This window comes from Hymenobacter sp. HD11105 (assembly GCF_054051685.1).
This window is the reverse complement of the sequence record NZ_JBSWBR010000003.1, coordinates 346,030-461,372: the sequence shown is the minus strand read 5'-3', so window position 1 is coordinate 461,372 and position 115,343 is coordinate 346,030. Positions and strand designations below refer to the sequence as shown.

Sequence of the window (115,343 nt, the reverse complement as noted above, 5' to 3'; positions counted from 1 at the left end):
AGCTGTCCCAGCGGGTTACGGTCCAGAAATGGCAGACATCGCCCTCCATGCTGCGCAGCACTTGCACGCCTAAGTTGCCGGGCGTTTTCTTGTAGTCGGCAAGGCCGGACGCTTCCAGATACTGCAGGTACTCATTGGCATGATGGGCGTGGGTAGTACCGTGCCAAATGCGGGTAATTACAGTGCTTATGCTATTCATAATTCAAGTGATTGTAAATAAGCAGTTCGCCTACTTGACAAAGTGTGCTACCTGTTCACAAGTTAAATTTGGAGCAATTTTCCTTGCTCCGGAAACACTAATTTCAGGCTCAATTTATTTGCTTCGGTAAGCTGCTTTTTGATGGCAGCTTCATTGCCAGCCGTGGGCTTGATATGGGTAATAACGACCGGCAACCCGCGCAAAGCCTCCGAGCCCGTGAGCTGACTTAGCGCGGCCATTTCCTGCATGAGCAAAGCCGGGGTAAGGTGCCCAAACAACTGCGCTGGGGGCTGGGCATTGGCGTAGGAAGCCTCGATGAAAATGGCCTTCAGCTGACCGGCTTTCACCAGGGGCTGAATGGCTTGCCATAAGTTGCGCAGCTGGGGAGCTTTTTCGATGGCATCGGCGCCGGTGTCGCCGAGGTAAAGCAAGTAATTTTCCTGACTACGAATCAGAAAGGCGGCGCTTTGGTAGGGCTTACCATGACTCAGCACAAACGTCTGAACGCTGAGGGTAGTGTTTTCTATAGCTTTAACCTCGTTGGGTACTAGGGGTCGGAGCTGGTATTTACCCAGAGCCGGTGGGTTGCCATTATTGCCGAAGTTGGGCCAGGTTCGCCAGTTGAAATAGTCGTTTTGAATGGTTTTCAGACAATCAGCTAAACCGTAGATGCTTTTGGGCGAGTCGTCGGTTGCATTCAGGAGTAAGCCCGCCACGTGGTCGAGGTGAGCGTGGGAGATGAGGTAAGCCTTGATATGGTTACGGATTACTTCGCCTGCCGGCCCCGCGAATACCTTGCGTGCTACTGCTTTTTCCACGCCGCTATACACGGTGCCCGCATCCAGACACACATAGGAAGTAGAGCCCGCAGGTGCCACCAGATATGCGGAAAGGTTGCCCTCATCCAGACCACCCTTCACGCCTAGCGGCACAACGCTAAAGGCGGGAGAGGAAGCGTCACGTTGCGCGAAGACACAAGGCCCCGGTAGGAGCATGAAGAGCAGTAGGCATCGTTGAAATAACTGTGTCGTCTCCATAGTACAAGGTAACTATAGATCCAGCTGCTTAGGCTATTACCGCGAAATTCAAACCTGATTCGAGCGCCTAAGCCATTCTTCTAGCGTCAGCTCAAAACGAGTTTCCCCACTAGCTGTTCGACCAGTTTCGCGCCAGCCCGATTGCCGGTAAAATCCTTCGGCCCGCGTCCCCGGACTTGTGCTTAGCCAAACGGGATGCTGCGTTTGGTTGAAATACCAGTTCAGCATTAGCGTCTGTAGCTGCCGCCCGATGCCTTGCCGCTCGTAGTTGGGGTGCACGAAAAGTGCCCAGATGCTATGGTCTTGCAGGTCGGCAATAGCGAACCCTACAATCTGGCCTTCTACCTCACACACCCAGCCTTTGCCGCGCCGCGTGAGGTAATCGATGTTGTCTTGTTCCGTTACTCGATCAGGGTTGGAAAGCTGATTTTCCTTGACCGCCATGCGCACGGCCATGTACTGCGGAATATCAGCAACTTGAGCTTCACGGTAGAGCATAGCTGTAAGATACTGAGCTGAGTGGATTGATAGGTAGCTAGATGTTCTTCGAAGCCAATCTCGTTTCAAACTGCCAAATTCAAGTTACCTATAAAAGCAGCAAGCATAGAAAAGCCCCCCAACACGAGTATGGGGGGCTTTTTATTTACTATGGAGTAGCCGATGGCTTGATGTATTAAGCAATCAAGAGAACTAGTTACCGCACGACCTTCGGTGTAACGGGCAGGCTCTCGTGGCCCTCAGCATCAACGGAAGCCACGGCGAAAATGAAGTTGTCCTTGCTGTGGGGCAAATCGGCGGTGGTGCCGGTTACGAAGAACTTCTGCTGCCACACGGGGCTGCTCGTTTCGCGCATGAGCACGTAGTAGCCAGCCGGTTTTTCGCCGGCGGCGGGCGCGTCCCATTTGAGCTGGGTGCGGTTGGTAAGGTTGGCGGTGAGCACGCCTACGTTTTGGGGGGCAGCGGGCGCCCAGGCCAGACTAGCCATCGTAGCCAGGTTTACGCCGGTGTTTTTGCGCAGGTATTCGTAGTCCACGAACTCGGGCTTGTCGCCGTACTCAATGCCGTTTTCGGTGCGCAGGTCCTGGTGCTGATGGTTGAAGTTCTCGTTTACTTCCGTGAAGCGCACGGCCGTAAAGCCTTGCTGATTGAAGGGCGTGTGGTCGCCGCCGCGCAGAAAACGGTCGGGGCGGTACTCTATGAGCACGCCGAAGTCATTCACATACTGCTCGCAGGTGGTTTTGATATAGCGGGCCAGCTGACGGCTGGGCGAGTCGTTTTCGCTGCTCAACTGGCGGCGTACTTTGGCCTGCTCTTCAGTTTCGTTGGCCGGCACACCCTCGCTGAAAATGCGCACGTGCTTAGGGTCTTTAATTTCAGGATCGAAGCCAGTGGAGTTGCCCACGATGTCGTTGTTGAGCATCCCAACGATGTTCCAGCCTTCGGCTTTGGCGCGCTTGGCCATGTGCGTCGAGCCGTAGAGGCCCTGCTCTTCGCCTTGTACAGCTACAAAAATGAGGGTACACGGAAACTGCTTTGGAGCCATTATGCGCGCCATTTCCATCACCAAAGCCACGCCCGAGGCGTCGTCGTTGGCGCCGGGCGCATCGGCAGTAGCGTTCATTACGTCGGTCACGCGTGAGTCGAGGTGGCCGCTGACGATGATGATGCGCTTGTCGTTGGGGTCGGTGCCTTGCAGCGTGGCCATCACGTTGGCCATCACTACGGGCTTATCGATGCGCCGGCCGTCGGGCTTCACCGTGAACGTGTCCTGCTCCACTTTCATGCGGCCACCGCTGGCTTTGGCGTATTTTTTAAACTCCGCCTCTACCCAGTTGCGCGCCGCCCCGATACCGCGCTTTTTGCTCTTGGTGTCGCTCAGCGTGTGGCGAGTACCGAAGGAAACCATCTTGCGGATATCCTCCTCCAGCGTTTTGGCCGAAATGGCTTCTACCATCTGCTTTATTGCGGGGTCCGGGGTAGATGGGGGGGCATTCTGGGCGCGCAGACTGGTGAAGCTAGCGACCGCGGCGAGCAGGAGAGCAGAGCGAAGGAACGTCTTGGGGGGCATTTTGGAGAGATTTGGTGAGCGAAGGCGCGATAAAAACGATGTTTTGGTGATGTAAAATACGGGGTAAGGCGGAATTAATCGGTGGAATCAAAAGCGCCAGTCATACGGTGTGCAGCAAAGCACCTCGCATGCTAATGATGCCTCCACTGTCATCTTGCCTTCATCAGGATGACAGTGGAGGCGGAAGAGATGCTTTGACAAACGGAGACCATATTCAGCATGACCGCCTATTCAGCTAGTTTACAAACTCAACGACCACACGCGAGATGCTTCGCTGTGCTCTGCATGACAACTGACTTGGGATTCTAAACTCAGTAATTACCCTTACACCAACGAGACCAGCGCGCTAGCTGCATTACCGCCAAAGCCGGCTGCATTCACCATTACCCGCCGAACCGGGCGGTTCGGGTTGGGGGCTGAGCAGAGGTAAGTAGCAAATGACGGTGTCGGCCAAGTTTGGTAAGTGAGAAGCTGCAATGCAAACTCCAGACTCAGCGCGGCCGATGCACCGAGCGTATGGCCCACCAGCCATTTATTGGAAACGAGTTGGGGAGCATTTTCTATTCCAAAAACCGCCTCTACTGCCCGGCGCTCGGTCGCGTCGCCGGCGGGGGTGCCGGGGCTGTGCAACACCAGCGCATCCACAGCTTCTGGGGGGCAATTTGCTTGCCTCAGGGCTTGATGCATAGCTGTCTGGAAGTGCTGCCCGTTGGATGAAAGGCCCGTTTTGCTCGGAATTGACTCGAAGCCAAAGCCTACACTTTCGAGCTGGAAATAAGGCACTGAAATGCCCATTGCGCGCTCGGCTGTGAGAGCCGCCCGACTGGCGCGTTCCAAGGCAAAAACGGCTGCTCCTTCACCCAGCACAAACGTGGAAGGCGCGCCGCCGCCAGGGCGGCAAGGCCAGGCGTGGGGGGCAAAAGTGGAATAGATGCCTAAGGCGTGCATCTGCGCCAACGTGAAATCAGTGAGGGGAGCCTCCGCGCCGCCGGCCAGAAACCGATCGGCAAGGCCGGCGCGCAGCCACGCTACCGCGTTGCCCAATGCCTGAAAAGCGCTGCTACAAGTGCTGGAATGGCTGAGCGCCGCCCCGCCAATAGCGCCCGCATCGTAAGCAACCCAGCTGGCAACATTGCCCAGCGTCGTAAGGGGCGAGGCAGCCGCAGCTACGACGCCATCGGCCAGAAAATCGGCGTGAAACTGCTCCAGCCGGCCCGTAGCGCCCCGCGAGGAGCCAATACTGACTCCCAAGCTGGCCTGTTGAGCTGCTGCCCAGCCCGCCTGCGCCGTGGCCTGGCGGGCGGCGAGCAACGCTAATAGCACCGTGCGGTCGAGCTGGCGGAAAGGGGCGTGTGCGTGGCGCAAACCACTTATCGCTTCTTCCGCTTCGGCGGGCACACTGCCAACAGGTAGGGTACGCGAGCCAGTTTGTCGGCTTGCGAAGGCGGATTGTGGCAATTGATCCACAAAATTGCCCCCCAGCCCCAGCGTGGATACGCTTCCCCGGCCACGAATCAGAATCAGGTTGTCGTCTGACATTAGTTGAAGTAAGCTCAATCGGGCCGCAAGCTACGCCCGGTAGATTGAATCAGCCTTAGTGGGCAGGTCTTCTAGGCTGCCCGTCATGCAGAGGCGGAGCCGAAGCATCTCGCGTGCTGATGTCTGATTACTAATCCTAGTAAACACGCGAGATGCTTCGCTCTGCTCTGCATGACGCACGGATAGATCAAATCAATAACTACTCCGGTCGAATGCTAAGCTAAAGCAGTCCGCGCTTCTACTAACTCACGCATAGCGCGCACCGCGTCGTAGAGCAGGCTTAGCTCGGCATCGGTGGTGCAGTAGGGTGGCATGATGTAAATAATGTTGCCCAAGGGTCGCAGAATCACGCGGCGCTGTAGGGCTAGCTGGTACAGCTCGTCGCGGAGGCTGCTGAAGTAAGACGTAGTGGCTTGCTCCTCAAATTCTACGACTACTACAGTGCCCAGGACCCGCACCGCGCGCACGCCAGATTGGCCTGTCATCTCCGCCGCAAATGCTTGGTGCGCCGCCGAGATGCGCGCTAAATCCGCAGTGCAAGCCGGCTCGCGCAGCAGTTCCAAGCTAGCCAGCCCCGCCGCGCACGCCACCGGATTGGCCGTGTAAGAGTGACCGTGAAAGAAAGTCTTCATCTTATCGTCACTCAAAAACGCCTCGTACACCGGCCCCGTGCTACTCGTGACGCCTAGCGCCATGGTACCTCCGGTGAGCCCCTTGGATAAGCACACCATGTCGGGTCTTTCCATAAGGTAGTCGCAGGCGAAGAATCGGCCGGTGCGCCCGAAGCCGGTCATTACCTCGTCGGCGATTGCCAGAATACCGTGCCGATGGCAGCACTGAATCAGCTGGTCAAGCACCTCGGGCGTGTACGTAATCATACCTGCCGTACCCAGCAGCAGTGGCTCAAAAATGAAAGCAGCCACATCGCCTTGGGCCGCTACGGCTTCCAGCTGAGCCAGCACTTCGGCCTCGCGGCCCGGCACTGGCACGTCGATAAAAGCTACATCGAAGAGCAAAGGTGCAAAGGGAGCCGTAAATGCCCCCCGGCTGCTCACGGCCATGGCCCCGAAAGTATCGCCGTGGTAGCTGTCGCGGAAGGCCACGATGGTACGCCGCGGCTGACCGTGATTGTGGTGATATTGGAGGGCCATCTTCAAGGCCACCTCCACGGCTGTCGAGCCGTTGTCGGAGTAGAAGATGCGGCGCTGATTGGGGGGCAAAATCTCCAATAAGCCTTCGGCCAACTCCACGGCGGGGGGATGGGTGAAGCCAGCAAACAGCACATGCTCCAGCGTCTGGAGCTGCTGGGCTACGCGGGCCGCAATGCGCGGGTGGGCATGGCCGTGCAGGTTTACCCACCACGAGGAAATTCCATCGAGGTAAGCAGTACCATCTTCTGCGAACAGCCACGCGCCCTCCCCCCGCACAATAGGAATGGGCAGGGGCGCGGTTTGCATTTGGGTATAAGGGTGCCAGAGTACGGCGTGGTCGCGGGCGGCTAAGGTAGACATGGCGCAAAGGTAAGGGAGGGCGCCACTCGTGGAAGAGCTACTTTTCCGCAAACCAAGCGCGGAACTCTGTCGCGTAGCGGCTCACCATGGCCGCATCTATCTCTGGCTCCGGGTTCAATCGTGGCAACACCGGAACGCCGGAGTGCTGCAAAATAAACTCCTCCGTGGCCGGGGTTGATTCCCCATTAAACACCAATCCCCGAATAGGCAACCCACGCGTCTGCAGAGCTTCCAACGTAAGCAATGTGTGATTGATGCTACCCAAATAATTGCGGGACACTACCACTGTAGCCAGCTGCAATTGTGCCAACAAATCGACTAACAAAAAGCCCGGCGCCAACGGCACAAAAAGCCCCCCAGCGCCTTCCACGATCAGATTATTGGAAGTGCGAGGCAATACAAACAGCTCGGGCTGAATGCGGATATTTTCGGCCGCTGCCGCTGCGTGGGGCGAGGCAGGCATCTGTAGGCGGTACGCTTCGGGATGAAACTGGGAAACCGGATTGCTTACCAAGGCCCGCACCGTGGCGGTGTCGGTGGTGGGAGTGAGGCCAGCCTGCACAGGCTTCCAGTAGTCGGCTTGCAGGGCTTCGGTGAGAATGGCGGCTACCAGGGTTTTACCTACGTCGGTGCCAATGCCGGTGACGAAAAGTTGTTCCAAAAGTAGGTTGTTTGAGAAAATTGCTAGCTGACACCATGCACAAGTTAATTATGCGCTTGTGACAGGTTGCACAAAGATGTACAAGCTTACGGAAAATAGTAGCGGAAAATGAAATGTTGCCCGCTTAGCCGTACAGAAAGTCTGTAATATTATTTACAAACAATAATGTTTTGAAACAATAATTATTGATAATAATTAATATAATATTAAATCAATCATGTTTGTGAATTAATTAATTTGCTTTATGCTTATTTGATGAGGTTGCGTGAATAAGACCTGACACAATATATAAGAATACCGGCCGAACTACGAGATATAATACAGCTCCTATTAGCAATATTATTGATCCTGCTATAATTGGAAGCACACCACCAAACTTATAGCACATACCTATAACGAACCCAAGTAAACATTCTGCCCGGTAAATTGGGAGGAACAGTGCAAGTACAAAAGCCCCAATAATCATATAGCCAGGTATATTTGGATTTCCTAAAGTAAAAAATATGGAAAGCACTATGCCAAATAGTAGGGCGGCGGTAAAGGCATAAATAATATTTAATGAAAATGCTGAAGGATGAGAATTGTTGTTTATTCTAGTCTCTATTCGATATAATAAAAACCATGTAAGTAAGGGGATTGAAATGCCTCCCCACCAATTAGAAATCTCGGGCATGTCTGCACGGGCCAATATGTGATGGCTGGGTACGCCTCCATGATAATGCCCCCAAATTAATAGTGACCATATAGCAAGCGTAATTAGCCCTGTAAAATACAGCCTAGCCTTAAAAAGCATTTTCTTATCCATGAAGTGTTATGCTAAGTATGCTTCCTGTTTTATCTGTTTACGGCTAATTTATTGACTTACAGTCAATAAAATCTACCTTGTTAAACACTTCTGCATTATGGCAAAAGACCGTAGCTTCTGGACCGCGGCAGCAATATAAATAGTTGCGGGATGCAATTAAGAACAAGCTAAATTCTTCAACTGCCAAAGTATACTTCACGTCGGATGAACGGCCTTAGCGTTTGGGAGAGTGCTGAGATAAATCCTTAACCAATTCGCCCCAGTGTCGCCGCTAGTTCCTCAATTTCCGCCTCAGTATTATAGCTGTGCACAATAAGCCGCAGCCGCTCAGTACCCGCAGGAACAGTAGGAGCTACGATGGGGCGCACGTCAAAGCCAGCTTGCTGAGCGGCAGACGCTACGGCGCGTACGTGGGCCGGTCCGGGAGAAGCAGTGAAGAATACGGGGTGAATGACGTGACTTGTCTCTGGCACATGCAAGCCAGGCACCGCGTTGAGCGTTGTTTTCAGCAAGTCAGAAAGGGCAAAAAGCCGCTGCCGCTCCTGCTGCATATACGGTAGCATCTGGTATGCTGCGGTCAACGTGGCTATAGCCAGCGGCGGTAGCGCAGTGGTGTAAATAAACGGCCGACTGAAATTCAGCAGATACTCGCGCAGCACCTGCGGCCCGGCAATAACTGCCCCCTGACTGCCCAGGGCTTTGCCAAAGGTGAGAATGCGGGCAAATACCTGCTCTTTCAACCCTAATTCCACTACCAAACCTTCCCCCCGCGGACCGTAAATGCCGTTGGTGTGCGCCTCATCAACAATCAAGTACAAGCCGCGCTGCTGACAAAATGCCGCCAGTTCGCGCAGCGGTGCCTGGTCGCCATCCATGGAGTATAGCGCCTCCACGGCCACAAAAACGGCCCCCGTCGCCCGACTCAGCCGCCGCTCTAGGTCCGCCAAATCATTGTGGCGGAAGCTGTAGGCCGTGGCGAAGCTGCCCCGGATGCCGTCCTTGACGGAGGCGTGGCTGGCTTCGTCGTAAAATATGGTGTCGCCGCGGCGGGGCACGGCGGCAAAAAAGCCCAGGTTGGCGGCGTAGCCAGAGTTGAACAGTAGCGCTGCCTCCGCACGGTGGAAATCGGCTAGGTGCGCTTCCAGTGCTTCGGCGGCGGCAGAGTTGCCGGTGAGCAAGCGGGAGCCGGTGCTGCCGGCGGCTGGGGGGCTTTTTTCGGCTAAAGCCTGCTGCAAAGCACCGCTGCGAGCCAAGCCAAGGTAATCGTTCGAGCTAAAGTCTATCCGACCCGGTTCCGCTAGCGTCAGGTGGCGACGAGTGCCAGCCGCCTCGCGCTGGGCTAGCTGCTGGGTTAGGCGATGTAGTAGGGGGGAAGAAGACATGTTGCTAGCTAGCGTGACGCAAGGAGGCCACAATCCTAAAAGCCAGAAAGCTAGGACAGCTAGCTCCCCTCCTCAGCTGAGGAGGGGCTGGGGGTGGTTGATGACGGCAGAACGATGTTAGAACTAAAAACTAGATCTAGATATCGTGCAACGATTGCCAACCACCCCCAGCCCCTCCTCAGCTGAGGAGGGGAGCTAGCTGTCCTAGCTTTCTAGTTTTTATCTTGGTTTCTATGCCTCAACCGAAGCCTTCGCCAACACCGTAGCGCCCTGCGGCATGTCCTTGAACGACTTGCGTGGCTTCAGGCCCAGCGTGGCAAACATTTGCTTGTCGGCATCGAAATCGGGGTTGGGCGTGGTCAATAGCTTCTCGCCGGAGAAGATAGAGTTAGCACCAGCTAAAAAGCACAGCGCCTGCTCGCTCACCGGCATTTCCTGACGACCAGCCGAGAGGCGCACCATAGTGCGGGGCATCAGGATGCGGGCGGTGGCAATCATACGCAGCATTTCCCACACACTTACGCGGGGCTGTTCGGCCAGGGGAGTGCCAGCCACGGGCACCAGCGCATTCACCGGCACTGACTCGGGGTGGGCGGGCAGGGTGGCCAGGGTGTGCAACATGGCAATGCGGTCTTCATCGGTTTCGCCGAGGCCAATAATGCCCCCCGAGCACACCGAAATACCCGCCTGACGCACGTTTTCGAGCGTATTCAGGCGGTCGTCGTAGGTGCGGGTGGTGATGATTTCGGAGTAGTGCTCGGCGCTGGTGTCCAGGTTATGGTTGTAAGCGTAGAGGCCGGCTTGCTTGAGGCGCTCGGCCTGGTACTCGTTGATCATGCCCAGGGTGCAGCACACTTCCAGGCCCATATCGTTTACTTGGGTTACCATGCCTAGTACGCGGTCGAAGTCGCGGTTGTCGCGCACTTCGCGCCAGGCGGCGCCCATGCAAAAGCGTGTACTGCCTGAGTCTTTAGCACGGCGGGCCGCATCTAGCACCACTTCATCCTTTAGCAGCGCGTGCACTTCCACACCGGTATGGTAGCGGGCTGCTTGGGGGCAATAGGAGCAGTCTTCGGGGCAGCCCCCGGTTTTTACTGAGAGCAGGGTGCATACCTGTACTTCGCCAGTGGCCTGGTGGGCCTGATGTACGGCGGCGGCCTGGGTCACGAGTTCCAGCACGGGCTGGTGGTACAGGGCTTTTACTTCGTCGAGGGTCCAGTCGGTGCGGAGCATCAAGAGGGTGGGTTGAGGGTTGCGGAAAGCAAAAAAGCGGTTTATCAAGGCCACGAAGGCACCTGGGCGCACCGCAAGATAAGGAGGAAAGTGAGTTGCGGTAAGGATTTGCCGGTTGAAGTAGCGTGAGCGAAGGCCTCGCAATCAAATATGCCTCCCAGCCTCAGCCAGATACCGTATTTTGCTCTTTGTGCTGGGCCTGCATCTTCACCTATGCTACACGCCAAACTGGCGCAGGTGGTGATCAAGATGCTTCCACGTAACCTGCCCAAATTCTTCCCGCGACAAGTGCCCAAATACCGGATGCTCTACGCCGGCCGGCCCATATTGAGCTGGGTTGAGCAGAGCAAGCAGCTGCTGGCGGTCGGCCTCAAAGGTGGTAGTAGGCGTCATGCCCGCCTGCGAGTCCAGCTCTTTTAGAGTCTGCATGTTGGGCTTAAACTCCTTTAGGCGCGTGACGAAAAACCACTTAACCAACGGCTTTAGAAAGCCGGGTATCCGCATAGAGGTAACCGCCTTTTCCCCCCGACTTACCCGCAGCTGGTCGGCGCAGTGCACCACCATTTGCCCGGCCGTCATCTTTCCCCATTGCCGCTGGTTGAGGGGCGTTAACGCCTGCAGGCGGGCAACTAGAGCAGCGTGGGCGCTAGGGTCGAGGAAGGTGGCAGACATGGGCTTAGTAATGCTATAATATCTATGAAATATAGTATTTGCGCCATTAATGCACAAGCTCTGCACAGCTTACTAAGCGCTAAAGCGCGCTACCATCGCCTTCTAAGAAGCTGCCCGAATCACGCGGCACGGATTACCCACGGCCACGGAATTAGGCGCAATATTCCGCGTCACGACGCTGCCGGCCCCGATGGTGGTGCCCGCGCCAATCGTCACGCCGGGCAGCACAATGACACCCGCGCCCAGCCATACACTATCGCCGATAGTGATAGGATGAGCAAACTCCCACCCAGCCACGCGCGGACCAGCTTCCACCGGATGCCCCGCCGTGCTCAGCACTACATTCGGCGCCACAAACACATTGTCGCCGATATGCACCGGCGCGCAGTCGAGAATGGTGAGGTTGTAGTTGGCGTAGAAATTTTGCCCCAAGTGAATGTTAAAGCCGTAGTCGCAGCGTAAGGGAGCCTCGATATAAGCGTCCGTTTCGTAGCCCAGCAGCTCGGCCAGCACGGCGCGGTCCAGTTCCAAGGGCTGCTGATTGTAGCGGTGACATAAGGCTTTAGCGCGCTGGCGGGCGGCTACTAGTTCTGGGTCGTTGGCTTGGTATAGCTCGCCAGCCAGCATTTTCTCACGTTCAGTAAGCATATCCTGATTCTCAATTGTAGAGACGCAATATCTTGCGTCTAATCGTTGCGGTCGTTGAGCGATCAGAACCATACGATTCAGTCATTGCAACCTCAGCAACGATTAAACGCAAGATATTGCGTCCCTACAACGCTATCGTGACTAGACACTTGTTACCGGCTGCTGCCCCGGCGGCCAGCGTTGCCTTTGGGCGCGCGGTTCAAGGTCTTCGCGGCGGGCTTGCGTTTGGAGCCGGCGGTAGTAGGGCGTCCGGGCTTTTTGGGGGGCTTTTCTGCACCAAAAGCGCCGGCTGCGCCTGCTGGCTTAGGCTTGCCTGTGGTGGCTTTGCGCACTGGCTTGGCAGTGCCTGGGGCGGTGCGCGTGGATGGCTTTGCACCGGCCCCAGCGGGTTTGCGGCTAGGCTTTTCTTCCCCTTCCTCCATGAAACGAGCCGGGCGGCTGCTCCAGGTGGTAGTGGGTGGCCCTACGCGGCGCTTCGGCAGAGAAGCTTCCTTGGTGCCGGAAGAGGTTTCGGTCATCTTCATAATACCCTCCAACTCCTTCTCCGTCAGCTCGCGCCAGTCGCCTACGCCGAGGCCTTTGAGCGTGATATTCATCACCCGAATGCGCTCGAGTTGCACTACTTCGTAGCCGAAATGCTCGCACATCTTCCTGATCTGGCGGTTCATGCCCTGAATGAGCGTGATGCGGAAGATGTAATTAGTTTCCTTCTTGACCTCACATTTCTGGGTCATGATGCCCATGATGGGTACCCCGCCGCGCATGCCTTCGATGAAGCTGTCGGTAATGGGCTTATCCACCATCACGATGTATTCCTTCTCGTGCTTGTTGCCGGCCCGCAGAATCTTGTTGACGATGTCGCCATTGCTGGTCAGCAGAATCAGGCCCTGGGAATCCTTATCGAGGCGACCGATGGGGAAAATCCGCTCGCTGTGCTTGATGTAGCGGATGATGTTGTCCTTGACGCTGGTTTCGGTGGTGCTGGTGATGCCGGGGGGCTTATTGAAGGCAATATAAATCGCGTCTTCGGGGGCGCGGGGCTCAATCAGGTTGCCGTTCACCACCACGCGGTCTTTCTCGGTCACCTGGTCGCCGATGTTAGCCCGCTTGCCGTTCACAAACACACTGCCCTGCTCGATAAATTTGTCGGCTTCGCGCCGGGAGCAGACGCCGCTTTCGCTGATGTATTTGTTGAGGCGGGTAGACATGGCAAGCAAAGTAAAGGGATGGAAAAGACGCCAGCGCAGAAACGGCCAGCCAGTGCCGCGAACACCGGGCAGGCCACAAAGATACGCTAGAAGCCGGGGAGGCGCTACGTCCAAATTTGCCCCCCAGCAACAAGCAAGTCCGCTTCGCCTGGGTTCGTTGGTTAAAAACGCCCCGTCTCGATGGCAGCAATGGCTACTTGCAGACCATTTTCCTGGCGTATTTTTTCGGCCAATTGTTGGCTGGCTGTGTGCAGGCTCGCATTGTGCAGAAGCTCATGAGCACCGGCCAAAAATTGCTCTTTCGATAGCTTTGCCAGCGGCACCGGTCGCACCCCAATCCCTTTGTGGTGAGCTTGTTGGCCCCAGAAATACTGGTCGCCTACGGGATGAAGCACCGGGCAAATAAACATGGGCTTGCCGGCGCGCAGACACTCAGCGGTGGTACCAATGCCACCGTGATGAATGACGGCCCGCACCCACGCAAACAGCTTATCGTACGGCGCCGCGTCGATGACTTTTATATTGGGATGGCTTTCCAGTCTCTCCACTTCTTTAAGTCCCCAGCCTTTGACAACTACGATTCGGGTACTCGTAGCCAACTCTTGCAAAGCCGCGGGTAAATCAAAACGGCTTTGAAACGGCATACTGCCAAACGTAAGCAGCAGTGGGGGCGGGCCAGCTTGCAGAAACTCCAGAAGCTCGGAGCTTAGCTCCTCTGTTGAGTTATCAAACCAAAACCCCGTAAACAGACTGCCCGCCGGATAATCGCTAGGCTGGGGCAGAAAAGCGGGGCTGATGCCGTACAGAAAAGGCGTGTCGAGGCTAGCGTAGGCTTTGGGGAGCCCGTGCGCCACCCGAAACCGCCCAATCGGCTTCGAGAGCATCTTCAGGCTCCATTGCGTCAGCCGGTAGCTCCAGGTGTTGAGCAACTTGGGAATAGAAAGCCCGCTGAAGGCTGGATTCGGGAATGCGGCCGTCGGCTGTACGGCGGGCACCGGCATGGCCCGTATCATACGCTCCGGAAACTGATCCGCGAACATATCGGCCAACGTTTTGACATGGTATATTACCTTGTCGTTTTGCTTAGCCAGCGCATAAAATTGCCGCAAAGAGTGCTCTACCAGCGGGTACACCCACGTAGCGAGGTTGCGGCGAACAGCCAGCGGGTTGGCCTTCATGATCTTTTTACCTTCCTCCGAATCCAGCAGCGCTTGATAGTCAGCCTCCACGGGCTCGAAGCTGAGACCATAAGAAGCAATGAGGGTCGCGAAATTCTGGGCCGTGCAAAGTGTTACCGCGTGGCCACGCTGCTGGAGAGCTTTTCCGAGTACCGCAAAAGGCTGCACATCGCCGCGGGTTCCGAGGGTCAGTAAGGCTATTTTCATAGTCAGTTTCAGCAAGCACTTCCTTCAAAATGAGTGCGGCCCGCTGTAGCTTAAGCTACGAACGGGCCGCTGGCTACGCATACTTGAAATGAAAGGTGCGGTAAGAGTACGGGGTAGTTACTGGCTCGCTGCACGCAGTTGAGCGACTGCGAGAAAAGCAAAAAAGCCCCCAGGCTTGATGCTAGTTGAGCTATAGGGGCGCGCCGCTGTTGCGGCTGTCGCGGGTGTTCTTTTGTACGGCGATGGCCGCGAATAAGCTTAGCAGAAAGGACATGGCATAGAAGCCTTTTTCGCTCAGGGTGAGGCTGGCATTCCACAGTCCGATGATGAGCAGCGATATGGTAAGCAGGGTAGAAAACCAGCTAAGACCATAGTAGAGATTGGTAACGGGAATGCCCTCCAGCTGGTCGCGCACCGACTTCTGTAGAGAGATAACGGAAAACAGCCCGTACATCAGCACGGTAAAGTAGTACCCTTTCTCATTCAGCATCATATCGGCGTTCCACAGGCCGACGTTGAATGCCACGATGCCCGCCAGCAGCGCAATCCAGGAGGCGGCAATGAAAGCGTTTGAGGGCTTTTGCATGGTTAAATAAGCTTATAGAGCTGATAGCAGAACAATAAAACCAGCCGCTGCAATTCGCTGCAAAATGCGGTTACTCAAACATAGCTATTGTTTTGTATTTCCCCGAAAATATGGCTGACTATCTAATTAAAAAACAGTGAGTTTTGACGGCTGCTGATACCTACAGTCCACTTTCTTCTCGCCCTTCCTTATGCCTTATTATAACCTTTGCAAGCGCCATCCTACTCATAAGTTAACCGCTGCAGAAACTTAGTCAGCTATCATGGAGACAGAAGATGCCTAATGGCTCAAAAAGTAGCCTCTCATGGCACATGATGGCGAGCGGCCACGGAGTAACGTCCAGGACCACCGAGCGCCAACGAAACGCTGCCCATCAGCATGGCAAGCGGGGCAATATTCTGAGAGAAAGGCAGGCCCCAGTGCACCATTACCAAGGCAACCAAAAAGTTGACAATCATCAGGAGCGCCGCTGCCCGGGTAAGCCACCCCAGACCAATAAGCAACCCACAAATGAATTGGGCATACACCGACAGCCGAGCAGCCACCGGTGGCAGGGGAAATTGGTGTTGCGCCAGAAACTTCTCGAACTCCACCATTCGCTCGGCGCTAACCATATTATCAATCACGCCATACACCAGCACTCCGCCCAGAAAAAGCCGTAGCACCAGTACCGCAGCGTCGGGATAGTAAGGGAGTTGCATGGGCAGGGAAGCTAGGGAACAAGCTGTGGAACAGACAAGTTGCTAACGGCTGGGGTTGCTTTGAGCGCGTTTTGTCGAAGCCGTTGCGGTAGCTAGCTTTCTAGAGCAGGTACAGGACTTATAACGCCACTTTTTTCTCGCCTTTGTCCACGCCCTTCATGAATTTAATCAGGCCAGTCATATAGGTTTGCTGGTCGTCGTACAAGCTCATGTGGCTGCCTTCGGGACAGATTAGGGCGGTGCCGTTCTGCACTTGGGTGGCAATGCGGCGCATGTGCTCGGGGTCCATGGTGTCGAATTTGCCCCCTATGGAGAGCACTGGCACGGCGAGCTTGGGTAGGTCTGGGGTGCGGTCCCAGTTGGCTAGCTTGCCGGCGATGCCAAACTCGCTGGGGCCCTGCATGGTCACGTAGAGCGATTGGTTGGTTTTGCCAAGGAAGCGATTTACAGGCTCCGGCCATTGGTCGAGCGGCAGGCGCAGCACATGCTCGGCGTAGAAGTTAGGCATGAGCAGCTCCATGTAGCGCGGATTCTGAAAGTCTTTGCGAGCTTCTATCTGCCGAATTTCGGCTAGCACTTCGGGCTTCATCTGCTTGGCTAACACCTCCTGGGCGTAGCGGCCATACTCGGGACAACTCATCATCATATTGGAGATGATGAGGCCTTTCATATTATCTTGGTATTTGAAGGCATATTCGGCCGCCAAAATGCCCCCCCAGGAATGACCCAGCAGGTAGAAATTGTCCTTGTCCAGATTTAGAGCTTGGCGCACTTGCTCTACTTCCTCCACGTAGCGCGGCAGGCTCCACATGGCGGTGTCGTTGGGGTTGTCGGAGTTGCCGCAGCCGAGCTGGTCGTAGTAGATAAACTCGATACCTTCGGCGGGCAGAAAGCTTTCCATGCACTCGAAGTACTCGTGGGTAGCGCCGGGGCCGCCGTTGAGCAGAAGCAGCTTCATTTTGGGGTTATTACCGACGCGCTTGGTCCAGACGTTGAAGGTGCCCTTGGGCGTGGTAATCGGTACCATCTTTACACCGCCATCCTGCACGCCCGTTTCCTGACTCTGGAAGTAGCTGGTAGCGGTGGCTGAAGCTGCTTCTGTTTCCTTAGCTGGCGTGGAGCAGGCCGCGCTCAAGAAACCGGTTAGAAGCAGGCAGGCGCCAACAAATTTTTGTAAAGTAACCATTGGAGTAGAGACAAAAATCATAGGAAATACGGAAGCAAGGCGGACTATTCTTATTGCTTTTCGCAGTAGTTATTATGCGCCTATCTTGGCTTCAAGATACTCCAAATCATTGCTCAATAATGCGTTTAGACAAGCAACAGCGTCTTTATGACGTTGACCATGTATTTCAGTAAGGTAGTTTGCGTCTAACGTCTCGAATAAACCGAATAGCCGTTTAATTCTTTTTGGGCGATTATAAAAAATGTAGAATCCGTAATCATTAGGTTCTCCTGCCACTGAAATTGAGATACCATTTTTATTTAATTTGTTTTCTATCTCTAGCGATGGAGAATAATGAATATTTTCAGCGGGCGTTTCTGCCATTTCTCTCAAGAATTCGGCCCAAGGTATTTGCTCGAAAAAGGTCGTTATCTCAGTAACAGTGGTCACGTTCAGCTCCATTATTTCAGGGTTTGAAGGCTCGCAAAAAGAAGCTCTAAAATTCATAGCTTACTGAATGAAGTTGAGCGAGAGAGAAGGTGAAAAAAAGCGGGCCGCTCCAACTGGAGCGGCCCGCAAGGCTAAGGTTTTTTGGATAAAGCTTGAGTCTGCGTAATAACTATACCTAAAACTGTAGCTACCCCAGCGTGTGATAGACGGCCTGCACATCATCGTCCTCTTCGAACTTCTCAATCAGGTTCATGACCTCTTCCAGCTCGTCGCCTTCTAGCGTGACGGTGGTGTTCGGTATGCGCTGCAACTGGGCGCCGACCACGTTGAGGTGGCGTTCTTCTAGGGCTTTCTGCATCTGTCCGAAGTCAGTGAAGGCAGTTTCCACTACGATCAGCTCTTTCACGTTGCCGTGCTCGTCTTCCTCCTGATCTTCATAGATGTCTTCGGCACCGAAGTCGATGAGCTCCAGCTCCAACTCGTCGCGATCGAGGCCTTCGGCGGCTAGCTTGAATACGCCTTTGCGGGTGAAGGTAAAATCGGAGGAGCCGGCGGTGCCGAGAGCGCCGTTGCCGCGGTTGAAATACATGCGCACGTTGGCTACGGTACGCACAGGGTTGTCGGTGGCGGTTTCTACTACGATGGCCACGCCGTGGGGCGCGTAGCCTTCATACACCACCTCTTGATAATCTTTCTCTTCCTTGCTGCTGGCGCGCTTGATAGCGGCTTCCACGCGGTCTTTGGGCATGTTTACGCCCTTGGCGTTTTGCATGGCCGCGCGCAGGCGGGAGTTGGTGTCGGGGTTGGGGCCGCTTTCCTTTACGGCCATCACGATTTCGCGGCCGATGCGGGTGAAATCTTTGGACATGCGGTCCCAGCGCTTCATTTTGCGGCCTTTGCGAAATTCAAATGCTCTTCCCATAGTAATAAGTGAGGCTTGGTAAGTAGGCGCGAGAGGGTGGGGCGCCGAAAGGGATGCAAGTTAGGGGAAAGCCCGGCTGGGGGCAAGTAACAAGCCGTCGGAAGCGCGCTAACTACCGCAGCTGTTAAGCACGCCCCGCAAGAACTAGTCAAGCGGATCGAGGAAGCTGCTATAAAAGCCCCCCAACCAAGTCATTGGTCCTTACGGAGAGATTTTAAGCATACCGACCACCCATTTAGCGGCTATAATCGTCACTTATCGGCAGCTAACTCCACTGGGCGAAAGTGGCTGGTAAGCAGATTTTGAAGGACTTAGGTTTGGGATGACGCCTCCGCTTTTTCACAAACTCACCAGCCTTTTGCTCGCATGTTGTTGCCAAAATATTTGCCCCCCAGACTTATCTGTCGCTTCCCGCAGATGCTGTGGTTGGTTTTGTTGGGTTTGCTGGCTTGCCAGCGGGGTGCGGTACCTACTCAGCCTCCAGCGGCTGTGCTCACTGGATATACACTTCAAGGAGAGCTAACCAATGCGCCGGTGGGCAGTAAAGTTTACCTGCACGATGCTCAAAACGCTCGGCTGGATTCAGCTGATGTGGAGGCGACGGGGAAGTTTCAGCTGGGGGGCAAAATTCCGACGCCGGCCGTGTATTCGCTCGTGGTAAAGGCCGCTACAGACCCACTGCCGGTGTTTCTGGACAATCAAATCAAGCTTCAGTTAAAGGCTGACGCGACTGACCTGCTCGGTACAGCTCAGGTAAGCGGCTCGGCTGAGGCGCTGGTGCTCCAGCAGTTGGTGGAAGCGCAGGCCCGTCGCGGTGCCCGCACCAAAGAGTTGATTCGACAGCAAGACTGGACGCCTGCGCTCTGGGAAGCAGCCAACGGCGCACTGACTGTTACCGCGATGCGGCTGGCGCGTCAATATTCGACGTCAGCCGTAGCGCCTTACGCCGTGCTTACTTTGGCCGGCAGCCCCCAGCAAGCGGCCTTTGTGGATTCAATGACCACTTTATTCGCCCAAAGCCAACCGGACTCGCCTTACACGCTAGCGCTGCTGGCTCGCCGTCAAGCACTAGAAGCCACGGCTGTAGGCCAAACGGCGCCTGAGTTAGTGTTGCCCAATCCAGATGGCCAAACTGTGGCGCTATCATCGTTGCGGGGGCGCTACGTGCTGCTTGATTTCTGGGCCTCGTGGTGCAAGCCTTGCCAAGCCGAAAACCCACGCTTAGTGCTGCTGTATCAGCAATATAAAGGCAAAGGATTTGAGGTGTATGGCGTTTCGCTGGACGAGTCGAAGGAGAGGTGGTTAAAGGCCGTAGCGGCCGATAAGCTGCCGTGGGTTCAGGTGTCTGATCTGCAAGGTTTCAAAGGCGCGGCGGTAGCCGCGTATGCTGCCCAAGCTATTCCGCTTACGTTGCTCCTCGACCCACAGGGCCGCATCCTGGCCAAGTCGCTGACGGGGGAGGAGCTACAGGAAAAGCTCGCGACACTGTTGCCCTAATCAGGCTAAACCCTGCGCTGGATTAGTGCAACTAAAAATCGTAAGTTGAGCCTACCTATTTCATTTATTGCTCATGGGTAACCAGCCTTCTCCTGCTTTACCGCTAGCTCGCTTCTCCAGTAGCGGCTGGTTAGCCATGCTGGCTTTTTACGTGGTATTCGCAGTATTTTATGCACTTACCGTTGCTTATGCATCACAAGCGGGCAAGGTCGGGTTTCTGGAATATCTGGAACGTATCCTTTTGCTGGATTACCCGCTGAAGGCTTTTTGGACATTGCCGGTGTGGTGGCTATTCTTTCGCACCTCGCTTGATAGGGCTGAGTGGCCCACCAAGCTGCTGGCTCACATGGTACTTGGGCCGCTGTGGGTTATAGGCTGGTTTGTTAGCTACTATCAAGTGCTACACTTGTTGGGCGAGAATGGTATAGGTGGCTATGGTCGGGTGTGGGATATATACATTCCAGCCTTATTCTACTGCGTGCAATTTGGAGTGCTGCACGTGGTGCGCTTCACCCAGCAACTTCGCCAGCAAAGCCAGCGTGAGCAGCAGCTCCAGACCCAGGCGCACCAAAGCGAACTGTCGGCCCTGAAAGCGCAGATCAATCCGCACTTTTTGTTCAATACGCTCAACTCAATCAGCGCCTCCGTGCCGCCGGAGCTGGAAGCCACTCGCGAGCTGATTGCCCGACTGGCGCACACGTTTCGGTTTGCGCTGGAGGCGTCGCGGCAGGAGCAGCTGCCGCTAGGCGACGAGATAAGCTTTTTGCGGGCGTATCTGGAGCTGGAACAGTCGCGATTTGGGGCGCGGCTGGATGTGGTGTTTGAGGTAGAGGAAAGCCTTCATGCTCAGCTACTACCTCCCATGCTTATTCAGCCGTTGGTGGAAAACGCCGTGCGCCACGGCTTGGGGCCAAGCGTAGCGGGTGGCACAGTGCTCGTGCAGGTGAGTCGCGTAAGTGAAGGTTTGCGTGTGGAAGTGGCCGATACAGGAGTAGGGGCAAAGCTGCTGCCTGAGCAGCTATTGCACAGTGCCGGTGTGGGCCTACGCAACACGCACGCCCGTCTGCTAGCCTTAGGGTCGGGAGGATTAAAAATAACCAAAAATGCCCCCCAGGGCCTACGCGTAAGCTTTGTGCTGCCGCTACCCGCTGCTCATCAAAAACCCAAGCTGCAACAGGAAGCTGCCCCAACTAGCACCACAGCAATTCCTAGTACGCTTCAGGGGGCAATTTGAAATAACGCCAAGCCTTAATTGGTAGGTGTGCAGCTCGCCAACGACTACAACGATTTGCCCGGCGGAAGCTTGGCGCTACAGATTTTTTATGACCACTCTGCTCATCGACGACGAAGCACCGGCCCGCACCATCGTCCGCCAGTACCTCGCCGACTTTCCCCAAATAAGTATAGTCGGGGAGTGCGCCGATGGGCTGAGCGCCGTGGAAGCCATTCGGCAGCACCAGCCCGACTTGCTGTTTCTGGATATTCAAATGCCGGGCCTTACGGGCTTTGAAGTGCTGGCGCAGTTGCAGCGAATCCCGCGCGTTATTTTCTCCACGGCCTACGACCAATATGCGCTCAGCGCCTTCGAAGCCGGAGCCGTGGATTACCTTCTAAAACCCTACGACCGCGCCCGGTTCCGGCAGGCGGTGGAGAGGGTGCTGGCGCACGCTTCCGCGCCCGACGCGGCCTTGCAACGCCTGTTGCAGCGCTTGGAAGAAGCCAAAATGCCCCCCAGCGCTACTGTAGCACCAACGTATCCGGCCCGGCTATTTGTGCCCCAGGGTAATCGCCTCGTAGCAGTGCCCGTGCAGGATATTCGCTGGGTGGAGGCCGCCGGCGACTACGCTACCTTGCACACCCGCGCCGGGCAGCAGTACTTGAGCAACCTTGGCATAAGTCAGCTAGCGCAACGACTTGACCCGGAGAAGTTTGTGCGCATTCATCGGTCGGTGCTGGTGGCCCTTGATGCCGTGCGGGAGCTGGAGCGCGACGGCTCGGGGGGCTTTTATGCTACGCTGGAAGGTGGGCGCACGGTGCGCGTGAGCCGCGGCCATGCTGATGCGCTTCGGCCGTTACTAGGTTAGAAGTACGAAGTTTTTCGTTGCGATATGCAGCCTTCCGCCGGCGAGGTTGGTCAATGGCATAACTTCCTACCCAACCTTGTCATCAGCCATGAAAAATCTCCTCACTGTGCTGCTTGTCACTGCCTCGGCCCTGACAGCTGCCGCCCAAACGGCGCCCACTTTTACCTCTTCCTGCGAGCAAAGCAAAAACAGCAGCTACCGCACCGACAAGCCTCAGCGCGCCTGCGAAACCCGCGACCTGACCTTGCCCGCGCTGGGGGGCAAAACGCTCAACATTGATGGCAACCGGAACGGCGGCATCACAGTGCGCGGCTGGTCGGGCTCCGATGTGCGGGTGCGGGCCATTGTGCAGGCTTGGGACAACTCAGAGGCCGACGCCCAAAAACAGCTGCCCACCATTCGCATCAACACCGACAACAATACCCTGCGCGCCGACGCGCCCGGTGAAACTTGGGCGGTAAGCTACGAGGTGTATGTGCCCCAGCAAACCAGCCTAGCACTCAGCACCAAGAATGGCGGCATCAGCCTGGAAAATGTACGCGGTGCTATCAATTTCACCACCACCAACGGCGGCGTAACGCTGGCCGGCTTAGGCGGCGACGTAAAGGGCCGCACCACCAACGGCGGACTCTCCATCAAGCTCACCGGCGACAAATGGGAGGGCACCGGCCTCGATGTGGCCACCACCAACGGCGGTATCACCTGGGATGTGCCCCAAAACTACTCGGCCCGCCTGACGACCAGCACCAATGTGGGCGGCGTGAAAGCGAATCTGCCTATCACCAAAAATGGCATGCTGGGCCGCGAGATAGCCACTACGCTCGGCCAAGGCGGCGCCCCCGTAAAAGCTGTGACAACAAACGGCGGTATCAGTGTGCGGCAGAAATAGTCGGCTGCATAAACACAAAAGAGGCGGGGCTGCTAAGCCCCGCCTCTTTTGTGTTTTAGAAGTACTTCTCTTTATATGGATAATCTGGGAAAGGCCGTTCCCGGGCCGCTATGGGCGCTGGGCGGTAGCCTTTCAATTTGCCCTTCTGCTTGCCCTTTGACTTACGACTGGTCAGGATTACAGCTGCTAAGGTTGCCAAAGCTATTCCGCCGCCCAACATTGCCGCGCGCGCTGGCAAGGTGTCAGGCAACGCAGGAGGTATAAACTCAACGCCATTTTCATCGGTGCGCGCGGGGCTGTCAACGTAGCGACCCTTATGCGGCACAGGAAAATGTAAGGCCAATTGCCGCAGTTCTTCAGCCAAGTGCGCTCCCTGTAATGCCGGGCCGTGGCCGCAGCCAATAGCTTGGGGCTCTAGGTTGGAAAGCTTCACTACCGAAGCATGTGTGGCTTCCCAATCAAAGTTGAACGGCGTGCCCGCCCGACTGATTTTAGGGGTTCCCAGCAGCACCGACAACACCGAATCGTGCTCGGTAGTAGCAAAAGCGTCGGCTCCGAGCAGGGTTTTATCCTCAGTGCGGAAAAACGCTACCTGACCCGGTGCGTGACCCGGCACGTGGATACATTGCCAACCGGGCATAAAGGGTACCTCATCTCCCTCGGGCAGAGCCTGTACGTTTGTCAGGTTGAAAGTTTGGGGCGGAAAGAAACGGCTGGCAAATGCCAGTGACCCACCACCTTCCACGGTCGGGTCAGCGGGCGGATACACGGCTTTGCCCGTCAGAAAGGGCATTTCCAATCGGTGGGCGTAGATGGGTACTTTCCAGTGGTCGGCTAGCTCCTGGGCCGAGCCTGCGTGGTCCATGTGGCCGTGGGTGAGGAGGATGGCCTGCGGATGGGTACCAGGATAAAACAGCTCATTGGCGGCCGCAATAATGTTTTTGGTCGAGCCAGGTAAGCCAGTGTCTACTAGTACCCACTCGCCGGGGGCACCAGCTTCCACAAAATATACATTGACAAAGCGCTGAATGAGAAGCTGGTTGATACCAGCAGCTACTTGTTTCATCGTATCCGGGTTTAGCGTGAACTATCTATCCCAAAGCGTACGCAGATACCGGCTGCAAGGTCGGATATGAGCTGGATTTTGCTTCAGCTGCCCGTCCTACGCTTGTGGCGCTGCATCGATAAGCTGGGGGGCTTTTTTAAGAAACAACGGACCTATTTAACCTATGCGAGCTGCTCGCTATTGAAGCAGCCAAAAACGTCCTCCGGATTCAAAAACTACGTAAGCACTTCGGTTGAGTAACGTGTACGACCACCCACCTAAGCGTAGTATGAATAATTCAGCGAAGTCGCGGCGTTTCCCCCCATCCGCTGGCCGAGCGGCCCGGCGCCCAGCCAAGAGCGTTCTGTTCCTGTTGCTGGCGGCCGTGTGCCTGCTTGTGGCTGCCTCTTTCTATTGGCTATCGAAAAAGAATAGCGCGAATAGGCGGGAGGAAACGGCATTGTCGACCCAAGACGCTCCACCGCCCATCAATGAAAGCCCCGCTGTTGCAACGAGCAATACCCGCCCCTCCGATGACGACGAGGCCGCCACGCCTGTGCAAGCCAGCGAAACCACCCAAGCCCTGAAGGGCGCTTACCGGGTCTTGCCCGCCCGCGCTTATTTCTACTCGGCACCGCGCCAAAACAGCTCCACTGCCAAGTACGTGTTGCGGGATGATATTATTTACGCGGAAGGGGAGAGCGGCGACTTTATCCAAACCCGGTTTTACAACGCCAGCGGCGACCCCGTAACGGGTTGGCTCCGAAAAACGGATGTGCAGTCCGCCAAGGCTAATACCGCCTCCACTACGCCTGCCCGCCCGACACCCACGCCCAGCCGCCCAGCGCCCGCTCCACGCGTAACCACCACCCCCACAGAAACGAAGGCCGACCCGCCTGCTTCTCCCCAAAATACGCCCCCCAGCACAACCCAAACAGCGGCCACCACTGGTGTCGTGCGCGTCGATACTACGTACTTTTTCGATTCGCCAGACCTTACCCAACGCCGTCGGGCTTTCTGCATTCGGGGCGATAAAGTCAAGATCGGCGAGTCCTCCGAAAACGCAGTATTCGTCACTTTCGTGAATTGGGAGAAGGTGACGACGAAGGGGTGGATCAGAAAGGAAGATTTAACAATCCGTTAGAAGTAGTGCGTTCGAGATTGTTAACCCTTAGCCGTTCATGCCAAGCGTCGCGTCGCGTTTGTTATTCAACTCACATGTTGTCGTAGAGATGGGCTCAACCCACTAGACTGTCATGCAGAGCGGAGCGAAGCATCTCGCGTGTTTAGTAAGAGTAGTAATCCTACGTCAGCACGCGAGATGCTTCGCTCCGCTCTGCATGACGGGCTGGGGGGCGTTTTTATATAACCGTCTAATTGATTGCCCTATAAATCAGTTGCCTCGTCGCTATGTCCTCAACCCCCACACCTCAATTTCCAGCCGACGCTTTTCGCCGGGTTGATGAAACGCCTGATACGCAGTTTTATCAGCAGCCGCGCTTTGTGACCCACATTGATGAAGGCGCCATTGCGGCCGTCACACAATTGTACCGCGAGTACTTTCCGGCCAATAGCAACTTGCTGGATTTGATGAGCAGCTGGGTGAGTCATTTGCCCCCCGAAGTGCCCTATAAGAGCGTAATTGGCTTGGGCATGAATGATCAGGAGCTGCGTGCCAATCCGCGCCTGGCCAGCTATGTAATGCAAGACCTTAACCAAGAGCCGCAGCTTCCCTTCGAGGATAACGCTTTCGACGGGGCCGCCATTTGCGTATCCATCGATTACCTGACCCAGCCCATTGAAGTGCTGCGCGACCTGGCCCGCGTGCTCCGGCCCGAGGCGCCGCTGGTTATTACCTTTTCCAACCGTTGCTTCCCCACCAAAGCCGTAGCTGCCTGGCACGCCCTCGACGACCGTGGCCACCTAGAACTGGTGCGTCAATACCTGCTGGCAGCTGGCAATTGGCACCACATCGAGCTGCTCGACCGGAGTCCGCAGCCGCGCCGCAGCGACCCGATGTTCGCCGTAATAGGCCGGGTAAATAAAAGCTAGGCTGAGCTAAGCGAACTGCGTTGCTGGAATGCGTTTATTTACGCAAAAATGCCCCCCAGCACTCCACATGCAGTCTGCTTCTACTGTTTTCCTCATCCGGCCCGCTCGCTTTTCCTTCAACGCCGAGACGGCGGTTTCCAACCACTTTCAGCAAGCCATAGCCGAGCTAAGCGAAGACGCAGTTCAAGCAAAAGCTTTCGCTGAGTTTGAGGCAGCGGTAGCTACCCTGCGCGGGCACGGCGTGCATGTGCTGGTGTTCGACGATACGTCCGCGCCGCCCAAACCCGACGCCGTATTTCCCAACAACTGGCTCACCCTACATCCCGATGGTCGGGCGGTGCTGTACCCGATGTGCGCGCCCAACCGCCGCCTCGAGCGTCGGCCCGATATTTTGGAGAAACTAGGCCAGCAGTATGCTATTCGGGAAGTCATTGACTTATCTAATTACGAGGCTGAAGGCCGCTTTTTGGAAGGCACCGGTAGCCTCATTTTCGACCATGAGCACCGCGTGGTATACGCCTGTATCTCGCCCCGCACCGATGCAGAATTGGTGCGCCAAGTTGCCGAACTCTTAGGCTACCTGCCCGTCACATTTCACGCCACCGACGGCCGCGGGCACGCCATTTACCACACCAACGTGATGATGTGCGTGGGGGGTAAATTTGCCACGGTATGTCTAGAAAGCATAACTGACACTACCGAGCAGGCAGCCGTAATCGATTCGCTTACGTCCACAGGACACGAACTGGTGGCTATTTCCCGGGCGCAGGTAGAGCGCTTTGCTGGCAATATGCTCACGCTCCAGCCAGCCGCCGGGGGCCGCGAATTATTGGTGATGTCGCAAAGTGCTTACGATAGCCTCACCACTGAGCAGCGCCATACGCTGAGCCGCTACTGCGAGCTGGTGCCATTAGCTATTCCCACCATCGAAACTATTGGCGGCGGCAGTGCCCGGTGCATGCTGGCCGAGGTATTTTTGCCCAACGCTTAACGCGTGAGAAAACCAAATTTTACTCTGTATTAAACCAGCGTATGTACCTAAAATTCGTTGCTGTTTTGAGCGCGCATCTGCTAGTAGTTAGCTGCGCCGACAATCAGCAGAAAGTAGCCCAGATAGCCTCTAAGTCGCAAAATGCACTGGTGGCGGAGCAGAACGGCATTAAAACGCAGACGCTGAATTTGTTTGACAAAGCTCGTAACCGTGCGGTGCCGGTGGCTTTGTATCTGCCGGCCTCGGGGGGCAATTTAGCCAAAGGGCAAGGGCCCAAACTAAAGCTGGCCATCATCAACCACGGCTATGGCGGCACCAACACTGGCTACACGTTCATTGCTCACAATCTGGTGGCCCAAGGCTACTGCGTGGCCAGTATTCAACACGAAATACGCGGCGATGCCCCCATGGCTATGACCAATAATATTATGCAGGACCGCAAGCCGCATTGGGAGCGAGGCGTGCAAAATATGTTGTTTGTGCTCGAAGAACTCAAAAACACCAACCTCAACGTAGATTACAACAGCTTGCTGATAGTAGGCCACTCCAACGGCGGCGACATGGCCATGCTATTTGCCCAACAGCACCCCGATTTGGTGCAGAAAATAATCTCTCTGGACAATCGGCGGATGCCCCTTCCTCGTAGCAAGAAGGTGCAGGTACTTACCCTCCGCTCCAGCGACCAGGTGGCCGACGATGGGGTGTTGCCTACCCCAGCCGAGCAGCAGCAATTTGGTACTCAAATCGTGCAGATGACCAACCTGACCCATAACGATATCTGGGATGGGGCCAGCGATGAGAAAAAGCAGGAAGTGAACGCAGTTATTAATAAATTTCTGACAATGAAGTAGTAAGCTACTTTTTACCAACTTTCAGCTATGCAGCAGGCCTACACGTTACCGTCCGCGCCCATTGCTACCCGTGCCGCTTTAGCGCGCGTGCAGGCCATCGATGTGGTGCGGGGCCTCGTGATGGTGCTCATGGCTCTTGATCATGTGCGGGACTTCTGGAGTCCCACCGCGTTTCGCCCCGAAGATTTGGTTCAGACTTCCGTGGGGCTGTTTTTCACGCGCTGGGTCACGCATTTCTGCGCGCCTACGTTCGTGTTTCTGTCGGGCACCAGCATTTATCTGTATCAGCAAAAACAGACCAGCAAGGCGCAGGTGAGCTGGTTTTTACTCACGCGAGGCCTGTGGCTGGTAGTGGCGGAACTAGTTATCATCAGCTTTTTGCTCCAATGGGGCTACCCCATGCTCCTGCTCCAGGTTATTTGGTCGATGGGTTGGGCTATGGTGCTACTGGCCGGCCTGATCTGGCTACCGCGCTGGGTGCTGGCGGCCCTGGCGTTTGGCATGCTGGCCAGTCACAATCTGTTGCCCACCATTCAGCCCGTTACGGCCGATACGCTCCTGCGGGCGCTCTTGCACAACGGGCCCTTTCTGTTTACTTCCGAATCATTGCCGCCGCTGTTGGTTGCTTACTCCATCGGCCCCTGGGCAGCAGTAATGGCCGCTGGCTACCTGATTGGGCCTTGGTTTAAGCGCCCTCTCCCGGAGCGCAAGCGGTTGCTCAGCCTAGCAGGTGTAGGATTGCTCGTGTTATTTGTAGCGCTGCGGGCCACCAATTGGTACGGCGACCCTATTCCCTGGACCCCCCAGGCGCGAGGCGTCAGCTACACGGTGTTGTCTTTTCTCAACGTCACCAAGTATCCGCCTTCGCTGCTGTTTTTGTGCCTCACGCTGGGCGTTGCCCTGCTTTTGCTCGCCATGGTCGAAACCGCCACCGGCCGTCTTAGCCAGTGGCTACGTACTTACGGGCAGGTGCCGTTTTTCTATTACCTGCTCCACCTGCTCTTTATCAGCGGCGGCGCGGTACTCTGGACAACTTTCGTTCTTGGAAACGGCATGAACCTGTCTTTTACCGCCCCGGCTCAGTGGCCTACCACGTATCATCCCAATTTGTGGCGGGCCTACACGGTGTGGATAGTAGTGGTGCTACTACTATATCTGCCGTGTCGGTGGTATCAGCGCTTTAAGCAGCAGCACTCGTACTGGTGGCTGTCGTATGTGTAGCAGTTGGCATATTGGTCGCCGGATTGGCTAAACGCCACTCATCTTCCAGCATAGCCATTTCTACCAGCGACCAGTAGCCATCTTTGTAGCGCACCACGTCGCGCATAATGCCTTCGACCTTCATGCCCGCTTTCTTGTAGCAGCCAATGGCCGCCTCGTTGAAATCGTATACGCCGAGGCTAATACGGTGCAGGCCGAGCTCCTCAAAACCAACGCGCAAAATGGCCTTAATCATGCCTTGGCAGTATCCCCGGCCCCGGGCAGCCGTGTTGCCTACCAATACTCGCGTGATGCGGGCCGCCTTGTTGGTTTCGCTGAAGCTGCCGAGGGAAATATGCCCTACAGTTTGACCCGTCTCGGTGTCGATGGCCTTATAAATGAAAGCGTCCGGGTCGCTTAAATCATTCGCGCCGTCTATGTACCAAGCAAGACTGTCTTCGGTGAGGGGAAAGGAAAACAGGGAGCCACTCCATTCTTTTAAAAGCTGCTCGCTGTCAATCCACGCTATGAGTTGTTTAAAATCTGCAGGAGTGAAATATTCCAGTTTGATCATTGATAAAATGCCGAATAGGGTGGGGCAGGGATACACAGGCGAGGGCCGCAAATTGCCTGGTGCAGCAAGAGCGCCCAAAAATGGGAATGCAAGGTACAGTTCTGCTTACTTAGCTACATGGCTAGGCCGAAAAAAGGCTGGCGGCAAAGTGGCCAGCAGAGTTTGAGCTAAGCTACCTGTAGTACTAAATTTAAGGTGGGTTTGTTCAACTTTTATCATAAAAAAAGCCCCCCAGACGAGCTCTGGAGGGCTTTTTACTGTCGGCTTACTTAGTGGCTTCCCAGCGGAGCATCCACGTTCAACGCCAGCACGGCGCTGGTATGATTGCGGACCTGCTCAACCAGCGTCGGGTTATCGGCCAGCGACTGGCCGAAGCTGGGAATCATCTCGCGGAAGCGCGCCTGCCACGCGGGCGAAGCGGCCTGCTGAGGAAAGCATTTTTGGATAAGTCCGACCATGATGCTGACGGCTGTGGATGCACCCGGCGAGGCGCCCAGCAGGGCAGCAATAGACCCATCGGCGGCACTCACTACCTCAGTACCAAACTCCAGAATGCCGCCCTGCTTTTCGTCTTTCTTGATCACCTGCACGCGTTGGCCGGCTATTTCCAGCTTCCAATCTTCAGCGCGGGCCGTAGGCAAATACTCGCGCAGCGCCGCCAACCTATCTTGAGGCGACTGCCGTACCTGGTTGATGAGGTAACGGGTGAGCGGCAGGTTTTTGGCCCCCGCAATGAGCATGGGCTTTAGGTTGTTGGGCTTGATGGAGCCCGGCAAATCGAGGAAGGAGCCAAACTTCAAGAATTTGGTGCTGAAGCCGGCATACGGCCCAAAAAGCAGTTCGCGCTGCCCATTTATCACGCGGGTATCTAGGTGGGGCACCGACATGGGCGGCGAGCCTACGCTGGCCTTGCCGTACACCTTGGCTTGGTGGCGCTCAATTACAGCTGGGTTTACGCACTTCAGCCACTGTCCGCTCACGGGGAAGCCGCCAAAGCCTTTGCTTTCTGGAATGCCCGAAGCCAGCAGCAACGGCAAAGAGCCCCCGCCCGCCCCGATGAATACAAACCGGGCGCGCAGCTTTCGCTGCTCGCCAGTAGCGCGGTTGTGGGCTCGAATGCGCCACGTGCCATCATCTTTGCGACGAATCTTATCTACTTCGTGGCCAAAGTGGAAAGTGACGCCCGGCTTCTCCTGCATCAGGTGAAACATACCGCGGGTGAGGGAGCCGAAGTTTACGTCGGTGCCCAGATCCATGCGGGTAGCAGCCACTTTTTGGGCCGGGTCGCGGCCTTCCATTACCAGGGGCATCCACTCGCGCAGCTGGTCGGCGTCCTCAGAGTACTCCATGCCCTGAAACAGTGGCGACTGTATCAGCGCCGCGTGGCGCTTGCGTAGGAAGTCCACGTTTTCATCGCCCCACACAAAGCTCATGTGCGGTATGTGGTTGATAAATCGCTGAATACCATCTACTTGGTATTGCTCGGCTAGAAAAGCCCAGAACTGCTTCGATACCTCGAAGGACTCGGCAATGCCGATAGCTTTGCTGATGTCAATAGAGCCATCGGGCCGTTGGGGCGTGTAGTTGAGTTCACAAAAGGCCGAGTGGCCGGTGCCAGCGTTATTCCAGGCGTCCGAGCTTTCGGCGGCGGCCACATCGAGGCGCTCAATGACGGTAATAGATAAGTTGGGGTCCAGCTCCTTGAGCATAATGCCCAGGGTAGCACTCATAATGCCGGCCCCAATCAGTACGACGTCAGTAGTGATATCGGAGGAAGAGGTGTCTGTGTTCATCGAGGTAGAGTAATAATCCTCACTGCGTACGAGCGAGGGAGAGAAAAGTGGGGGTATTTTCTGGAAAGCAGCCCTACGGTTGACCTTGCCTGTCCGCCACTTTGGGTCTGGGGGGCTTTTAAACCGTTTCGCCGGAAGAAATTCCGGCCGCCGCAAACGCCTTCTCGGGTGAGTCGACGAGGGAGCGAGTCTTGGGCAACGATTCGGGATAGTTCTGCTGAATAAAGGCAATCATCTTTTCTCGTACATCGCACCGCAGATCGAAGGCGCGGCCGGCATCGGCGGCACTCACGAGCATGCGCAGCTCCAGGGTGCGCTCCTTGGAGTCTGTGACCTGAAGCGTACACACGCGCTTATCCCAGAGCGGATGATTCTCCACAATCCGCTTCAACTCCTCGCGCACCGCACCAACCGGAATCGTATAGTCGGTATGCATAAACACGGTGCCGATGAGTTGAGAGGTATTGCGGGTCCAGTTTTGAAAAGGCTTTTCAATGAAGTAGTTAAGCGGCAGTACCAGCCGCCGCTCGTCCCAGATCCGAAGGACCACATACGTGAACGTGATTTCCTCCACCTTGCCCCACTCACCCTCTACTACCAGCACATCATCGAGGCGAATGGGCTGGGTGAAGGCTAACTGAAAGCCAGCCAAGAGGTTGCTAATGGAGCGCTGGGCGGCAAAACCCACAATCACGCTGGCAATACCCGCCGAAGTCAGCAGACCCGTCCCAATTTTGCGCACCGTCGCGAAGCTCATCAGCACCAGCGCGGCCGCTACAAATACAATCAGCGACACAACCAGCTTGCGCACAAACTGGAGCTGGGTAAAGAGCTTGCGCACTCGTAGGTTGTTTTCCTCGGTGAGCTGATAATGCTGCAGAATCAGGTCCTCAACCACGTTTACCGTCTTCACTAGCCCCCAGGCGAAAGTGGTTATCAGGCTGGTTTCCACAATGCGGCGCATCACCTCAAACGGCCGGGCCGTGAGGGGCACCAGCGGCAGCATAAAAGAGAGGGCCAGCACCGGAAAAAAGAAAGCGCTGGGCTGGCTTAGGTGCTTCACCACCGACTGCACAAGCAGGGGGGAGTCGGGGCGCTTAGCATACGTACGCAGTGCGCCAAATATGAGCACCTTCAAGATAAAACCGGCCAGCAAGCCGCCCGCTATCAAGCCCAGCGCGGCCAGAATTTCCTGCCATTCAAAAGAAGTTTTCCAAGTCATGTCGTTCTCAAAGAGAAAGTAACTGGGAGCATGGGCTCGCGTTATCGAAAGTCAAACGTCTGGATTGCTTCCCACGGTCCGCCCCGGTACGCCCAGAGCTGCAAGCCCGTGCCTGTGGCCTCAAAAGGCACAAAATCGGCCTTCAACTGCTCATACAGCGCACGGGCTGCCTGCGGATCTACTTTGTTTTGCACCGTTACGTGGGGGCGCAGCTTCTGCTGATCTTGAGGCGTAAGGGCCGGCTGCCACGTCGTTTGCAACTCCCGGTGCAAGGCTTGCAGAGCCTCGTTTTCGAGCACATAAGCCGAGCCTCGCCCCATAAATCGCACGCCCGTGACCTGCAAAGTAAGCGGCGCCTGCTCCTGACAGCGAGCCGCAAGTTGCTCAACCAGATCGGCGCGGCGGGCACCAGGCAGGTGGTGAAACAGCGTAACGTGGGCAGCCAGAAAATTACGCTCGGGCGGAAAATACTGTTGCCGCAGGCCGTTGAAAAACGCAAACGACTCTGCATCCAAGGCCAGAGTCAGAATCAGGGGAGCATCGGCGTCGGTCATGCGGGCGTGGGCTGGAGGGCATTTGTGGGAGAAAGTAGTTGCGCGCTTTGCACAATTTTGCCCCCCAGAGAAATTAGGTCGGCTTTGGCGCTCTCAAATCCTTCTAAGCTGATAGGGCGGGAGGCATCCTCAATAAGAAAGGTCTCGAAGCCTTCTTGGAGTGCATCTTTAGCGGTGTAGTACACGCAGTAGTCGCCGGCCAAGCCCGCTACATATACCGCCGTAACGCCTCGCCCGCGCAGGTAAGCGGCCAGACCAGTAGCTTTGCGGTGGCCATTGTCATAGAGGCCACTGTAGCTGTCTATTTCGGAGTCGGTGCCTTTGCGAAAGATTGCTTCCACTTGATTAGTATCAAGGTCGGCGTGCAGCTCAGCGCCGGGCGTGCCTTGCACGCAGTGCGCGGGCCAGAGGACTTGGGGCAAGCCGTGCAAGTCAATTTCCTCGAAAGGCTGTCGGCCTTCATGGTTGGTAGCAAAGCTTTTATGTGCAGTCGGGTGCCAGTCTTGAGTGGCTACTACTAGGTTGAAATGGGGCTGCAACTGATTGAGCAGCAGAATAACTTGGTTGCCTTCGGGCACGGCCAGGGCGCCACCGGGCACAAAATCGTTTTGAACGTCAATAAGCAATAAGGCTTTCATGCACTGTTGATTATTTAGGAAGCTAGACTGCTAATCCTAGGATTAGGTCGAGCAAGTAAGATGACCTACAAGGATTTGTCTGTTGGTGAGGTTGGAATTTCCTTTGTTTACGATAAAATTGATCAAACAACAGCCAAGTCATGGAAATGCCCTCAAACTACACCGAGCTGAACCGGCAGCTCTGGAACGCCAAAACGGATTTTCATGTCCGGTCCGAGTTTTATGATGTAGAAGGGTTTCTGGGGGGCAAATCGTCGCTCAATGACTTGGAATTAGGCTTGCTGGGCGATGTAGCGGGCAAATCGATACTGCACCTGCAATGTCATTTTGGGCAGGATTCGCTGTCGCTGAGCCGGTTGGGGGCTCGCGTTACCGGCGTCGACTTGTCTGACCAGGCCATTGCCAAAGCCCGCGAGCTGGCCGCTCAGCTAGGCCTCTCCGCCGAGTTCATCTGCAGCGACGTGTACGACTTGCCCAACCATCTGCACCAACAGTTCGATGTGGTATTTACCAGCTACGGCGTGCTGGGCTGGCTGCCCGATATGGGGCGCTGGGCAGGCGTAGTAAGTCATTTTCTGAAGCCGGGGGGCCAATTGGTGCTCGTCGAGTTTCACCCGGCCGTGTGGATGTTTGATAATGATTTTACTCATGTGCAGTACTCCTATTTCAACCGCCAAACCATCACGGAAGTGGAAACCGGCACTTACGCCGACCGCAGCGCCCCGCTTGAGCAAACCGCCGTATCCTGGAACCATGATTTGGGGGAGGTGCTAGGTAGCTTGTTACAGGAGGGTCTCGAAATTAAGCACTTCGCTGAGTATGACTACTCACCTTATAATTGCTTCAGCAATATGGAGCAGATAGCGGAGCGCAAGTTTCAGCTTAAGAATATGGCTGGCAAACTGCCGCTGATGTATTCTGTAGTAGCTAATAAAAGCTAAGAACTGTGTGTAGTTAGCCTGCCATGTCACTAGCCCGTCATGCAGAGCGGAGCGAAGCATCTCGCGTGCTGAGGTTGGGTTACTAATCTAACTGCGTAAGCGAGATGCTTCGCTCCGCTCTGCATGACCGCCTCTTGGAGTGGTGAGTTATTGCCACAACAACGGCGCACGAACTGCTTTGCTACAGCTCAACTAGATGATCTGCGTAACTTTATTTCGATGATTACATAAATGGTTGATTATCAATGATAAAATGAATGGTTATACTGCTGATATTCAAAGCAAAAAGGACCTAAAATGCCCCCCAAAGCGTTAATCAGGAGCAAGCCAAAAATAGCTCTGATGCTCGAAAACGCCCCCCAGCTTACCTTATTCGATTCCTTACCTATTCTTTCTGAAACGCCTAGTCCGCAGCCTGCTTTGCTTACGCGCCCGGCGCGGGTGTGGCTGCCTAAGCGGGTACTGTTTACCCCCGATGCACTCGAGGAAGAGTTCGGTCAGCAGATGTATGAGCGCATTAGCGCTGCGGGTCTGCCCATCGAAGTGCTGAAGAGCAACCGCCTCACAGGCCTGCGCGGCGCCGACGAACGCGAAACCTACCGCAACGCCAAGAACACGTTGGCCGTGGTGAAGGCGCCGCCGAGTGCCTTCCGCCTCCAGCCCATTCCGCCCTCCGCCGACTGGCAAATGAACCTGGCTGAGGGCTGCCCCGCCCACTGTCAGTATTGTTACCTGGCTGGTAGCCTGCAAGGTCCGCCCGTGGTGCGCGCTTACGCCAATCTGCCCCAGATGCTTCAGAACACGGCCCAGTACGAGCAGGCCGGCAAGCTTACTACCTTTGAAGTGAGCTGCTACACCGACGTGCTCGGCATCGAGCACCTCACCGGTAGCCTCGCCGAGTGTATTCGCTACTTTGGTACTCGCGAGGGTGCCCAGCTCCGCTTCGTAACCAAGTACGATCAGGTAGAGCCGTTGCTTGATCTGCCGCATAATGGACAGGTGCGTGCCCGCCTCAGCTTGAACGCCGAGCCCGTTACGCGCCGCTTGGAAGGCGGCACTGCTTCGTTGGAAGCCCGCCTAAAGGCTATGCGCCAGCTGGCATTGCCGCGCGAGCAGGGTGGGGGCGGCTACCGCGTGGGGGCCGTTATTGCGCCCATCATGCCCATTCCCGACTGGCGCGACCATTACCGCCACCTCTTCGACCGCCTAGCCACCACCCTCGATTTCGAGTGCGACCTGACGGCTGAGTTCATTAGTCACCGCTTTACGCCAGGCTCCAAGGACGTGCTACAGCAGTGGTACCCCAATATGTCGTTGGACCTGGATGAGGGTACCCGCGCTCAGAAGCGCAATAAGTTCGGTGGTGTAAAGTACGTGTACCAGCCAGAGGACATGCGCACGCTTAAGCAGTTTTTCTACGAAGAATGGCAGAAGCGCTTTCCACAGGCACCTGTGCTCTATTGGACCTAAGCTTCAGACACCGATCAACAAAAAAGCCGCCTGGTAAAGGCGGCTTTTTTTGCTTAAGGCTGAACTACAAGCTTCTGCATTTCGGATCGGCCGTTGGTCGAGATTTTTACGTGATAGACGCCTGCGGCCCAGTTTTGCGTGTTTATGCGCACCGTGCGCTGCCCTTCCAAGTGCTGCGTCCAGACCTGCTGGCCTAGGCTGTTGTGCACTTGCAGCGTGCTACCAGGCGCGGCTAATTGTGGTAACTCAACGGCAAAGTGGTCTTGGGCCGGATTGGGATAAACGCTGATAGCTTGCTGTGCGGGCTGAAAATCGACTGACCTGACGGGCGAAAAGGCGATGCTTGCATCAAAGTCCACTATGGCAAGCCGGTAGTAATTTAGGCCTGTCCGCGGCGCTTCATCTACAAAGGAATACGTGCGGCCCTGGGGGGCATTTGTTGCTTTCACGGAGCCAATGGCGGTCCAAGTCTGGCCGTTGTCGATACTGCGCTCCACGCGGAAATTATCGGTGCCTTCTTCCGTGGCCGTTGCCCAGCGCAACACTACGCTAGCTCGTTCGGCGCGGGCCTCAAAACTGGTCAACGTGACAGGCAGCGGCGGCCTTGGAACAAAGCTGGTAGCATCGCCTCGAAATAGGCCAAGACCCGTATTCAGTGTCACTCCTAAGTAGTTACCAGTAAGAGCATCAATCTGATACATCTGGCCAGCATTAGGACCTCCATCGGTGTTTATGGCGTAGAGCGTGTTGTTTTCGCCGGCAAACATGGCCCCCAGCTCGGCGCGCACTGGCAACGGCACGCTAGGTGTGGTCACGCGCACCACTGGAGCATTGCGCACATCACTTATGGTCAGATACTGGCCTTCCACTCCCAAATAGCTTTTCAATGTTGGCGACCCATTCTCCCGGATATATACCCAGTCGCGCGGGCCCCCGACAAGGGTCGGATTGAGGATGTTGTTATTGATGGCCGTCAGGTAGCTGTTGATGATAGCCAAGGCTGCCGGGTCGCTCGTGTCGGCCCGACGCCAGATGGGACTTGTGAGGTTGGGCGAGTTTAGCAGGATTTCACCCACGTAGAAGCGTGGATTGCTTACGCGGGTGCGCAAAACGGGCGGAAAAACAGTAATGTCGAGCTCTATTCGTAAATCGACTACTAAACCCGGCAGGAAATAATTTGAGTTCTCGCCCCCGGTGCCTATAAAATTGAAGGCAGTGGATAGACTGCCAAAAGGTGCCGGCGGCGGCGTAATATCACCTAGCGGAACCGTGAGGCCACTTTCCAGATCAATTCGGTATAAGCTGGGAGCATCGAGCGGAGAAGCCAGAATTGCATTCATGGCAAACAGAGTGCTCGGGGAGGCAGAGTTGTGGCCAAGCCCATCGAAGATGGTGGCGCTGCCGTCGGTGGCCGCTACGGGCCCAATAGGCTGGAGACTTCCGTCGGGTAGTATGCGTTGGAGCTGGCTTGGGTTGCGTTCGGCGGCCAGTCCCCTAGAGCTAATCAGGTAACTATTAGTGGGTATCTGAGCAAATAAGGGCTGCAGCAGCGCCAACAAGCTCAGCGTGAGTAGCATGATTTTCATGGCTGAAAAAAAGTAATTTTCTGGGTAGCATAAGTTGGGATAAGGCAGTAAGAGAAAGCGACGTGGTGCCGCTACGAGGGCTAAATGCCGGGTGGTCCGGGCTGTTCAGCTTAAGATCGAAAGCAGTTATGAATAGAACTCGACTCACTTATAATGTACGAAACTTTTTCTAAGCTGTTCCTTACTTCTACTTTTGATTCGCTGACAAATACTTTCCCTTAGCCAGATTTGCCCCCACGCCCCTTATGCTGCTGCCCCTCTATCAAATCGACGCTTTCACCGACCATATTTTCGCTGGCAACCCCGCCGCCGTGTGTCCGCTTGCCGAGTGGCTGCCCGCCGAGACCATGCAGGCCATTGCCGCCGAGAACAACCTGGCCGAAACCGCCTTTTTTGCCCCCCACGCTGGTCATGAGGGGCACTACGAAATCCGCTGGTTTACGCCCGCCGTGGAAGTAGAGCTGTGTGGGCACGCCACGCTGGCCTCGGCTCACGTGTTGCTACGTCACTTGAATTTTAAGGGCACAGAAATTACGTTTCACTCGAAAAGCGGCCCCCTGCGCGTCAGTTATCAGGATAATGGCCGCCTCATGCTGGACTTTCCCAGCCGCCCGCCTCAACCGCTAGCTACGGCGCCTGATGGCTTGATCGACGGCCTCGGAGCCACGCCCCTAAAGCTGCTGGCCGGCCCCGATTTGGTGGCTTTATTTAACTCCGAAGCGGAAATACGCGCTATTCACCCCAATCAGGCTCACCTAGCTGAAGTACCCTATAGGGCCGTCATCGTAACCGCACCCGGCAGCGGCGACATCGATTTTGTATCGCGTTTTTTTGGCCCCCGCGTGGGGGTTCCCGAAGACCCGGTGACCGGCTCGGCTCACACTACGCTCATTCCATACTGGGCCGAAAAGCTAGGCAAAACTGAGCTGCGCGCCCGCCAAGTGTCGCCCCGCGGCGGCGACTTATGGTGCGAACTGCGCGGCGACCGGGTGCTCATCAGCGGCTACGCCGTGACGTATCTGAAGGGCGAGATAGAGTTCGAGATGTAGCCCTTACAGTGTATAAACCCCGTTTCTGTCATGCTTGATCTAGCGTCCCCTAGATCAAGCACAACTGCCTTTTTTGTTGAATTAAGCCAGTAATTACTTCACCTGCTCGCGGGTGTAACCGCTTTTCTCCACTACCTGCTCTACAAACAGCGCCTTGCCCGGCACCGTCAGCAACGCTTGATACACGGCTTCGCTTGCGCCCGTATAGCGAACTATGCGGCCGTTGCGGTACTCTATTTCCAGCGCGAGCGTGGCGGGATCGTAGCCTATGGCCTTGAGGGAAGTGGAGCGAACGGGCTGGCGCTTCATAGAACTAGCTAACTGATTTACTTGGTTTTAGCGGCCGGTTTCTTGCGGGCGGCCGGCGTGGCCAGCTTGTCGGGGTTGTCAGCCAGGAACTTACCCCAACTTTTTCCTCCTGCCTTCAGGTTATTGCCTTTCTGGTAATGATGGCAGAGCGCCACGGCTAGCGCATCGGTGGCGTCCAGAAACTTGGAGGCTTCGGCAATGGGCGGCAGGGTAAGGGTTTGGCGCAGCATGTGGGCCACCTGCTCCTTAGTGGCTGTGCCTGTACCCGTTACGGATTGCTTTACCTTAGTAGGCGCATACTCTACGTACGGAATCTGGCGGGAAAGGCAGGCGGCAATGGCCATACCCTGGGCCCGACCCAGCTTGAGCATACTCTGCACGTTTACGCCGTAGAAAGGCGCTTCGATGGCCAACTCATCAGGCAAAAACTCATCAATTAGCTCCAACATGCGCTCGAAGATTCTTTTGAGCTTTAAAGCATGATTCGAGCCCATTTTCTGCATGTCAATCACGTCGTAGCGCAGCACCTTTACGCGCTGGCCCTGCACCTCAATCAGGGCATAGCCCATGATATTGGTGCCGGGGTCGACGCCCATGATAATCTTGGGGAGTAAATCGGTGGGGGATACGGGCAGAATCATAGGGAGCTAGGAGGGAGGCGGGAGTGGGGTACCAGCGTGTCGTTGGTTTTCCATCGGTAACTTGCTGCCTTCAACTGAATGCGTGCTATCCGCTTTGCCCAACCGCCTCTTACAAAACTACGCCCAAAAGCTGGAACGCGCTACCCTCCGCCGATTGCTGGTGGTGATGGGCAAGCTGCTCATCACCGCCCTCACCCTCGGACTGCTCTATCATTCGGTGTTCACCACCCCCGATACGGCCGCGGCTTGGCGAGGCCTAATAGCCTCGGCGCTGACGGGTGCGGGACGCGGACCAGTGCTGCTGGCGTTGGCGTTGGTACCCGTCAACTGGGGCCTGGAAGCCTGGAAATGGTGGCGCCTGGCTCGGCATCTGGAGCCCGTGTCATTCCAGCGCAGCTTCCGGGCCGTGCTGGTGGGCCTCACCTTGGGCTTCGTGACGCCCAACCGCGTGGGCGACTACGCCGGCCGCATTATCGAGCTGAAAAGCCGCCGCTTGGATGCGCTGGGGGCCGTTTTTCTGGGACGCTATTGTCAATTGGTGGTTACCATCATGGCTGGCACGCTGGGGCTGCTGTACTTCTTGCTGATCTTTTATGTGAGTGATTATCCGGCCACCGAGTTGGGCTTGGTGGTAGCTACGGTGCTGCTCAACGCGGCTGTATTGCTGCCGCTGTACCGCTCGCGCCTACTGCTGGCGGCGCTTGGATTGGTGCGGCCCTTGCGGCGGCTGCGGCCTTACTTGGCCGTAATGCCCACGTACCGAGCTCGGGCCCTTCACGCGGTGCTGGCTATTTCGGGGTTGCGCTACGTGGTGTTTTGTGTGCAGTTCGGCTTGCTGCTCGTAGCCTACGGGGCCCGGCCGAGCGCGGGGCCGGCGTTGGCAGCCATCAGCGGTACTTTCCTGCTCAAGTCATTGGTGCCTTCACTCAATGCCCTGGCCGATGTGGGCGTACGCGAACTATCGGCTACGCACTTGTTCGGCCTGCTCGGGCAGCCGGCTCTGCCCGTGCTAAGCGCTAGTCTGAGCTTGTGGGTGCTGAATATTGCGCTGCCCAGTGCGGCGGGCCTGCTGTTTGTGCTGCGGTTGAAAGTGTTTCGCAAGAAAAAAGCTCCCCAGCAACCAATCACCTCGGTATGAGCAGCTACTGGGGGGCTTTTTTACTGGTTTTGCCGGCTCTGTACGCGGCCCTCATGGTGCGGCTGCGGCGCAGCTGGCAGCAGCTGCCAATGCCGGAATCTCTCCCGCTAACGCTGAATAGGCGCGGGCTAAGCTTTTCCATTTTAATCGCCGCTCGCAACGAGGCCCTGACGCTGCCTCAGCTCCTGCACGATCTAAGCCAGCAGGACCTGCCGGCTGCTCAGTTTGAGGTGCTCATCGTCGATGATGATTCCACCGACGACACGGCTGCCATAGTATGGGCAGCGGCCCAACGCAATGCATTTGCGCTGCGCCTCATTAAGCTACAAGACCAACCTGGTGCCCCTACTGGCAAAAAAGCCGCCTTGCAAGCCGCCCTGGCCGCCGCCCGCGCCCCGTGGGTAGTATGCACCGATGCCGACTGCCGCGTGGGTCCGGCCTGGCTGAGCAGCTATACCGCCTTGATTCAGGCCGACAACACGGCAAAATTTATTAGTGGCCCGGTGCTGCTAACGGGACAAAATTCTCTGCTCGACAATCTAATGGGGTTGGAATTTGCCGGCCTAGTAGGAGTGGGCGCGGCTAGCATCGGACGGGGCAAGCCTACCATGTGCAATGGGGCCAACCTGGCGTACCGCCGCACGGCGTTTGCCGCTGTGCAAGGCTTTGCCGGCAACGAGCATGTAGCCAGCGGCGACGACGAATTTCTACTTCACAAGCTGCATGCTGCTTTTCCCGGCAGCATTCGGTTTCTAAAAGCCCCAGCGGCAATTGTGCGTACGGCTGGCCCGCCTACGCTTCGGGCGTTGCTGGGTCAGCGGGTGCGGTGGGCCAGCAAGTGGCGACATTACCAGCAAAAAGCCCCCCAGCGATTAGCTGTATTGGTACTGGGTGCCAACGTGAGTTTGTTTGGGGGACTATTGCTGTTACCTGCTTATCCAACGCTTTTACCCTGGACGCTGGCGGCTTGGTCTTTGAAGCTCATAGCCGATGCCTGGTTTCTAACTCCCGTGCTTGCCTTTTTCGGTAAGCGGCGGTGGCTCAATCACATCCTTTTACTTCAATTAGCCTACGCGCCTTATGCCCTGCTGACAGGTGTATTAGGCTTGCGCGGCGAGTATGTGTGGAAGGGGAGAAATATGAAATAAAGTAGGCGAAACAGTTGAGTTTACGGCATTTGTCAGCGACCTTATCAGCTGTTAACAACGGTCCAAATAAGGCCACTAATGTCATGAGAAAAGCGCTATTAGCCGGGGTGTTCCCAGTGGCAATTGCCCTGCTGGTTAGTACCCTGAGTATTTTATTTCTCTCCGCAACCGGACTGCTACACGAGCCCAGAGCCGCTGCCTCAAATGCCCCCAACGGCACTGGAGTGGCGGCTCTCGATTCTTTAGGACAAACGCTGGTTGCTCAAGAAACCGCAACTGATTCTTTATCAGAAGCCGATTTAACTGCCGTAGCCGCCGGTAATAAGTTATTTAAGGCCAATTGTGCCCAGTGCCACGCCTTTAACGAGGTAATAGTAGGCCCTGCCCTAAAAGACGTTCATAAGCGCCGCTCCATCTCTTGGCTAATTCCCTGGATTCGCAACTCCAGCAAAATGGTGGCTAGCGGCGATGAGTACGCTGTGAAAATCTACAATCAGTACCAGAAGCAGCAGATGCCTAGCTTTCAGCTATCGGATGAGGAGATAAAGCAATTGGTTAAATACATGGAAGTAGAAAGTGATAGAGGCATGAGTGGGGTAGTAGCTGTTAAGTAAGTAGCGAGGGCGGGATTAGCACACATCTGTGCGTTAATCCCGCCTGCCAACAGTACCTTTGCTTTCCATTCTTTCGCTCCATTGCCTGCTGCCGTGACCGACCCTGAATTCGACATTCTTGACGAGCTGTACTTCGTTACTTCCTTCCGCGACTTGCTGCAAAAAACCGGTTTGACTACTCCAGTCCTCGAAAAAGGCTTGCGCAGCCTGCTGGAACAGGAGTACGTGAAATCATTCTATCCTGATCCAGACACCGAGCAAGCCTACGAGGTTACTTCCTTCGGCGCTATTTGCCGCGACAGTTTCTATCTGGCTACCAAGGCCGGCCTGCTGGCGCACAATACTCGCTAATGGCAACGGCTGCCCCAGTTTTAGCGCCCGACACGGCGGCTACTCCACCAGCCCGGCCGCCTAGCTACTACGTGCGTCGGCGCTTATGGCGCAACGGCCCGGCTATGTTTGGCCTGGGCTTTATCATCGTGTGCACGCTGATTGCGCTGGCCGGCTATTGGGTGCTGCCCGACAATTCGCCCAATGCCAACAACGGCTTGGTGCAGCTCCAAAAAGAGCCCCCCGGCTTTGCGGCCACCATCTTGCGCCGGCCGTTGTCGGAGGCAGCGCTGTCCACGGAGTCGGATAATATCTTTCGTACTTGGTTGCAGGGCCGCGCGCCGCGCTTTCAGGAAGTGCCCATCGGCGGGTATGAGGTGGTTGGCGATTCAGTCTTGATTCAGCCTTACCGCAACCATTCGGCCCTCGCTGATTTGCCCACCCGCTACTCCCTGGCTGAGCTGGGGGGCAAAAATGCCCCCCAGAGTGACCTGCGCCGCCTCGTGGAAGAAGAGCGCATCATTCGGCGCACGTACTGGCTGGGCACCGACAAGTCAGGACGCGACATGCTGAGTCGGCTGCTCCTGGGCACGCGTATCTCGCTGGGTATCGGGCTGGTGGCCGTGCTGATTTCGCTGACGCTGGGTATGCTCATCGGGGCGGTGGCAGGCTACGTGGGGGGCTGGGTCGATAGCGTGCTGATGGGCGTGATGACGGTAGTGTGGAGCATTCCGGGCATCATGCTGGTCATTGCCATTTCCCTGGCCCTTGATAGCAAAGGCGTGTGGACTTCCTTCGTGGCCGTGGGCCTGACCATGTGGGTGGATGTAGCCCGCGTAGTGCGAGGGCAAATGCTAAGTCTGCGCGAGAAAACCTTCGTGGAAGCCGGCCGCGTGCTGGGCCTTCCCCAAGGCCGCCTTATTGCGCGCCATCTGCTGCCGAACATGACAGGCCCACTCATCGTAATTGCGACCAGCAACTTTGCGGCGGCTATTTTGCTGGAAGCTGGCCTTAGCTTTCTGGGCCTGGGAGTGCAGCCGCCGGCGCCCTCCTGGGGCCTGATGGTAAACGAAGGATTTCAACTCTTAGGCACCCAAGCAGGCTTGTGGCTCACGTTGCTTCCGGGGCTTGCTATCAGCTTATTAGTGCTCAGCTTCAACCTCCTTGGCAATGGCTTGCGCGACGCCTACGATCCCAAAACACCCTTGAGCTAGCCGGTATTCGCTTGGAATAAACCGGAAAGCAGTCATTAATTTCGAGTAACTTGAACGCAACTGCTCGTAGGGTTTACCAACGGTTGCACTTACCCACAACATCATACCATGCCTACCCCGCAGGCCATGTCGCCGGAAAAAAAGCTCTTCTTACGGGAGCGGGAACTGAATGCGCTCTTGGAAATTACCCAAGCCATCAATCATGATCCGACCGAAGACGCGCTGTATAAGATATTTCAGTTTACGCTGCTCGGCCAGCTCAATATTCGCCGGCTAGTACTGTATGTAAAGGAGGAAGGTGATTGGGCCTGTATGGTGTCCTTTGGCTCCGACCTGCCTGATTTTCGGCGTATTCCGCTGCCTGAGGCCATTAGTAATACCTGTACCAACTCGCCCTGTCCGGTACCTGCCTTGGAGCTGAGCCCAGAATGGCAACGCTTGGAGACAGTGATTCCGGTGGTGAATAATGGCGAAGTGCTTGCCTACGTCCTCATCGGCAATGTGCAGGCCGACTATGTGAGTGATGAAGCCACTAAGTTTCTGGAAACGCTGAGCAACATCCTCGTAGGAGCCATTCAGAACCGCCGCTTAGTTCGCCAACGCATTGAGTCGGCGGCCATGCGTAAGGAAATTGAGATTGCTCAGGAAGTGCAAACCATGCTCTTCCCGCGCCAGCTGCCCAACGACGCTGGCGTGTCGGTGTACGCCAGCTACGTGCCCCACACGGCCATCGGGGGCGACTACTACGACGTGGTCAGCATCGATGCGAATCGGTTTTTGTTCTGCGTCGCTGATGTGTCGGGCAAGGGCGTGCCGGCTTCGCTGCTCATGTCGAACTTCCAAGCCGGGCTGCGCACGCTGTTGCGCCAGCAAGCGGACTTGTCTACGGTGGTGTCGGAGCTTAACAACCTGATTTATCGGAATGCCGTCTCGGAGAAGTTTATTACTGCCTTCTTTGGGATTTATGACCGCAGCACCCGCCAGCTCCAGTACGTGAGTGCCGGCCACAATGCCGCTATTTTGCTGCCCGATGCAGGCCCTCATCAGCTCCTATCAGAAGGCACTACCATGCTGGGCATCTTCGATGACCTACCTTTTCTGCATGTACAAACCATAACAGTGCCGCCGCGCTCCTTGCTACTCACCTATACTGATGGTCTTACGGAAGTCTTTAATGCGACCGGGGAAGAATATGGAGAGGAAGGTGTGCTAGCGTTGCTGCGGCGGGCCCGCTATCTGCCGCTCAGAGCGCTACACGAGGAAATACTGCGCGAGATAGAAGCTTTCAACGAGGATGGCAACTCCTTCGCCGACGACGTAACCATCCTGAGTTGCCGGTTCAAGTAAGGTTGTAACGGAAACATACCTAAGCATTCGCTTGAAGCTCAAAAAAGAGAAGGCGTCACTTTGATTAAGAGCATAAAAGCCCCCCGGAACTACTCTGGGGGGCTTTTTTAGTAAGGAATTATTTTCTCTTAAGTCCTACAATGCTAGCATCTGCAAAGCGGAAGGTCAGGACCCTTACCCTTCAATAAGAGGCTAGCTTTCCTCGCTTTGCGCTGCGGGGAGTACCACTGCATTCTCTTCCCGAATCCAGCCTTCTGCCCGCATCAAGAGCGCCAAGCCAATGTAAAAGAATGACCCCACTTTGTCGACTTCCACCAACTCATTGAGTATCAAATGGGTGATGATGATAAAGAGCGACAGACCCGCTGCCAGCACTACGCGTCGGTGCTCGGCCGAGCGGGTACGGTGATAAAGCCGCTCCACCATAACCAAGGCCGTAGCTACCAGAATGGCAAAAATCAGGAAGCCGGGAATACCCTGCTCGGCCAGCATAAGCAGGAAGTAATTGTGAGTAGTTGATTGTTCGGGGTTGCGGCTTACGTAGGTGCGGAAGCTGCTGACGGTGTAGCGCTTGTACTCCGGATAAAACGTATTGGGGCCGCTGCCCGTGATGGGCCGGTCGGCAATCATGCGAGCGGCTGCCACCCAGCGGTACACGCGCTCCATACCCGAAAGGTCTTCCAGGTTATACGTTGCCTCCAAGTGCTTACCAAAGTCTTCACCGTAGAAAACGGTTTTCTCGAAATTGGGAGCGTAGAGCATGTAATTGTTCTGGCTCACAAAATAAAAAACTGTCGCCGTTGTCGCCAGGGCTGCTCCGGCCAGCGCCAGCCGCGTCAGCCGCATCCTGATGATAAAGTAGAAGCCCACGGCCAGAGGCAACGACGCAATGGAGGCGCGGGTGTACGAAAGCATCACCCCCAACAGTAGCACTGCAAAAGCCCCTCGCCACAGCCAGCGCCACACAAAACCCAAAGCGGGCCTACGAGCCGCGTACAGTGCATAAGGAAGCAGCATGGAGATGGAAGCCGCGTAGGCAACATGGTTCTTATAGAAGGGCAGTAGGGCGGGGTTGATGCCGTCGAAGCTGAAGCCGTACCCCGCGTGTCGCGCAAAAGTGTAGAGGCTAGTGAGCGTGGACCCGGCTACGTAGCAGGCTGCCACTTTCCACACATCCGCTGGTTTTCGCACCAAAGCCAGGGTCACGAACACGAAGGGCACGATATACCAGGTCTTAGCAAGCAAGTACTTGATTGACTTAGTGGTATCGACGGAGAATAGGGTGATGACTGCCGCCCAAATCAGGCCCTGGCCAATGATAATAACCAGCGGATGCACCCAGAAGCGACCTTCCACGATACTATTGCCCAGCAACATGCTGACCCCAAAACAAGCCAACAGCACCAGCATCAGCGGTTCGGTGGGCACGTCCATGCTCAGACCACCGGGCAGCGCAATTTCTATGGAAAAAGCCAGCGTGAACAGCAGCAAGTAATATACCCAGCGCCAATCGACTGCCAACACGGCCGCGCCTACAGTCACCAGCGGCAGCGCCATCCAAAGTGGCGCCTTAAGTAACAGCGCCGCCGCCCCAGATAGCAGGATAACTCCTACAAACCCCAGAAACAGCCGCCGGTCGGCCTTGGGAATAGCCGAATTGGTGGTAGGAGTAGAAAAAGAGGAATTGCCCTCCATAGATTAACTCAAAACGAAAAGCAGCAACAGCAAAATGTCTCCTATGAAGCCCACACTACCCAAATAGTGTGGGGCATTACTCGACCTGGGCTCTGCCTAAAGTCAGATTGCCGCGATAAAGCTCCAGCAGCGTGATAAAAATTACTGACAACACGAAGGTGATAACCACCGACGAAACCACGATGAGGGAGCGCACCGGCTTGGCCTTACGAATGGCCGGATAAGCTTTCTGCACTACGTAGATAGACGAGATCTTGCCGCTGATGGCCAGACGAGCATTTTCGTAAGTAGCCCGCGCCAAAATCAGACGTTTTTGCACGTCCTCAAACCGGGCGTAAAGCGTAGTGACTAAATCGGCACCGGCTACATAGCTTTCTAGGTTGATGACATTGCCCCCCGCAGTTTCGGTAAGGCCGCGCACGGCACGGCGCAAGCCTGCCACGCGAACTGCCGAGCCGCCGCCAGCAGCAAGCTCACCTTCGGCCCGGCGCAACTCGGTTTCGGTCTCAGCCAGTTCTTTCGCCAGGTAGCGCGACTCATAGCCCGCCTCCGTCTCCGTGGTCAAGCTGCCAAAAATACCATAGCGTTTACGGGCCTGCTGTAAGCTGTCGCGCACTTGGTTGTATTGCTGATCCAGAAAGGCAGTTTGATCCTGATAGAGCGTAATGATGCGTTCCCGGTTTTCGAGGGTCAGCTGCTGGTTAGTAGAGTCGATAACCTGTACCAGGGCATTGGCAATATTGGCTGCCTGCACCTTGTCTTGATCCTGAAACGTGAGCTCGATGGCGTCGCGGTCGTTGTGCACGATGGTCAGGTTGTTGTTGTATTCGTCGAGCACGGCCTGATCGGCTTTCTCGGTGCCGGGCTCACCCACACCGTAGCGATTATATAAGTCGAACCGTTTAATAATCAGAGCGGCTACGGGCTGCGACTGACCAATGGTAATAATACGGTCTAGGTCTTCGACCCGGCCCCCAAGCTGCAAGCGCCCGCCTTCCTGCACAATGCGGTCGGGGTCAGTAGTTTCGGGGTTGGTAGGGTAAAAAACCGCGGTGGAGCGGTAGATATTAGGTAGCAGCGCCGCCACGATAGCACTTACTATCAAAGCCAGAACTACAGTTGTCAGAACCAGGTTGCGCCACCGGTGAATGATGGGCCATAAGCCTAAAAGCGAATACGGACGAGAAGACATATTGAAGGTTAGAGGAGCGAGCAAACCACTGCTACGGGTGGGGGCAGGGGTCAAAACGGGGGCAAAGCTACTCCAATCGGCTCACAGTTAGCCCCTGGCCACTCACAATTGTCGACTTAACTGTCCGGCTGCTTGCTTTATTGCCCGGTGGCTGGGGCCACTTGCGCGGCAGGCCTTGGGGTAGCAGCCTACCTTTGCGTAGTTTTGCCCCCCACTCAGCTTTACCTCTATCAAAAAGTTCTTCGGAAACATCAGCTTGGCCGTGCTGCTCAACTTCCTGGTGAAGCCAGGTTGGGTGTTTGTCGAAAACCTGGTGCAGAACCAACTGGGTCACGTGGCCTTTGGCACCTTCACGGCACTTTCCTCGCTCACCATTATCCTGGCTACCTTCTCTGATGTGGGGCTCACGCACTACACGGTTAAGCGAGTGGCCGCTGAGCCAGAGTATTTAGCTACCTATTTTCCGACCATTCTGCCCCTGCGCGCTTTGCTCAACTTTCTGGCGTTGGGCGCTTTGCTGGTAACAGGCTGGGTAGTAGGCTACGAAGCTCCGCAACTTGCCTTGCTTACTATTATTGGCTCGGCATTTCTGTTCACCCAGTACGGGCAATTTCTGCGGGGCACGCTGCAAGCTCATCAGCGCTTCAACGCTGATGCTGTGCTCTCGGTGCTAGAAAAGGTGCTGCTGTTGCTCCTGGTGCTGGCTTTGCTGCCCGGTGGTGGCCTGACATTGTCGCTCTACGTCTGGATGCGGTTTGGGGCGGCTGCTTTTGCGGCGGTGCTGCTCTACGGGCTGATGGTGCGCTTGTTCGGGCGCGTCCGCTACCGCTGGAGCTGGAGCCACGCCCGTATGGTGTTGCGCGAAACCTTGCCTTTTGCCTTAATTACTCTGCTTTACGGTGCCAATGAGCGAGTAGATATGGTGATGCTGGAGCGCCTGGCCTCGCCGGCCGAAGCCAGCTACTATGCCGGCGCTTACCGCTGGGTAGATGCCGTGATGATGTACGTGTGGACCATTATGCCTCTGTTTTTTGCTCGTTTCGCTGCCGCCCTACATAGTCGCGCCGAGCAGCGCGAATTGCTGTGGTTTGGGCAGCGCATCGTGACGTTGCCATTGTTATTGGCTTGCGCCTTCGTGTTGTTCAGGGGCGAAGTACTGTTCTGGCAATTCACCCACAGCACCCCGGCTGAATTGAGCCGCATGACGCTCTGCCTCAAGATATTATTCCTGAATGTGCTGGTGCATGGCTTTTTTGCCATCTACAGTTCTCTGCTCAACAGTACGCACTACGTACGCACCGTGAGCTGGCTGGTAGCGCTTAGTCTGGGGCTAAACGTGGTGTTGAATCTGTTATTCTTGCCTCAGTATGGGGCCGTAGCCGCCGCTATTAATACGTTGGTCTGCGCCGTGCTTGTGTCGGGAGGGTATGTGTGGCTGGTACAGTACCGGGCGGGGGTAACAGTGCCCTGGGCGTTGCTGGGACGCCTGCTGCTGGCTTTTCTGCTTTTGTGCGCCGGCTGGTACGGTTTGCAACAAGCCGTAGTGTTGTCGTGGCTGGTGGAGAGTGTGTTGGCTGCGCTTGGCTTTGGCGTGCTTAGTGTGGCGCTGGGTTTGGTGCCGCTGGCTGAGCTAAAATCGTTTTTGAGACCCGGAAATAAGGCCAAAACGCCCCCCAGCGCCCCCTGAGCCACCTGCTGACTTATTTATTACATTCTGTTTGTTTTGTTCTTATGAATACGGATTTGCTGCATCAACTTGAGCGCGTCGAGCGGCTGGCGCAAGCTCCTAAGCTGATGCGTCTGCTGCGGGCACCGGCCCGCTACCTTTACGCCGTCGGGTTTCGGCTGCTGCGGTACCAAGCCACCAAAAAGGGCATTATTAAGCAGGCTGACACCTTTTTTGGAACTCCTATGACAGTGGTGCTGCCTGCTGGCACCGACATCTACCTGACCGGCGGCAAGTCGCACGACTCCGAAATCCGGCTGGCGCGCTTCCTGATTCAGCGCCTGCGCCCCGGCAGTGTATTCGCCGACGTAGGCGCCCACTTTGGCTATTTCTCTTTGCTGGCGGCTCGTTTAGTGGGCCCCACCGGACAAGTAGTAGCCTTTGAAGCTTCGGCCACGACCCACTCCGTGCTGGCCCAAAACGTAGCCAACACAGCCGTAGTGCAAGCCAACCACTGCGCCGTATCCGACCAGCAAGAAACTATTTCCTTCTACGAGTTTCCGATTCTCTACAATGAGTTTAACTCTCTAGATGTAACGCAGTTTGAGGGCGAGGAATGGTTTGCGGAGTTCAAGCCTACCAAAATCAGCGTACCCGCCGTTACCCTCGACGACTTCTTCGCCCGTGCCGGCCGCTTGCCCGAGGTTCTCAAAATCGACGTGGAAGGCGCCGAACTGAAAGTGATCCGCGGCGCAGCGCAGCTACTTACGCGTGCCTCTGTGGCCGTTGTGCTCGAATATCTGGAGCCGAAGCGCCACAACGTAGGGCATCAGCAGGCCGCCACCTTGCTGCGCGAGCTAGGCTATCAGTCGCACCGCATTGGCCGTGAGGGGCAGCTCGTTCCTTGCCCCGACCTGGATGCTTACTTGCAAGCCGAGCAGATTGACTCTGATAATTTCGTGTTCGTGAAGTCGTAAGCTCCCCAGTTTCTGATCTGTAACCGCCCAAAATGCCCCCCAGCTCCTTGCACATCGCCATCAACACTCGCTTTCTACTGCCGGGCGATACGCTGGAAGGAATTGGCCGCTTCACCTACGAAACGCTAAGCCGGATGGTGCGCCAGCACCCGGAGCACACGTTTCACTTTCTCTTCGACCGGGCCTACGATGCGCGCTACGTGTTTGCGCCTAACGTGGTGCCGCATGTGCTGGCGCCGCCTGCCCGTCATCCGCTGCTGTTTGTGGCTTGGTTTGAAGGAGCTGTAGCCGTCTGGCTGCGCCGCCACCAGCCGGCCGTGTTCCTGAGCACTGATGGCTTCACCACGCTCGCGACCAGCGTGCCCCGCGTGACGGTAGTTCACGACCTAGCCTTCGAGCATTTTCCGCAAGATGTAAGCTGGCTGGTGCGGCGGTATTACCATTTTTTTATGCCGCGCTTTGTGCGGGCCTCAGCGCGCGTGGTGGCCGTATCCGAGGCTACCAAGCAGGATTTGATGCAGACCTATGGCCTCGCCGCTGACCAGATCAGGGTCGTGCATAATGCTCCAGGGGGCAATTTTGCTCCCCAACCGACCGCTGATCAGGCTGCAATCCGCGAACGGTTCAGCGATGGACACCCTTACGTTTTATTTGTAGGAGCGCTCCAACCGCGCAAAAATCTGGTGAACCTACTGCGGGCCTTCGATGCATTCAAAACGCGCACCGGCTCTGCCACTCGGCTGCTTATTGTGGGGCGTCAGGCCTGGAAAGCGGGGCCTATCTTCGAAGTATACCAGCAGATGCGTCAACGCGAAGCCGTCCAACTCACCGGCCGTGTCAGCGACGCTGAACTAGTGCAACTATACGCCGCCGCTCAAGCCTGTGCTTATGTGCCTTATTTTGAGGGTTTTGGTATTCCAATTGTAGAAGCTCAGGCCAGTGGCTGTCCGGTTATTACCTCCAATGCCAGCTCCATGCCCGAAGTAGCCGGCCCCAACGGAGCCCTGCTCATCAACCCTTTCGACGTAGCCGACATCACCGATGCCCTAGTGCAACTGGATACTGACCCCGCATTGCGGCAGCGACTTATAGCACGAGGCCTGGAAAATGTACAGCGTTTTTCCTGGGACCGTAGCGCCGAGCTTCTCTGGGATTGCTTACTTGAGGCAGTTCATGAACGGTCGCTACACCACTAACTACCGTTAAAAAAGTACATGCTCACCCGCCCGCCCGCGCTTTTGCACGCTTTATTTCCTGGTTGCGAATGGCAGCACCCAACGGCGGAGCGCACTCTTTATCTAACCTTCGACGACGGCCCAATTCCCGAAGAAACGCCTTGGGTGCTCGATCAACTAACTCACTATCAGGCTCAGGCTACGTTTTTCTGCGTGGGCAACAATATTCAGCGCTACCCACATATTGCCCAGCGCGCCTTCGCCGAAGGCCACCGTCTCGCCAACCATACTCAGCACCATTTGAGTGCGTGGGCGCATCCCCGCGCTACCTATCTGCAAGATGTAGCCCATTGCCAACAGGTTTTAACTCAGCAAAAGCTGTTGAATCCGGATGTAGTGCCCTTGTTACGTCCCCCTTACGGCCGTCTGACCTGGCCGCTGCTGCGCCGCCTGCGCCCCCAGTATCGCCTGATTATGTGGTCGGTGCTGACCCAGGATTACAACCGCACGCTATCTGCCGAGCGCTGCCTGCGCCAATCTATAGCCGCCACTCGGCCCGGTGATATTGTTGTGTTTCATGATAGCCAAAAAGCCAGTCGCAACCTGCGCTATGTGCTGCCACGCTATCTGGCGCACTTTGCGGAGCAGGGGTTTACCTTCGCTGCTCTTTAACGAAACATGATGCTGGCGCTGCTCACGGGGTATTTTGCGATTTGGTTTGGGGCAATGCTGGTTTCTACGCTGCTGTTTGCGCTGCGGCGCGGAGCGGAGCCCGCCGCCTTGCCGGAGCCATTGCCACGAGTAAGCATTCTGATTGCCGCCCGCAACGAAGAAGCTGCCCTTGAGCGTTGCCTGAAGGCAATCCGCGCCCTCGACTATCCGGCTGAGCTGATTGAAGTTCTGCTCGGCGACGATGCCTCCACCGACCGTACCCGCGCAGTAGCGGAAACTGCTATGCAAGGCTATGGGGGGCATTTTCGCTGCATTTCCATCACCGATACTTTAGGCACGGCCCGCGGTAAAGCCAATGTGCTGGCTCACCTTACCCGCGCTACCACCACCGATTTCTTCTTTATCACCGACGCCGACATTGCCGTGCCCCGCACTTGGATTGCGGGCTTGCTGGCTTACGCTCGTCCCTGCATCGGCACAGTCACGGGCCTCACCATTGTGCGCGGTCCCCGCCTCTTCGACCGGCTTCAGGGCCTCGACTGGCTTTTGTCGCTGAGTCTGGTGCAGGTTGTATCAGACTTGGGAAAGCCCGTGACGGCCATGGGTAATAATATGCTCGTGACCCGCGCAGCCTACGAGGCCACAGGCGGCTACGAGGCGCTGCCTTTTTCCGTAACCGAGGACTACGAACTGTTCAAGGCCGTAATGAAGCGCGGCTTTGGCTTCTATAATGTGTTCCGCCCCGAAATTCTAGCTTTTTCCTTGCCCATGGCTACCGCAGGCGGCCTGCTACACCAACGCCGGCGCTGGTTACGGGGCGTGGAGTCGTTACCGTGGGGGCTGAAGCTGGGCTTGCTCATCTACGGCAATTTTTACCTGGGCTTACTGGGATTGGCCTTTGTGGTGGGACCTAGCGCGGCGCTGCTTATGCTGGGGGGCAAAATGTTGGCTCAAGGCATACTGGCAACCATCGTTTTTCGACGCGTCGGCTTGCGGGCACCCATAGAACTACTGCCGTTATTCGAGGTGTACACCGTATGGCTCACGGTTAGCTTGATTCTGTTCCGCTTGCTTGGGCTTCGCTTCGACTGGAAAGGCCGTAAGTACTCGTAGGCGGGCAGGCATCTGTTGAGCAATCTGCCCCGTACCTTTGCTTTCCTTACCACCCGCTTTCCACCCATGCACCTTACCGATTCGCACGCTCATATTTATTCCGAGCAGTTCAAAGCCGACCGCGACGCCACTCTGCACCGCGCCTTTGAGGCCGGCGTAACCACCATCGTGATGCCTAACATCGACCACACCAGCGTCGATGTAATGCTCGAAACCGAAGCTCAATTCCCGCAGCAGTGCTTCGCCATGATGGGCCTGCACCCATGCTCGGTAGGCAAGCATTTCGAGAAGGAGTTATATCAGGTAGAGGATTGGCTGGGCAAGCGCCCGTTTGCAGCGGTAGGGGAGTGCGGCTTGGATCTGCATTGGGACAAAACGTTTTTTGCCCAGCAGCAGGAAGCTCTGCGCGTGCAGATTAGCCTGGCTAAAAAATACAAGCTACCATTGGTGCTCCACACGCGCGAGGCGTTCAAGGAAACAGCTGATTTAATTGAAGAAGCGCAGGATGGTAGTCTGGGGGGCGTTTTTCACTGCTTTTCGGGCACTCCGGAGGAGGCTGAGCGTGCTATTAAGCTGGGCTTTAAGCTGGGCATTGGCGGGGTAGCTACGTTTAAAAATGGTGGCTCCGACAAGGTATTGCCCACAGTAGCGTTAGAGCATTTGTTGCTCGAAACTGATTGCCCCTACCTAGCGCCCGTACCGCACCGCGGCAAGCGCAACGAGCCCGGATATCTGCCCCTAATTGCCCGGCGCGTAGCCGAGTTGCTGCAAAAAGACGTGGAAGAAGTGGCCGCCGCTACCACGCGCAATGCGCAGGCATTATTCAACTTATAGCCCCCACCGTCTTGTTTCCGATTGTTGATATTCAAACCGCCGCTCACGATGGGCAGTCTGGCGCATCTATTCTGGTGCTGTACACGGGCGGTACGGTGGGCATGGCCTATAATAAGCGCGGCGAACTGGCGCCCATGCGCTTTCGTCAGGTCAGCAAGCTCATGCCCGAACTGCGTCACCTGCGCATGCGCGTATCGGTGCTGAGCCTGCCGCATCCTATCGACTCTTCCAATGTTACTGTGGCCGACTGGGCGCTCATGGCCACCATCATCCGCGATTACTACGACCAGTACGACGGCTTCGTAGTGCTGCACGGGACTGATACCATGGCGTATTCAGCCTCGGCACTCAGCTATCTGCTCGAAAACCTGGCCAAGCCCGTAGTGTTCACAGGTGCTCAAGTGCCCGTAGGCCGCATTCGGACCGATGCCCGCCGCAACTTCATCACCGCCCTTGATATAGCCGCCGCCCGCCACCCCGACGGGTCGGCTCGCGTGCCCGAAGTCAGCTTGTTTTTTAACACGCTGCTGTTGCGCGGTACGCGCGCTAAAAAGGTAGAGAGTCAGCACTTTGCTGCATTCAAAAGCGAAAATTTGCCCCCCCTGGTTAAAGCTGGTATCAAGCTCGACTTCAACGACGCCCTCATCCGCCCGCTGCCCACTGAGCCCTTGCGCGTACACACCCACATGGACGAAAGCGTTGCCATTCTAAAGCTCTTCCCCGGCATCACGGAACAGGTAGTAAGTGCTGTATTGGGCGTGAAAGGTCTGCGCGGATGCATCCTCGAAACTTATGGCTCAGGCAATGCGCCCACGCAGCCCTGGTTTCTGCGCTGCCTCGAAACAGCCTATGACCGCGGCATTCATGTTCTCAACGTCAGTCAATGCGAGGAAGGGCGCGTAGAGCAGGGCCGCTACGAAACCAGCGCTTCCTTGCTAGCCCGCGGCGTACTTGGCGGCGACGACATCACCACCGAAGCCGCTATCACTAAGCTCATGTTTGTGCTAGGCCAGAAAAAAAGCCCCCCAGAAACCATTCATCTGCTCACCAGCAACCTACGCGGCGAAATAACGCCGTAAGCTTAAGTCAGTGCTTGGGCTTACTTAACCTAGTAGCTTGCGTTTGCGGAAAAAGGGGCGTTACTTTGCCACCGCTTTCCCATCCAGAGAGGTGTCCGAGTGGTCGAAGGAGCACGCCTGGAAAGTGTGTATGGCTCAAAAGGTCATCGTGGGTTCGAATCCCATCCTCTCTGCAGAGAAGCCCATTTCTATTTTAGAAATGGGCTTTTTTCTTTATTAGGCACAGGATTAAGTTGCCTCATTAGCACAAACGTGCGTCGTCCAGCTAACTCTAACCAAGCGTGAGAGGGCTTTCTTTAGCTACTCTAACATCTTTGTTACTCTAACTCAGCCCACGCGACTTTATCATTAAGAGTAACAATTGGTTAAATAAGCCTCACTTGGTCATTGAGTTTTCTTTACTTGAACTCGAACAGATTTGTCTAGTCAAGCCACCGCTAATTATGTATTACGAGAGGAAAAAGCTTATTCTTAAGTTTTCATATTTATATTATTCTAAGTGAAGGTGTTGCCTGCTATATATCAATCGATTGAGGTATAAATAGTACCTTGTGAAGATATATTTGTAATTAATTGCTTAGAAGTCAAATTAATCTTGCTTAGTTTAGGCTCAACAACAATCCATTAGATATGGAGTCAACGTTGTTGTACTTATGGATAAAGCTTTACTGCGCTCCCTGCAAATTCCTCTGCTGGTGCTGGACTTGTTCCTGCTCAATGCGCTTTTCTTAGTTACCCAGCACAAGATCCCCGACTTGGTGCAGGACCAGCTGTTGTCCAATCGCAGCATGTATTGGCTGCTGCTCAACTTAACTTGGGTGCTTTCCTCCTGGATCGGTCAGCTGTACGCCTATCAGAAGCTGTTCGTCTTTGCGCGGTTTCTGCAGCACACCTTCCAACTCTATTTCATCTGGGCTTTCAGTGTGCTGGTTATTACCTTCCTGCTGCGGGAGTCGCTGCCGCTGGCGCGGGAGTTTATGTACTCCACCATTCTCAGCTTCGCAGCGGCCCTGTTTGGGGCCCGCATGTTTTACTTTTTACTGCGGGTGTGGGTACGCAAGAAAGGCACCATGAAGCGGCGGGTCTTAATCTTGGGCTATAATAAGGTGGCCGAAAAGCTGGCCTCTTACCTGGAGAGCGAAGAGCTGAATATTCGCATCGAGTGCTTTATCGATGATGCCCGCCAGGCCGCCACCCACGCCCGGCATGCCGTGATACCCGGCTTGAGCGAAACTTTGAGCATTGCCCGCGAGCTGCGCGTAACGGAGATTTATTCCACCATTATGCCCGAGAATAATGCGCTGGTGTATCAGATGATGCAGCAGGCCGACCAAGACTTGATTCGTTTCCGGTTTGTGCCCGACTTTGCTTACTTCATCAACCGCCCTGTGCAGGTTGATTATCTCTACGAGCTACCCATACTCTCCGTGCGCAAGGAGCCCTTGCAGGAGGTGATCAATCAGTTCAATAAGCGGGTGTTTGATGTGGTGGTGAGCCTAGGCGTAGCCGTCTTTATTCTGAGTTGGCTGGTGCCGTTGCTGGGCTTGCTTATCCGGCTCGAATCCCCCGGGCCTATCTTTTTTCGGCAGTTGCGCAGCGGCCTTAACAACCAGCCCTTCTATTGCCTGAAGTTTCGCAGCATGGCCGTCAACCAAGACGCCAACTCCAAGCAAGCCACCCGCAACGATGCACGCGTCACCAAGATTGGTCGCTTTCTGCGCAAGACCAGTCTGGATGAGTTTCCGCAGTTTCTGAATGTGCTCCTGGGTCAGATGAGCATTATCGGTCCGCGGCCCCATATGCTCAAGCATACCCTCGAATTTGCCTCCTTGGAAAACCAATACATGATTCGGCAGTTTCTGAAGCCAGGCATTACGGGCTGGGCCCAGGTAAACGGCTACCGGGGCGAGATATCCCAGCTCAAGCACATTCAAAAGCGGGTGGAATACGACTTGTGGTACCTGGAAAACTGGAACTTGAGTCTGGATCTGCGCATCATGTTCCTGACCGTCTACAACGTCTTCAAAGGCGAAGAAAACGCCTATTAATAGTTTTATAATCAACATTTTATCGCCTATAATGGTCGCCCCCGGCTTGCCCTCCAATGAAGCGGAACGCCTGCACTCGCTGGCCGAGCACGACGTGGTAGACACCCTGCCTGAGGCGGTCTACACCGACATCACCCGCTTAGCCGCCGAGTTATGCGGGACGCCTCGGGCGGCTCTGAACCTGATTGCTGAGGAGAGGCAGTGGTCGAAGGCGGCAGTGGGCTTTGCCGGGGAAAGCATGCCGCGCGATTATTCGTTTTGTGCGCACACCATTTTGAACCCCCATGAGGCGCTGCTGGTGCCTGACGCGCGCTTTGATGAGCGGTTTCACGACAACCCCAATACGCTGAGCGAGCCGCCGCTCGTGTTTTACGCCGGCGTGCCAGTGCAGGATGCCGAGGGTCGGGCCTTGGGGGCGCTGTGCGTGCTCGACAGCCGGCCTCGCGACTTGTCGGAGGCGAAGCTCAATTCGCTTAAGGCACTAGCTAAGCTGGTCAGCACACATTTGCAACTGCGCCGAACTAAACTAGAACTGGAGAAAAGCCAGCAGCAACTGGTTGCCGCCCAGCCTCTGCTGCAAACCATGAAGCAGGCCATCGAGGCGTTGAGCACCAAGGAAAACGTAGCTGAAACCCCGCACTTAACTGTGCTACACCAAAGTGTGGATTCAATGCACTCGGCTTTGAAGTTACCAGTTGCGGCGCATGGTCTGGGGTAGCCAATTCTGGATAAAAATCGGTAATCAAAACCGGTAAGCCGGCTAAGCTTTGCCCTTGGTTATCGAACTATCATGCATAAGGCATCAGCTTCGCTAAGGAAGGCCGCTTTATAGTACGACGGCAATGGTACTGGGAAGTCGGCTTCAGGAACTTCCCTAGCTGCCTTTTCTACAAAGTGCTTGGGAAATACGTGTCTATAAACGCATTGCGAAACTTGCCTTGCGGGTCGAATTTGGCCATTAGTGCTTGAAAGGCTGGTAGCTTTTCGTACTGGTCATGTAGGTGAGCGGCTGAAAGGGTAAACAACTTCCCCCAGTGTGGCCGTACCCCGAAAGGAGCTAACACACGCTCCAGTAGCGGCAGCACTTGACTGACTGCGGCCCCGTCGGGCTTCCAAGTGAAATGCAGGGCCAACGAATCTTGCTGGTAGCATGGACTTAGCCACAGCGCATCGGCGGCGACAGTGCGCATCTCCGAAACCAGCAGGCAGGAGTGTAAGTGCTTGTGCAGCTGAGCGACGGCTCGTATGGCTTCCTCGGCGTGGCGCAGGGGCACAAAGTACTCCGATTGTAGTTCCTCACCCTGACTTGGGGTGAAGCCCAGCCGGAAGTGGGGAAGCCGCTCGTGCCAAGCCCCCGGTACACCCATCTGCTCCGTGCAGTTTACGGGAGAAAGTCCCGCCAGTGGATGCAGGTTCTGAGTGGCCCGCCGCGCGCCAAAAAACTCCGATGGTGCCGGCTGAAATCGCTCGCCAGGCTCTAAGCGCCGCTTCAGCCAGACTTGCGTAATGCGCTGGTCTTGCCAATCGGTGAACAGACTCACACTGTAAGCGCTGGCCTGAATAGCTGCAAAGTGCTTGTACACTTGCTCCAGAGGCAAGTTTTCATACACATCTTGACACAGCTCGAAGGCGGGCTCCACGGCAAGCGTAAGCTTGGTGACCACGCCTAGCGCGCCTATGTGCACTACTGCCCCCAAGAACTCGTCGCCATCGTTCTGCTGCGATAATATCCGGACTTCCCCCGAGGCCAGCACAAATTCCATCGCCCGAACCGCCGTGGCTAGGTTGCCATGCTGTATGCCCGAGCCGTGCGTAGCTGTAGCGCAGGCCCCTACCACGGAGATATGGGGTAGGGAGGCAAGGTTGTGGAGGGCAAATCCGTGCTTGTGCAGGTACGGCGCCAACTGTCCGTAGGTAATGGAGGCGGGCACCGTGACCGTGCCGGCTGCCGCATCCAAGAGAATATCTTGCTCTAAGGGCTCCAAAGCGAGTAGCTGCTGGGTGCTATCAGCAATGCCGTTGAAGCAATGACGGGAGCCAAGCACCTTGATGTGCTCATTGGTTTGAACCAGTTCCTGAACCTCTTGTAAAGAGCCAGCCTTCGCCAAACGGGTAGTGCTGTAGCGATAATTACCGGCCCAGTTTACGAGTGGCGGCGCTACGGGCGCGGGGAAGGACAAAGGCAGTGCGGGTTGGAATTCCATGAGAGGCAGCCGAAGAGGAAGGAGCCCAAAATTACGACATTATGGGTAGGGCTAAAGCGTCTATTAAGTGCAAGTACCGAAGTCATACTGCCAAGCAGGTCACCACAGGGAAGTTTAAAGGTCCGCGCCCACTAATCTTGATTTAGGTCTTGTGTGCCTTGGGTGACAGTTTTTATCGTGGGCGCTTGCTTATTACTTATTGGTTATATGCTGATAGTTTCTGTAAACGAGAAAATAAGTTGGTCTTGGTGCTGGGTGCTTATGCTACTATTACTATTTGCCCCCCAGGCTAGCGTGGCCCAATCTTTTACTGGCATCAAGGAACCGGCGCTAGACTTCTCCTATGCTGGCTATGGCGCCAGCGAAGTGGAGCTGCCCCAAGTGCCGCAGGTGCTATTTGTGCGGCCCTCGGGCGCCGACGACACCCAGTTGCTGCAAGCCGCCCTCGACCACGTGGCCGCCTTACCGCTGCAACCCAACGGGTTTCGGGGTGCCGTGCAGCTGGCTGGGGGGCAATTTCGGGTGGCTGGTCAGCTACGGGTTACGGCTAGTGGCCTGGTTCTGCGGGGCGCAACTGACCCAAAATCACCTACCGTATTGCTTGCCACCGGTATCAGTCGCCGCACGCTAATTAGCATTCAGCCCACGGTCGCCACCCAATATGGCCCGCCCCAGGCGGTGAGTAGCCAGCACGTACCAGTAGGTAGCACTCAACTGCAGCTTGCTGCGGTGAGGGACTTAAAAGTGGGTGACCGGGTGCTGGTGCGCCGATCCTCCACGCAGCCGTGGATTCAGTCGCTGGGCATGGATACGATCAGGGGGACGTTTGCTGAATTGCGGTTGCGCTGGCCTGTGGGGTCGAGGGATTTGGTGTGGTCGCGGCGCGTGTCGGCCGTGAATTCTGCTACCCAGCAAGTTACTCTTGATGCACCTCTGACCACCGCCCTGGAGGCGCGCTATGGAGGAGGCACGGTAAGCAAAGTTTTGGAAGAGCACATTTTGCAGCGAGTCGGCCTAGAAAACCTAGTGCTCTCCAGCGAATTTGCCCCCCACAACCCAAAAGATGAAGACCACGCTTGGATGGCCCTGGCTCTCGACAATGTGGAGGACGGCTGGGTAAGCCACGTCACTATGCGTCACTTCGTATGCTCGGCCGTGTACGTAGGGCCTCAGGCGCGACGCATTACGGTGGCCGATTGCCGCAGCGAAGCGCCAATTTCGGAGCCGGGTGGGTATCGGCGCAACACGTTCTGGATTGAAGGCCAGCAGGTGCTGGTGCGCAATTGCCAGTCGGAGAGCGGCATGAACGACTTTGCGGCCGGCTTCTGCGCTGGCGGGCCTAACGTGTTTCTGCACTGTACTGCCACCAATGCTCTGGGGCCCAGCGGCTCGTTTGAGAGCTGGACCTCGGGTGTACTCTACGACGATGTAACCATCCGCGGCGCAGCACTCCGCCTGACCTATGATATGAGGCGCGCCCAAGCTGGCGGCTGGACCGCGGCCAACTCCGTTCTGTGGAATTGCAAGGCTACCGAGCTCGTGGCGCGGGGGCCGGTAGGGGCAGAAAACCTGGTACAGACGGCGTCCTACTCGCTCTTTGAGGAGCAACTCAAGCGTCGACTGGCAGGCCGCACCTCTCGTCCGGCTAAGTCGCCTGAGTCACCGGCTGCGCCAACGAGCACGCAAGAGTTTACCGCTCAAACTATTTCAGCTCAGCCAGCGGCGACGGTGATTAGTAAGCCCTTAACCTTCGCTGGGGGGCATTTTGTGACGGGCGGACGCGGGGTGTGGGGCGGCTCGGTGAATGATGCGTGGTGGCTGGGCCAAACATCACCGGCCAACGCTCTGGATGCGGGCCGTAGCATCACCCGCTTTGTACCGGGTAAAACGGGGCCGGGATTGACAGAGGACTTGCCGGCTTTAGCTCAGCACCTCGTGCAAAACGGCATTCCCTTCTACCAAAGCGGTCCTTGCCTGTGGTACGACCGTCGCCGCGACGAGCACTCCATCACCCGGCGCACCGACGGCAATGTGTGGGCTGCCTTTTACGAAATGCCTTGGGTCCGCAGCGGGCAGGGCCAGGCCTGGGACGGACTAAGCCGCTACGATCTGACCCGCTACAATCCGTGGTACTTCGAGCGGACCAAGGAGTTTGCCCAGCTCTGCGATGAGAACGGCATTGTGCTCTACCACAACTTGTACAACACCCACAATCTGCTCGAAATCGGAGCGCATTGGATTGATTACCCGTGGCGTCCGGCCAACTGCATCAACGAAACTGGGTTGCCCGAGCCGCCACCCCTAGAGCCTCGCGACCGGCTGCACGTGGCGAACCAGTTTTATGACGCCACCAATCCCCAGCTGCGCGTCTTGCATCGGGCGTACATATTTCATGTGCTGAATGAGCTGGCCGGCTACCAAAATATCGTCTTCGGACTTGGGTTTCAGTTCTCGGGGCCATTGGTTTTTCAGCAGTTTTTCCAGCGCACCGTAGCCGAGTGGGAATCCCAAAATAAGCGCCCCGTGCGCCTGGTGCTGGCTACCAGCAAAGACATCACAGATGCAATTCTGGCCGATCCGGCGCTGGCCCGGCAAGTGGCCGTTATCGATATGCGCTACTGGCAATACCGGCCCGATAGCACGCTGTGGGCGCCGGCTGGGGGGCAAAATCTGGCCTTTCGGGAGATGGTGGGTCGCGACTTTCGCCTCTCCGGCGATGCGGCTCCGCCCACCACGCCCCAGCAAGCGTATCGGCAGGTGCGCGAGTACCGGGAGCGGTTTCCGGACAAAGCCGTGGTGGCCTGGCACAACGGTGTAGGGCAGTTGCCCGCTTTTATGGCCGGGGCCGCTCAGGTACTCACTCAAAACCCCACGGCCGGCCACGGTCAGGGCCGCGTAACGGACCGGACCGCCTTCGACGCATTTGTGCAGACCCACCTAGCCACGGTGCTACCCACTTTGCAGCCCGCCGCCACCCTTGCCACCGACAGCACCTGGGCTCTGGCCACGCCCTCGCGCGAGGTGGTAATGCTCTATTCCCAAACCGGGCCAACCATCTCCTTAACCCAAAAGCTGCGCAAGGCACCCACAACCGGCCTGTGGTTTGACCCGGCTACCGGCCAGACGTCTGCGGCGGAGCTACCAAAACGCTGGCGCAAAGGCGCTGTTCTGCCCAAGCCAACGCCGGCCGCTTGGGTGCTTTTGCTCAGACGCTAATAATTATTTAGACCTAAGCAGCATCTGGGAGCATTTACTACCTGCAAAATCTAAAAGAGCAAATAAACAATAAGAACCCAAGAGCGGCGTATTTTCAGAGAACCAGAGGTTTGAATACTAACCCCGGGCAGGGCGCGTTGTAGCGAGGCCAGCTGCCTGGGCCGCTTCGCTAGTTTCGGTTAGATGTGAGTAGTATTGCTCTTATTCTTCTCTTAAGCATAAACTTCTGCCGGTCAATGAAAACGATGCTCTTGGTACTCGCCTTATTGTCTGGCCGGTGGGCTAGCGCCCAAACTACGTGCCCGCCGCCCCAGCTTAAAGCCTTCCACAACGAGCAGCAAATAAAAACAGCCGGTAGCGCTTTTAGCCCTGATATTACCTTAACTCTTGTCAGTGACCCAGCATGTGCGACGGCAGCTAGCTACCAGGTTAAAGAAGCGGAGATGACTCTGATACGCGGTAGCCGCCCCGTTTTGCCCGCTAGAGCCTACCAAGGTGCTGCTATTGATTTGACCGATTTTGGCAAGCATGCTCAGCCCGGCGACCGCCTCAATATTAGGGTGCTAAAGGTGGTAAGAACGTCAGTTGGCGGACAGCCCAGGATTATTCGGCCCACCGAGGCGAATCCTATTGCCCTGAACTGGGTGCTGACGAGATAGGAACCGCGTTCACCTAAAAGAAGAACTTGTGAGCACTGTTGGGGCTGTAGGAAACTCAACATTAGTGTAAGCCAAAATGGTGAATCATTGCTTACTTGCTTACGTAAGCCAAAGTGCTGCCCTACTTGGTCGCCAACAAAGTCCGAGTCAACGGGTTGCTGCTTACGCAAGCCCTTCTGTCCGTCCCTACATGCAACTTCTTTACTCTTCTGATTTTTTAACGCTCCACCTGCACGAGGGAGCTTCCCGCGCCATTGAGGCGAAGTGGCAAGGCTTCGTCAGTAGTGCCGTGCTGCGCCAAGCTACGCTGGATGCCGTGGCGCTGGCCCGGCAGCACCGCATTACCGGCTGGATTGCCGACGACCGGCTTCTGGGCCCAGTTCGCCCCGTTGACCTGGAGTGGATTGCCCAACATGCATTGCCTCAGCTGATTGGGGCGGGCCTAAAGCGGTTTGCCCGTATTGAGGCCATAGATCCGCTTAATAAGCTTCTGATTGGTCAGGCGCAGGATACGGCCGAAAGTCAGATGCCCTTTGAGATACAGACGTTTACAGATTTGCCAGCGGCGCGGACCTGGGCCTGCGGACTACCGGTAGCTAGTAGTGCTACGCGTAAGGCTCCGCGTGTTTAGTCTTCCGTCGCCACAAGTGGCCTTTATTGGTTTCGAATTTTTGTTGCTGATGAAGTAGCTACTGTTGTAGGTATCTAGCTGAACAGCAGAGGCTAGTATTGAAACTAGCCCACTAATTTTCCTCTGGATTGCGAAACTGAGACTGCACAATGGCGTACCAACTAGTGGTTCGCATCGGTGAGAAGTGCCCGATACGGCCACACGTTAGGTCGCTTGACGGCCGTTCTTTCTCACTATAACTACCTGCAGTTATGTCTAAGCAATCAGGAAAACGCAGCCAGCACGACCCTAAGGCTGGGCCCAATGCCAACCCCAAAATCAGCAACCAATCATCGGAGGAGGCCCAGAATGCTGGCTCTACCGACCATGACCGCTCGGTGCGCAGCGGCCTCTCAGGACAGGCCAGCAAACCCCACGCCGCCAACTCCGAAAACTTTGAGCAACGCATTGCCGGCGATAGCATGGAAAGTGGCACCGGCATGACCGCACCCAGTGACAAAGGCAGCACCCGCAACAACAACGACTAACTGCCGCGGTACTCCACCAGTCAGTACTAAGTAAGCAGCCCTGAGCTGTGGCTACCTGAAAAAGCCCCCCACCAGCTACCAGTTGGTGGGGGGCTTTTTTTGTGCCATTTAGTTAGAAAGTATACCTGCTTGCGGAGGCATAGCTTAACTGGCATGTAACCAGCACGCAGCTGACCCGCCGCAAAAAGCCCCCCAGCCGACTTGTGGGTTTTTAGTGTGCACCGCTTACCTTGCTCTTGGGCGCATACTCTTGGTGCCCAGCCCGATTTATGAAAAAACGCTGCGCAGTAAGTTTAGTAGTGCTCTTGGCTCTGGTAGGTTGGGCTGGGCCCGATGCTGGCCTGCAAAAAGTACGGCAGTACCGCCAGACCCACGAAGTGCCGCTGCTGACAGAGTACATGCAGTTTCTGGCCATCCCAAACGTGGCGGCCGACAGCGCCAATCTGCGCCAAACGGCCCGCTTTATCGTGGGCATGATGCAGAAAAGGGGCATCAAAGCGCAGCTTTTGCCCGCTACTACGCCGGGAGTGCCGCCCGCCGTGTACGGGGAGGTGCGCACGCCGGGGGCCAAGCGAACTATTGTGTTTTACGCGCACTATGATGGGCAGCCCGTCAATGCCGCGCAGTGGGCTACGGGGCTGAGTCCGTTTGAGCCCCGGCTGGCCAGTGCCGCCCTAACTGCTGGGGGGCAATTTCTGCCGATGATCCGGGCCGGAGAAACGGTTAAGCCCGACTGGCGCGTGTACGCCCGCAGCAGCTCCGACGATAAAGCCGGGGTAATGGCCATTCTGGCGGGCTACGAAGCGTTGGTGCAAAGCAAGCAGCGGCCCGACGTCAACATCAAGTTCTTCTTTGAAGGCGAAGAAGAAAAAGGTTCGCCTCATTTGAGCGAAATCGTGGAGGGCCACCGCGCCTTGCTCGCTTCTGACCTCTGGATTATCTGCGATGGGCCAGTGCATCAGTCGGGGCAGAAGCAGGTGGTATTTGGCGCCCGTGGCGACGTGAACGTGGAATTGACGGTGTACGGGCCCAAGCGGCCCCTGCACAGCGGGCACTACGGCAACTGGGCGCCCAACCCAGCTATGACCCTGGCCCAACTGCTGGCGTCTATGAAGGATAGCACCGGCCGCGTGACCATTGCCGGCTTTTACGACGATGTGACTCCGCTTACTGCTTTTGAGCGACAAGCGCTAAGCCGGGTGCCCAACCTCGACGCAGCCATCAAGCAGGAGCTAGGCTTCACGCGCCCCGATGGTGGGGGACAAAATTTGAATGAGCTGATCAATCAGCCTTCCCTAAACATCAACGGCATGCGCAGCGCCAATGTGGGCGCTCAGGCCGCCAACGTAATTCCGACCACCGCCGAGGCCACGCTGGATCTGCGCCTGGTGCTGGGCAACGATTGGGAGCGACAAGTCGCGAAAGTGAAGCGTCACATCGAGCAGCAGGGCTTCTTTGTAACCACCCAGGAGCCCACCGAAGCTGAGCGGGCCCGCTACCCAAAGCTGGTGCGCGTGACGCCGCGCACTGGCTACAATGCCGAGCGCACACCCATGGATTTGCCCCTGGCCCGCGAAGTAGTGGCGGCCGTGCAGCGCACCAGCACCCAGCCCGTAGTGCAGGTGCCCACCTCCGGCGGAAGCCTGCCCTTGCACGTATTTCGCAAAATAAACGCCACCACCCTCACCGTACCGGTAGCCAACTACGACAACAACCAGCACGCTGAAAACGAGAACATCCGACTAGGTAATCTCTGGAACGGCATCGAAACGATAGCCGCGATTATGCAGCTGAAGTAGGAGAGAACCGAACTCATTTCCGCGTAAAAAAGCCCCCTACCTATGCTGCCCGTAAGGCTTCACTGCCCATAGTGGGAGGCTCTTTGTGAAGTGCAAAGAGTTGCTTTAACCTGATTTCTCAGCTACTCATACATGGTTTCAGCTTTCGGCCTGAATTGTGTTTAGGCGCGCCGGCAGTGGCGATGCTAGCAAAAGCTGCCCTTTCCTGTATGATTATCCGTAGTATTCCTGATTTCTGTTTACAGTACGATCAAAGCTTGAGCGTGCTCCGCCTCGAGTGGGTGACTTGGTACGGCATGCAGGGAATGAGGGCCAGCGCCCAGGAGTTGATGGCCTTAATGAGGGGCTTGTTTGTGCGTCATCTGCTGATCGATATGAATACCATCCCCGACCTGTCGGCTGCCGATCAGGGCTGGCTTGGCGAGCATTGGATGCCGGAGCTGGTGACGCTCAGCCTGGAGCGGTTGGTGCTGATAATCGATAGTAGCCGGGTGCATAATCAGCTGGCCATCGACGTCCTGCACGACTTAGTGCAGCCGGGCATCCGCTTCGACGCTCAATACTTCTCTGACCACGCATCGGGCGTGCACTGGCTCACCGATGGCTCAGATCGGTTGCCGGCTCTGGAAGCCGAATGGGCGGCCCGGTAGGAGAGAAGTGGGGGTAGGCGGCGAAACTGTGCAGGGAATTTTTTTACTTCCCGGTGCACACGTCAATTCCCGCCTTCTGCCCACCCAACATGCGAAAACTATTATTCCTGCTGCTCTGGCTGCCCCTGCTCAGCTACGCCCAAACGGCCATAAAGTATCCGGCGCCCGTTGACGCGGACTTTAGCCTAAAAAACTACGCTTTTGAGAGCGGAGAGAAGCTGCCGGAGCTAAAACTGCACTACACCACCATCGGCCAGCCGCGCAAAGACGCCAGGGGACGAGTTGTGAATGCGGTGGTCATCATGCATGGCACAACGGGCACCGGGAAGCAGTTTCTGAGCGAGCAGTTTGCTGGCAACCTCTTTGGGCCGGGCCAGGTGCTGGACGCAGCCAAGTACTACGTTATTCTGCCCGACGCCATCGGGCACGGCCAGTCCAGCAAGCCCAGCAACGGCCTGCGGATGCGCTTCCCCAAGTACTCCTACAACGATATGGTGACGGCCAATTATCGCCTGCTCACCGAGCACCTAGGCGTGGCCCACGCCCGGCTGGTGATGGGCACCTCCATGGGCGGCATGGAAACTTGGGTATGGGGCTACCGCTACCCCGACTTTATGGACGCGCTAATGCCCTTGGCCAGCCTACCCGTGGAAATAGCGGGCCGCAACCGCATGCTACGCAAAATGGCCATCGACCTGATTCAGATGGACCCGGCCTGGCAGGGCGGCGCCTACACCACTCAGCCCCGCACGGGCCTGACTGGTGCTATTTCCTCCCTGATTTTTATGACCAGCAGCCCGTACCAGATGCAGAAAGCGGCCCCCACGCGCGAGCTAGCGGAAGCAGCGCTGGATAAACGTAGAACCCAACTGCTGACCTCCCTCGACGCGAACGACTTCATCTACCAGTTCGACGCTTCCCGCGACTACGACCCAGCCCCGCACCTGACCAAAATAAAAGCCCCCCTGTTCGCCATCAACTCCGCCGACGACCAAGTGAACCCACCAGAGCTAGCTATTCTGGAGCAGGAAATAAAGAAGGTACCCAAGGGCCGCTACATCCTCCTGCCCATCTCCGACCTAACCGTCGGCCACGGCACTCATTCGCATCCTGCTTTATGGGGGCATTATCTGAAAGAGCTACTGACGTTGTCGGAGAAGCAGTAGCTACCAATAAAGTAATAGGTGAGAAGAGCTGGCTTTAGATTTTTAACAAGCTAGAGAGCTAAGGTTAGTTCCCCTCCTCAGCTGAGGAGGGGCTAGGGGTGGTTGGTAATCGTTGTTTACCTGAGTTGGTACAATACGCTAGCATTGATGACAAACCCCAAACAGGTCCACAATCTGAATTACCAAAAGTCCATCCGGCGGGCGTTGCGTAATAACCTCACCCAAGCCGAAGCTGTTTTGTGGCGTGCCCTTCAACGCAGTCAATTAGCCGGCCGCAAGTTTCGTCGTCAGCACGGAGTTGGACCGTACGTAGTAGACTTCTATTGCCCATCGGAAAAACTGGTCATTGAGTTGGATGGTGCTGGTCACTTTACTGCGAGCGGCGAGGCTAACGACGTAGTGCGGACTGAGTATCTGGCTGGTTTGGATTTTCGAGTAGTACGGTTTGAAAATCGAGTAGTGATGGAACAGCTTGATGGGGTATTAGCGGCTATCGAGGCCGCCTTTTTACCAGAAAAAGCCCCCTAACGATTGTCAACCACCCCCAACCCCTCCTCAGCTGAGGAGGGGAGCTAGTTTTTAGCTCTAGCTCTTGTCCCCCACCGGCCCAAACGCCATTATATTTACCTACCACCTCACCCTTTCCCTATGAAACACCTTTTCCTGTCGGCGGCGCTGGCGGCGGCTTTGTTGGGCACCCTGACCAGCCATACGCCCGCTACTAGCCACACTACCGCCTCCGTGGCTGCCGATTCGCCGGCGCTGGCCGCTATGTTTGAGAAGTATTGGGATGAGCGCGCCAAGCTCTTCCCGCTGGAAGCCACCGGGCAGGGCGACAACCGCTACAACGACCAGCTGCCCAACGACAACACCGTGGCCTACCGCACCGAGCGGCAGCAATTCTTTCAGCAGTACCTCGACGCGCTCAAGAAGTTCGACCGCGCCAAGCTCTCCGACAACGATAGGGTGAGCTACGACATCTTCCTCTACGAGATGCAGATGCGCTTGGAAGGCCTCAAGCAGAAAACCTGGATGATGCCTTTCTCCCAGTTTAACGGCCTCCCGATTTCAATGGCGCAGCTGGGGGCGGGCTCGGGCAATCAGCCCTTCAAAACCACCCAGGACTACGACAACTGGCTGGGCCGCGTGCGCGCTTACCCCGTGTGGGCCGATTCGGCCATCGGCAACTTTCGCCGCGGCATGCGCGCCGGGATAGTGATGCCCCGTCCGATAGTAGAAAAAATGCTGCCCCAGCTCCAGGCCATGGTCACGCCGGACCCGAGTAAGAGCATCTTCTACGGACCCGTAGCAAAGTTTCCGGCCACTGTGCCCGCCGCCGACCAGCAGCGCCTTACGGTTGCCTATCAGCAGGCCATCAAGGAGCAGGTGGTGCCTACGTACCAGAAGCTGCACGACTTTCTGAAGAACGAGTATCTGCCCAAAGCCCGCACGACTACCGGCCTTGCGGACGTGCCCGGTGGGGCCGATATGTACCGCTACGCCGTAAAGTTCTGGACGACCACCGACCGCACGCCCGACCAGATTTACCAAACGGGCCTGAGTGAGGTGAAGCGCATTCGGGCAGAGATGGAGAAGATCAAGACGGAAGCGGGCTTCAAGGGCGACCTGAATGCCTTCTTCACCTACCTGAATACCGACCCTAAGTTTATGCCCTTCAAAACGGCGGAAGAGGTGCTCAACGTGTACCGCGGCATTCAGGCTAAGATTGACCCCAACCTGAAAAAGATGTTTGGCAAGGTGCCCAAAACCGGCTTCGAGGTGCGTCAGACCGAAGCCTTCCGCGCCGCCACGGCCAGCGCCCAGTACAACCGCGGCCTGCCCGACGGCTCCCGCCCCGGCATTTTCTACGTGCCCATCATCGATGCCACCAAGTACAACGTGACCCGCGGTATGGAGTCGCTGTTTTTGCACGAGGCTATTCCGGGTCACCACTACCAGATTGCCTTGCAGCAGGAAAACGAGAACCTGCCCAAATTCCGTCGCTTCGGCTTCTACAGCGCCTTCAGCGAAGGCTGGGCCCTGTACACCGAAAGCCTGGGTAAGGAGCTGGGCCTCTACACTGATCCTTACCAGCGCATGGGCGCCCTGAATGGGGAAATGCACCGCGCCATCCGCCTAGTAGTCGACGCAGGTATGCACAGCAAGAACATGACCCGCGAGCAGGCCATTCAGTACATGCGCGACAACCGCTCCATCGACGAGCAGGCGGCCACGGCCGAAATTGAGCGCTACATGGCTTGGCCGGGGCAGGCGCTGGCCTACAAAACTGGGCAGATGAAAATCATCGAGCTGCGTCAGAAGTACGAAAAGCAGCTGGGGGGCAAATTCAACCTCCGCGCCTTCCACGACGAGCTGCTGGAAAACGCCGCCATGCCCCTAGCCATTGCCGAAAAGACGATGGACGCCTGGGCCGCTACGCAGAAGTAACCACGGAGTCTAGAGCAGGAAGTGAGAATAAAAAAGCCCCCAACGTGCGTTGGGGGGCTTTTTACTTACTAAGACACATCGTAATAAAACCTGCCTAAGAGCTTATAGTCACGTAAATTACTTTTGCATTACAGCGACTTGTATCTAAACTGCTCTAACAGAATACGTCATTTCTCTGCATTGCTGCATGTAATCCTATAGGCTATTTCTGCACGACGATGCGTATTGTCTCGGTAGTCTTGCCCTGAATGAGGCGGCAGAGATAGACTCCGCTAGGTAGATCGGTGGTGGACAGCTGGACCGCCTCTACACTCTCAGAAGCGTTGAAACCAACATTGTGGGTTTGTACCAGCGAGCCTCTGGCATCATAGATCAGTAGCTGAGCCGGAGCCGCTGAGGTACGTTGGAACTGCAGCGTGGTTTGGTCGCGGGCCGGGTTAGGAAAGGCTTTCACCGGTAGCCGTGGAGAAGCGTAGCTTTGCCCTACCAAGCTGCTGACGTTTGAGGAAGCCGTGGCCAAACAGGGACCCGTCTGACGGAGGTATTTAATGGTAGCCATATCTGAGTCTGTACCAGGGCCCGGCGAGAAGCCTGTCACATAAGTATTGCCATAAATATCCACTGTCACGGCCAGGGCTACTTCTAAACCACGACTGGCTGGCCCATTATAGCGCGCTTGCCACTCTAGCTGCCCCGACTGCTGGTCATATTGTAGGGTGAGGTAATCAAAGTTAATACTCCGGCTGTCCACAGTGGAGCCTGTCACGTAGACGTTGCCATAAAAGTCCACCACTATATCATTAGGGGAGGTCCTTTCGGGTGAAGGGTAGCGTGTAAGCCAACGTTCCTGTCCCGTTCGCCCATCATATTTTAAAGTAACAATTTCATCGGTCGTCCCATTTGACGAATACCCGGTGACGTAAGCGTTTCCCACTAGATCAACGGCAATTCCACTGGCTCCATCGGAGTCGTTGGCGGCCCCATCATAGCGCGCTAACCAGAGTTGCTGGCCAGTGCGGCCATCGTACTTGAGCGTAGCCATATCTTGGCTCGTGTAAGGAGAGAAGCCAGTTACGTAGGCGTTTCCAGCTAAGTCCAGCGCTATATCGATGCCCGAATCATAGCCATTGGCAGGTCCGTCGTAGCGCGCCACCCATCGAGGCTGACCCGTTCGTCCATCGTATTTTATGGTGGCAAAGTCAGCTTCAGTATTACTAAAGGAAGCTCCCGTGACGTAGGCGTTACCTGCTAGGTCGACGGCCAAGGCCCCTGTGAGATCTTGCGCATTAGCGGGACCATTGTACACTGCTGCCCACACTTGGCGCCCTCTGCGCGGTTCATATTTAAGGGTAAGATAATCTGAGTTGCCGCTCAGGTTAGTGGTGGTACCGGTTACGTAAACATTGCCCACGATGTCTACGGCTATATCAGTAGCAGTTTCTTCACCGTTGCCGGCTCCATCGTAGCGGGCTATCCACCTCTGCTGGCCCGTATACTGATCGTAGCGAATAGTAACTAAATCTTCATCATTCCCATCGGACGATACTCCCGCTACATACACATTACCCACCAGGTCCACGGCGATGGCGCGAGCTACATCATTGTTATTGGCGGGCCCATCATAGCGGGCTACCCACAGGAACTGGCCAGTGCGGCCATCAAGCTTGATGGTAAGAAAGTCATTGTAAATGCCCCCCATGTTCAAATCACTACTGCTGACAGTGTAGCCCGTTATGTACACATTCCCCGCAAGGTCTACGGCGATATCCCTGCCCTCATCCGTCTTATGGCTTGGACCGTCATAGCGCGCTACCCAGGCTTCCACACTTCCGGCATCACACGGTAGTTGTCGGCTGGCAGAAGCAGCTCCGGCTTGGGCCTGGGCAGCATAGCTGCTTAATGCCGATTGGTCAGGAAGCTGGGAGGGTGAGGCTGGTGCGCTGGGGGGTAATATTCGCTCCTGGGACGAGCTGAGTGGGAGAGGAGCAGGAGCCAGACGGTTTGGTTGAGCGTGGCTAGCAGACGCGCACATCAGGCTTCCTACTAGCAATAGGCAGTGAGTAAAAGAGTAGCACATAGCAAAAGTGCGGAAAGAATACTGCAGCCATTATGCTGCTTATAAACACGAATGAGTGCACAGAAGAAGCCATGAATGGCTTACCAGGAGAGTCCTCGGGATTTTCCGAAGAAGGCCGGCGCGGCTAGCCGCGCCGGAAGGGAGCACAGGATTCGGTTAGCTGGTAATAAGTATAATTTAACACTTTATAATTATAAATACAATGCTGCGCGCTTGGCATATAAAAGCCTGCCTAGTAGCATGCTCTGACCATGCTCTGTAATGAGCACAGCTAGTTTCATTTATACCAAGAAATGAAATAGCGCCCGATTGAGCACACTTTGGCCCGGTTTTGTGAATAGGTAGGTTGGGCTTGCTTTTTTCGTAACAGCCGCCCTCAACTGCCCTTTTCACCTTGGCCTACTCGCGTAGGTCGCACACCCTTCCCATTATGTATACATTGCTCTTACAAGGCGGCGGCACCATCGGTGGTGACGGTATGCGCCTACCTGCTTAGGTTAACAGGTCCGAAAAAGCAAAAGGGCAGGCGCATATGCGCCTGCCCTTTTGCTTTTAGCGGTTGACTGTATTGATGGGAATTACCCAACTGCTTTTCTTTTGCTTGACTGAGTTCTCAGTCCGCTCGAAAAGGCCTGTCACACCTGAAGCCCGAGCGTGGCGTATATCTACACTGCTACCTCGGGCTGTAGCTGATCCACTAAGTGCTGCAACGCCTGGTTTTGGGGGAGCGCCTGGGCTAACATCATCAGGCCGGCAAGCTGCTGCTGGTCGAGGGCAGTGGACTGGCCAGCGGTGTAGCAACGGCTGTTCTGCGCAAAGCGGGCGCGGGCATCTGGGCGGCTGCGGTGACCTTCGAGGCGAAACTGGGACGGTACCAGCAGGCCAAACAGCAGCTCGCGAGCCAGATCGGGGTAGCGGTCGAGGGTGGGAGCTACGCCCAGGTCCTGCGAGAACAAGTCCATCGACTCGTGCGACGTAATTTCATCGCGCAGCTGCTTAAACTGCTCAGCTTCGGCCAGGCCCAGCTGCATTTGAGTTTGGGTAGGCAAAGCGTGCTGGCCGCTCCAGCAAGCCGCAACCCAACGCGCCTGTAACTCCACGGTGGGAAAATAAGAGCCGATTTGGCCAAAAAGACCCAGGAATGCCATATTGGGCAAATCGGGGTGGAAGGTGAAGTGGTGCAGATCGAGGCACTTTTGGTCGGCGAGCACCGTCTGACGGATGTCCTCGCTTAGAAAGGGCAGGTGCAGGGCGTAGCCCGTGGCCAGCAGAACAGTATCCACTGTCACCTCCTCGCCCGAGGTAAGGATAGCCCCGGTGGGCGTGAATGTGCGCACCCCCGTCACGGCCCTGATGCGGCCGCTGGCCAGCTGGTCGAGGTAATTCTGGCACATCGAGACGCCAGCTTCCAGGAGATTATCACTGGGGGGCAATCCACCAAAATCGGCCGGGTTACCGAAGCTCTCTACAATAAACTGCTTCAGGCCCGCCGCCGCTTGCGGTGGCGGCAATACCTTGTTCAGGTACGTAGCAAAACGATTGAACACATGCTGCTCAGCGGGCTGGCCCTTCAGCAGCTTACGAACGATGTAGCGCGGCTTGCGGCACGAGGACAGCACGGGAGGGCCGTCGTTCAGGGCCAGGTCGCTGGCAATTTCCAACCCGCTGATGCTGTTGCCCACCACGAGTACGCGCTGCCCGGCAAAGGCCTGCCGACCCCGGTAAGCAAACGAGTGCAACATTTGCCCCCCGAACTGATCGAGGCCGGGCGTATTTGGAAAGTTGGGATAGTTGTAGCGGCCCGAGGCAAGAATAACGTGCGAAAACAGCTCCTTCACCGGTTCGCCGCCCTGAGTACGGGTCGTCACCCAGTATTGTCCTTCCGGCCCCCGGCTGATGTGCTCTACGCGGGTATTAAGCCGCAGGTAAGGCCCCAAGCCAAAGTGATGAGCATAAGCCGTAAGATACGCCAGCACCTCCTGATTAGTGGGAAACATCTGGGTACCGGCCGGATGGTCAAAGTCCGAAAACGACATCAGCACATGGGGGGAGTTGGCGTGCATATCGGGCCAGATGCCGCTGTGCGCAGCGCCTTGGTTCCACTGCCCCCCAATGTGGCTGCTTTGCTCAATGAGAACCGGCGTAAGTCCGTCTTCCAACATGGATTTAGCGGCGGCAATGCCAGCGGGCCCGCCCCCAACAATGGCAACTTTCGAGGTGTTCATAAGAGAATTATGAATGTGGTGAGGAAAAGCAGTTTAGCAGTCCGTAGGGAAGGCGCTGGGGGGCTTTTTTACCGCTGACTGAGAGGGTGCTAGTAGAGAACTAAAGCATAGTAGCTAGAGCAGTGCCGGGCAATGCAGCAGCTTAGACCACCCAGAAAACATGGGTAATACACGGGGTATCAATAGCGGCAGTCTTATCTGAAAGAACCGCTTAGCCTTTAAATCTTGAGTAGTGAAATGTAAAAGTTGTATAGATGTATTTCAAGAAATAATAGAACTATATTTTTCTGAAACACTGATTCCTTTTACACACGAAGGAGGAAACCATAGCTACATGTAGCTATGGTTTCCTCCTTCGTTAGAGCATTAATGCCAGTAAGTAGGCGCTTGTCATCGCCCTGTTTGCATCCTAGCAGCTCATAAAGAATTTATCAGCTAATTATACCTGCAACTGGGGCAAATAGGAAGCGCCGACGGGCACAGCGTGGCCGCGTACGGTAACTTGGTGGCGCTCGAGCTTGTCGATTTTGTCTTTGGCTACTACGAAGGAGCGATGCACGCGCACAAACCGGTCGGGGGGCAACAGGTCGGTGAGCTCGGTCATGGTCATGCGAGAAAGCAAGCGTTTGCCCCCCAGCACAAACGTGACGTAGTTGCCGGCCGCTTCCATGTACAGAATCTCCGCGTAGGGGACGCGCACCTGCTCGGTGCCCGTTTTTACAAACACGTAGTCTTTGGGCTGGGCAGTTTGGTCGCGGAGGCGGAGCAGCTCGTGGGCCTTGTTGCAGGCCTTCATAAACCTGGCTAGCGAAAAGGGCTTAAGCAGGTAATCGACGGCATCCAACTCAAAGCCCGTCACGGCATGCTCGGAGTAGGCCGTGGTAAAAATGACCAGGGGCTTTTTCTGCAAGCTGGTCACAAACTCCAGCCCCGAGATGTCGGGCATCTTGATATCCAGAAACAGCAGGTCGACGGGCTGCTTTTGCAGGTACTCCATGGCCTCGCAGGCATCCGTGAAGCAGGCATTGAGCTCCAGAAACGGCACTTTGCCCCCCAGGGAGCGCACCACCTCCAGCGCCATCGGTTCGTCGTCGATTGCAATTGCCTTCATAGTTAGCTGGTTGGGTGCACCCGATGTACGCTTGCTGTTTTAGTGTATGTGCTAGAGTCTGTGGAAAGTAACGAAAAAGGCGGTCATGCAGAGCAGAGCGAAGCATCTCGCTCGCGGTCGTGGGATTAGTAATCCTGTGTCAGCACGCGAGATGCTTCGCTGTGCTCTGCATGACGTTCTGGGTTAGCACAACATGAGCACGCGAGATGCTACGCTCGGCATGAACGCCTTTTCATAACCACTTATTTACCTACTGCTGGGTGTGCCGCCTAATTGTAGCGTAAGGTGCACAAAAAACTCCTGCGGGGTTTCTCTGATTACTAGCTCGTGCTTGCCGGGGTAGAGGAGGGCTAGGCGCTGACGCACGTTTTCCAGGCCTACGCCCGAGTGGTCTTTTTCCAGATCCAGTTCCTGTTTAGGCTGGGTACTATTGTATACATCAAAGTAAAGCTTGTCGGCCTCGTAATACAAGGTCACCCGAATCCAGGATTTGCGCTTTAGGCTGATGCCGTGCTTGAAGGCATTCTCCACGAAAGGAATCAGCAGCATAGGCGCAATCCAGCGCTCGGCCGCTACATCCTCAATGCTAGTTTCAATGGTGATATTGGGTGAGGTGCTGGTGCGTAGCGACTGTAGCTCGATGTAGTTGCGCATGTACTCCACCTCGCGGGTGAGCAGGATGTGGCGCTGATGGTTTTCGTGCAGCATGAAGCGCATCATGTCGCCCAGCATCTGAATTCCCTGGGCCGTGCGCTCACTGTTTTCCTGCAGAGCCGTACCGTAGAGCGTGTTCAGGCTATTGAACAGAAAATGCGGATTGATCTGGGAGCGCAGAAAATCCAGGTTGGCCGTGGACTGGCCTAGCTCGGTTTGCAGCACGCCAATTTGCTCCTTGCTCTTTACGCGCCGCTTGTAGAGATTCCAGGTCAGTGGGGCTGTCAGAAAGAGTTGAAAGCCCGTATTGAAAAAGGAAAAACCAACGGCTACCTCTTCTTCATCGCAAAAATTTATTACTAAGAGCACCACCGGCCCAAACGCTATAGCCAAGCACCCCAGCACCCACAGAATGTACGCCCGCACCGGCCGCTTCCTGTTTACCAATTTGGGGATGAGGTAGTAATAGGCGAAGAAATAGAAGGCCGCCGTAAGTGGTATAAGGGTCCCACAATAAAGCACCATTTCTTCTGCTCCTACCGCCATGAGCAGCAATACACTTACCAGCCAGACACCCAACGCCAGCGCTACCTCGCGCGCAATGGGCCGCTGCGCCGGGGTGATGGTCAGGGGCCGGGGAATAAGGCGAAGGGCCGTGTACTTCACCAACGAATACGCTCCCAGAAAAACCAGCAGCTGAAAAGCCCTCCCGAATCCTTGTTGAAACAGCGCATTGTAGGTGTCCTGCTCCGTGGGGTACTCATAGAATAGGTAAGAAGCGGCATAGGTGTCGGTGGTCCCAAAAATCAACCCCACCACCACATAAGCCCCCACTATCAGCAGAATATTTCGGGCTACTGCTTCCCGCCTCAGCAGCTGCGGCACCACCACAAAATTGATCAGCAGAAATGTGAGGTAGACAGTAGCAAATACGATGACCCGCGGGTAAAAGAAATTCGTGTAGTAACCAAACGGTATCAACACCTCGTGGAACAGATCACGGGCCGTGTCAGCATCACTGGTATCAAGCAGCAGAATGGAGAAGATAAGCAGGATAGTAGCCGCGCCAAACTCAAGCTTGGCTAGGGTATTCGGCTTATCAATGTACTCGGTAAGATTCTCCATGGGAGCGGGGGCGGATTGAGGCTGCGCCTCCTGCAAAGTAGGTGTCATATGCGCTTTATCGTTAGGCCGGCTTCGCGTCAGGCTGGGCAGGAGCGAAGCATCTGGCGTAAAGTCGTTGTTTAGTTGTTGAAAAAGCGGTCAGGCCGAGCATTCCGCGCATGACCGCCTGTGATGTAAGTTTCAAGACATTCTGGAAGTAGCGCCGCCAAAAGGGAAGTAATTTATTCTGTTTTTCGGCGCTGGGGGGCTTTTTTTCTGAGCAGCGGTTTGGGTAGCGTAAGCGACCAAGCTGCCGGATTGAAAGGCTGCTCTCGGTAAAAAGATAACCCCATTTATTCTTGCCGTTTAGCCTCGGTCACTTCCCATCGGCCTTCTCGAATGATCAGCCCCTCAGCGCGGTCAGCCGCCGGCTTAAAGATTAGCTGGTTATCATCGTTGCCCGACGGGATAAACACGTGGCTGCCTTGGCTGCGGAGCCGAAAAGGCCGGCCTCCAACTACCTGCGCGTGCAGCTTGCCGTTCTGCTCGTACACCTTCAGCTCCCGCGTCTTGGCGCCCGACTTATAGGTATAAATTCCGGAGTAGCGGGCAATGTGCTCAGGCGTCAGAGGCAGGTCTTGCACCTTGATATGGAGGGCGGTGCGGGCCAGCACTTTTACCACTTCGATGGGCTTTGCACTCACGGAGTTGGCCATAACCACTACCGTCAGGCCTTCTTTGGGGTAATGCGCCAAGGACGACACGAAGCCATTGGCCCCACCGCCGTGATATATCTGTTGGTGCGGGCCAAGCTCCCCGAGCTGCAACCCGTAGCCGTAGCCGATGGTGTCGCCGTTGGCCAGCACGGTGGGCGCGGTCATCTGTTGCAGCGAGGCCAGCGAAACTACCCGCCCGCTGTGGAGCAGATGGGTCCAGAGCAGCAGGTCGCCGGTAGTAGCGCAGAGGCCGCCCGCCGCCGGCCCTACCCGCATGCTCAAGTAGCGGGCATTCACGACCTCCTTGCCATCGTGCTCATAGCCGGCTGCTCGCTGCGGAATCACGCGGCTGGCCTCGCAGTACATGATGTTGACCAGGCCCAGGGGCTGCAAAAATTCGCGCTCTAAGTAATCCTGGTAGGGTATGTTGGTCACTCGCCCAATAATCTCGCCCAGCAGGTAATAGCCGAAGTTATTGTACTCGTACTTCTCGCCGGGCTCAAACTCGAAGGGCTGCTTGGCAAACATCTCAACCATTTCGGGGTAAGTGAGGTCGAGGCGGAAGCGCTGGCGGTTTTCCTCGTGCATCACCCGAAAAGCCTTGATGCCGGATGTGTGATTCAGCAAATGACGAATAGTGACGTGGTGTCCCTGGGTGGGGTAGTCGGGCAGGTATTTGGTGATGGGGTCGGAAAGCGACAGTTTGCCTTCTTCCACCAACCGCATCACAATAGCGGCCGTGAACTGCTTGGTGATGGAGCCCACTTTATACATAGTCCGGGAGTTGACATCTGCACCCGCCTCCACATTGGCTTTACCATAGAACCGCGCCAACACCAGCTGGCCGTTCTGCGCCACCCCCACGCTCATACCCGGCGTGAGGCCCGTCAATATATGAGCCTGCGCGGCTGAGTCGGCCACCGTCATCAGGCGTGGTATGTCGAGCGGCTGGGCGGAGGGCTGCGCTTTCGTGGCCCCCGAAACAGGCTTGGCTGACGGCGTGACACCGCGCACGCAGCTCGTGGTTACAGGCAGGCCGAGCACCAACAGAATGCCGCAGGCCAGCGGGCGGGTGTGGCGGAGAAGGTTGGGGAAAAAGGGCAGCCGGGTTGTGCTAGAAGTTGTCATGATAGGTAGGGTTGATGCTGGAAAACCTGGCCTCTGTCAGGGCCTTATCATGAGCAAGAATAATTGGCCTCTGTGGCCCCCGAAACTAAATGTGACGAACAGGAAAATGCTGTGACGAACTGCACCACTTGTCCATAGCCATTCCCTAAATGAGGGACGAATTTGCCCCCCAGCGGCCCCGCTACACTCAACAATAGCCTGCGCCGAGTGGTAAGGCGGCTTTGGGTAGAGTGCCGGAATAGGTAAAAGAAATGACAGAAAAAGACAACCTTCTAAGCCAGCTTTGCGAATGCAGTAATCCCAATCAGGGGCAAGCGCGACCGCACAAATCGCCAGCTACGAACCTGATTGTCATTTTTTTCAACCTGCGTGTACTACTATGGGCAAAGGCAAAAAGAAAGGCTCGAAAAAGATCAAGAAACTAGAAAAAGACGTGCTGGACGTGGCTGCCGAATCGGTTCGGAAGTTTCGGCGGGTAACCAAGGAAATCGGCAAGCTCAGCACGACTCAGAAGGTATTTGGCGGGGTAGGACTACTCGCGGCCGCCATTACATACTTGACCAACAAACAAGCAATTGATCAGCATCTGGCTACCAGTGAAGGGCCTTTGGCTGGCTTGCTGGGCATGGGCAACAACTCGGATAAGTCGACCAAAGATGATAATGAAGAAGTAGCCGACAAAACAGACTCTACGCCCCTTAGATCCTCAAAAAGCAAAGTAGCCAGCAAAGCCCCGCGCCTAGGATCTAAAACGGCAAGCTAGGATAAGCTGCATGGGCTACACTTCGAATACTCGACTGATTTACAGACGGTAATGAGTCGCAAGTAACTAGCCTTGCCGCCGTACAGCTGGCCTCTTTAAGCCCATGCAGCCTGATTATAGCTTCTCCGACACCCATAGCATATCTACTTCTCCCAAAAAATGAAAAGCCATGAAAAAGAAACAGAAAAAGGATAAGAAAGCTGGTAAAGCAAAGCAGAAAAGCCTGCTCGGCTCATTTACTACTAGTAAGTCGGGCAAAAAAGGTGGTAAGAAGGGTGGCTTCAGTGCCCTGACGAATGGCCAAAAGGTAGCCAGCGGGGCTGCTCTGGTGGCAGCGCTTGGCTTGGGCTACTGGGGAGCCCAGCGCCGCCGCACCGCCAAAACAACCGCCAGTCCTGCCGCCGCAGGCGCTGAGCAACAGTTAGCTTCTATGCAGGACGAAGCGGCCTAGTATCTTCTAAAAGCTGATAACGCCTCTGGCTGAGACAGAAATTGTCTTGGCCAGGGGCATTTTTGTTTTTGGGAGTGCCTCAGCTTTGTTACTGCTGTTGAGCTTCGCAATTGCTACCTTGCGCGGGAATAGTGGACTACGCGGCTGTCTATTTAGTTAACGGCTTTTGAACCTTGCTACCGTACAAGTTGCTTAGTGCTGTTTTAGGCTTAACCGATGTGCTGCCTTATTAGCCGCCGACAGTGATAAGTGAGAAATTATTTCGTTATAAGTAGCTATAAGAGTATCTGTTACCATAAGTAAATCTGATTACTTCTTCAGTTGCTAATTATCCGCTAGGCCGTCCCGCTTTAGTATCTATAATGTCCAGCTCACCCACCTCATTGCCTTCTTCGTCTGATCTGCTTCGCACGGTACTCGATGTGTCGTTGGCGGCGGTAGTACTCCTGCGTCCGGTGTATGGACCCGACAATGGCGCCATCGTGGACTTTGTGGTGGAGTACCAGAATGCGGCTGCCAAGCAAAAGCAGGTGCTAACCGGAGCGCTGGGGGGCAAATTGGAGGACAACGCTCATCTGACGGCGGCACTGCCCAGCGGTGTATTCGCCTTCTACCAGCGGGTGTTCACGACAGGTGAGGCAGAACGCTATGTGCTCCCTGGCTCAGCTGTCGGCCCCAACAGCTCCGTGCTTCTGGCTGCCCAACGCAGTGGTGAAATGCTAGTAGTAAGTGCCGAAACCACGCCTGCCGAGGATGGCTTAACAACCGAAATTGCCCCCCAGCCCCCCACTGACGACGCGCAGCACCTGCTGCGTCTGAATCGGGAGCTGCAAGCCCAAATGGCTGACCAAGCCCAGGAAACGCAGCTGGCCCGGGCGGCTACGGAACGCCAACGTCTCCAACTCGAGAGCCTGTTTATGCGGGCCCCGGCCGCCATCTGTATTCTGGGCGGCCCCGATTTGGTGTATGAGCTAGTGAATCCGGGCTACCAGCAAATGTTTTACGGCCGCGAACTGTTGGGGCTGCCCCTGTTGCAAGCCCTGCCCGAGCTAGCCGATCAGCCCATCATGGATATTATCCGGGGCGTGTACGCAACGGGTCTGCCTTACGAGGGCAAGGAGGTGCTTGTGCCCCTGGCCCGTACCGCCGACGGCCCGGTAGAGGACATCTACTTCGATCTTACCTATCAAGCGCGCTTCGACGAAGAAGGCCGAGTAAATGGCTTCGTCAACTACGCTTACGATGTAACGGAGCAAGTGCTGGCCCGCCGCCAGCGCAACGCCCAAGAGCAACAGCTACAGCAGATATTTGCCCAAGCGCCGGTGGCCATCTGCGTGTTTCGGGGACCCAACTATGTGCTCGATGTGGTGAATTTGTCGATGAGCGAGCTGTGGGGGCGTCCCTTGGCTGAATTGCTTAATCGACCTTATTTTGAGGCTATGCCCGAGCTGGAAGGGCAGGGGCTGCGTGAAGTGCTCGACCAAGTGCGCTTGTCGGGTGTGCCTTACCTAGCGCAGGAGCGCGAGGTGTCCATGACGCATCACCGCCCCGGCGAAAAGCATTTCTATGACTTCGTGTGCCAGCCGCTGCTCGACACCAATAAGCAGATTACGGCCATCACCTGCGTAGCCACTGAGGTAACCGCGCAGGTAATGGCCCGCCGCGTGGTGGAGGAGCGCGAGCAGTCGTTTCGCCTGATGGCCGACAACGCGCCGGCTATGCTTTGGGTAACCAATCCTGACGGCTATTGCACGTATCTCAATCAGCCCTGGTACGCTTACACGGGGCAAACTGAAGCAGAAGGCCTGGGCTTGGGCTGGACCAGCGCCGTCCACCCCGACGATTCCCACCGGGCCGGCACCACCTTTATCGACGCGAATACTCGCCGCATCACCTTCCACTCCCTCTTCCGCCTGCGCCGCCGCGATGGAAATTATCGCTGGGTAAGCGATAATGGCCTACCGCGCTACAACGCCAACGGCGACTATGAGGGGATGGTAGGCACCGTTATCGATGTTCATGAGCAGAAGCTTGCCGAGCTGGCCTTGCAGCGTCTGACCAAGAAGCTGCGTACCTCCCGCGACCAGGCCCAAGCCCTCAACGTGGAGCTGCAAACCTCCAACACCCAGCTCACGCGCACCAACATCGACCTCGATAACTTCATCTACACGGCCTCGCACGACTTAAAATCGCCCATTACCAATATCGAAGGCCTCTTGCTCGCTCTAGAGCAGCAGTTGCCCGCTGCCAGCCGCGACCAGGAGGTGACATCTATGCTGGAAATGATGCATGAATCGGTGGTGCGCTTCAAGCGCACAATCAACCACTTGAGCGACGTAGTGAAGCTGCAGAAGGAGCACGAACAATCGCCCGCCGATGTGCTCCTGGCGCCCGTAATCGAAGATATTCGGCTTGATTTGATGCCCTTGTCCCTGCAAATTGGGGCGCACTTGGAAGTGGAAGTTGATCCGGCGCTAAGCGTGCCTTTTTCGCCCAAAAATCTACGCAGCGTTATCTACAATTTGGTTAGCAATGCCCTGAAGTATACCCACCTCGGCCGCAAGCCTCTTGTCCGCATTTGGAGCCACGAGGAAACAGAGCATGTAGTGCTGTCGGTGCAGGATAACGGCCTGGGTCTTGATGCCGGCCAACAAGCCGAGTTGTTCACCATGTTTCGGCGCCTGCACACCCACGTAGAAGGCACCGGCATTGGACTGTACATGGTAAAGCGTAGCGTAGAAAATGCCGGTGGCAAAGTGCAGGTAACCAGTGAGCTGGGCGCAGGCTCCACGTTCTCCGTTTACTTCCGGCGTTAGCCCTAGGGGGCTTTTTGAGCCAACAGACGCTGCTATGATAGAGACGCGAATACTCGTCTGTGAACGCTGCTTACTCGTCTTCTCGCTAAACGCCTATCATCCTGACGCAGGAAGGACCTTCTCACATTTGCACGAATTGTTCTGCAGTGAGAAGGTCCTTCCTGCGTCAGGATGATAGGCTAAGGAAACGAAACAACCTTGGTAATCGAAGGTCCGCGAAGTGGACGAGGATACACTAACTATTGCACCCTTACAGCGGGAGCAGGCAGCTTGTTAGTCACGATAGTTTAAAGCTGGTTTCCGGTCGCCGAGCAAGGGCTTGTACACATAGCCGCCCACATCCTGCTTGAACTCGGCGGTGGCTTTTTGAAGTAGATCTGGATTAGTAAACAGGTCGATACCCGTCAGGGCCATGGTTTTGGCGGCTACCAGCATGCCTTTAGCGCCAATTTCCTGGCCGCTGCATGATACAGCCTGCCAGCTGTGGGCCGGCGTACCCGGCACCCAGGTAGCGGCGGTGAGGCCTACGGTGGGCACCACGTAGCTGACGTCGCCCACATCGGAGCTGCCACCCCCGTCGCCAGGCGCAAAGGGCTGCACCTTGGCTGCTTCATCCAGCGGCGGTGCCGGAAAGCCCAACGAGGTCTGAAGCTGCTTGCCCACGGCTGCTTCCTGCGCGGTATACGTCACGCCGCCCACTTGCTCCAGATTAACTTGCAGAGCTCGGGCCAGGGTCTCATTAAGTAGCAACTCGTGGGTGCCACCGATGATTTCATAGTCCATGGTGGTACCGGTGCCCAGGGCCGCACCCTCGGCGGCTTTCACCACGCGAGCAAAGGCGCCCTTCACCTCATCGCGGTTGGGGTGACGCACATAGTAGTACACTTCGGCAAACTCGGGCACCACGTTTGGGGCCTTGCCACCGTTAGTGATGATGTAGTGAATGCGCGTTTCTTGGGGTACATGTTCGCGCATCATGTTCACCATGTTGTTCATGGCCTCCACGCCGTCGAGGGCGCTGCGCCCGCGCTGGGGCGAGGCCGCAGCGTGGGAAGCAATGCCGCGGAAGCGGAATTTGGCCGAGGTGTTGGCAATATAGCTGCTCATCATGGCCGAGTTTTGGTTGTTGGGGTGCCAGTGCAGTACGGCATCAACGCCCTCAAACAAGCCCGCCCGCACCAAGTACACCTTGCCACTGCCGCCTTCCTCGGCGGGCGTGCCGTACACCTTCACAGTGCCCTTGAACTTGCCTTCCTTGATCAGCTTCTTAAGCTCAACGCCCGTCGCCACGCTGGCCGTGCCAAACAGGTTATGCCCGCACCCATGGCCCGCATCGAGGCCGGGTATAGGCTTCTTTTCCGCACTAGCTTGCTGCGAGAGTCCCGGCAGGGCATCATACTCGGCCAGGATTCCAATAACGGGCTTGCCGCTGCCGTAGGTAGCCACAAAAGCCGTCGGGATGTCGGCCACGCCGGCTTGCACCGTGAAACCATTATCGCGCAGGGTCTTCTGCAGTAAAGCCGAGCTTTTGGTTTCCTTGTAGCCCACCTCCGCAAACCCCCAAATTTGCTGGGCTACTTTCTTATAATCACCATAACTGCCTTCCAGATCCTTAATTGCCTGGGCTTTAAAAGCAGTTACATCGGGCACGGGTGGCAAGGCAGGGTAGGAGGAGGCCAACAAACCGGCGCTCAACAAACTCAGGGCAACGTATCTTTTCAAGTGCATATAGTAGGTGAAACAGCTAGTCCGACGGCCTGAGTAGTCAGGCCTGGTGTGCCCGAAATTAACACTGTTTCCCTGGGAGTTAATAAGGTAAGAGGTTATTGCAGTCTTAAAGAAGTTGAGGGCAGGCTGTAGAGATACAATATTTTGTGTCTCGTCGTCCGCGCCGTTTGGGTAAGTTGTTCGTATCATCTGTTTAACGACGAGACACAAAATGTTGTGTCTGTACAGCCTGCTGACTCCCTCGATTAACTTCTTGCCAAAAAAGCCCCCCAAACACGTGAAGCGGCGTCTGGGGGGCTTTTTTAAAAGAATCCACAGGCGATTTACTTGCCGAATTGCCGCAGGTTATAAGTGAAGCTGAGTATGAAATAGCGGGTGAGCACGCGGCTGCGCACGTCTTCTATGTAGATATCCGTCACGTTGCGCACCACGCTCCGGTTTTGCTTGAGCAAGTCGTAGGCTTGTAGTTTCAGCTCACCCTGCTTGTTTTTGAAGAATTGCCGGGTGATGCCCAGGTTCCACAGCGCCACGCCTTGGTTGAAGCCCGCCGAACGGCCCGCATAGCGCGTCAGCCACAAGTCGCTAGTAATGACCCAGCGGCCGGGCAACTGGTAGAACACGTCGGCTTCCAGAGTTTGGGTCCAGTAGGAGGTGTTTTGCTGAGGCAACAAGGAGTAGCGCGCATCCAGGTAGGTTACGTTGCCAGCCAGCCTAAGCTCCAGCTTATCGTTGAAAGCCGTGTTCACGCTTAGGCCTTGGCCCAAGCTCCAATTGCGGGCCTGATTTGGCTGGTCGTTCACCAGGCTTTGGCCCTGCGTGAAGTTGCCGTTGGTAGTCAGGTTTACATTTAGTTTGTGCCAGCCCAGGCGCTGTCCCAAGGACAGAAACCCGTTGAGGCTGCGGTAACCACCGGCGTTGACGGGGCGCGTGGTTTGGACGCCATTAGCGCTGAAGCTGCTGGCCGACACAATGCGGTCTTGTACCTGATTAGCGCTTAGCAGGCCAAATACACTGCGGTTGTTCACCGCGTTGAACTGGTTAAAAGATGCGGTGAGAGTGTGATAATACTCGGGGCGCAAGTTGGGGTTGCCGAGGCGCACGTAAAGGGGATTGGTGTTGTCGGCTACGGGCTGAAGCTGGGTGGCGGTGGGGGCTTGCAGGCGGGTGCGGTAGTTGAGGCGTAGGCTGCGGTTGCGGCTGGTGTTGAGCGTAAACATGGCGTTGGGCAGCACGGTCTGATAGTCGCGCGTCAGGGCGGCGTTTTCGCTTTGGTTGTCCACTTTTAGGCTTGATTGCTGCCCGTCGAGGCCCAGGGAATAGCCGTAGCGCAGGCGGCGCGTCTGCCAGGTAAAGCCGGCGCGGTGGGTCATGAAGCTGCTGCTAAACTGATTGCTCAGGTCGGCGTTGTCTAGGTCGTAACGATTGGTGGTAGGGTCGAAGTCGGCTACGTCGCGGCGGGCGCGGCTGCGGGTGTCGGCCGCATTGTAGTGCAACTCCAGTTTCTGCTGCAAATTGAGAGGCTCGACATAGGTTAGGTTGAGTGCCTGGATCCTAGTAGGATAATCCTGGCCGATGCGCTGATTGAGCAGGTTGGGGCGAGCAGTCCCATCGGGAGCAAAAAAGGTGTTAGTGGCTTGGTTGAAGGCTTCACCATCCTGGTTGTTGAGCACGGCGCTCAGGTTGGCAGAGAGGCTGCGGCCTGTCTTGGCAAAGCGGCGCATGAGCAGCAGGTTGCCATTTCCCCAGAGCGTGTTGGCGCTGGCGTGGTAGCGGCTTAGGTTTTGGTTGAGCTGACGCTCTCCCAAGCTGGTCAGCTGACGGTTATTGCGTGCCTGATCGGTATTCTGCCACCATAAGGCAGGGGTAAAGCGTAGCGAAGTAAGCGAGTCGAGGCGGTAGTCCAGGCGAAGATTCAGGCGCTGGCTCAGGGTACGGGAGCGGGCTGTAGCATCTTGGTCAGTAACCAGGGCCGGGCCCGTTTCGCCAGTGCCAGCGTCGATACCCGATACGTTTTCGCGGCGGCTTACCTGGTCAGTGGTTACGATGGTGCGGCTGGCGAGGTAGCTGGTCGCCACTTCGGTGCGCTTGCCCCAAGCGTCGCGGTAATTTAGCCCCCCAGCCAACGATTCGGTGATGCTGGTGGGTGGGTTGTTGCTGGCCGCCTGCGCGTTGCCGCCCCCGCGGCCGCCTTGGTTTACCACGATGCGCCCGCCCCCGTCCGGACCTCCCCCGCCCCCAAAACCACCGGGCAAACTGTTGCCGCCGCCCGCGCCGGGGCCGCTGCTTACGTCGCCGGTAGTGGGGCTGCCATTGTCGCTAAAGCCCAAATGGTTCACGTTGTTAGCCTGCCCCAAGGCCGAAATCTGACGGCCATTGTTGAAGCGATTCAAGCCGGCTTGAGCCCGGTAGCGCCCATCGGTGCCCGCGCCTACCGACTCGGTGCCGAAGTAGCCTTTGCGCTTGTCACGCTTGGTTACCAGGTTGATGGTTTGCTGCTGCTGACCATCATCGATGCCGGAGAACGCCGACTGGTCGCTGCGCTGGTTGTAGAGCTGCACCTGGTCGATAATGTCGGCCGGCAGATTGCGGGTGGCCATCTTCGGATCATCGCCAAAAAACGGCTTGCCATCCACGAGCACGCGCTGCACGTTCTGGCCCTGCGCCCGAATGGTGCCGTCGCGGTCGACCTGCACGCCGGGTAGCTTTTTCAGCAAGGATTCCACCATGGCATTGGGCTGCGTTTTGAAGGCGCGGGCACTGAAGGCTAGCGTGTCGCCCTGCACGCTCACTGGTGCCCGTTCCTGCTCCACTACCACCTCACCCAGTGTGTGCGATCGGGCTCGCAGTCGGATGGTGCCCAAATTGCCCCCCAGACCGCCATCTGCGATATTTACCGGCACAAATTGGTTGGTGTAGCCCACAAACGAAAGCAGCAAAAAGTACCGCCCAGGCGCCACGTTGCGGAGCAGAAAGCGCCCGTCGCCATCAGTAATGGTGAAGCTCAGGTAAGACGAATCGGCCGCCAGCAGCGATACCGAAGCCTCGCGCAGAGGCTTCCCTGTCAGCGAATCAACTACCAGACCCTGAATAAGCCCTTTCCCAGTTGCTGGGCTGGCTGCGGTTGGCTGTTGGGCCTGGGCCGCGCGAAGGCTGAGCAGGCAGCAAAGCACAAGTAGATAATAGCGCATAAAGGGAGAAGTGAAACCAAGCTGGCTGGAAGACTACGAGACTGTTGGGGGGCAATTATTGAGCGCACTGCCTCCGGACGGCTGCCTTGGCTCGGGCCGCTGATTCAGCCGTCAGGGGGTGGCTTTAGTTGCCCAGGTTGCGGTCCATCAGGCGCTGGCGGAAGTCGGCGCGGGCTTTCTCGCGCAGGTCTTTGAGCTGTTCCTCGCTTACTACTTGGGCATCGGTGCTGGGGCGTACCGTTGCTTCAGCCACGGGCTTGCGGTCTATTTTTGAAGCTTTGTATTGCTCGCTCGGGCCCTCAATGGCCAGCACCACGCCTTTCTCGGGCAGCAGCGCCCGGATGGGGGAGTAAGTGAACGGCAGATCGGTGGTGTACCACACCGTATAGGTTTCGCCTTTGAAGGGCGCCGTGGCTTTGCGGCAGATGTAGCCCGCAATTTTCTTGGTCTGATTGACTTCCTGCCAGCCCGTGGGCTTGCTGAAAGGGGCGTCCATTCGGTAGGTGTTGGTGGTAGCGCCGTCCTTGAGGGCCAGCACGGTAGCAAAGGCCTTACTGCTCTGATCCACGTACACCGCTTCCTCGAAGGGCCGCCCGAGGCTAGTAGTTTGAGGCACCGTGCCGGGGCCGCCCGACACAATGCGCATGGCTTCATTTTGGCGTTCCTCCTTGGCGTAGTTGCCGGCAAAGCTGAGCGTCATGCCGAAGTTGCGCGTGTCGGGGATGTCAGTAGGGAAATCCGGGCTGCCGGGTTTTATCTGCTGGCCATCAATGACGATGCGCACCTGCGACATATCCACCTTTTGCGCCGCCTCATAGTGAATCTGACCCGACGTAGGGGCTTGGGCTGCGGCCGTGGGGATCAGGCCGGCGCTAGCGAGGAGTAAGAATAGGATGCGTTTCATGGGATGAGGGTAAGGGTTGATTGATGTCCCAAAGCACCGCATCCTGACTGTAAAGCACTGTTATCTTGTGTTAAAGAGTGTTAACGGGGCGCCAATGAGCCTGAGAAGCTTGTATTTTCGTTGAGCTACTTACTCCCCGCCCTATGAAACGCCGTATTCGCTCCATTTTCTGGCTGATGGCGCTGTGTATTCTGGGCATTAATGGGTTCCAGGCGTATTGGCTGTACAATACTTACCAGCTCACGGCAGCTCAGTTTCAGCGCACGGCCCGCGAGGCGCTGCTGGCGGTGGTGCAGCAGTACCAGCTGGCCGCCGCCCGGCAGGCAATTCGTGGGGGTGGGGCCAACGATGTCATTATCTTCCAGAATTACTCGGGGGAGGGCACTAGCCTCGACCGCATCGTGGTGCGGGGCCAAGGCCGCACCCCGGACAGCCTGCGGGAACGCCCCCGCCAGCTCCGCATTTCTGTGCAACGCCAGCTGCAACAAAGGGAGTTGCCTCGCCGGGAGTCCGCCGATACGCTGGCTCGCCGGCTATCCCGCGTGCTGTTGGATGATTGGCAGAATGGCAACCGAGTAAATATGGACCTGCTGCAAAAGGCTTACAGCCAAGAGCTCAAGCTGCGCGGTATGCCCACCGAATTCGCGCTGGACACGCTACGGATCCCTGTGGTTGAGCGCCCAGTCTTAGGCCGAAGCTTGGTACCGGCGCCCGTGGTAGCTACGCATGCGAAAACGGGTTTTCAGACGCCGCCGGTGCCCCTGAATCCCCTGCACTACCTGTATGTGCAGGCTGCTTTTCCGACGCCCACTTTTTACGTTTTAAAGCAAATGGGCAGTTTGCTTGGCGGCTCGGTGCTGCTGCTGGGCCTCACCACAGGCTGCTTTGCGCTCATGCTAAGCACTATTCTGCGCCAGAAAAAGCTATCCGAAGTCAAAAACGACTTTATCAATAACATGACACATGAGCTGAAAACGCCGCTGGCTACGGTGTCAGCGGCGGTGGAGGCCATGCAGAACTTCGGTGCCCTGAACGACCCACAGAAAGCTCAGACTTACCTCAGCATCTCGCAAAAGGAATTGCAGCGGCTCTCCGATCTGGTGGAAAAAGTGCTCAACATTGCCGTGGACGAGCGCCAAACGCTGACCATCAACCCCGAGCTGGTGCGGCCCGCCGAGCTGGTGCAAGAGCTGGTAGCCCGCCACGAGCTGCAAGCCATTAAGCCCGTGCACTTTGAGGTCGATATGGAGCCCTCAGATTCTCTGCCTCTCGATCGAATTCACATAGCCGGCGTCATCAATAATCTAATTGATAATGCCATCAAGTACTCCCGCGAGCAGGTGACCATCGCCATTCGCGGGCGCCGTGACGAAAGTGGTTGGCGTCTCACCGTGCAAGACGACGGCATCGGCATTCCCAAAAGCTACCAAGACGCCGTGTTCGACCGTTTTTTCCGCGTGCCTACCGGTAATCTGCACCCCGTTAAAGGCTTCGGGCTGGGCCTGTACTACGTGCGGCAAGTGGTGGAGCGGCATGGGGGGCATATTGCCGTGCGCAGCGAGCCCAACCGGGGCAGCGAGTTTTCGCTGTGGCTACCCGCTTAAAAAAAGCCTCCAGACTTTCACTACATCACTCAGCACTTCACTATCAATGCCTTCTATTCTCCTTATCGAAGATGAGCCCGCGCTGGGCATGATTGTGAAAGACAGTCTGGAGGTGCGCGGCTTCACGGTGCGCTACGCGGCCGACGGGCAGGAGGGCTTGGAGCTATTTCGCCAGCAGTGCCCCGATATTGTGGTGGCCGATGTAATGATGCCCCGCCTCGATGGCTTCTCGCTGGCCGAAATCATCCGTCGCGATAACGCCGCGGTGCCTATTATCTTCCTTACGGCTCGCTCCCAGCCGGCCGATGTGGTGCGCGGCTTTGAGCTGGGGGGCAATGATTATCTAAAAAAGCCCTTCAGCATGGATGAGTTGATTGTGCGCATCAAGGCCCGCCTCAGCGCTGCTCCGCCCGCAGCGCCGCCGTCCGGCGTGCTTACTATTGGCCAGTATCAGTTCGATCATCCCAAGCAGCGCCTGCTATTCGGGGCCCGCGAAGAAGTGCTTACCCACCGCGAGGCGGAACTGCTCAAGTGCCTCTACGACCAGCGCAACCAGGTGCTCGAACGCACCACCGTGCTCCAGGAACTCTGGGGCGACGACAGCTTCTTCAATGGCCGCAGCCTCGACGTGTTTATCACCCGCTTGCGTCGCTACCTCAAGGATGATCCGAAGGTGCAGATTGTCAACGTGCGCGGCATTGGCTACAAGCTTATCTGGTAAGCAGGCCGCGCCGCCTAGCTTGCCACGGCTATATCCTCGGTCAGCTCCGCGTCGGGGGGGCTTTTTTTGTAGCCGGTACGCTGCGGAAGCTCGACCGTAAACTCCGTGAACATGCCTACCTGGCTATCAACCGTAAGGTATCCACCGTGCCCCTTGGTGATGATATCGTAGCTGAGCGAGAGGCCCAGGCCGGTGCCCTCGCCGGCGGGCTTAGTGGTGAAAAACGGCTGAAATACTTTGTTCCGGATTGTTGGCGGGATGCCCAGGCCATTGTCGCGCACGCGTACCTGCACCCAACCATTGCGCCGGTGAGTGTGTACCTGCACCTCGGGATTGTACTCGCCCTGCTCTACTTTTTGCCGCTGCTGCACGGCGTAAAAAGCATTGTTGAACAAGTTGATCAGTACCCGGCCTACTGCCTGCGGTATGGCCCGCACCTGCCCGAGTGTAGGAGCCAAATGAGTGATAAGGTTTACCCGAAACTGCGGGTCCTTGGCTCGGAAGCTGTGGTAAGCCAACTGCAGATGCTCATTAATAAGCGCGTTTAAGTTGATCGGCTCCCGCTCGCCCCCAATGGTGCGGGCGTGGGCCAGCATGTCGCGCACAATGTTGGTAGCCCGTCGTCCGTGCTGATGAATTTTTTCCAGGTTCTGCCGCAACTCCGTCACCATACTGCGCAGGGTAGGCACGTCGGGGGCGGGCTGCTCGGCTTCGGCTTGTAGCTCGGCGGCTAGCTCGGCCGATACCTCAGCGAAGTTGTTGACGAAGTTCAAGGGGTTCTGAATTTCGTGGGCAATGCCGGCTGTCAACTCGCCTAGGCTGGCCATTTTTTCTTGCTGCACCAGTTGGGTTTGAGTGGCTCTCAACTGGGCCAGCGTCTCGCGCAGCTTGTTGCGCTGGGTGGCAATCTGTGCGTTCTGAATGTTTAGCCGCCTATTCACCTTTTGCTTATGCCGAATGGTGCGCCACAGGATAAGTACAACCGGCAGGATGGCCGCTAATATCACGGTCAGCCATTGGGAGCGGTATTGCTGTACGGCCTGCGCTTTTTGGCTAGCTTGCTCTTGCTGGCGTAGGCGCTCACTTACGTCAAGCGCTTGTAGCTGAGCCATTTTGGTTTGGCTAAATAAACTGTCGCGGGTAGCGCTGGCTAAGCTTAGGTACTGAAACGCGGCGGCACTATCCTGGCGGGCGGCGTAGGCAGCGGCCAAAAACTGGCTGGCTTCCAGCACACCCTTAGGATAATAGCCCTCTTGCCCGGCAATCAAGGCTTTTTGCCCAAAATAGATAGCCGAATCGGCTGCTGGCTCGTGCTGCCGCTGAAACAGCCTAGCTTGCCCCAGGTAAGCCCGACACAAGGCAAAGGTGATGTGCTGGCCCGTTGCTCGCTGAATGCTGCGGCGATAGTAGTGCTTGGCCACCTGAGGGTTACCAAGTGCGGCGTAAATGTTACCCAGCGTAGCCGCGCTGCCCACTTCACTGGCCAAATCGTGCTGGTTTAGACCGAGCGAGTAGCCCGCCATCGAGTAGTACCGCGCCGAGTCTAGGCGGTTAAGTTGGGCGTATACGTTGCCAATATTGCCCATCACGCGAGTCAGCAGCTTGATATTCTGACTTCGCTGGGCTACGCGCTTAGCCTTAAGCAAATACGCGAGTGCCAGCCGGCTATTCCCTTGTTCCCAATACAGGTATCCTAACGATTTGAACGCTCGACCGATTAATTCTGGGTCGCGCAGCTCTTCCGCCATCCGAAGTCCATGGAGCGCTACTTGCAGAGCAGCGGGGTAATTTCCCGCGTCGCGAAACCCAAACCCGAGCCGGATATACGCCCACGCCTCGCCCCGCCGATACTGTAGCTTGTGAGCAAGTCGCAGGGCCTGTTTGCCGTAGTGAATAGCCGCCAGCGGGTTGCTTTGCGTGCTTTCATCAGTCAACTCGATCAGCAGTAGCACCCGGGTCGAGTCGGGTGGGGTAGCAGCCAAGAGCCGTTGCAAGCTGTCGAGCCGGCCATCCAGCTGAAAGGCGCTAGTTGGAAAACTCACGCTCAGCCCGATTAGCAGCAGTATACAAAAATTTTTCATGGCAACAAGCCAGAATACTGGCCGCAGAATACGCACAAACGCGAACTGACAGGGCAATTCTTCAGCCGTGGCGGCTGTGAGTACCAGCTGGCTCAACTGCTGAACGTGGAGTTCTGAGAGGCGCAGGTAGAGTAGTAATAGGCTGGCCGTGGGCAGCCACTTTTCAGCACTGCTGAAGGCGCTGACACACCATATGGAGGGGCAATTTGGTCGCGAAAAGGTCGCTGGTTGAGCTGGTTTGATAGATCTTTTTGACTCACGCCCACCTGTTTTTTACTTATATAAACAGGGGCGCCAATGGCAAGAAGAGTAACAAGCTCAGCCTCGAAGAATGATTCCAAGAGTGCTGGCCGATACCATACACAAATACCCAGGAGCTCCTATTGCTCCTGCTCCGAGCGGCTTTTTCTTGCTGTCTTAGCAAGGTTGACCGACCAGCTAATATACTATAAAATATTCATATGTTTATAGTATTTGCAATCTTTTGTTGCTCAACTGTAAGATCTTTTTAACTAACAAAATCGGGCTTTACGCACAAAATTCGTCCTGTAGAGCTACCCGTAGTTCAGGCAGTTCCGCCAGTAATAATATACGCCTGGGGCATTTTACTCGACAGGTAGCCTGATGGCAAACTCGGTAAACTGCCCGGCCTGACTTTCTAGGGTAAGCGTGCCGCCGTGGCCTTTGGTGATGATGTCGTAGCTAAGCGAGAGGCCCAGACCAGTGCCCTCGCCAGCGGGCTTGGTCGTGAAAAACGGCTGAAACACCTTAGTGCGAATAGCCTCTGGAATGCCGACGCCATTGTCGCGTATGCGCACCTCTATCTGCCCATTCTGACGAAACGTGTGCACCTGCACTTCGGGCGTGTAATTAGTTGGCTCGGCCTTTTGGCGCTGCTGGACGGCATAAAAGGCATTCGTAAATAAGTTTACCAGCACCCGGCTGATAGCCTGCGGTATGGCCCGCACCTGTCCGAGTGTGGGGTCGAGGTGAGTAGTGAGTGTGGCTTTGAAATGCGGATCCTTTGCTCGCAAGTTGTAGTAGGTGAGCCGTAAGTGCTCATCGGCCAAGGCATTCAAATCTATGGCAAGCCGCTCGCCGCTGCTGGCGCGGGCGTGGGCCAGCATGTCGCGCACAATGTTGGCCGCCCGCCGTCCGTGCTGCTCAATGCGCTCCTGATTTTGTTGTAGCTCCGAGGCCGCGCTGCGCAAAATAGCCAGATCAGGCGCGGGCTGCTCGGCTTCGGCTTGTAGCTCGGCAGCTAGCTCGGCCGATACCTCAGCGAAGTTGTTGACGAAGTTCAAGGGGTTCTGAATCTCATGGGCAATGCCGGCCGTCAACTCACCTAAGCTGGCCATCTTCTCGCGCTGGACTAGCTGAGCCTGCGTAGCCTCCAGCGTATCGAGAGCGTCGGCTAATTGCTCGGCTTGTTTTTCCAACTCCGTACGCTGGGCATTCGACTTGTTTTTTTCGGCTTCAATCGTCTTGCGCTGCAGAAAATCAATGCGCGTATTTACCTCAATCGAATAGCACGTCAGCCCGGAGACAAAATGCGCGGACAGCAAGAATACGCTGTTGTTGATGATCAGCAGTTGATCAACGGGTGTGCTTTGGTCGAGCAAAACCAAGGCAAAATAGATGAGGATAATAATGGAGTTGGAGGCAAGGGCATACCAAAACTTAAGCCGCACCCACGAGCCCGTAAACATCATAATAATGATGAGACCGACATAGTAGTGAGTATGAGCTAGCTCCGTAGGCTCTGTTCGCTCAATGATGAGGGACAACGTGGTGCCGGCCACAATGCACCCAATACTTATAATCAGCTGTAGGTAAGGCCGGAGCGGACGTATATAAGCTGTGCCAACGACCAGCAAAAGGGTAGGAGTCCCAATGCAGAAGCGGTAAAACCACGCCATCTGCGTGGAAATCGGAACGGAGTACATATCCAGAATGCCGAAGGAGGTATACAGCAGGCAGCCGAAGGCCAAGGATATTCTAATCGTCTTTAAGTAGGTAGCGTAGTAATGACGAACAAATTCTTTCTCAATTTCTTGCGGAAACTTCAGGCGCCACGCGACGGACATTAGCTGTAAGTAATCCATGTTCTAATGCAGAGAGGCGAGGGCGTTTAAAGTGGAACCGATTTCTTTTTGTGCCCTACCTTCCTCGGGCAGCGGACTAACTTACCACAGCGGATTCTAAGTGGCAAATTCATCGATTAAGATGCTGTTTGGAGCGCTTCGCTTGCTTTCTACATAGGCTGATACTGGGCAAAATGAAAAGCAAGATTCCTAGGCTTACCCTAGCCGTGCGCAGAGTCTTGCCACCTTGGTGTGACATACACCCCTGTGGGCTACGAATATAAAAAAGCCCCCCAGCTTTTTCTGGGGGGCTTTTTTGCATCAATTAGCGAGGTCTAGTTGGCTTTGATCAGGCGGTAATGCTTGACTTTGGAACCCATACCTACGCTTAGGGTATATATGCCAGCGGGGAGTTGCTTGCCCAGGCTTATGGGCTTACCAGTAGGTGCATCATCTAGCGTCAGCACTTCTTTACCCAACATGTCATAAAGTTTCACGGGGTGTTTACCAGTTCCTTTTGCCTGGATTTGCAGCGTGAATTGATCGGTGAAGGGGTTGGGATAATACTGAACTTGATCGGTTGCGGAGCCTTCGTCGGCTAGTAGTGTAGCAACGCTAGGCTGCGCCGCGGCGGTGCTGCCATTGGCTACCCGGAAAGTAATAGTAGTAGCCGAGCCAGCACTGCCGTTGCCATTTGTTGCAAAGGGCGTAGCTGATAGGGTATAATTGCCGATCTGCGGCCGCCATGTATTATTGGTGATCAACGTAAAAGGGGCCGACCTATCACTGTTTGAGCGCTGCTCCGCGCCGGAGAGAGCAAAGTCTACGCGGCTCACGGTTGAAGGGCCGGGGTTGGCTCTGATGTTGAAATTAGAGCCCGTGGTCAGGTCGATAACGCCGCCCGCCGCGAGGGGTGATTCCTGCCCTGTGGTAACGTTTACGAGGGTAAAACTAGAGATTTGAGGCCCAGTCGGAGTTGGCGCCGGCGCCGAGTTAACGGTCACGTTTACTTCGTCGAAAGCACTCGCCCCAGCGTTGTCAGTTACAGTCAAGCGGAATGTATAGCTGCCCGCCACCATACCGCTGACGGACAGGTTTTGGGTGGCAGTGCCGCTGAGCGTAGCGGCCGGTCCGCTGGTCTTGGTCCAACTGTAACTGCTGATGGTTCCATCCGGGTCAGTGCCAGAGCCGTTCAGAGTCAGAGAGTTGGTCGGCAGGGTAATAGTTCTGTCAGCCCCAGCGTTAGCCGTGGGGGGCTGATTGGGAGTAGGAGTAGTGGACGAGCTCAGTATCTCGATGGCCGAGATTTTGGGGTTGTCGCGCCCACCAGCATTGAGCGAAGTCAAATTCACAGTCAACGTCCCGTCGCTGACGCTAACAGGAAAGGTTTCGATAATAGCTGCGTTGCCGCCTACCTTCTGGAAGATATCGTATGCAGTCAACACCGGAGTATTCTCCAGGGCCACATCGAACACGCGCTGGCCAGGGCCGGTAAACCAAACCTCAGCAAAGTGCAGCACCACCGTATACTGGCCGTTGGTGACGGGAAAGGCATAGGTGAGCGTGCCCGCGCCCCAGCGCTCGGACTGATAAATAGCAGGGTTGCTCGTGCCGCTAATTGGACTCGTAGAGGTGTACACGCCCCCGCCGCTAGATGAAACGTATTGATCGGCGGCAAAGGCCCCTACCGCTGGCCCACCCGCGTTGATGCGGTAGACTGCTGAGCCACCTGGTACGGTTCCGGGGTTCACTGTCACGGCGACATCATCGGAGGCAGTGGCTCCCGCGTTGTCGGTTACCGTGAAGCGAAACACGTAACTGCCGGCAATAAGCCCGCTCGCGGTTACATTGGGCGTTGTTGCTCCACTAAAGGTGGCCGTATTTGGTCCACTTACTTGCGTCCACCGATAGCCGCTAATGCTATTTTCTGGATCAGTGCCCGAGCCTACTAGCGCCACCGAATTGGTGGGCAGCGTAATGCTCTTGTCCGTGCCGGCGTTGGCTGTGGGGGGCTGATTGGTACTAGACGAGCCTAACACCTCGATGGCAGAGATTTTAGGGTTTTCGATATTGCCTGGGTTGAGGGAAGTGAGATTTACGTTCAACACCCCGTCGCTAACCGTGACGGGGAAGGTCTCGGTAGTAGCCGTATTAGCCCCTACTTTTTTGAATATATCATACATGGTCAGCACGCGTTGATTCTCCAGGGCCACGTCGAATACCCGCTGACCGGCGGCGGAAAAAGCAATTTCAGCGAAGTGCAGGACCACAGTGTACTGGCCATTGGTAACGGGGAAGGAATAGGCAATCTCCTTATTCCCCCAGCGTTCTGACTGGTAAATGGCGGGGTTGCTGGTGCCACTGATGGGGTTTGGCGAGGTATACACTCCTCCGCCGCTTGACGAAACGTACTGGTCGGCCGCAAAGACCCCTACCGCTGGCCCGCCCGCGTTGATGCGGTAGACTGCTGTATTTGTAGGAGGGGGCGGCGTAGAAGCGCAATCAGGATAAAGCGACACTTCTTTGGTTGTAGCCAAGCCCAAAGCATCCGTCACCTTTAGGGAAATGCGATAGAAGTAGGTTTCGGGCCCGCAGCCCAGTGGGGTAATCGTTGTCGAGGTTTCTGGATTGGTATCAACTGGTTCAGGGTGATTATGGTCGTCGTGGTGCAAAGTCGTTTGCCATTCATAACGCAGTTGGCCACCGCTGTGCTGCGGGTCTGTGACGGTCGACCTTAGAGGATAAGTTGTTTCCTTATCCATTGGGTATTTAGTGCCCTCGGCTGGGCTTGTGATAGTAACTACGGGAGGTGTATTATTAGCTGATATAACCAGGGAAGTCTGGCCGCTGAGCGAGTTATCCCGAACAGTGAGTGTGACAGTATAGTTTGTCGGATTGCCCGTTGCGTAGGTATGGGTGGGGTTAGCTAATGTGCTTGTTCCTCCATCGCCGAAATTCCACAGATATGTTACCGTACGGCCATCCGGATCATATGACGTATCTCCCGTAAATTGTACAGTAAGTGGACCAAGCCCGTAGGTCTTGTCCGCGGAGGCTTGGGCAATAGGGGCGCGATCCGGGGCGCGATAAAGTATCTTCCTGATGTCTGATGGATAGAAGCTAACATAGTAAAGCGAGCCATCAGTGGGGTGGGCTGCCATCGAAACGACAACCGCATTGTCATTTATAAAATCTTTGACTGCAAGAGGCTTGTTGGTACCATCTACGCTAAGCGTGCGAATGAACCCAGCCACATAGTCACCAAAAAAGCAGGTGTTTCGGTATTCTGCCGGATAGTTGTTCGAGGTGTAAAAGGCTCCTGCCACTGCTGCGTTACCCCCAAAGATTGAACCTGGAACCGGCGAAGCTGGATCATTCAAGTTGGTAGTTGTAGCGGTTTCGCCACTGAACGTGCCCGTTCGGGATGGGCCTCCATCATCGTGCCGCCAATCAATGGCCGGACGGCTGTGCATGAAGGTTCTAACACTAGAAGGAAGCGCTTGACCAGTACAGGGGTTAGGGTAGCTAGTAGTCCCGCTTGCTGTTTGTTGTCGAATTAGCTCTTGGAAGGATAAGTACTGCTGAGTACAGCCATTAGTGCCATATGCGGGATTAGGCGCATATCGATTGTAGGTAATATTGTTCCAGTAATTATCTTGTGTCGTTAAGCCCTCAAAGAGAGGCCAGCCAAAGTTCATTCCTGCATTAGTAGCTATATCAAGTTCCTCCCACAAAAAGAAACCTACATCACCGATATACAACACACCTGGTTTTCCATCGCTCGGATTGGTGCTGCCCGAGCCGGGCCTGAGGGTCATCCGAAACGGGTTGCGCAGGCCTAGTGCCCAGACCTTCGACTGGACGGAAGCCGAGTTGCCATTGTAATAAGGGTTGCTGGACAGTCCATTGCCAGTTTCCGGGTCGAGGCGAAGTACTTTGCCATTATAGCTTTCTAGCTGCTGAGCTCGGAGAGCGCCAACATTTTGCTCCGGGGGAATAATGCCGTCGGCTAACGCTTGGGTAAAATACGTATTGCTCGAGCTGCCGACATCAATACCATCATAACTAGCCCCGTCGCCAGTGGAAACCAATAGGGTTCCATCTGTACCAAATACTAGAGTGCCTGGTCCATGGCTTTGATGCAGCACCGGTACACCAGTTTGCCTTGTGGCCCCCAGCAACACTTTGCGGCTGGCAGGACTTACCGCATAGCCAGTCGTGGTTTTAGTGGCGGTATAGCGGGTTAGCCGGTTAATGGTTGCGCTGAGGTAATCGTCGGTCGTCGGACTGTAGTTGCTCGTACCGAAGTGCATCAGGTGATGCCGGTCGACGGTATAAAACAGGTAGAAATAGCCATTGGTATCAAACTGGGGATGTAGGGCAAAGCCGAGCAAGCCGAAGTCGCGCCAGCCGCCTACTTCCTCCCTGATATCAAGCAGCAGGCTGCGCTGCCCGTTTTCTACCACCCACACGCGGCCGGGCCTTTCCCACACGAACATCTGGGTGCCCGACCTATTGAATGTGATGCCCACGGCCTCATCCCAGCCTGCTGCCACGCTCACGGTGGAAAAGTTAGTGGGGGGCGTTTGGGCAAAAAGCTGCCAACAAGGCAAGCCAAGTAAAAGAAGTACGAGTAATAGTTTAGTTTTCATAAAATAGGTGTGTCTAATCGATAATCGAGCTGTTGACTGGCAACAGATAAGTGCGTTAAGCCGCTGCCTGCGGCCCCAAGAGCATAAGCGCTAGTAGCTCCTGCGCAGTCGCGCAAAGGGACTGGCATGGGCTGCTTCTGATGGACTGTTGTGCTGGAGAGTAGCAATCAGGGCGGTAAACGCGCACCGGATAGCGCCGATAGTAGGTCGTGAATCATGCTAATGCAGAGAGTGGGAGGTAGACTTAGCTAAGCAAAGCGGGCGCTGACAAGCGCGTCGTCTGGAAGCGGCTAGTCAGCAGAGCCGGGGGGCTTTTTCAGATGCGAATGCAGCGCGAAACGGCTGGCATTTCCTAGAGGGTCACAGAGAAGTTCGCTGGCGCTGGCCCGTCGGAGTAGCAAGTGGCGACGAGCCATGACTGAGAGCTGGGGGGCAAAATTCAGGTACTGTCGAGCAAGACGCTTCATCTTAATTTACAACAATAACCGCATAGTGGACAGGGAAAAATGTGTTGTCAGAACCAGTAGCAGGTGTAGGTGGCAAGCGTAGCTTTCGCCTGCTTGCCACCTATCCTGAGCGTGTCGCCGGGGCTTATTTTCCGACCGTAATCCGTACCATTTGCATGTGTGAGTCGGTTATCAATCGGGCGATATAAATGCCCTCTGGCAGCAGATGAACGTCTACCTCAAACTCATAGCGGCGGCCGGCTTGTGCGGTGCCATCGCCCAGCTTCCGGAGTAAGCTGCCCCGCATGTCATACAGATTCAGCGAGTAGCTTTCTTCCTTGGCCAGGCTGAAGCTCACGTGCGCCCTGTCCCTGTCCTGAACGGGATTGGGATACACCTGTAGCTCCTGCGTAGAGCCAGCCTCTGCCGCTGCCCCGGGCGCCACCGTACTCGTCAGGCTGACGGCACTCTTGGTTACCCGGAACATGTCTTTGCTGGTAACCGTACCAACCCCATTATAGACGGTTAGCCTGCTGTTGTTCCTCGTGCCCACGGGCACTCTTACTTTCAACGAAGTGCCCGTATTGGTATTGGGAACCACTGGAGCGCTGGCACCATCAAAGGTTACCTGCATCACACCCAGCAAGTTGGTGCCTATCACGGTTATTTCCGTGCCGATGGGCCCTGACGTGGGTGAGAACGAGGTAATAGTGGGGGCAAGCCTAATGGTCGAGACCGTAAAGATCTGTTCACTCACGATTGGGCCATTTGAGGTTAGCACCGTTATGCGGCCCGTGGTCGATCCAGCCGGAACATTCGTGGAAATAGTCGTGGTCTTCTGCTCAATATTATAATTATACGAGGACACCGTGGCTGGAACGCCGTTAGAGAACTCCACCCCAGTAGGCGCCTGGCCTAGGCCTAGGTTGAGTACTGTGATCGTGACTGCCGCGCCCACCGGCCCGGCAATAGGCGAGATGGACGTAATCGTGGGGGGCAAAGATTCGGCAGTTACTGTCAGGACAATGCTGGCACTCGTGGTGGCCTTACCATCGCTGGCTCTCACTGCGAAAGAATACGTGCCTAAGGCCTGCGTTGCACTAGGAGTCCAGGTGAACACACCCGTATTGGCGTCGATTAACGCTCCGCTCGGCGCAAATTCCAGCGAGAAGCTAATAGGGTCATTATCAGGGTCGGTGGCTACTGCGGTGAAGGTGTAGGGGTTAATCGCCGGAATAGAAGCCGATGCTGGCACTCCAGTAAGCACAGGTGCTCGATTGCCCCCGCTGACGTTTACCGTTACAGTGCTTAGGGTGCTCAGCGCTGGAAAACCATTGTCGGTAACTCTTATCGTCAATACAAACGGCGAGTTGTCCCCCGTGAGTGCTGACGATTTGGCAACCCGCAGATTGACCCCCGTCAAGCTAAATGCCCCATCCTTGTTGCCATCAATGATACTGTAGCTCAGCGATTGGCCAGCATCAGGATCGGAGGCAATCAGGACACCTACACGGGTGTTATTAGAAGAACCTGCCAGCACTGAGAAGGTCTGCTCAGCCATAGCCGGCGCTTCATTTACGTCCGTAATGGCGATAATGAAGTTTTTGTCAAAGAAGATAGCCGAATTGCTCGCATCAGTTGCTCGAACCAGAATCGAGTAAGCCTTCTTAGCCTCAAAATCAAACATATCGTTTGTCAGCAGCTGATTGCCCGTAATTTGGAAGGCAGCGTTATCAGCGCCCCCCAGGCCAGCTAGCAGAGAGTAAGTGTATGTTTGAGTGCCGGCTGAGGTGGTAGTGAAGCTGCCAACCACAGTTGCCATAGACTGATTTTCAGCTACACTAGTCTGACTTAGAGTGATATTCGTCGGAGCGGTACTCGTTACGGTGACAGAAACCGTTTCGGAGGCATCAGCTACTCCATCGGAAACCTTTACGACGAGGGCATAAGCCTGGGTACTAATCTGGGCTAAGGTTGGGGTCCAGCTGAATTCCCCGGTGGTGGCATCTATGGTAGCACCAGTAGGAACCGAGCCCACCAAACTGTAGGTCAGGATCTGGCCCGCATCGGGGTCAGTGCCCAGCGCCGTAAAGGTGAGCGTAGAGAGAGCATTCACCGTTTTTGGGCCAATCGTTGCCAAGACCGGAGCCCTATTCGCTGCACCCACCATGAGCGTGTAGTTGGCAGTTGCCGTACACTCTCCTTTGGTAGCTGTAACTGTGATGGACGCAGCAGTGACGGCGGCCGTAGGCGTACCGCTAATGCTGCCGGTAGCCTCGTTTATAGTCAGCCCAGTGGGCAGGCCAGTCGCCGAGAAGCTATACCCAGTGGGCGTGGTGCTAATCGTCTGGCTATAGGCTGAACCTACAGTGGCTGCTGTCAGCGTTGTACCCGTAGCTGGCGCGAAGGCCAGCGTGGGGCAGGTTGGAGCTGGGCTGTTAACCGTGACGGTAATGGTTTCCTCATCGGTAGCTGTGCCATCGGACACCACTACGCGGAATGTATGAGTACCAACCTGCGAAGTTGTAGGGGACCAGCTAAAGGCACCCGCAGGGCTAATGGTAGCGCCCGCTGGTACCGAGCCCGCAGGCGTAGAGCCATTGGCCGCCGTGCCTGCCAAGCTGAAAGTCAGGGTTTGACTTTCGGGGTCAGTAGCTGTAGCCGAGAAGCTTAGCAATGTCAGAGCAGTCACCGACTTAGGTCCAATGGAGGCCAGCACAGGTGCTTCATTCACATTGGTAACTGAGATGGCGAATACCTTCTCAAACGAATTGGCATCGTTACCATTCTCAGTTGCTCGCACCCGAATCGAATAGGACGTCTTCGTTTCGAAATCGAATACAGCATTCGTATTTAGGCTGCTGCCTGCAATAACGAACGCAGCATTATCTGTGGCTCCCTCGCCTGTTACTAGTGAGTAGGAGAAAGTTGCGGTTCCAGGAGCCGTTGCGCTAAGGCTTCCGACTACTGTGCCGCTTGGCTGATTCTCTGCCACACTCGTTTGGCTCAGGCTGATATCAGTAGGAGCGTTACTTAGTACAGTAACCGTAATTTCCTCACTATCAGAAGCTGATCCATCGGATACAACTACAGTGAACGTATGCGTACCAACCTGAGCCAGGGTGGGAGTCCAAGTAAAGACACCCGTCTGGGGGGCAATTGCAGCACCAGCGGGCACCGTGCCCGTCAGACTATACGTCAGTGTACTACCAGCATCATCGCTGGCACTGGCCGTAAAGGTGAGTAGTGTAGTCGCCGTGACTGACTTCGACCCGATGGACGCTAAAACAGGAGCTGCATTAGCGGCATTGACGGTAAGGGTGTAGCTGGCCGTGGCCGAGCAAGCGCCCTGGGTAGCCGTGACCGTCACAGCAACATTAGCCGCTGCTGCGGTGGGGGTGCCGCTAATAACACCGGTCGAGGCATCAATGCTTAAGCCAGCAGGCAAGCCTGTAGCTGAGAAGCTATACCCAGTGGGCGTGGTGCTAATCGTCTGGCTATAGACTGAGCCAACAGTGGCTGCTGTCAGCGTTGTGCCCGTAGCTGGCGCGAAGACCAGCGTAGCACACTCAGGGGTGGCACAAGCAATGCCGATAGCTTGCAGCGTGGGCGTAAGCCTGGGGGTGGTTGTGCTTAGATCAGCTCGGTACTGGATGTAGCGAGACGTACCGCCCACTGTTGCGCCGCTGCTGGCAACTGGGGTAAACTCTGTCCAGTTGCCATCGGGCGTGGCCGTATTACCCTGGCGCTGGAACAGTTGCAGTGAAGTGCCAGCGGGCAGGTCTGCTACCCAAGTAGCCTCTCTCCAGGTTTTGGCCGCTCCTCCATCGTAAATGCGTGAAGCAAAGCTGCCCGATGAGGGGTAGGACATAACCCGCACTTCATCTAGTTCCAGTGCAGGTGAACTTGCATTGTAGGCACTTGCCTGGAAGAGGAGGTTTTCAGAGACCGTAAAGTTGATAACTGCCTGCTGAACCCCATCTACATAGAAAGTGAAGTTAGTTGCATTCCAATCAATCCGGTACCGGTGGGGCTCATTTAATAGATTACCAGGCAGCTGGACACTAGCATTATCGCTAGTGCGAGCAAATACCCCTGTCGTTGAATTACCAGTGCCAATTACCGCCCATGGGGAGTTGAAGTCAAAATCCTTAGTGAATCCGATGTTCTGGAAGGAAGATGCCCTGAACGTAGCGACAAACTCAACAGAGCTTCCAGGGCCATAAGTGGCAGTAGTACCAATATGTGCTTGGCTGAGAGCTACTACGCCATTAGCGACCCTAGCCGACCCACTAGGGTCCCAAGTGGCTGTCTGCCATTCGCTGGTAGGAGGTGTGGCCGTGAAGTCTTGAAAGGCAGCAGGCTTGAGCTGCATCCCACCTGTGGGAAGGGCATATGTGCTTGCATCCAACGTACCCGCACTGAACTGACCCACCGTCTGGTCTTGGAAACACCCGGCTACCGATATGTTATTTATGGTAAGGGTGTAGCTGGCCGTAGCTGTGCAGGTGCCATTAGTGACCGTAACGGTTACTGCAGCATTAACCGCTGTCGTCGTAGGTGAGCCACTAATGACACCAGTAGTGGTGCTTATGGATAGCCCTGCAGGCAAGCCCGTAGCCGAGAAAGTATAACCGTTAGGAGAAGTACTGATCGTTTGATTATAAGCTGAACCTACAGTGCCCGCAGCTAAAGCTCCTGAAGCGGGTGTGAAGGCCACCGTAGGACAAGTAGGTGTTGCGCAGTCAATAGCCATACTTTGCAGTGTAGGCGTAGCTGTGCCTGCAGTGCTGCTCAGGTCGGCCCGGTACTGGATGTAGCGAGACGTGCCCCCCACCGTAGCGCCGCTGGCCGAGATAGGCGCGAAGGCCGTCCAAGTGTTATCGGGGGTAGCTGTATTGCCTTGGCGCTGGAACAGCTGGATCGACGTGCCCGTAGGCGTATCAGCCTGCCAAGTGGCTTCCTTCCAAGTCTTGGCTGTGCCGCCATCGTAGATGCGGGAAGCAAAGCTGCCCGATGAAGCATACGGCGTGACTCGTACTTGATCCATGCTTACGACGGCTCCACCGGCGTTGAAGTCACTGACTCCTACACGCATAGGAGTAGCTAGTGCTACGGAAGCGGTATGCACCAATGTGCCATCAACATAGAAGTCAATGCTCGCAGCTTTCCAATCGATGCGGTAAGTGTGAGCGGAGCCAATTAGGTCACCTGGCAGATTTATATCGGGTTGCTGAGCGCCATTATTATTAACGCGGGCTTTCAAGCCTGTTCCCGCATTGTTGCCGGTGCTGAACATGGCCCAGATGGGCGTGTTGTTGTACATGCCTCCATCATCGTTACCTGCTCCAAAGCCTACGTGCTGGAAGCCTTCGGCACCAAAAGTAGCGACGAACTCCAGGGAAGAGCCAGGGCTTAGGGTTGCGGTTTCGGGCTCCGTGTTAAAGCGGGCGCCATCGACTACCGCTTGGCCTCCGGCGAAGGTCGTAGTGCCACCAGTCCAGGAGAAGCTCTGCCACTCGGTAGTAGGAGGTGTGGTGGTGAAATCTTGCAGGACCGCAGGCTTGAGCTGCACGCCACCCGTGGTAGGCACATAGGTGCTCGTGCCCGTTGTGCCCGCACTGAACTCACTAACATTTTGGTCCACAAAACACCCGGCTATTGGTGCAGATGGTGCTGCTGGTGTAGTGAAACTTAGCGGCGCAGCTGAAGAAGTAGGCTCAGTAGTGCTGTTAGACTGTGCATCTACTGATACAACCCGATAATAATAAGTAGTCGAGGGCGCGAGCCCGCTAAGCGCAACGCTATGCGATGTAACCGCACCTGGATTTGTTGCATTCAGGCTTAGGGCTGCAGCATCGGTGCCATAAATTACTTTAGAATCTGATGCTTTATCAGTAGTCCATGTAATGGTAGCCGCTCCTGCGCTTGGTTGCGTTACGGATACCGCTGAAATTACTGGTGGTATATTCTCTGTAGGTGGCGTATCGGCAGAGTAACTAGCTATATAATTCCCATTGTTAGCGGGAAAGAAAGCATAGTCAATGCCTTTAATCTTCTCGGTGCGGAAAGTAACCGGCGAGCCATTTACCGTGAGGCTGGTCAAGCTCCCCACCGCGTCGGTCATTGGCAGCATGCCTTGCAGGTTGACAACGTTATTGTACAGCGTTACCGTGAAGTTGAGCTTGTTGTCCGTCCACGTCATCGCCCCGAAAGAGGAGTTGTTGCGCCCGTCCAGCCAGGTCAGCATCTGCTTGGCCGAAACCACCGGTACCTGCCGTTGCTGGGCTGCCGCAACAATGGCATTGGAGCCATCAATGCTCGTTTGCAGGAAGTCGGTGTGCATGTTGGCCGTAAACACCCCGTAGTACCCATTGGAGCCGAGGGCATTATCCAGCAGCGTATTGATGTGGTTGGAGTAGGTGATGTTCGACTCATCGGTGAGCTGGGTGGCTGCTTGGTACACATCGATGAGCGAGCCGTCTAGATCGGCGAAGCGCATGAGCATGCCTGAGCCCGTGAACATACCCGGCCGGTCCTGCACCCAGGCTCCAGGCCAGTAGTAGTAGTTCGCATCGAGGCGAATGCCATGCTCTAGCCCGATTTTAGGCTTGCTGGCCCAGTCGCTGTAAGAAATACAGTGTGTACGGTGCGTGATAGTAGGCGCGATGCTGGTGTATTTGGCCGCCATCTGCGCGAGCTGGTCGTTAAAGAACCCGCGCAGCGTAGTTGGCGTCCATACTTGACACTCAGTGTTCAGGTGTAAGCCAATTTCAAAGCCCTGGGCCTCGTAGGCCGCGGCTTGGGCGTTGGTGAGGGGTGTATTGGGGTAAATGTAGGAGGTGCCCCGAATAGCCGTCCAGTTTGCTACGGCCTCAGCCGTATTGGCCGAGCTTTGCGAGATGTACTGGTTGAAGCGGCTGATGGTGCCGCCAGTACCGTGGTCGTCGCCGGTCATGATAACGGCCGCTTTCAGCCCTCGAGGCAGATACCAGAAGCGGGGGAGGGGCTTTTTGCTGCCCTGAATCATGATGTTGGCCAGCAGGCGCTGCTGTTCGTCGGCCTGCGGAATGGCTACCTTGCTCAGGTCTACCCAATCCGGGAAAAACATATCATCCGAGCGAATAGGGCCGCTTTGACCGTCGCGCTTCTGCCCAGCCCAGGCGGGGTTGCCCTGACGGGTATATACGATTGAGCGGGCCAAATCATAGGTAAACGCCACGGCTTTGCCGCCATTGGTGCCCACGATGCGCTGCGTAACGGCTGGATTGGAAGTAGCAGTACCTGCTGCCGAGTACAGCGTGGCCAAGCTGGTTGTGCCATTGTTCAGCGTGTACAGGTCGGCGGCGCTATGAAACTGTATCGTTTGGTTGACGATGCCGACGCCGGGGCCACTGGTTGTGTTTACGAGTAGATATTTATCCAGAAGCGTGCTGTTGACGGGCGTAATGCCTAACAAGGGCGCCAACTGGGCATCCGGCCGCAAGGCAATAAGAGTACCACCGGCCGTTACCCAGTTTGTCAGCAGCGTCACGTCGGAGGCCTGTAGTGTTATGTGGCCGAGCACAATTACGTCGTAGCTGCTTAGCTGGCTGCCGTTGGCGCGTACTTCCGTTATGTCTTTGGCCGCGAACTCATTGAAACCCTCAGCCCGCAGAATTTCCACTGGGAACCGGCTAAATGGATTGCTTGTCGAGCTAATAACCAGAATTGGTCCGCCGGGGCCTTCATTGGGCGAGGGCAACGCCACGGGGGGCGTAGCAGGCGCATTCTGGGTAGTGAAAGTGGAAGTGTAGGTAGCCGCCAGCGCATTGTCGGCCGCATCCTTGATGCGTGGGTCCGAGTTGCCGCCCCGTACAGATATCGTGTAGGTGGTGGCATAACTCAATGAAGCTGTTGGGTCAAGCGTTGCCGTGCGGGTGTTGGCGTCGTAGGTCACGCTGGCCGCTACGGATGAGCTGCCATTGAGCAGCTGCACCGTAGTGCTCGTTACCGTGGCGGGATTAAGGGCCTCATCAAACGCAATGCTAATATTGCCCCCCACCGCTACGCCAGCTGCATTGCCGGCGGGCGTGGTCGAGACGACCGTGGGCGGACTTGTATCCGGGCCTACCTCGTTAGCGAATACGACATCGACGAAGTAGTTGCTCGATTGGAAGTTCTGAGTGGGAAAGCCAGGACTAGGGGTGTAGGCGTAAACACCGTTGGTGCCGTCTTCGCCGTTGGCCAGGCCGCGTAGGGGCCCGTTTATTACGGTTTGAGCAAAGCCACTATTGTCGGCTGAATAATGGCCGGCACTGCTGTGATACGAGATAATGTAGGTAGTGCCCGCCGTAATAGCCACGGGATTGCCAAAAGCAACCTGCTGCCAGCCGCTAGCGGATTCATTGATAAAAGTGGCGCTGGCCAGCAAGGTGCCCGTGCTACTGTACAGTTGCCCAGTGTGGGTGCCGATATTGCCGGTCTGCTTATAAAACCGAGTGCCCGTGATGAAGCCATTAGTCGTGGCCCGGAACTTCATGCCTAGCTGAATAGCTTGGTTGCCATCGTTTTCTAAGGTGCCCGTGGGGGTAGTAGTGGGCTGGAAGACAGTGCAGGGGCAGGTCGGGGGGGCAATTTCTGAAATGGTAACGCTCACCGTGACGGGTGCGCCCATGTTGCCGGAGTCGTCGAAGGCGCGGCTCCGGATAGTGGCCGGACCCTGGGTAGTGGGTGTCCAGGCATAGGTCCAGTTGGTGGTGCCGGTAGCCCGCTGCCAGCTAGTGCCGCCATCGGTGGAGACTTCCACACCAGCTACAACGTTTGCATCCGAAGCAGTACCTGAAATCGTAATAGGCTGACCGCCGGGAAGCGTGGCGCCAGCAGTAGGGGAGGTTATAGCTACGGTGGGAGCTTGTGTATCAGTGGAGGCTGTGGCTGCTACCAAGGTGCCTTCTAGGGTAGCGGGCTGCACGCCCATATCCGCAAACAGGTTAACGGTAGCCTGCTTCATGTCGCGGCTGGCGGGGGCACTGCCCCGGTCGTGGTTGCTGTCGAGGCCCCACGACCATTGCACGGTGCCCGCGCCGAATACCAGTGCGCCACTGTTATGCCGATACAGAGAAAGGTGGTGAATTTTGCCCCCCAGCTCGGTGCGAGAGAGGATAATGCGGCCGGCGGGGTAGGTGCTGCGGAACGCTTCCTGCTCGGGGTTCCACTCGTAGCCGATGGTGCCATCGGTGAAGGTGGCCGTGGCGTTGCTGCCCAAGGTAGCAACGCTGGTATTGCGCCAGAAGCGCAGGTCTTTGTAAGCAGCGGGTACTTGCAGAGGCCCGCTTGATTCGGTCCAGCTGATTTGGCCGGTTAATTCGTTTTCGGGTAGGCAAGCTCCGCCGTTGGGGAAGTTGCAGCCACCGCGCCACAAGCCCGTCCATTCTGGAGAGGGGTCGCACTTGCCCGTACAAACGTTCTCGCCCTGGGCGCCCTCTTTGTAGCACACCAGCGTGCGGTGCGACTGTGCGCCGCTGCTTTCCCAGCGCACCTTCCAGTACACTTCATTACCGCTAAAAAAAGCCAAGTGCTTGCCGGCGTTGCGGGCTGCCGTTACGTTATCCCGCATGGCTTTCGACCAGTACTCATCATGCCCCACCGACATAAACACCTTGTGGTTGGAAATCAGATTGCCGAGCCGGTCAGTGTCGACGTTGGTAGTGTAGGTTACATTGTAGCCGTTGGCTTCGAGCCAGCGGATCATGGGGTACTCGGCGTTGAAAAGCCAGTCTTCATCGGGGCCGCCACCGCCGCCACCGCTGCGCGTGAGGAAAGGACGGTTGTAGCTTACTTTTGAGGCCTTGCCGCCGGCACCCGTGTACAGGCTTTTGCCGTTGCCATTATCACCGTACACATTGTAGGCCTGCCAGGTAGCATCTGCGGTCTGAAAAAGCAGGTCAGAGGAGCTGGCATCGTCCCGCACGATGAACACGATGTGGCTGGCGCCCCCGGTATCAGTGCGCGTTAGCTTGGCGATGTACACCCCCGAAACAGCGTCAGCCGGAATAGGCCAGTGTGCCGATTCGGCCCAGTTGCCGCAATCCACCAGGCCGGTTTCGGTTTCGGTGTTGCAGTTAACCTGGGTTTGGGGCAAGGTGGCGGTAACTGTGCCCGTGCCTTGCAGCCGCGCCCCGTTGCCCTGATAGTATCCTAAGCGGTAAATGTCTATTCGATAGGCGCTTGCATTAGTCTTTATTTTGAAACGAGCCGTCTGGCCCTTATTGTAGCTGATGTCCGTCGCAAAACCCTGAATGGACAAGTCGCCTGCTTGCGAAATCTGCCATTGAGAAGCTGGATTACCGGCTTTGCTGTTCTCAACAACTATTGGGTTTTGTGCCCAAGCAGGTGAGCACAAAGTCAGTAGCAGGAAGACGATGGGTGCCTTAGCAAACATCGTCAAATAGCGGCTGCAGCGCTGTAGCGCTTGCTTCTGGAGGGGGAAATGCGAGGTTAATAGCCGAAAAATGGAAAACCGAAAGGCATGATAGAATGCCGAGTCCTTTAAAACATGCGTAGAGTTTTTCATGGGTAAAAGGAATAGATGGTTGCAATAGGGTACAGGCTACCCCTCGGGTAGGGCACAAGAGGTCACCCTGCCCAGTTTTCAGGGCATTAAGGATGGTGTTGAATGGAAGAAGCTGAGGAGCGAATCGTGACGAGGAACTGCGCCAGATTCGAATGTTAGCACAGGTAAAGACAGAAGCTTACCTAGCTGAAAAGAAACTATTTTGTAGATCTACACATACTGACCAGCTTAGTTACGAATTGAAATATATGCACAAAAATCATAACTAATCTAATGTTCAGCTTGGTATTTGTTGAATTATTTTTATAATTATTTGAATAAGCTTTCACTGTATCAGCTCTATTCATATAAAAATCGTATTACGTTGTAACCTACCAATAAACTACTGCGTTAGCGTCGAGCTTATTACAGAAATACTAAAACAGTCGAGCTTAAACTTGCTTAAATATGCTAAGCAAAATTTTATCGTTAACTATTAAAAAAGCCTGTATAAGCGTATTTTATTATATTTATTTAATAGAATATATAACAACATTTCCTAAGTGATAATTAAATAGGCTACCTCAACGGTAGCCTTGCTGGGGGTATTATACAATTAGATTTGTCAGCCTCGTTGTGATTCGTTTCATAGAATAATATAAATACATAAGCTTTGCTGCAGTCCGTTACCATAAAAAGCTAGGAAGTATAGCTGCTGTTGGGGTGTAAAAGCAAAACCCCAACTGAATCAAGACCGATTCAATTGGGGTTTAGAAAACTCGCTCTGCCTTATCCAGAAGGGGAAGCGTAAGTACCTTTAGTCAGCTTTAGGCAGTTAGCAAGTGAGGTTGTAGCTGGGCTAAATGCATAGAAGAATCACGGAGGCGTAGCTCAGGCTTCAGGACAATGGGCGGGGGGGCATATTGGGGGCCACGCTTACAGAGCTGCAAAAACAAGCGCACGGCCGTTTCGCCCATCTGCTCGGCCCGCTGATCGACGGCCGTGAGGCGGGGAGTGGTCATAGTGGTGAAAGGCTCGTTGCTGAAGCAAGCCAGCGCAATCTCCTGGGGTACCCGAACGCCGCGCTCATGCAGCACCTCTAGGGCGCCAGCCGTGGGAATGGCGTAGGCGGCAAACACCGCATCAGGCGGCTGGGCCAGGCTAAGCAAATGCTGCATGCCCTCGCGGCCCGACTCCTGGCTGAGAGCTGGGAGCGAGAACACCAAGTTATCGTCGTCGAGGGGCAGGCCGTGGGCGCGAAGGGCCTCAGCGTAGCCCAAGTATCGATTGCGGCTGGTATTAAGGTGCTGAGGACCAGCTAAGTGAGCAATGCGGGTGCAGCCCTGCTCAATAAGATGGGTAACAGCCTGATAAGCACCTGCAAAATCGTCGAGCACTACGCCCGTGCTGCCGGGAAGCTCAGGCATCCGGTCGAAGAAGACGAGCGGAGTGCCTTGCTGTCGAACCTGCTCGAAGTGGTCCATCTCGCTGTGAGTAGTGGCCGAAACCGACACCAAAATACCTTCAACCTGCGCTGAAAGGAGCGTTTCTACGTTGCGGCGCTCCCGGCGCACATCCTCGTTCGACTCGCACAGCAGCAGGTTGTAGCCGGCCTTGCTAGCTACCATCTCAATGCCGTGCATAACTGCCGGAAAAAAGTAGCCTTTTATGTGCGGTACGATTACGCCCAAGGTGCCGCTACGCCCTTTGCGCAGGGCGGACGCCAACTGATTGGGGCGGTAGTTGAGTTCTTGTGCCAATTGCCGCACTCGGGCTTTGGTGGCCTCACCGATGTCTTTTTTGTCGGCTAGGGCCCGCGACACGGTAGCAACTGAGAGGTTCAGGGCCTTGGCTATATCTATGATGGAGACGCGCTTGGGGGAAGTTGACATGGGTTGCTTTACTACGATGTAGAAGGAAGGCAATTAGGTAGTCAGTAGCACGGGCAAGCAAAATATATGGCTATCTTACCAGTGTATATACACGAATACGAGGAACGATAAAAGGTAACCCAACACCGTCTCATATTCATTGCTTGTACAAATGTGCTATGTTTTTGGAAGGGTAGGCTAAGTAAATGATATATTTTTAGCAGCTTCTACCTAATATTGTATAGGCTGTTTGTTACAAGTTACATTTGTTTTAGTAAATTGCCATCGAATCCAACAGTGGTACTCAGCAATAACAATTTGATAATACGGTGAGCTAATAACTCGCTATTGGTAGTAGCTTTTCGCGGTAGTATAGGGGCTTTGCCTACTTATGCCAGCCGTGCTAAGCTGCCCCAAGCCGGAGTAGGGGTGGGACTTGATTCTCCGGCATTGGGATATGAAAAGGGCGTTCCGGGTGGGGCGCCTTTTTTTATGCCCGTATTTTTCTGCTGGTCAATCCTTTAGTTGATTGTTTTCTTAGTCCGAAGGCGCTGAAGGAATACAGTTTAGGCGAGAATTTGTTGTCTGCATCGTCTGAAAAACTAAAGATCAACGAGCAAATTGCCCAACAGGTAAGACCATTATATGTAAAATGACCTGAGTATGGACTGCCTTCAGTAACGATAGTGCTTGTCCTAACCGCGCCGCCGAATCAGCTTCGCGGGCCTGCTGTTCGTAAAACCTCCCATATAGCAATTAATCAATTCATTTCATGAAGCTCGAACACAACACGATTCTCCTCACCGGCGGGGGCTCTGGTATTGGGCTGGCCCTGGCTCAGCGTTTCCGCGATGCGGGCAGCGAAGTCATTATTTGCGGACGGCGAGCCGATAAGCTGCGGGAGGCGCAGGAGAAAGTGCCCGGCTTGCACATCTACGAGTGCGACCTTGCCCAGGCCACCGACCGCGCCGAGCTGGTCCGCAAGGTGCTGGCCGATTTCCCTAAACTGAACGTGCTCATCAACAACGCTGGCATTCAGAACCGTTTTCAGCTCGCCGATTTGCCCCCCAGCCTCGATGCCTGGGAAAAGCAGCACCAGGAAATAGCCATCAACTTCGACGCGCCTATTCACTTGGCCGCTTTGCTGATTCCGCACCTGCGCCAGCAAACCAATCCGGTCATTATCAATGTGTCGTCGGGGCTGGCGTTTGCGCCGATGGCTATAGCACCCATTTACTGCGCCACGAAGGCAGCTCTGCATTCCTTCACGCTGGCCTTGCGCCAGCAGATGCGCGCGGAGGGAATTGACGTGCTCGAAATCGTGCCGCCGGCCGTGAATACTGACTTGGGTGGACCGGGCTTGCATAACTGGGCTGTGCCGGTAG

The 115,343-nt window shown here is 55.9% G+C and carries 86 protein-coding genes and 1 tRNA gene (2 of these 87 only partly in view); 43 read left to right on the top strand and 44 right to left on the bottom strand.

Annotated features, from left to right (window positions below):
* The 19 genes from ACW9KT_RS12500 to ACW9KT_RS12410 form a co-directional block, all read right to left on the bottom strand.
* Positions 1-199 carry the 5' portion of an antibiotic biosynthesis monooxygenase family protein gene (locus tag ACW9KT_RS12500; RefSeq protein ID WP_457080840.1) on the bottom strand. The gene continues 122 nt to the left of window position 1, outside the view, so the window shows 199 of its 321 coding nt (coding positions 1-199); it begins with the start codon at positions 197-199; its stop codon lies beyond the left edge, outside the window.
* A gap of 62 nt (positions 200-261) precedes the next feature.
* Positions 262-1,194: an MBL fold metallo-hydrolase gene (locus ACW9KT_RS12495; protein ID WP_457080838.1), complete on the bottom strand. Its 933-nt coding sequence runs from the start codon at positions 1,192-1,194 to the stop codon at positions 262-264.
* A 90-nt stretch (positions 1,195-1,284) separates the two neighbouring features.
* A complete protein-coding gene (locus ACW9KT_RS12490) occupies positions 1,285-1,734 on the bottom strand; it encodes a GNAT family N-acetyltransferase (RefSeq protein ID WP_457080837.1) in 450 nt (149 codons plus the stop codon).
* A gap of 196 nt (positions 1,735-1,930) precedes the next feature.
* Positions 1,931-3,304, bottom strand: a complete 1,374-nt coding sequence (locus ACW9KT_RS12485; RefSeq protein WP_457080835.1) for a M20/M25/M40 family metallo-hydrolase — start codon at positions 3,302-3,304, stop codon at positions 1,931-1,933.
* Positions 3,305-3,628: 324 nt separating this feature from the next.
* Positions 3,629-4,843: a beta-ketoacyl synthase N-terminal-like domain-containing protein gene (locus ACW9KT_RS12480; RefSeq protein ID WP_457080833.1), complete on the bottom strand. Its 1,215-nt coding sequence runs from the start codon at positions 4,841-4,843 to the stop codon at positions 3,629-3,631.
* A 215-nt stretch (positions 4,844-5,058) separates the two neighbouring features.
* A complete protein-coding gene (bioA, locus tag ACW9KT_RS12475; RefSeq protein WP_457080831.1) occupies positions 5,059-6,354 on the bottom strand; it encodes an adenosylmethionine--8-amino-7-oxononanoate transaminase in 1,296 nt (431 codons plus the stop codon).
* 37 nt (positions 6,355-6,391) lie between these two features.
* Positions 6,392-7,015, bottom strand: coding sequence for a dethiobiotin synthase (bioD, locus tag ACW9KT_RS12470; RefSeq protein ID WP_457080829.1), 624 nt, complete (start codon positions 7,013-7,015; stop codon positions 6,392-6,394).
* Positions 7,016-7,247: 232 nt separating this feature from the next.
* A complete protein-coding gene (locus ACW9KT_RS12465) occupies positions 7,248-7,820 on the bottom strand; it encodes a hypothetical protein (protein ID WP_457080827.1) in 573 nt (190 codons plus the stop codon).
* A 245-nt stretch (positions 7,821-8,065) separates the two neighbouring features.
* The gene (locus ACW9KT_RS12460) at positions 8,066-9,202 is read right to left on the bottom strand and encodes an aminotransferase class I/II-fold pyridoxal phosphate-dependent enzyme (RefSeq protein ID WP_457080825.1); all 1,137 of its coding nucleotides are present in this window, start codon (positions 9,200-9,202) and stop codon (positions 8,066-8,068) included.
* Between the two features lie 231 nt (positions 9,203-9,433).
* Positions 9,434-10,435 (bottom strand): biotin synthase BioB, encoded by a 1,002-nt coding sequence (gene bioB / locus ACW9KT_RS12455; protein ID WP_457080823.1) that lies wholly within the window; start codon positions 10,433-10,435, stop codon positions 9,434-9,436.
* Positions 10,436-10,651: 216 nt separating this feature from the next.
* A complete protein-coding gene (locus ACW9KT_RS12450; RefSeq protein ID WP_457080821.1) occupies positions 10,652-11,107 on the bottom strand; it encodes a DUF1569 domain-containing protein in 456 nt (151 codons plus the stop codon).
* A 102-nt stretch (positions 11,108-11,209) separates the two neighbouring features.
* Positions 11,210-11,755 carry a sugar O-acetyltransferase gene (locus ACW9KT_RS12445; RefSeq protein ID WP_457080819.1) on the bottom strand — a complete coding sequence of 182 codons (546 nt, stop codon included), beginning with the start codon at positions 11,753-11,755 and terminating at the stop codon, positions 11,210-11,212.
* A gap of 152 nt (positions 11,756-11,907) precedes the next feature.
* A complete protein-coding gene (gene rluF / locus ACW9KT_RS12440; RefSeq protein ID WP_457080817.1) occupies positions 11,908-12,963 on the bottom strand; it encodes a 23S rRNA pseudouridine(2604) synthase RluF in 1,056 nt (351 codons plus the stop codon).
* Between the two features lie 161 nt (positions 12,964-13,124).
* The gene (locus ACW9KT_RS12435) at positions 13,125-14,348 is read right to left on the bottom strand and encodes a glycosyltransferase (RefSeq protein ID WP_457080815.1); all 1,224 of its coding nucleotides are present in this window, start codon (positions 14,346-14,348) and stop codon (positions 13,125-13,127) included.
* 190 nt (positions 14,349-14,538) lie between these two features.
* Positions 14,539-14,934: an inner membrane protein YiaA gene (gene yiaA / locus ACW9KT_RS12430; protein WP_457080813.1), complete on the bottom strand. Its 396-nt coding sequence runs from the start codon at positions 14,932-14,934 to the stop codon at positions 14,539-14,541.
* A 302-nt stretch (positions 14,935-15,236) separates the two neighbouring features.
* Complete coding sequence (locus ACW9KT_RS12425; RefSeq protein ID WP_457080811.1) at positions 15,237-15,635, bottom strand: DoxX family protein; 399 nt, start codon at positions 15,633-15,635, stop codon at positions 15,237-15,239.
* A gap of 118 nt (positions 15,636-15,753) precedes the next feature.
* Complete coding sequence (locus ACW9KT_RS12420) at positions 15,754-16,821, bottom strand: proline iminopeptidase-family hydrolase (RefSeq protein ID WP_457080809.1); 1,068 nt, start codon at positions 16,819-16,821, stop codon at positions 15,754-15,756.
* Positions 16,822-16,893: 72 nt separating this feature from the next.
* Complete coding sequence (locus ACW9KT_RS12415) at positions 16,894-17,307, bottom strand: hypothetical protein (protein WP_457080807.1); 414 nt, start codon at positions 17,305-17,307, stop codon at positions 16,894-16,896.
* Between the two features lie 130 nt (positions 17,308-17,437).
* The gene (locus ACW9KT_RS12410; protein ID WP_133273487.1) at positions 17,438-18,172 is read right to left on the bottom strand and encodes a YebC/PmpR family DNA-binding transcriptional regulator; all 735 of its coding nucleotides are present in this window, start codon (positions 18,170-18,172) and stop codon (positions 17,438-17,440) included.
* 366 nt (positions 18,173-18,538) lie between these two features.
* Here ACW9KT_RS12410 and ACW9KT_RS12405 point away from each other — a divergent pair, with 366 nt between their 5' ends.
* The 4 genes from ACW9KT_RS12405 (at position 18,539) to ACW9KT_RS12390 (ending at position 22,642) form a co-directional block, all read left to right on the top strand.
* Positions 18,539-19,669 (top strand): redoxin domain-containing protein, encoded by a 1,131-nt coding sequence (locus tag ACW9KT_RS12405; protein WP_457080805.1) that lies wholly within the window; start codon positions 18,539-18,541, stop codon positions 19,667-19,669.
* Between the two features lie 73 nt (positions 19,670-19,742).
* Positions 19,743-20,903 (top strand): sensor histidine kinase, encoded by a 1,161-nt coding sequence (locus ACW9KT_RS12400; protein WP_457080803.1) that lies wholly within the window; start codon positions 19,743-19,745, stop codon positions 20,901-20,903.
* Between the two features lie 88 nt (positions 20,904-20,991).
* Complete coding sequence (locus ACW9KT_RS12395) at positions 20,992-21,753, top strand: LytR/AlgR family response regulator transcription factor (RefSeq protein WP_457080801.1); 762 nt, start codon at positions 20,992-20,994, stop codon at positions 21,751-21,753.
* Between the two features lie 88 nt (positions 21,754-21,841).
* Positions 21,842-22,642 (top strand): DUF4097 family beta strand repeat-containing protein, encoded by an 801-nt coding sequence (locus ACW9KT_RS12390; RefSeq protein ID WP_457080799.1) that lies wholly within the window; start codon positions 21,842-21,844, stop codon positions 22,640-22,642.
* Positions 22,643-22,697: 55 nt separating this feature from the next.
* Here the strand turns inward: ACW9KT_RS12390 and ACW9KT_RS12385 are convergent, their stop codons facing one another.
* Positions 22,698-23,708 (bottom strand): MBL fold metallo-hydrolase, encoded by a 1,011-nt coding sequence (locus ACW9KT_RS12385; protein WP_457080797.1) that lies wholly within the window; start codon positions 23,706-23,708, stop codon positions 22,698-22,700.
* Between the two features lie 268 nt (positions 23,709-23,976).
* On the opposite strand from ACW9KT_RS12385, the gene ACW9KT_RS12380 reads away from it, so the two are divergent.
* From ACW9KT_RS12380 to ACW9KT_RS12360, 5 genes are all read left to right on the top strand, one after another.
* Complete coding sequence (locus tag ACW9KT_RS12380; RefSeq protein WP_457080795.1) at positions 23,977-24,831, top strand: hypothetical protein; 855 nt, start codon at positions 23,977-23,979, stop codon at positions 24,829-24,831.
* Positions 24,832-25,097: 266 nt separating this feature from the next.
* On the top strand, positions 25,098-25,739 hold the full coding sequence (locus ACW9KT_RS12375; protein WP_457080793.1) for a class I SAM-dependent methyltransferase: 642 nt from the start codon (positions 25,098-25,100) through the stop codon (positions 25,737-25,739).
* 67 nt (positions 25,740-25,806) lie between these two features.
* Entirely contained in the window at positions 25,807-26,730 is a 924-nt protein-coding gene (ctlX, locus tag ACW9KT_RS12370) for a citrulline utilization hydrolase CtlX (RefSeq protein ID WP_457080792.1), read from the top strand.
* A gap of 41 nt (positions 26,731-26,771) precedes the next feature.
* A complete protein-coding gene (locus ACW9KT_RS12365) occupies positions 26,772-27,581 on the top strand; it encodes an alpha/beta hydrolase family protein (RefSeq protein ID WP_457080790.1) in 810 nt (269 codons plus the stop codon).
* A gap of 27 nt (positions 27,582-27,608) precedes the next feature.
* Positions 27,609-28,802 (top strand): DUF1624 domain-containing protein, encoded by a 1,194-nt coding sequence (locus ACW9KT_RS12360; RefSeq protein ID WP_457080788.1) that lies wholly within the window; start codon positions 27,609-27,611, stop codon positions 28,800-28,802.
* On the opposite strand, the gene ACW9KT_RS12355 is transcribed toward ACW9KT_RS12360, so the two are convergent.
* The 5 genes from ACW9KT_RS12355 to pncA all read right to left on the bottom strand — a co-directional run bounded on the left by ACW9KT_RS12355 (position 28,762) and on the right by pncA (position 33,562).
* Positions 28,762-29,355, bottom strand: a complete 594-nt coding sequence (locus ACW9KT_RS12355) for a GNAT family N-acetyltransferase (protein WP_457080786.1) — start codon at positions 29,353-29,355, stop codon at positions 28,762-28,764. The genes ACW9KT_RS12360 and ACW9KT_RS12355 overlap by 41 nt on opposite strands.
* Before the next feature lie 269 nt (positions 29,356-29,624).
* The gene (locus ACW9KT_RS12350; protein ID WP_457080784.1) at positions 29,625-31,148 is read right to left on the bottom strand and encodes a malate:quinone oxidoreductase; all 1,524 of its coding nucleotides are present in this window, start codon (positions 31,146-31,148) and stop codon (positions 29,625-29,627) included.
* Between the two features lie 118 nt (positions 31,149-31,266).
* On the bottom strand, positions 31,267-32,370 hold the full coding sequence (locus ACW9KT_RS12345; RefSeq protein WP_457080782.1) for a mechanosensitive ion channel family protein: 1,104 nt from the start codon (positions 32,368-32,370) through the stop codon (positions 31,267-31,269).
* A 41-nt stretch (positions 32,371-32,411) separates the two neighbouring features.
* Positions 32,412-32,924, bottom strand: a complete 513-nt coding sequence (locus ACW9KT_RS12340; protein ID WP_457080781.1) for a 2'-5' RNA ligase family protein — start codon at positions 32,922-32,924, stop codon at positions 32,412-32,414.
* Positions 32,921-33,562: a bifunctional nicotinamidase/pyrazinamidase gene (gene pncA / locus ACW9KT_RS12335; RefSeq protein WP_457080779.1), complete on the bottom strand. Its 642-nt coding sequence runs from the start codon at positions 33,560-33,562 to the stop codon at positions 32,921-32,923. The genes ACW9KT_RS12340 and pncA overlap by 4 nt, the downstream gene beginning before the upstream one ends.
* Positions 33,563-33,702: 140 nt before the next feature.
* Between pncA and ACW9KT_RS12330 the strand changes: the two genes are divergently transcribed.
* A complete protein-coding gene (locus ACW9KT_RS12330) occupies positions 33,703-34,503 on the top strand; it encodes a class I SAM-dependent methyltransferase (RefSeq protein ID WP_457080777.1) in 801 nt (266 codons plus the stop codon).
* A gap of 342 nt (positions 34,504-34,845) precedes the next feature.
* Positions 34,846-35,973: a spore photoproduct lyase family protein gene (locus ACW9KT_RS12325; RefSeq protein ID WP_457080775.1), complete on the top strand. Its 1,128-nt coding sequence runs from the start codon at positions 34,846-34,848 to the stop codon at positions 35,971-35,973.
* Between the two features lie 53 nt (positions 35,974-36,026).
* Here the strand turns inward: ACW9KT_RS12325 and ACW9KT_RS12320 are convergent, their stop codons facing one another.
* A complete protein-coding gene (locus tag ACW9KT_RS12320) occupies positions 36,027-37,559 on the bottom strand; it encodes a T9SS type A sorting domain-containing protein (RefSeq protein WP_457080773.1) in 1,533 nt (510 codons plus the stop codon).
* Between the two features lie 245 nt (positions 37,560-37,804).
* Here ACW9KT_RS12320 and ACW9KT_RS12315 point away from each other — a divergent pair, with 245 nt between their 5' ends.
* Positions 37,805-38,608, top strand: a complete 804-nt coding sequence (locus tag ACW9KT_RS12315) for a PhzF family phenazine biosynthesis protein (protein WP_457080771.1) — start codon at positions 37,805-37,807, stop codon at positions 38,606-38,608.
* A gap of 93 nt (positions 38,609-38,701) precedes the next feature.
* On the opposite strand, the gene ACW9KT_RS12310 is transcribed toward ACW9KT_RS12315, so the two are convergent.
* Both ACW9KT_RS12310 and ruvC read right to left on the bottom strand, forming a co-directional pair.
* A complete protein-coding gene (locus ACW9KT_RS12310; protein WP_457080769.1) occupies positions 38,702-38,917 on the bottom strand; it encodes a KTSC domain-containing protein in 216 nt (71 codons plus the stop codon).
* Positions 38,918-38,934: 17 nt separating this feature from the next.
* On the bottom strand, positions 38,935-39,558 hold the full coding sequence (gene ruvC / locus ACW9KT_RS12305; RefSeq protein WP_457080767.1) for a crossover junction endodeoxyribonuclease RuvC: 624 nt from the start codon (positions 39,556-39,558) through the stop codon (positions 38,935-38,937).
* An 82-nt stretch (positions 39,559-39,640) separates the two neighbouring features.
* Here ruvC and ACW9KT_RS12300 point away from each other — a divergent pair, with 82 nt between their 5' ends.
* The 6 genes from ACW9KT_RS12300 to ACW9KT_RS12275 all read left to right on the top strand — a co-directional run bounded on the left by ACW9KT_RS12300 (position 39,641) and on the right by ACW9KT_RS12275 (position 45,349).
* Positions 39,641-40,696 carry a lysylphosphatidylglycerol synthase transmembrane domain-containing protein gene (locus ACW9KT_RS12300; protein WP_457080765.1) on the top strand — a complete coding sequence of 352 codons (1,056 nt, stop codon included), beginning with the start codon at positions 39,641-39,643 and terminating at the stop codon, positions 40,694-40,696.
* Complete coding sequence (locus ACW9KT_RS12295) at positions 40,693-41,844, top strand: glycosyltransferase (RefSeq protein WP_457080764.1); 1,152 nt, start codon at positions 40,693-40,695, stop codon at positions 41,842-41,844. The genes ACW9KT_RS12300 and ACW9KT_RS12295 overlap by 4 nt, the downstream gene beginning before the upstream one ends.
* 83 nt (positions 41,845-41,927) lie before the next feature.
* Positions 41,928-42,458, top strand: a complete 531-nt coding sequence (locus tag ACW9KT_RS12290; RefSeq protein ID WP_457080762.1) for a cytochrome c — start codon at positions 41,928-41,930, stop codon at positions 42,456-42,458.
* Positions 42,459-42,539: 81 nt separating this feature from the next.
* Positions 42,540-42,809, top strand: a complete 270-nt coding sequence (locus ACW9KT_RS12285; RefSeq protein WP_457080760.1) for a hypothetical protein — start codon at positions 42,540-42,542, stop codon at positions 42,807-42,809.
* Entirely contained in the window at positions 42,809-44,002 is a 1,194-nt protein-coding gene (locus ACW9KT_RS12280; RefSeq protein WP_457080758.1) for an ABC transporter permease, read from the top strand. The genes ACW9KT_RS12285 and ACW9KT_RS12280 overlap by 1 nt, the downstream gene beginning before the upstream one ends.
* Positions 44,003-44,110: 108 nt before the next feature.
* Positions 44,111-45,349, top strand: a complete 1,239-nt coding sequence (locus ACW9KT_RS12275; protein ID WP_457080756.1) for a PP2C family protein-serine/threonine phosphatase — start codon at positions 44,111-44,113, stop codon at positions 45,347-45,349.
* 192 nt (positions 45,350-45,541) lie between these two features.
* On the opposite strand, the gene ACW9KT_RS12270 is transcribed toward ACW9KT_RS12275, so the two are convergent.
* Together ACW9KT_RS12270 and ACW9KT_RS12265 are read right to left on the bottom strand one after the other, a co-directional pair.
* On the bottom strand, positions 45,542-47,044 hold the full coding sequence (locus ACW9KT_RS12270; RefSeq protein WP_457080754.1) for an O-antigen ligase family protein: 1,503 nt from the start codon (positions 47,042-47,044) through the stop codon (positions 45,542-45,544).
* A 76-nt stretch (positions 47,045-47,120) separates the two neighbouring features.
* Complete coding sequence (locus tag ACW9KT_RS12265) at positions 47,121-48,236, bottom strand: hypothetical protein (protein WP_457080752.1); 1,116 nt, start codon at positions 48,234-48,236, stop codon at positions 47,121-47,123.
* A gap of 262 nt (positions 48,237-48,498) precedes the next feature.
* Here ACW9KT_RS12265 and ACW9KT_RS12260 point away from each other — a divergent pair, with 262 nt between their 5' ends.
* The 10 genes from ACW9KT_RS12260 to ACW9KT_RS12215 all read left to right on the top strand — a co-directional run bounded on the left by ACW9KT_RS12260 (position 48,499) and on the right by ACW9KT_RS12215 (position 58,518).
* Positions 48,499-49,923: an oligosaccharide flippase family protein gene (locus tag ACW9KT_RS12260; RefSeq protein ID WP_457081089.1), complete on the top strand. Its 1,425-nt coding sequence runs from the start codon at positions 48,499-48,501 to the stop codon at positions 49,921-49,923.
* 44 nt (positions 49,924-49,967) lie between these two features.
* Entirely contained in the window at positions 49,968-50,879 is a 912-nt protein-coding gene (locus tag ACW9KT_RS12255) for an FkbM family methyltransferase (protein WP_457080750.1), read from the top strand.
* Positions 50,880-50,911: 32 nt separating this feature from the next.
* Complete coding sequence (locus ACW9KT_RS12250; RefSeq protein ID WP_457080748.1) at positions 50,912-52,075, top strand: glycosyltransferase family 4 protein; 1,164 nt, start codon at positions 50,912-50,914, stop codon at positions 52,073-52,075.
* An 18-nt stretch (positions 52,076-52,093) separates the two neighbouring features.
* Positions 52,094-52,726, top strand: coding sequence for a polysaccharide deacetylase family protein (locus ACW9KT_RS12245; RefSeq protein ID WP_457080746.1), 633 nt, complete (start codon positions 52,094-52,096; stop codon positions 52,724-52,726).
* Positions 52,727-52,732: 6 nt separating this feature from the next.
* Positions 52,733-53,839, top strand: a complete 1,107-nt coding sequence (locus ACW9KT_RS12240; RefSeq protein ID WP_457080744.1) for a glycosyltransferase — start codon at positions 52,733-52,735, stop codon at positions 53,837-53,839.
* Between the two features lie 66 nt (positions 53,840-53,905).
* On the top strand, positions 53,906-54,673 hold the full coding sequence (locus ACW9KT_RS12235) for a TatD family hydrolase (RefSeq protein ID WP_457080743.1): 768 nt from the start codon (positions 53,906-53,908) through the stop codon (positions 54,671-54,673).
* Positions 54,674-54,684: 11 nt separating this feature from the next.
* Positions 54,685-55,752: a type I asparaginase gene (locus tag ACW9KT_RS12230; protein WP_457080741.1), complete on the top strand. Its 1,068-nt coding sequence runs from the start codon at positions 54,685-54,687 to the stop codon at positions 55,750-55,752.
* A gap of 85 nt (positions 55,753-55,837) precedes the next feature.
* Positions 55,838-55,925 (top strand) — tRNA-Ser (locus ACW9KT_RS12225).
* Positions 55,926-56,405: 480 nt separating this feature from the next.
* On the top strand, positions 56,406-57,800 hold the full coding sequence (locus ACW9KT_RS12220; RefSeq protein ID WP_457080739.1) for an undecaprenyl-phosphate glucose phosphotransferase: 1,395 nt from the start codon (positions 56,406-56,408) through the stop codon (positions 57,798-57,800).
* A gap of 31 nt (positions 57,801-57,831) precedes the next feature.
* Positions 57,832-58,518 (top strand): GAF domain-containing protein, encoded by a 687-nt coding sequence (locus ACW9KT_RS12215; protein ID WP_457080737.1) that lies wholly within the window; start codon positions 57,832-57,834, stop codon positions 58,516-58,518.
* A 169-nt stretch (positions 58,519-58,687) separates the two neighbouring features.
* Here the strand turns inward: ACW9KT_RS12215 and ACW9KT_RS12210 are convergent, their stop codons facing one another.
* Positions 58,688-60,004 carry a D-arabinono-1,4-lactone oxidase gene (locus ACW9KT_RS12210; protein ID WP_457080735.1) on the bottom strand — a complete coding sequence of 439 codons (1,317 nt, stop codon included), beginning with the start codon at positions 60,002-60,004 and terminating at the stop codon, positions 58,688-58,690.
* Between the two features lie 207 nt (positions 60,005-60,211).
* Between ACW9KT_RS12210 and ACW9KT_RS12205 the strand changes: the two genes are divergently transcribed.
* The 9 genes from ACW9KT_RS12205 (at position 60,212) to ACW9KT_RS12165 (ending at position 71,100) form a co-directional block, all read left to right on the top strand.
* Positions 60,212-63,220: a DUF6298 domain-containing protein gene (locus ACW9KT_RS12205; RefSeq protein WP_457080733.1), complete on the top strand. Its 3,009-nt coding sequence runs from the start codon at positions 60,212-60,214 to the stop codon at positions 63,218-63,220.
* A 236-nt stretch (positions 63,221-63,456) separates the two neighbouring features.
* A complete protein-coding gene (locus tag ACW9KT_RS12200; RefSeq protein WP_457080731.1) occupies positions 63,457-63,879 on the top strand; it encodes a GldM family protein in 423 nt (140 codons plus the stop codon).
* A 190-nt stretch (positions 63,880-64,069) separates the two neighbouring features.
* Positions 64,070-64,510 (top strand): hypothetical protein, encoded by a 441-nt coding sequence (locus ACW9KT_RS12195; protein WP_457080729.1) that lies wholly within the window; start codon positions 64,070-64,072, stop codon positions 64,508-64,510.
* A 251-nt stretch (positions 64,511-64,761) separates the two neighbouring features.
* On the top strand, positions 64,762-65,037 hold the full coding sequence (locus tag ACW9KT_RS12190; protein ID WP_457080727.1) for a hypothetical protein: 276 nt from the start codon (positions 64,762-64,764) through the stop codon (positions 65,035-65,037).
* Between the two features lie 269 nt (positions 65,038-65,306).
* A complete protein-coding gene (locus ACW9KT_RS12185) occupies positions 65,307-66,836 on the top strand; it encodes a M20/M25/M40 family metallo-hydrolase (RefSeq protein ID WP_457080726.1) in 1,530 nt (509 codons plus the stop codon).
* Positions 66,837-67,045: 209 nt separating this feature from the next.
* Positions 67,046-67,486, top strand: coding sequence for a hypothetical protein (locus tag ACW9KT_RS12180; protein WP_457080724.1), 441 nt, complete (start codon positions 67,046-67,048; stop codon positions 67,484-67,486).
* A gap of 89 nt (positions 67,487-67,575) precedes the next feature.
* Positions 67,576-68,652: an alpha/beta fold hydrolase gene (locus ACW9KT_RS12175; protein ID WP_457080722.1), complete on the top strand. Its 1,077-nt coding sequence runs from the start codon at positions 67,576-67,578 to the stop codon at positions 68,650-68,652.
* Between the two features lie 147 nt (positions 68,653-68,799).
* The gene (locus tag ACW9KT_RS12170; RefSeq protein WP_457080720.1) at positions 68,800-69,180 is read left to right on the top strand and encodes an endonuclease domain-containing protein; all 381 of its coding nucleotides are present in this window, start codon (positions 68,800-68,802) and stop codon (positions 69,178-69,180) included.
* A 120-nt stretch (positions 69,181-69,300) separates the two neighbouring features.
* Positions 69,301-71,100: a DUF885 domain-containing protein gene (locus ACW9KT_RS12165; protein WP_457080718.1), complete on the top strand. Its 1,800-nt coding sequence runs from the start codon at positions 69,301-69,303 to the stop codon at positions 71,098-71,100.
* A gap of 202 nt (positions 71,101-71,302) precedes the next feature.
* Here ACW9KT_RS12165 and ACW9KT_RS12160 read toward each other — a convergent pair whose 3' ends face one another.
* The 5 genes from ACW9KT_RS12160 to ACW9KT_RS12140 form a co-directional block, all read right to left on the bottom strand.
* Positions 71,303-73,177, bottom strand: a complete 1,875-nt coding sequence (locus ACW9KT_RS12160) for an SBBP repeat-containing protein (protein ID WP_457080716.1) — start codon at positions 73,175-73,177, stop codon at positions 71,303-71,305.
* A 665-nt stretch (positions 73,178-73,842) separates the two neighbouring features.
* Positions 73,843-75,402, bottom strand: coding sequence for a flavin-containing monooxygenase (locus ACW9KT_RS12155; RefSeq protein WP_457080714.1), 1,560 nt, complete (start codon positions 75,400-75,402; stop codon positions 73,843-73,845).
* Positions 75,403-75,841: 439 nt separating this feature from the next.
* The gene (locus ACW9KT_RS12150) at positions 75,842-76,513 is read right to left on the bottom strand and encodes a LytR/AlgR family response regulator transcription factor (protein WP_457080712.1); all 672 of its coding nucleotides are present in this window, start codon (positions 76,511-76,513) and stop codon (positions 75,842-75,844) included.
* Positions 76,514-76,759: 246 nt separating this feature from the next.
* Positions 76,760-78,340, bottom strand: coding sequence for a sensor histidine kinase (locus ACW9KT_RS12145; RefSeq protein WP_457080711.1), 1,581 nt, complete (start codon positions 78,338-78,340; stop codon positions 76,760-76,762).
* Positions 78,341-78,624: 284 nt separating this feature from the next.
* A complete protein-coding gene (locus ACW9KT_RS12140; RefSeq protein ID WP_457080709.1) occupies positions 78,625-80,115 on the bottom strand; it encodes a serine hydrolase domain-containing protein in 1,491 nt (496 codons plus the stop codon).
* Positions 80,116-80,494: 379 nt separating this feature from the next.
* Here ACW9KT_RS12140 and ACW9KT_RS12135 point away from each other — a divergent pair, with 379 nt between their 5' ends.
* The 3 genes from ACW9KT_RS12135 (at position 80,495) to ACW9KT_RS12125 (ending at position 84,145) form a co-directional block, all read left to right on the top strand.
* Complete coding sequence (locus ACW9KT_RS12135; protein WP_457080707.1) at positions 80,495-80,878, top strand: hypothetical protein; 384 nt, start codon at positions 80,495-80,497, stop codon at positions 80,876-80,878.
* A 169-nt stretch (positions 80,879-81,047) separates the two neighbouring features.
* Positions 81,048-81,329, top strand: coding sequence for a hypothetical protein (locus ACW9KT_RS12130; protein WP_457080705.1), 282 nt, complete (start codon positions 81,048-81,050; stop codon positions 81,327-81,329).
* 362 nt (positions 81,330-81,691) lie between these two features.
* A complete protein-coding gene (locus tag ACW9KT_RS12125; RefSeq protein ID WP_457080703.1) occupies positions 81,692-84,145 on the top strand; it encodes a PAS domain S-box protein in 2,454 nt (817 codons plus the stop codon).
* A gap of 273 nt (positions 84,146-84,418) precedes the next feature.
* Here the strand turns inward: ACW9KT_RS12125 and ACW9KT_RS12120 are convergent, their stop codons facing one another.
* From ACW9KT_RS12120 to ACW9KT_RS12110, 3 genes are all read right to left on the bottom strand, one after another.
* A complete protein-coding gene (locus tag ACW9KT_RS12120) occupies positions 84,419-85,867 on the bottom strand; it encodes an amidohydrolase (RefSeq protein WP_457080701.1) in 1,449 nt (482 codons plus the stop codon).
* A 329-nt stretch (positions 85,868-86,196) separates the two neighbouring features.
* Positions 86,197-89,061: an outer membrane beta-barrel protein gene (locus ACW9KT_RS12115; RefSeq protein ID WP_457080700.1), complete on the bottom strand. Its 2,865-nt coding sequence runs from the start codon at positions 89,059-89,061 to the stop codon at positions 86,197-86,199.
* Positions 89,062-89,185: 124 nt separating this feature from the next.
* Positions 89,186-89,965 (bottom strand): GLPGLI family protein, encoded by a 780-nt coding sequence (locus tag ACW9KT_RS12110; RefSeq protein WP_457080699.1) that lies wholly within the window; start codon positions 89,963-89,965, stop codon positions 89,186-89,188.
* A gap of 143 nt (positions 89,966-90,108) precedes the next feature.
* On the opposite strand from ACW9KT_RS12110, the gene ACW9KT_RS12105 reads away from it, so the two are divergent.
* Both ACW9KT_RS12105 and ACW9KT_RS12100 read left to right on the top strand, forming a co-directional pair.
* On the top strand, positions 90,109-91,569 hold the full coding sequence (locus tag ACW9KT_RS12105) for a sensor histidine kinase (protein WP_457080697.1): 1,461 nt from the start codon (positions 90,109-90,111) through the stop codon (positions 91,567-91,569).
* Between the two features lie 46 nt (positions 91,570-91,615).
* Complete coding sequence (locus ACW9KT_RS12100) at positions 91,616-92,290, top strand: response regulator transcription factor (protein WP_457080695.1); 675 nt, start codon at positions 91,616-91,618, stop codon at positions 92,288-92,290.
* Positions 92,291-92,304: 14 nt separating this feature from the next.
* Here the strand turns inward: ACW9KT_RS12100 and ACW9KT_RS12095 are convergent, their stop codons facing one another.
* The 5 genes from ACW9KT_RS12095 to ACW9KT_RS12075 form a co-directional block, all read right to left on the bottom strand.
* Positions 92,305-94,371 carry a tetratricopeptide repeat-containing sensor histidine kinase gene (locus tag ACW9KT_RS12095; protein ID WP_457080693.1) on the bottom strand — a complete coding sequence of 689 codons (2,067 nt, stop codon included), beginning with the start codon at positions 94,369-94,371 and terminating at the stop codon, positions 92,305-92,307.
* 605 nt (positions 94,372-94,976) lie between these two features.
* A complete protein-coding gene (locus ACW9KT_RS12090; RefSeq protein ID WP_457080691.1) occupies positions 94,977-96,458 on the bottom strand; it encodes a sensor histidine kinase in 1,482 nt (493 codons plus the stop codon).
* 332 nt (positions 96,459-96,790) lie between these two features.
* The gene (locus ACW9KT_RS12085; RefSeq protein ID WP_457080689.1) at positions 96,791-101,107 is read right to left on the bottom strand and encodes a malectin domain-containing carbohydrate-binding protein; all 4,317 of its coding nucleotides are present in this window, start codon (positions 101,105-101,107) and stop codon (positions 96,791-96,793) included.
* A 591-nt stretch (positions 101,108-101,698) separates the two neighbouring features.
* The gene (locus ACW9KT_RS12080; RefSeq protein WP_457080687.1) at positions 101,699-112,108 is read right to left on the bottom strand and encodes a N,N-dimethylformamidase beta subunit family domain-containing protein; all 10,410 of its coding nucleotides are present in this window, start codon (positions 112,106-112,108) and stop codon (positions 101,699-101,701) included.
* An 806-nt stretch (positions 112,109-112,914) separates the two neighbouring features.
* A complete protein-coding gene (locus ACW9KT_RS12075; RefSeq protein WP_457080685.1) occupies positions 112,915-113,979 on the bottom strand; it encodes a LacI family DNA-binding transcriptional regulator in 1,065 nt (354 codons plus the stop codon).
* Between the two features lie 751 nt (positions 113,980-114,730).
* Between ACW9KT_RS12075 and ACW9KT_RS12070 the strand changes: the two genes are divergently transcribed.
* Positions 114,731-115,343, top strand: the 5' portion of a protein-coding gene (locus ACW9KT_RS12070; protein WP_457080683.1) for an SDR family oxidoreductase. Its footprint extends 134 nt past the window's final position; the window shows 613 of its 747 coding nt (coding positions 1-613); it begins with the start codon at positions 114,731-114,733; the stop codon falls past the right edge of the window.

Excerpts from the sequence above, each read along its gene's own strand:
- ACW9KT_RS12495 (WP_457080838.1), bottom strand. The coding sequence starts at position 1,194 with ATGCTCCTACCGGGGCCTTGTGTCTTCGCGCAACGTGACGCTTCCTCT.
- ACW9KT_RS12490 (WP_457080837.1), bottom strand. The coding sequence starts at position 1,734 with ATGCTCTACCGTGAAGCTCAAGTTGCTGATATTCCGCAGTACATGGCC.
- ACW9KT_RS12485 (WP_457080835.1), bottom strand. The coding sequence starts at position 3,304 with ATGCCCCCCAAGACGTTCCTTCGCTCTGCTCTCCTGCTCGCCGCGGTC.
- ACW9KT_RS12480 (WP_457080833.1), bottom strand. The coding sequence starts at position 4,843 with ATGTCAGACGACAACCTGATTCTGATTCGTGGCCGGGGAAGCGTATCC.
- bioA (WP_457080831.1), bottom strand. The coding sequence starts at position 6,354 with ATGTCTACCTTAGCCGCCCGCGACCACGCCGTACTCTGGCACCCTTAT.
- ACW9KT_RS12465 (WP_457080827.1), bottom strand. The coding sequence starts at position 7,820 with ATGGATAAGAAAATGCTTTTTAAGGCTAGGCTGTATTTTACAGGGCTA.
- ACW9KT_RS12460 (WP_457080825.1), bottom strand. The coding sequence starts at position 9,202 with ATGTCTTCTTCCCCCCTACTACATCGCCTAACCCAGCAGCTAGCCCAG.
- bioB (WP_457080823.1), bottom strand. The coding sequence starts at position 10,435 with ATGCTCCGCACCGACTGGACCCTCGACGAAGTAAAAGCCCTGTACCAC.
- ACW9KT_RS12450 (WP_457080821.1), bottom strand. The coding sequence starts at position 11,107 with ATGTCTGCCACCTTCCTCGACCCTAGCGCCCACGCTGCTCTAGTTGCC.
- ACW9KT_RS12445 (WP_457080819.1), bottom strand. The coding sequence starts at position 11,755 with ATGCTTACTGAACGTGAGAAAATGCTGGCTGGCGAGCTATACCAAGCC.
- rluF (WP_457080817.1), bottom strand. The coding sequence starts at position 12,963 with ATGTCTACCCGCCTCAACAAATACATCAGCGAAAGCGGCGTCTGCTCC.
- ACW9KT_RS12435 (WP_457080815.1), bottom strand. The coding sequence starts at position 14,348 with ATGAAAATAGCCTTACTGACCCTCGGAACCCGCGGCGATGTGCAGCCT.
- yiaA (WP_457080813.1), bottom strand. The coding sequence starts at position 14,934 with ATGCAAAAGCCCTCAAACGCTTTCATTGCCGCCTCCTGGATTGCGCTG.
- ACW9KT_RS12425 (WP_457080811.1), bottom strand. The coding sequence starts at position 15,635 with ATGCAACTCCCTTACTATCCCGACGCTGCGGTACTGGTGCTACGGCTT.
- ACW9KT_RS12420 (WP_457080809.1), bottom strand. The coding sequence starts at position 16,821 with ATGGTTACTTTACAAAAATTTGTTGGCGCCTGCCTGCTTCTAACCGGT.
- ACW9KT_RS12415 (WP_457080807.1), bottom strand. The coding sequence starts at position 17,307 with ATGAATTTTAGAGCTTCTTTTTGCGAGCCTTCAAACCCTGAAATAATG.
- ACW9KT_RS12410 (WP_133273487.1), bottom strand. The coding sequence starts at position 18,172 with ATGGGAAGAGCATTTGAATTTCGCAAAGGCCGCAAAATGAAGCGCTGG.
- ACW9KT_RS12405 (WP_457080805.1), top strand. The coding sequence starts at position 18,539 with ATGTTGTTGCCAAAATATTTGCCCCCCAGACTTATCTGTCGCTTCCCG.
- ACW9KT_RS12400 (WP_457080803.1), top strand. The coding sequence starts at position 19,743 with ATGGGTAACCAGCCTTCTCCTGCTTTACCGCTAGCTCGCTTCTCCAGT.
- ACW9KT_RS12395 (WP_457080801.1), top strand. The coding sequence starts at position 20,992 with ATGACCACTCTGCTCATCGACGACGAAGCACCGGCCCGCACCATCGTC.
- ACW9KT_RS12390 (WP_457080799.1), top strand. The coding sequence starts at position 21,842 with ATGAAAAATCTCCTCACTGTGCTGCTTGTCACTGCCTCGGCCCTGACA.
- ACW9KT_RS12385 (WP_457080797.1), bottom strand. The coding sequence starts at position 23,708 with ATGAAACAAGTAGCTGCTGGTATCAACCAGCTTCTCATTCAGCGCTTT.
- ACW9KT_RS12380 (WP_457080795.1), top strand. The coding sequence starts at position 23,977 with ATGAATAATTCAGCGAAGTCGCGGCGTTTCCCCCCATCCGCTGGCCGA.
- ACW9KT_RS12375 (WP_457080793.1), top strand. The coding sequence starts at position 25,098 with ATGTCCTCAACCCCCACACCTCAATTTCCAGCCGACGCTTTTCGCCGG.
- ctlX (WP_457080792.1), top strand. The coding sequence starts at position 25,807 with ATGCAGTCTGCTTCTACTGTTTTCCTCATCCGGCCCGCTCGCTTTTCC.
- ACW9KT_RS12365 (WP_457080790.1), top strand. The coding sequence starts at position 26,772 with ATGTACCTAAAATTCGTTGCTGTTTTGAGCGCGCATCTGCTAGTAGTT.
- ACW9KT_RS12360 (WP_457080788.1), top strand. The coding sequence starts at position 27,609 with ATGCAGCAGGCCTACACGTTACCGTCCGCGCCCATTGCTACCCGTGCC.
- ACW9KT_RS12355 (WP_457080786.1), bottom strand. The coding sequence starts at position 29,355 with ATGATCAAACTGGAATATTTCACTCCTGCAGATTTTAAACAACTCATA.
- ACW9KT_RS12350 (WP_457080784.1), bottom strand. The coding sequence starts at position 31,148 with ATGAACACAGACACCTCTTCCTCCGATATCACTACTGACGTCGTACTG.
- ACW9KT_RS12345 (WP_457080782.1), bottom strand. The coding sequence starts at position 32,370 with ATGACTTGGAAAACTTCTTTTGAATGGCAGGAAATTCTGGCCGCGCTG.
- ACW9KT_RS12340 (WP_457080781.1), bottom strand. The coding sequence starts at position 32,924 with ATGACCGACGCCGATGCTCCCCTGATTCTGACTCTGGCCTTGGATGCA.
- pncA (WP_457080779.1), bottom strand. The coding sequence starts at position 33,562 with ATGAAAGCCTTATTGCTTATTGACGTTCAAAACGATTTTGTGCCCGGT.
- ACW9KT_RS12330 (WP_457080777.1), top strand. The coding sequence starts at position 33,703 with ATGGAAATGCCCTCAAACTACACCGAGCTGAACCGGCAGCTCTGGAAC.
- ACW9KT_RS12325 (WP_457080775.1), top strand. The coding sequence starts at position 34,846 with ATGCTCGAAAACGCCCCCCAGCTTACCTTATTCGATTCCTTACCTATT.
- ACW9KT_RS12320 (WP_457080773.1), bottom strand. The coding sequence starts at position 37,559 with ATGAAAATCATGCTACTCACGCTGAGCTTGTTGGCGCTGCTGCAGCCC.
- ACW9KT_RS12315 (WP_457080771.1), top strand. The coding sequence starts at position 37,805 with ATGCTGCTGCCCCTCTATCAAATCGACGCTTTCACCGACCATATTTTC.
- ACW9KT_RS12310 (WP_457080769.1), bottom strand. The coding sequence starts at position 38,917 with ATGAAGCGCCAGCCCGTTCGCTCCACTTCCCTCAAGGCCATAGGCTAC.
- ruvC (WP_457080767.1), bottom strand. The coding sequence starts at position 39,558 with ATGATTCTGCCCGTATCCCCCACCGATTTACTCCCCAAGATTATCATG.
- ACW9KT_RS12295 (WP_457080764.1), top strand. The coding sequence starts at position 40,693 with ATGAGCAGCTACTGGGGGGCTTTTTTACTGGTTTTGCCGGCTCTGTAC.
- ACW9KT_RS12290 (WP_457080762.1), top strand. The coding sequence starts at position 41,928 with ATGAGAAAAGCGCTATTAGCCGGGGTGTTCCCAGTGGCAATTGCCCTG.
- ACW9KT_RS12280 (WP_457080758.1), top strand. The coding sequence starts at position 42,809 with ATGGCAACGGCTGCCCCAGTTTTAGCGCCCGACACGGCGGCTACTCCA.
- ACW9KT_RS12275 (WP_457080756.1), top strand. The coding sequence starts at position 44,111 with ATGCCTACCCCGCAGGCCATGTCGCCGGAAAAAAAGCTCTTCTTACGG.
- ACW9KT_RS12270 (WP_457080754.1), bottom strand. The coding sequence starts at position 47,044 with ATGGAGGGCAATTCCTCTTTTTCTACTCCTACCACCAATTCGGCTATT.
- ACW9KT_RS12265 (WP_457080752.1), bottom strand. The coding sequence starts at position 48,236 with ATGTCTTCTCGTCCGTATTCGCTTTTAGGCTTATGGCCCATCATTCAC.
- ACW9KT_RS12255 (WP_457080750.1), top strand. The coding sequence starts at position 49,968 with ATGAATACGGATTTGCTGCATCAACTTGAGCGCGTCGAGCGGCTGGCG.
- ACW9KT_RS12250 (WP_457080748.1), top strand. The coding sequence starts at position 50,912 with ATGCCCCCCAGCTCCTTGCACATCGCCATCAACACTCGCTTTCTACTG.
- ACW9KT_RS12245 (WP_457080746.1), top strand. The coding sequence starts at position 52,094 with ATGCTCACCCGCCCGCCCGCGCTTTTGCACGCTTTATTTCCTGGTTGC.
- ACW9KT_RS12240 (WP_457080744.1), top strand. The coding sequence starts at position 52,733 with ATGATGCTGGCGCTGCTCACGGGGTATTTTGCGATTTGGTTTGGGGCA.
- ACW9KT_RS12235 (WP_457080743.1), top strand. The coding sequence starts at position 53,906 with ATGCACCTTACCGATTCGCACGCTCATATTTATTCCGAGCAGTTCAAA.
- ACW9KT_RS12220 (WP_457080739.1), top strand. The coding sequence starts at position 56,406 with ATGGATAAAGCTTTACTGCGCTCCCTGCAAATTCCTCTGCTGGTGCTG.
- ACW9KT_RS12215 (WP_457080737.1), top strand. The coding sequence starts at position 57,832 with ATGGTCGCCCCCGGCTTGCCCTCCAATGAAGCGGAACGCCTGCACTCG.
- ACW9KT_RS12210 (WP_457080735.1), bottom strand. The coding sequence starts at position 60,004 with ATGGAATTCCAACCCGCACTGCCTTTGTCCTTCCCCGCGCCCGTAGCG.
- ACW9KT_RS12205 (WP_457080733.1), top strand. The coding sequence starts at position 60,212 with ATGCTGATAGTTTCTGTAAACGAGAAAATAAGTTGGTCTTGGTGCTGG.
- ACW9KT_RS12200 (WP_457080731.1), top strand. The coding sequence starts at position 63,457 with ATGAAAACGATGCTCTTGGTACTCGCCTTATTGTCTGGCCGGTGGGCT.
- ACW9KT_RS12195 (WP_457080729.1), top strand. The coding sequence starts at position 64,070 with ATGCAACTTCTTTACTCTTCTGATTTTTTAACGCTCCACCTGCACGAG.
- ACW9KT_RS12190 (WP_457080727.1), top strand. The coding sequence starts at position 64,762 with ATGTCTAAGCAATCAGGAAAACGCAGCCAGCACGACCCTAAGGCTGGG.
- ACW9KT_RS12185 (WP_457080726.1), top strand. The coding sequence starts at position 65,307 with ATGAAAAAACGCTGCGCAGTAAGTTTAGTAGTGCTCTTGGCTCTGGTA.
- ACW9KT_RS12180 (WP_457080724.1), top strand. The coding sequence starts at position 67,046 with ATGATTATCCGTAGTATTCCTGATTTCTGTTTACAGTACGATCAAAGC.
- ACW9KT_RS12175 (WP_457080722.1), top strand. The coding sequence starts at position 67,576 with ATGCGAAAACTATTATTCCTGCTGCTCTGGCTGCCCCTGCTCAGCTAC.
- ACW9KT_RS12170 (WP_457080720.1), top strand. The coding sequence starts at position 68,800 with ATGACAAACCCCAAACAGGTCCACAATCTGAATTACCAAAAGTCCATC.
- ACW9KT_RS12165 (WP_457080718.1), top strand. The coding sequence starts at position 69,301 with ATGAAACACCTTTTCCTGTCGGCGGCGCTGGCGGCGGCTTTGTTGGGC.
- ACW9KT_RS12160 (WP_457080716.1), bottom strand. The coding sequence starts at position 73,177 with ATGTGCTACTCTTTTACTCACTGCCTATTGCTAGTAGGAAGCCTGATG.
- ACW9KT_RS12155 (WP_457080714.1), bottom strand. The coding sequence starts at position 75,402 with ATGAACACCTCGAAAGTTGCCATTGTTGGGGGCGGGCCCGCTGGCATT.
- ACW9KT_RS12150 (WP_457080712.1), bottom strand. The coding sequence starts at position 76,513 with ATGAAGGCAATTGCAATCGACGACGAACCGATGGCGCTGGAGGTGGTG.
- ACW9KT_RS12145 (WP_457080711.1), bottom strand. The coding sequence starts at position 78,340 with ATGACACCTACTTTGCAGGAGGCGCAGCCTCAATCCGCCCCCGCTCCC.
- ACW9KT_RS12140 (WP_457080709.1), bottom strand. The coding sequence starts at position 80,115 with ATGACAACTTCTAGCACAACCCGGCTGCCCTTTTTCCCCAACCTTCTC.
- ACW9KT_RS12135 (WP_457080707.1), top strand. The coding sequence starts at position 80,495 with ATGGGCAAAGGCAAAAAGAAAGGCTCGAAAAAGATCAAGAAACTAGAA.
- ACW9KT_RS12130 (WP_457080705.1), top strand. The coding sequence starts at position 81,048 with ATGAAAAAGAAACAGAAAAAGGATAAGAAAGCTGGTAAAGCAAAGCAG.
- ACW9KT_RS12125 (WP_457080703.1), top strand. The coding sequence starts at position 81,692 with ATGTCCAGCTCACCCACCTCATTGCCTTCTTCGTCTGATCTGCTTCGC.
- ACW9KT_RS12115 (WP_457080700.1), bottom strand. The coding sequence starts at position 89,061 with ATGCGCTATTATCTACTTGTGCTTTGCTGCCTGCTCAGCCTTCGCGCG.
- ACW9KT_RS12110 (WP_457080699.1), bottom strand. The coding sequence starts at position 89,965 with ATGAAACGCATCCTATTCTTACTCCTCGCTAGCGCCGGCCTGATCCCC.
- ACW9KT_RS12105 (WP_457080697.1), top strand. The coding sequence starts at position 90,109 with ATGAAACGCCGTATTCGCTCCATTTTCTGGCTGATGGCGCTGTGTATT.
- ACW9KT_RS12100 (WP_457080695.1), top strand. The coding sequence starts at position 91,616 with ATGCCTTCTATTCTCCTTATCGAAGATGAGCCCGCGCTGGGCATGATT.
- ACW9KT_RS12095 (WP_457080693.1), bottom strand. The coding sequence starts at position 94,371 with ATGAAAAATTTTTGTATACTGCTGCTAATCGGGCTGAGCGTGAGTTTT.
- ACW9KT_RS12090 (WP_457080691.1), bottom strand. The coding sequence starts at position 96,458 with ATGTCCGTCGCGTGGCGCCTGAAGTTTCCGCAAGAAATTGAGAAAGAA.
- ACW9KT_RS12085 (WP_457080689.1), bottom strand. The coding sequence starts at position 101,107 with ATGAAAACTAAACTATTACTCGTACTTCTTTTACTTGGCTTGCCTTGT.
- ACW9KT_RS12080 (WP_457080687.1), bottom strand. The coding sequence starts at position 112,108 with ATGAAAAACTCTACGCATGTTTTAAAGGACTCGGCATTCTATCATGCC.
- ACW9KT_RS12075 (WP_457080685.1), bottom strand. The coding sequence starts at position 113,979 with ATGTCAACTTCCCCCAAGCGCGTCTCCATCATAGATATAGCCAAGGCC.